The following is a 110502-nucleotide window of genomic DNA, read 5'->3' as shown; positions in this document are numbered from 1 at the left end:
CTGTCAGGCCGCCGTGAAGGACATGTTCAACGATTTCGACTTCCGCGACGGGGTCAAGCTGGCGGGGGTGAACTCGATCAACTTTGCCCGCGTGCTGGCGCAGGTGGTTTATTATTTCTCGGCCGCGACCAGCCTGGGCGCGCCGCATCGCAAGGTCAGCTTCACGGTGCCCACCGGCAATTTCGGCGACATCTTCGCCGGCTATATCGCCAAGCGGATGGGTCTGCCCATCGACCGTCTGGTGGTGGCGACCAACCAGAACGACATCCTGCATCGCTGCCTGTCCGGGCAGGGCTATTTCAAGGGCGACACCATCCCCTCGATCAGCCCGTCGATGGATATTCAGGTCAGCTCGAACTTCGAGCGCGCGCTGTACTATGCCTATGGCGAGGACGGGCGGGCCGTGGCGCAGTTGATGGACGAGCTGAAACAGGGCGGCTTCCACGTCAGCCAGGGCGCGATGGAGGCCCTGCGCGAAAGCTTCGACTCGGGCCGTGTGTCCGAAGAGGAAACGCTGGCCACGATCAAATCCACGCTGGAACACAGCGCCGAGCTGGTCTGCCCGCATACCGCCGTGGGCATCAAGGTGGCCGAAGACACCCGCGCCGCCGATGTGCCCATGGTTACTCTGGCCACCGCGCACCCGGCGAAATTCCCCGCCGCGGTCGAGCAGGCCAGCGGTGTGCATCCGCCTCTTCCCTCGCGCATGTCCGATCTGTATGAACGTCCGGAACGGGTGACCCGCATCGCCAACGATCTGGGCGCCATCGAGGATCATATCAAAAGGCATATTGCTGAGTGACTGTCAGACTGGACCAACTAACAAACGGCTTTCGGATCGTCAGCGAACAGATGCCGGGGCTGCAATCGGCCGCCATCGGCATCTGGGTGACCGCCGGCGGGCGGCACGAGCGGATCGAACAGAACGGCATCGCGCATTTCCTCGAGCATATGGCCTTCAAGGGCACCGAGCGGCGCTCTGCTTTGCAGATCGCCGAGGCGATCGAGGATGTGGGCGGCTATATCAACGCCTATACCTCGCGCGAGGTGACGGCCTATTACGCCCGGGTGCTGAAGGATGACGTGGCGCTGGCGATGGACGTGATCGGCGACATCGTCCTGAACCCCGTCTTCGACCCGCGCGAGATCGAGGTTGAGCGCGGCGTGATCCTGCAGGAAATCGGACAGGCGCATGACACGCCCGACGATGTGATCTTTGACTGGCTGCAGGAACAGAGCTATCGCGACCAACCGCTGGGCCGCCCCATCCTTGGCCCATCCGAACGGGTCAGCGCCTTTTCGCGCGACGACCTGTCGGCCTTCGTGGCCGAGCACTATGCGCCCGACCAGATGATCCTGTCGGCGGCGGGCGCGGTCGATCATGACCAGCTGATGAAACTGGCCGAAGAGATGTTCGGCCATCTGCAACCCCGCAAGGGGTTACCGGCGGAAGCTGCGCGGTTCACCGGTGGCGAGGCGCGGCGGGACAAGGCGCTGGAGCAAGCGCATTTCGCGCTGGCGCTGGAAAGCCCGGGCTATCGCGATGACGAGATCTATACCGCGCAGATCTACTCGACCGCGCTGGGCGGCGGCATGTCCTCGCGCCTGTTCCAGGAAGTGCGTGAGACCCGCGGGCTGTGCTATACAATCTTTGCCCAGACCGGCGCCTATGCCGATACGGGAACGACCACGATCTATGCCGGCACTTCGGCCAATCAGGTGGGCGAGCTGGCCACCATCACCATCGACGAGATGAAGCGCGCGGCCGAGGACATGAGCCCCGAGGAGGTTGCCCGCGCCCGCGCGCAGATGAAGGCCGGGATGCTGATGGGGCTGGAAAGCCCCTCGAACCGGGCAGAGCGTCTGGCCCGGCTGGTGCAGATCTGGGGCCGTGTTCCGCCGCTCGAGGAAACCGTGGCCAAAATCGACGCGGTCAGCACCGCCGACGTCCGCGCCTTCGCCGAAAAGATGGCGGTTCAGGCCCCGGCAGCACTGGCGCTTTATGGGCCTGTGGGTGGTGCGCCGACACTGGAGAGGCTGCAGGAGAGGCGCGCGGCGTGATGCTGTTGGGCAGACGCAGGCTGAAACTCGAGACCGAGCGGTTGAGCTTGCGCCCGCCCGTGCATTCCGACTTCAACGACTGGGCCGCGCTGCGGCTGGCCTCGCGCGAGTATCTGACCCCGTGGGAGCCGATCTGGGCCAAGGATCATCTGACCCGCAAATCATTCACCAACCGTGTCTACTGGGCGCAACGCTCGGTGGCCAACGGCACGGCGGTTCCGCTGTTCCTCTTCCGCAGAACGGATGACATGCTGGTGGGCGCCATCACGCTGGACAACATCCGCCGGGGGCCGGCGCAGGCCGGAACGCTGGGCTATTGGACCGGGCAGGCCTTTGCCCGGCAGGGTTACATGCGCGAGGCCATCGGCGCCGTGGTGCATTACGCCTTTACCCGACTGGACCTTAGCCGGATCGAGGCCGCCTGTCTGCCGGAAAACGCCGCCTCTCGCGGGCTATTGGAAAGTTCGGGGTTCAAATACGAGGGCGTGGCGCAATCCTATCTGCAGATCAACGGGCGTTGGCGGACCCATGTGCTCTATGCATCTCTGCGCTCGGACCGGCGCGGGCGGACGGACGCGGGCTAGGCGGCCCGTTCGGACCTGATGTGGGCGGGACTGTTTCCGAAATCTGGGGCCCGCCACGTGACTCGAGGCGCGGATGCGCTAGACTTCCGACCATGCGGAGTATTTTAGCGGGTCTGATCTTGCTGGCAGGGACGGCGGCGGCGCAGGAGCGTCGGCCGAGCCATTGCATCGCCATCGCCCAGAACACCCCCGGCATACAGTATCTGCACCAGGCGGCATGGCAGGATCCGGTGCCCGAATTCTCGGTTCGGATCAGCTATGTCGCGCATGCGTCCTTTCTGATCCAAACACCCGGCGGGCTGAATGCGGTGACTGATTTCACCGGCTTCATCGGCGGCGCGGATCTGATCCCCGACATCGTGACGATGAACCACGCCCATGACACGCATTGGACCGCCTATCCCGATCCGGCCATCCCGCATGTGCTGCAGGGGTGGGGCGAGTTCGGGCAGGGCATCGAACATTACCTCGACCTAGGCGAATTGCTGGTGCGCAACGTATCGACCGATATCCGGTCCGCGTATGGCGGAGTGGAAGAGCGCGGAAACTCGATCTTCGTGTTCGAGGTCGAAGGCCTGTGCATCGGCCATCTCGGGCATCTGCACCATGTCCCGTCCGACGAACAGTTCGCCACCCTTGGGCGGCTGGACGTGGTCATGGCGGCGGTGGACGGGGGCACGACCATGCCCTTGCCCGAGATGATCGCGGTGCTGCAGCGGCTGAAAAGCTCGGTCATCATTCCGATGCACTGGTTCTCGGGATATTCGCTGGACCGGTTCCTCGCCGATATCCGATCCGATTTCCCGGTGCGCCGGGACGGTGTCTCGGAAATCGAAGTATCGCTGCGGACCCTGCCGGACCGCCCGACGGTGGTTGTGCTCGAGCCGCGATACCTGATGGAATTGGAATAAGCCTTGCCGTGCGCCGCGGGCTTGGGCATGCAGAGGGCATGCATTTGAACCCTGCCGACGAAACCTTTGCCGAAACCATCCGCGCCCGCCTGGGTGACGATATTCTCCGTCCGGTCGAGCCGCGCTATCTGGAAGAGCCGCGCCGCCGCTTCGCCGGGCAGGCGGGTCTGCTGGCCTTGCCCCGTACGGTTGTGCAGGTCGCAGCCTTGGTGCGTTTGGCGTCCGAGGTCCGCGTGCCGGTGGTGCCATACGGGGGTGGCACCGGTCTTGTGGGCGGGCAAGTCATGGCAGATGGCCCCGAGCCCCTGATCCTGTCGCTCGAGCGGATGCGCGCGATCCGGGCCGTCTATCCGACCGAAAACATCCTGATCGCCGAGGCCGGTGCTGTGCTGGCCGACATTCAGGCCGCGGCCGAGACGGCCAACCGGCTGTTTCCGCTGTCGCTGGCGGCGCAGGGATCTTGCCGGATCGGGGGGAACCTCGCCACCAATGCCGGGGGCGTGAACGTCCTGCGCTATGGCAATGCGCGGGATCTGTGCCTAGGGCTCGAAGCGGTTCTGCCCAACGGCGACATCTGGCACGGGCTGGGGCGTTTGCGCAAGGACAACACCGGCTATGATCTGCGCAACCTGCTGATCGGGTCTGAGGGTACGCTGGGGGTCATCACCGCCGCCTCGCTCAAGCTTTTCCCGCGCCCTGCCGGGCTGGGCACGGCGGTCTTTCAGGTGGCCAGCCCCGAAGCGGCGATGGACCTGTTGGCCCTGGCCCGCGATCATCTGGGCGAAACCGTAAGCGCGTTCGAACTGATCCACAGACAGGGGCTGGATTTTCTGGCAGAGGTCTTGCCGGACGTGCGGCAACCCTTTGACACGCCGCCGGAATGGTCGGTCCTGATTGAACTGGGATTGCCGACCGGGCACGAGCCCGAGGCGGCGCTGGAGTCCTTGTTCGTCGCTGCCGAGGCCCGTAGTCTGGTGTCGGACGGTGTCATCGCCCAAAGCGCCGCGCAGCGCGACGCGCTGTGGTCAGTGCGCGAACGCATCCCCGAGGCGAACCGGCTGATCGGTTCGGTGTCCAGCCACGATATCTCGGTTCCGATTTCGCGCATCCCCGATTTCATCCGGCAAGGCGGCAACGCGATTTCGGCCCTCGGACCTTTCCGGGTGAACTGTTTTGGTCATTTGGGGGACGGCAACCTGCACTACAACGTCTTCCCCCCCAAAGGCCACAACCGGGGCGCGTTCGATGACCGGCGCGCCGCGATCAAGCGCGCGGTTCATGACCTGGTGCATGAATTTGAAGGATCGGTCAGTGCCGAGCATGGGGTGGGCCGTCTGAAGACCGGTGATCTGGAACGTTATGGTGATCCGGCCAAACTGTCGGCCATGCGCGCCATCAAGGCCGCCTTGGACCCGCTCGGGATCATGAACCCCGGCGCCGTCCTGTCAACTGTGTAAGTGCGGCCCGGACGCTCCGGGCCGCAGCTGCGCGTCGTTTACGACGCCGGCAGGATAACCTTGTCGATTACGTGGATCACGCCATTGCTGGTTTCGATATCTGCCTGAACGACATTTGCGTCATTGACCATGACACCGTTGTCGAGATCGATCGTGATCTCTCCACCCTGCACGGTGGCGGCGGTCATGTCGTCGGACAGATCACCCGACATCACCTTGCCCGGAACCACGTGATAGGTGAGGATCGCCACAAGCTGATCCTTGTTCTCGGGCTTCAGCAGCGTTTCCACGGTGCCTTCGGGCAGCGCGGCAAAGGCTTCATCCGTGGGCGCGAAAACGGTGAATGGGCCTTCGCCCTTCAGCGTGTCAACCAACTCGGCGGCCTGCACGGCTGCGACCAGAGTGTTGAAGCTGCCAGCCCCGACAGCGGTGTCCACAATGTCCTTGCCGTGGCCGTCGGCCATGGCAGCGGTCGAAAACAGGATACTGGCGACACCGGCAACAGCGAATTTGCGAAACATGATCTACTTCCCTTGTTGAGGATGTCATCGGCGACATCACGGTTTATACGGCGACATGCCGAAAGGAGATCAGGCGTCGGGGGCAAAAAACCGACTGGAAAACGAACGACGCCGCGCTAAGCGCGCGGCGTTTCCAGCGGCAAGTCACGAAATCGTGACCGCTGTCTGTTCACAGCCCTTCGAATTCGCACAGGACATGGACGTCCATGCCCATCTCCTCCAGCACCTTCCGGCCACCCAGCTCGGGCAGGTCGATGATGAAGGCGCAGCTGACAATCTCGCCGCCCAGCCGTTCGATCAGCTTGATGCCTGCCGCGGCAGTGCCGCCGGTGGCCAGCAGGTCATCGACGACCAGAACCTTTTCACCGGGCTGGATCGCGTCATCGTGGATCTCGACGATGGCCTCGCCGTATTCCAGCTTGTACTCCTCGCTGATCGTGGTGCCCGGCAGCTTGCCCTTCTTGCGGATCGGAACGAAGCCCACGCTCAGCTGGTGAGCGATCGCGCCGCCCAAGATGAAACCGCGCGCCTCAAGCCCCACGACCTTGTCGATGCGCTCGCCGGCATAGGGGTGCAGCATCTGGTCGATGGCCATGCGAAACCCGCGGGGATCCGCAAACAGGGTCGTCACGTCGCGGAACATGATCCCTTCGTGGGGAAAATCGACGATGGTCCGAATGTAATCCTTGACCGTTTTGCTTCTGGACATGGGGCAACCCTTCTTGCGTCAAAACACGGCGGTGTTTGGCGTATCACGGCCAGTCATGCAAGCCACGGCTGCCGTCCTGCGCGTATTTGCTGCGGAACAGATGCGCCCGGACAACCCGCCCTTGGGGGGGTGCGGGTATCGACAAGCGATGCGCTTTGTCTATACAAGGTGCCACGCGCTGATGCAGGCCCAGAATAAGGATGACAGCCGTGGCCAAGGCCGACCTCAAGGGATCCACCAAAAAGAACAGCCAGCTGGTTCTGCGCCTGGACAAGGACGAACGCGACGCGTTCGTTGCGCTGTGCCGCGATCTCGACACCTCGGCCGCGCGCGAGATCCGCAAGTTCATTCGCGCATTCATGGCTGAGAACGCCGGGACCTGACTGCCTTCAGGCCGGGCGACGCAGTACCGCCGTGGCCACGCCCATTCCGATCAGGGTCAACCCTCCGAAACGGGTCATGCCGGTGATGATGCCGGGGCGGCCGATTACGCGGCGCAGCCGGTCGGCCAGCAGCGCATAGGCCAGCGCGTTCAGCCCGGCCAATCCCACGAAAGTCGCAATCAGGATCGCGAACTGCGGGCCCAGCGGCTCGGCCGGGCGCAGGAATTGCGGCACGAAGGCAATGAAGAAGGCGATGGATTTCGGGTTCAGGGCAGTAACGGCGGCCGCATGGCCGAACACGCCGCGCGCGGTGACGTCGCGCCCGGTGGCCACCGCCTGCATCCCGCCGGACGGCGCACTGCGCAGCAGCTTGATGCCCAGCCAGACCAGATAGGCGGCGCCCACCCATTTCAGCACCGAAAACAGCGTGGCCGACGCCAGCACCAGCGCCCCAAGCCCCAGCAACGAGGCGGTCATGGCAATCAGGTCCCCCAGCGCAACCCCCGTGGCCGAGGCCACGGCCACGCTGCGCCCTTTGGACAGCGCATAGCTGAGCACCAGCAGAACCGTCGGGCCCGGGATCAGCAGAAGAGCGGTCGAAGCTGCGACAAAGGCCAGCCAAAGTTCAAAATCCATTACACACCTCCGTCAGATCCGCCGCAGCAATCCTGAAAAAAACTTGTGGCCATCAAGACCGCCTACAATACCCGGCCCGCCACCGCATCCAGCTTGGCCAGCACTTGCGGGTCGCGCTTTTCCGGGGCCGTCAAAATCGCGTGGTCCAATGCCCGGTCGCAGCCATGCGGGCAGGGCGCGCGGTCCGCTCCCAGCAGGGCAGGCAGGCCTTTGACCAAGGCGCGCGCCTTCTCGGCATTGCCGGTCAGCGTCGCGATGATCGCGGTCACGTCCACTTCGCCGTGATCGGGGTGCCAGCTGTCATAGTCGGTGACCATCGCCACCGAGGCATAGCAAAGCTCGGCCTCGCGGGCCAGTTTGGCCTCAGGCATGTTGGTCATGCCGATCACGTCGCAACCCCACTGCTCGCGGTACATCTTCGATTCCGCCAGCGTCGAGAATTGCGGCCCTTCCATCGCCAGGTAGTTGCCGCCGCGATGCACGGTGATTCCGGCCGCCCGGGCGGCCGTTTCACAGGCGTCAGACAGGCGCGGGCAGGTCGGATGGGCCACGCTGACATGGGCGACGCAGCCGGTGCCGAAAAAGCTTTTCTCGCGGGCGAAGGTGCGGTCGATGAACTGATCGACGACCACGAAATCGCCGGGCGCCATGTGTTCGCGGAAGGAGCCGCAGGCCGAAACCGAGACCACATCGGTCACTCCCAGCCGCTTCAGCGCGTCGATATTGGCGCGATAGGGCACCTCGGTCGGCGAATGCACATGCCCGCGCCCGTGGCGGGGCAGAAAGGCCATCTCGATGCCGTTTAGTGTCCCGGTCAGGATCTGGTCGGACGGCGCGCCCCAAGGCGTTTCCACGGTAACCCATTGCGGCGTTTCCAGCCCGTCGATGTCATAAATTCCCGATCCGCCGATGACGGCAATTTTTGTCTGGGCCACGTTCGTTCTCCGCTGCGATACCTGCCTGAGGGAATTTCTGCGGGCTTGTCGGGCATTTGGCAAGGCTTGCCGGTGTTATTGCGCCGCACAGGCGCCACAAGGGGCGTCGCCTTGCAGTTTTTGCATGACAGCCTGCCATCGATGGGCTAGCAGACAGCGCCGAAGGCGGGTATACGACCGCCTTCGCGCGAACATTCTGACCCACAGGACCAATTCATGCCCCGAGCCTTGCTGGCAAGCTTTGCCAATCGCCTCGCCATTCCCGATCTGAGCTGGATGCCGGACGAAAAGCTGACCCCCGCCCGCCTGCGGATCGAGCTTTTGTCGGGCCTGACCGTCGCCCTGGCCCTGGTGCCCGAAGCGGTGGCCTTTGCTTTCGTCGCCGGGGTTCACCCGCTGGTAGGCCTGTATGCGGCGTTCCTCGTGGGGCTGATCACCGCGCTGATCGGGGGTCGTCCGGGTATGATCTCGGGCGCAACCGGTGCGCTGGCGGTCGTCATGGTGGCGCTGGTGGCGCAGCACGGGGTCGAATACCTGTTCGCCACAGTGGTTTTGATGGGCATCCTGCAGATTATCGCGGGGGCCATGCATTGGGGCCGGTTCATCCGCCTGGTGCCGCATCCGGTGATGCTGGGCTTTGTCAACGGCCTGGCGATCGTGATCTTTCTGGCGCAACTGGGCCAGTTCAAGGTGCCGGGCACCATGGAAAACACCGGCCACGGCATGAGCGGTGGTGAATGGCTGTCCGGGATGCAACTCTATACGATGCTGGGGCTGGTCGCGCTGACCATGGCGGTGATCTGGGTGATGCCGCGCATCACGCGCATTGTGCCAGCGCCGCTGGCGGGCATCGTCGTGGTGGCTGCGCTGGTGATCGGCATGGGGCTGGATGTCCCGCGCGTCGGAGACCTGGCCTCGATCGAGGGCGGCCTGCCGAAATTCCACATCCCCATGGTTCCGCTGACCTGGGAGACGTTTGAGATCATTCTGCCCTACGCCGTCATCCTGGCCGCCATCGGCCTGATCGAATCTCTGCTTACGCTGAACCTGGTGGGCGAGATCACCGGCAAGCGCGGTGGTGCGTCGCAGGAATGCATCGCGCAGGGCACCGCCAACGTCGTGACCGGGTTCTTTGGCGGCATGGGCGGCTGTGCGATGATCGGGCAGTCGATGATCAACGTGAAATCCGGCGGCCGTACGCGCATCGCGGGGATCGCTGCCGCGCTGTTCCTGCTGGTGTTCATCCTAGTCGGCTCACCCCTGATCGAACAAATCCCGCTGGCCGCGCTGGTTGGCGTGATGTTCATGGTGGTGATCGGCACGTTCGCCTGGAATTCGTTCAACATCCTGCGCAAGGTGCCGCTGACGGATGCCTTCGTCATCGTTCTGGTCACCGTCGTCACCGTGATGGAAGACCTCGCTGTGGCCGTCGTGGTCGGCGTGATCGTTTCGGCGCTGGCCTATGCCTGGAACAACGCCAAGCGCATCCACGCGGTCACCCGCGACTCGGAAACCGAGAAAGGCGCCAAGGTCTACGAGATCAAGGGGCCGCTGTTCTTCGGCTCGTCTGAGGGGTTTGTCGAACTGTTCGATGTCCAGAACGACCCGGAAACGGTGATCGTGGACTTCGCCGACAGCCGTGTGGTCGACCAATCGGCCCTGCAGGCCATCGAAAACATCGCCGCGAAATACGAGGCGGCAGGAAAGCGCGTCATGCTGCGCCATCTCAGCCGGGATTGCCACAAGCTGCTCAAGAAAGCAGGTCACCTGATGGTCGACAGCGACGATGACCCGGATTACGGCCTTGCGGTCGACTATTCCGTTCGAACCGGCATTCTGGGCGGCCACTGAGGTAATGCGAGGCTCTGCCTCGCGCTCCGGGATATTTTAAACCAGATGAAGACCGCGCGAGCCCTTCATTTGGCCCAAAAATACCCCGGGGGAGTCGCGCATAGCGCGGCGGGGGCAGAGCCCCCAAACCCGGCTCAATCGTCTGGACGATTGAGGGAAAACAACTCCGTCACCACCGAGTAGTCGCGATACCCAAGCCGCGACAATGGTTGAAAGGTGGTGACGTCGAACTTGCCGTCCTTCAGGCAGTCATCGCGCAGGTGCACGCCGACGACCTCTCCGAACACCACGCGGTTGGCTTCGCCGGGCAGCGTGACGATCTGGGTCAGTTTGCATTCCAGCGCGGCAGGGGCGCCTTCGATGCGGGCGCATGGGATGGTTTCGCATTCCACCGGAGTCAGGCCGGCGTGGGCGAACTCGTCCACCTCTTTCGGAAGGCTGGCCGAGCTTGCGTTCATCGCATCCCGATGGGCGTGGGCCACCACGTTGACGCAAAAGACACCGGTCGCCTCGATATTGGCGATACTGTCCTTCCCTCCGTCCTGGTCGTGTTTCGTGCCGGTGGAGGCAAACATCACCTGCGGCGGCGTATAGGCAACCCCGTTGAAGAATGAATAGGGCGCCAGATTGTTGATCCCATCGGCGCTGCGGGTCGAGATCCATCCGATCGGGCGCGGCGTGATGATGGCGTTGAACGGGTTGTGCGGCAATCCGTGACCGTCTTCGGGGCGATAGAACATCTGATCTCCAAGCGTTTGCTCAAGGCCTAGCGAAGTGCTAGGGCGAATGCCAGAGTCGAAAAGAGGGCCGCGGTGCAGCAGTTCGGGATCAGGCCGGAAGAGCCGGAGGATTGGTGGGAAGTCGAAGCCCTCTACGACCTGTGTTTTGCACCGGGGCGCGAGGCGCTGTCGTCCTACCGCTTGCGCGACGATGTTCCGCCAGTGTCTGGGCTGTCGATGGTGGCCCGTGACGGGCAGGGCATTTTGGCTGGGGCCATCCGATTCTGGCCGGTTCATGTTGGCGCACACGACGCGCTTTTGTTGGGGCCCGTTGCCGTCCACCCGACCCACCAGGGGGAAGGTTTGGGTGGTTTTCTGATCCACGAAGGTATCGAAGCCGGGCGGGCCAAAGGGTGGAACCGGGTCATGCTGGTCGGTGACGCGCCCTATTATTCACGCTTTGGGTTTGCCCGGCTCGAGGGTGTTAAGATGCCCCCGCCAACCAACCCGGATCGGGTTCTCGGGCTGGATTTGACCACCGGCGCATGGCACGGAGTGAGTGGTTCGGTGACCCGCTGGACGCGCTGATCTATTGAAACGGCGTTGTGAAATGCCAATGTTTCAGGGTCAGGAGGACACCGAATGAATGACGTCGTTCTCGTCGGAGAAATCGACCCCGACGCTGAGTTGGACCGGTTGGCAAGCCACTACCGCAGCGCGGGCGGCAGCGGCATCCGGTTGCTCAATCGTCTGGGTGGATCGGCTGAGTCGCTGCTGGAACAGCTGCCTGGTTCGGTGCGCGATGGGCTTACCGGTGCAACCGAGCAGGCCTTGTGGCTTGCAGTTCGTGCCGCTGACGGATCGCGCCGCGCGGTTCCCGACCAGAAGCCGTGGGTCAACACCGCCATATCGACCACGATGGGCGCCGCAGGTGGGGCTGGCGGCCTGACGACGGCGTTGATCGAGCTTCCGGCGACCACGGCCATGTTGTTGCGCTCAATACAGGGTGCCGCATCGCGTGAAGGTTTTGACCCCTCGGCAAGGAACGTGCAGTTCGATTGCATCCGCGTTTTGTCGGCGGCAGGTCCCTTGGCGCATGACGACGGCGCAGACATGGGGTTCTTTTCGGTCCGACTGACCGTGACGGGCCCCGCTCTGCAAAAGATCATTGCTGCCGTCGCTCCGAGGTTGTCGGTCGTTTTGGGGCAGAAACTGGCGGCACAGACCGTTCCGGTATTGGGGGCCTTGGCCGGAGGCGGCGCGAACTACCTCTACGCCCGGTACTATCAGCAGATTGCCCGTGTGCATTTCGGCCTGCGGCGTCTGGCGATCGATGCCGATATTCCGCATGACGAGCTTGTGCAGCGTCTGCAACGTCGCATGTTGGCCTGATCCTCAGTTTCAAAATTGGACAGAACCGCAGGATGTGGTATCCTGCACCCAATCGGCCCGCAAGATAAGTGGCCGAAAACAGGCAAGAAGCACAAAACAAGAGGCGGGGCAGCGTGAAAAGCGCAGGGCTGTCACCAGACATTCTGTCCGAAACCGGGGCATTTCCGGTTCTGCCGCAGTCTGCGGCTCTATGCTACCGGCTTCGGCGTGGGGTGCCTGAGATATTGTTGATCACGACCCGGGGGTCGGGACGGTGGATCATCCCCAAAGGCCGCATGATCGACGGCCTTAGCGGGTCTGAGACCGCAGCGCAGGAAGCTTGGGAAGAAGCCGGTGTGACAGGCCGTTGTGAGACGCGCAGTATCGGGCAGTTCTCTTTCGACAAACACCACCGGGATCTGGGGCGGGTGACATGCGTCGTTGATGTCTACCCGTTGCTTGTTACCAAGACGGCGGATCGGTTCCCCGAAGTCGCAGAACGGCGGCGTAGATGGATGCTGCCGGAAAAAGCAGCACAAGCGGTTTCGATCGGCGGGCTTTCCGGGCTGTTGCGGTCAAATGCGCTCAATCCTCATTGAACCGCCTCTGTAAAGACTTGATATTGCCATGTCTGTCAGTATCTATTGGCCCACCGACATTTTGGGCGACAGATGATTCAATATTCACTGAAATGCTGCAATGGTCACGCGTTTGACAGTTGGTTCCAGTCTGCGGACGCTTACGACAAGCTGTCCAAGGCTGGAATGGTCTCTTGCGCGACTTGCGGCAGCACCCAGGTCGAAAAGGCGATCATGACGCCGCGGGTCCAGTCTGCGCGCTCATCTGCTGAAATGCCGCGCGCGGAGAACAGTGATCGACCCGAAGCCCAGCACCAACCGACCAAGGCCGAGATAGAGCGCGTTCTCAACGCCCTGCGCGCCAAGGTCGAGGCGAATTCCGATTATGTCGGTCGCGAATTTGCGCGCGAGGCCCGCAAGATACATCTGGGCGAGGCCCCGGAGCGCGCCATCTATGGCGAGGCCAAGCCGGAAGAGGCCAAGGCCCTGATCGAAGATGGGGTTCCGGTGGCCCCTCTGCCGTTCATTCCAAGCCGAAAGACGAACTGAACCGTGCATCTTGTTATCACCGGCGCCAATCGCGGCATTGGGCGCGCCCTTGCTGAATTCTATCGTGGCCGCGGCGATACTGTCACCGGCACCACACGGGACGATTCCGCCGATATTCGTTTGGACGTTACCGACCCGGCGCAACAGGCGCAGATGGCGCGCAAGTTGGATGGCCAGCCTGTAGATCTGTTGATCTGCAACGCAGGTGTCTATCTGGACAAAGGCCAGACAATCGACGGCTACCCGGCCGAGATGTGGGACCAGACCTTTGCGGCCAACGTCACCGGGGTGTTTCTGACCATTCAGGCCTTGTTGCCCAATTTGCGTGCGGCGCGCGGCAAGATCGCGATCATCTCGTCGCAGATGGCCTCGCACACGCGGGCGCCCGGGGGCAGCTATATCTATCGGGCCTCCAAGGCGGCTGTGCTGAACCTTGGGCGCAACCTGGCGGTGGATATCAAGGACGATGGCATCGCCGTCGGCATTTATCACCCGGGATGGGTGCAGACGGACATGGGCGGTCAGGCCGCCGACATCACCGTGTCACAGGCCGTTGCCGGGTTGACCGAGCGTTTCGATGCGCTGAGTTTGGACTCCACCGGCTGCTTTGAAACCTGGGACGGGCAGGCACATCCTTACTGAGCGGCCAGCGCTGCCTTGGGGATCTCGTAGACTTCACCGGGATCGATGAAGATCACCAGAATTTCGCCCCGCGTTTCCGAAGTGATCTTCGACGTCGAGCTGCTGGAATCCGGCTTTCCATCGGTGAAATAGATGCGGCGTACTTCCCCAGTATCCAACTGAACCGCCAGGGTTGCAGTGCCATCATCCTTGCGCCGCAACTCGGCAGGGCAATTTTTCAATGGCTGACCCGCCAACGCGGCGCAGGGGACCGTTCCCAACGCGTTCTGGCCGTCCGTTCCGGACAGTGAAGCCACCTGGGCCAGAGCCGGGCTGGACATCAGAGCACAGGCGAAAACAAAACGCAGCATGGTATTCCTCACGGTTTAAATCCTTGACGATACGCTGACATTGCTGCCGGTCCTTGTAAAGCGTTGCGCTGCAGTGTCCTGCCGTTCTATGTGCCCTTGCTCTTGTGTGTTGCCTCGCATAAGACGCTCGGGACCGGAAATCCAAGGCGCGGAGACATTTGCCCCCATGCCCGTACTCGTGATGAAATTCGGCGGCACATCCGTCGCCAACCTCGACCGCATCCGCCGCGCTGCCAAGCGCATCGGCGTCGAAGTGGCCAAGGGCTATGACGTCATCGTCATCGTGTCGGCCATGTCGGGCAAGACCAACGAATTGGTGGGCTGGGTCGACGAGATCTCGCCGCTGTATGACGCGCGCGAATATGATGCCGTGGTATCCTCGGGCGAGAATGTCACCGCCGGTCTGATGGCGCTGACGCTGCAGGAAATGGAGATCCCCGCCCGCAGCTGGCAGGGCTGGCAGGTGCCGCTGCTGACCGATGGCGCCCATTCGGCGGCGCGGATCCTTGATATTCCGACCGACAACATCAACCAGAAGTTCGGCGAGGGCATGAAGGTCGCGGTGGTGGCAGGCTTTCAGGGTCTCAGCCCCGAGGGGCGGATCACCACGTTGGGCCGGGGCGGTTCGGACACCACTGCCGTGGCTTTTGCCGCCGCCTTCGACGCCGAACGCTGCGACATCTACACGGATGTGGACGGCGTCTATACCACCGATCCGCGCATCTGCGAGAAGGCGCGCAAGCTGGACAAGATCTCGTTCGAGGAAATGCTCGAACTGGCCTCGTTGGGGGCCAAGGTGCTGCAGACCCGCTCGGTCGAGCTGGCGATGCGGTACAAGGTGAAACTGCGTGTTCTCTCAAGCTTCGAGGAACAGTCCGACGAGGCCGGAACCCTGGTCGTCGACGAGGAGGAAATCATGGAATCCAATGTAGTCTCGGGTGTGGCCTATTCGCGGGACGAGGCCAAGATGACCGTCGTGTCGGTCGCCGACCGCCCCGGCATCGCCGCGATCATCTTCAACGCGCTCAGCGATGAGGGGATCAACGTCGACATGATCGTGCAGAACATCTCGGACGAGGGGCGCACGGACATGACCTTTTCCTGCCCCACCAACCAGGTGGCGCGCGCCGAAAAGGCGCTGTTGGCAGTCAAGGAGCGTGGCGAGTTGAACTATGCCGAGCTGGTCGCCGACACCGATGTGGCCAAGGTTTCGGTGGTGGGCATCGGCATGCGCTCGCAGTCGGGCGTGGCGGCCAAGATGTTCAAGGTACTCTCGGATGAGGGGATCAACATCAAGGTCATTACAACCTCCGAGATCAAAATTTCCGTCCTCGTCGACCGGAAATACATGGAACTTGCCGTTCAGGCGCTGCATGATGCCTTTGAACTGGAAAAGGCGGCCTGAGCATCTCGGCCAAGGTCCCGCCTGACACCGCAGAGTAGATCGGGCGATGGCAGACGGAATGGAAACAGAATCCCGCAAGCTGCTGGGGCGGCTGCGCGAGGAGATGGCAAGCGAGGCTGCCGGTCAGGAGCGTCTTGACCGGATCACTCACCTGATCGCCGACAGCATGCGGTGCGAGGTGTGCTCGATCTATCTGTTCCGCGACGACGAAACCCTGGAGCTGTGTGCCACCGAAGGTCTTGCCCCCGAGGCCGTACACCAGACCCGCATGCGTCTGGGGGAAGGTCTCGTTGGCCGGGTGGCCAAGTTCGGCAAGGTCGTCAACGCCGCCGATGCGCCCTCCGAGAAAGGTTTCCGGTACATGCCGGAAACAGGCGAGGAGCGTTTTTCGTCGTTCCTGGGCGTGCCCATTCAGCGGCTGGGGCAGAAGCTTGGGGTTCTTGTGGTCCAGTCCCGCGCTCAACGCGAGTTTTCCGCGGATGAGGTCTATGCGCTTGAAGTCGTGGCAATGGTCCTTGCGGAAATGGCCGAATTGGGTGCGTTTGTGGGCGAAGGTGCCGCCCTTTCACCACTGCATCAGCAATCCATATTGCTGCGCGGTGGCCCGGCACAGGAGGGCTCGGCCGAGGGGCATGTCTGGCTGCATGAGCCGCGTGTCGTCGTCACCAACCCGATCGCCGACGATCCACATCGCGAGCTGGAGCGGCTGAACGAAGCAGTCGAAGAGCTGCGCGTGGGCGTCGACAAGATGCTTGAAATCTCGCGGGGCGGCGACACGGAACAGCTGCAGGTTCTGGAAGCCTACCGGATGTTCGCCAATTCCAAGGGCTGGATGCGCCGGATGGAAGAGGACATCGCCCGCGGTCTCAGCGCCGAGGCGGCGGTGGAAAAGGAGCAGTCGCAGGCCCGCGCCCGGATGAGCCAGGTCACCGACCCTTATCTGCGCGAGCGTCTGGCGGATCTGGACGATTTGTCCAACCGTCTGCTGCGCATCCTGACCGGGCAGGGCGGGTCGAACGGTAAAGAGCTGCCGCCCGATCCGATCCTGGTGGCGCGCAATATCGGACCGGGCGATCTGTTGGAATACGGCCGTTCGCTGAAAGGTGTCGTGCTCGAGGAGGGCTCGGTCGGCAGTCATGCCACCATCGTCGCCCGCGCTCTGGCCATCCCGCTGGTGGTGCATGTCGGACGGATTACGACCGAGGCGCTGAACGGCGACCATATTCTGGTCGACGGGGATGAGGGCGTCGTGCATCTGCGCCCCGAGGATACCGTCGTCAGCGCCTTCCGCGACAAGATGGCCATGCAGGCCGAGGCGCAGAAACGCTATGCCTCGATCCGCGAAACCCCGACCGTGACCAAGGATGGCGAGCGGATCAATCTGGTGATGAATGCCGGCCTGATGGCCGACTTGCCGTCGCTCAAGACGTCCGGGGCCGAGGGCGTAGGCCTGTTCCGCACCGAATTGCAGTTTCTGATCCGCAACCAGATGCCCAAACGGTCGGAACTGGTGGCGCAGTACAAGCGCGTTCTGGATTCGGCCGATGGCAAGCGCGTGGTTTTCCGTACGCTGGATATCGGGTCGGACAAGGTGCTGCCCTACATGAAGCATGTCGCCGAGCCCAACCCGGCGCTGGGTTGGCGCGCCATTCGTGTGGGCCTGGACAAGCGCGGCGTGATGCGGATGCAGCTTCAGGCCCTGTTGCGCGCGGCGGATGGCCGTCCTCTGACGGTCATGTTCCCGTTTGTCGCCCAGGCCGACGAATACCGCGAGGCCCGTTGGGAAGTGAACAAGACACTGGAGCGCGAAAAGCGCTTGGGTCATGTCCTGCCGGAAACGCTGGAAGTTGGGGCGATGCTGGAAACACCATCATTGGCCTTCGCCCCCCAGAAGTTCTTTGACGAGGTCGATTTCATCTCGATCGGCGGCAACGACCTGAAACAGTTCTTCTTCGCCGCCGACCGAGAGAACGAGCTGGTGCGCCGCCGCTATGACACCTTGAATGTCAGCTTCCTCAGCCTGATCGAGCGCATTGTCGAACGGTGCGGAATTTCCGACACGCCGCTGAGTTTCTGCGGCGAGGATGCCGGCCGCCCGATCGAGGCGCTGTGCCTAGCGGCGATGGGCATCCGCACCTTGTCGATGCGCCCGGCCTCAATCGGCCCGGTCAAAAGCCTGCTGTTGCGGTCAAACCTGCAGGATGTCCGCAAGATCATCGCCGACGCCCGCCATCGGGGCGAACAAACGGTGCGTCCGGCGATCATGGAGTATCTGCGCGACAACGGCTGACGCCCGGGTGACCGCGAAAAAAGGCCCGATTCCGAAATCCGGGCTTGCTTTTTGGGCTTGGTCTTTCTATCCAAGCCACGAATGTTAGCGGTAACAGGGTGTCTGGCTGCAGACCGCGCCGGATTGTCCGAAGAAGGGAGCCAGCCATGGTTTCACGCGTAATCCCGGTAGATCCGTTCGACCTGGTCCTGTTCGGCGCGACCGGAGATCTGGCCCAGCGCAAGATCCTGCCGGGCCTCTACCATCGCTTCGAAGTGGGGCAGATGCCCGAAGATGCGCGCATCATCGGGACCGCGCGATCGGATATGGACGATGACGGGTTCCGCGCGCAGGTGCGCAAGTCGATGAAGGAATTCGCTCCGTCCTTCAAAAAGGACGTGCTGGACCGGTTTCTGGCCCGGGTCGAATACGTGCCCGTGGATGCGCTGGGCGAAAACGGCTGGGACAAGCTGGCCAAATCGCTGCGCCCCGACGTGGTGCGCGCCTTTTATCTGTCGGTCGGTCCGAAACTGTTTCCCGGCATCGCACAGCGCCTGCATGATCACGGGCTTGCCACGCCCGACAGCCGCATCGTGGTCGAGAAACCCTTTGGCCATGATCTGGCCTCGGCCAAGGCGCTGAACGAAGGTCTGCGCGCCTGTTTCGAAGAGCATCAGATCTATCGGATCGACCATTACCTGGGTAAGGAAACGGTGCAGAACCTGATGGCGCTGCGCTTTGCCAACTCGCTGTTCGAACCGCTGTGGAACGCGACCCATGTTGATCATGTCCAGATCACCGTGGCCGAAACCGTCGGGGTCGAAGGGCGTGGTGCCTATTACGACCAGTCCGGCGCGATGCGGGACATGGTGCAGAACCACCTGGTGCAACTTTTGTGCCTGACTGCGATGGAGCCGCCCTCGACCTTCTCGCCCAACGCGGTGCGCAGTGAAAAGGTCAAGGTGATCGAGGCACTGGAACCTGTCGCCCCGACCGACATCGCCCGCGGCCAGTACCGGGCGGACAAGGGCGGCGACGGCTATGTCGATCATGTGGGCAACCCCGACAGCCTGACCGAAAGCTACATCGCGCTGAAGGTGCGTGTGGGCAACTGGCGCTGGTCGGGGGTTCCGTTCTATCTGCGCACGGGCAAGCGTCTGCGCGCGCGGGAATCCGAAATCGCGGTGTTTTTCCGCGACCCGCCGCACACGATCTTTCCCAATGTCGGCCCGCTGCACGGCAACGTTCTGGTGATCCGCCTGCAGCCTGACGAGGGCATCACCCTGCGCACCACGATCAAGGATCCCGGCCCGGGCGGCTTCCGCCTGACGGACGTGGCGCTGGACATGAGCTTTGCCGAGGCGCTGGGTGCCGATGTGCGCGCGCAGGACGCCTATGAGCGGCTGGTGATGGACGTGATCCGCGGCGACCAGACCCTGTTCATGCGCGGCGACGAGGTCGAGGCCGCCTGGGCCTGGGTCGATCCCATCATCAAGGGCTGGGAAGAGCGCGGCGACCGTCCCTCGCGCTATGATCAGGGCAGTTCCGGCCCGGAAGACGCATTGATGCTGATGCATCGCGACGGGCGCCGCTGGCGCCAGATCGGAGGTTGAGATGGTTCACAACGTCATCATCGACGTCACCCAAAGAATAATCGAGCGCAGCGCCGATCCCCGCCGTACCTATCTGCAGCGGATGGAGCAGGCCCGGTCCGAAGGGCCGGCGCGCGCGCACTTGTCGTGCAGCGGACAGGCCCATGCCTATGCCGGGGCAGGGGCCGATCAGCAGACGATGGCCACGACCAGCGTGGGCAATCTCGGCATCGTCACCGCCTATAACGACATGCTGTCGGCGCATCAGCCGTTCGAGCGCTATCCCGAACTGATCCGCCGCGCGGCCCGTGCCGCGGGCGGCACCGCGCAGGTCGCGGGCGGGGTTCCGGCCATGTGCGACGGGGTCACGCAAGGCGAGGCCGGGATGGAGCTGTCGCTGTTCTCGCGCGACGTGATCGCGCTGGCGGCGGCGGTGGCGCTCAGCCACAATACCTTTGACGCGGCGGTGTTTCTGGGGGTCTGCGACAAGATCGTGCCGGGGCTGGTGATCGCGGCGCAGAGCTTTGGCCACCTGCCGGCGGTGTTCCTGCCCGCCGGCCCGATGACCAGCGGCCTGCCCAACGACGAAAAGGCCAAGGTGCGCCAGAAATTCGCCGCCGGCGAAGCCACGCGCGAAGAGCTGATGGCCGCCGAGATGGCCGCCTATCATGGGCCGGGCACCTGCACATTCTACGGCACCGCCAACACCAACCAGATGTTGATGGAGTTCATGGGCCTGCACCTGCCGGGCTCCAGCTTCGTCAACCCCAACACGCCGCTGCGCGATGCGTTGACCGAGGAAGGCGCCCGCCGCGCCCTGTCGCTCAGTGCGTTGGGCAACAATTACGCGCCGGTGTGCCAGATCCTCGACGAACGGGCTTTCGTGAACGGTATCGTGGGGCTGATGGCCACGGGCGGGTCGACCAACCTGCTGATCCACCTGATCGCCATGGCCCGTGCCGGGGGCATCGTGCTGGACTGGCAGGATTTCTCGGACATCTCGGGCGTCGTGCCCCTGGTCGCGCGGGTCTACCCCAACGGTTTGGCCGACGTGAACCATTTCCACGCTGCAGGAGGACTGGGGTATACCATCGGCACGCTGCTGGATGAAGGCCTGCTGCATCCCGACACGCTGACCGTGGCGGGGCAGGGGCTGCATCATTACACCCAGGAACCTAAGCTGATCGATGGCGCGCTGGTCTGGGAGGACGGCGCAGGCCACAGCCTGAACGAAAAGATTCTGCGACCGGCCAATGACCCGTTCCAGCCCACCGGCGGCCTGTCGCGCCTGAGCGGAAATCTTGGTACCGGCGTGATGAAGGTCTCGGCCGTGGCGCCCGAACACCAGGTGGTCGAGGCCCCGGTTCGCGTCTTCCACGACCAGGACGAGGTCAAGGCCGCGTTCAAGGCGGGCGAGTTCACCGATGATGTCATCGTCGTGGTCCGCTTTCAGGGGCCCAAGGCCAACGGTATGCCCGAACTGCACTCGCTGACCCCGATCCTGTCGATCCTGCAGGGGCGCGGCCAAAAGGTGGCGCTGGTGACCGATGGCCGCATGTCGGGGGCCTCGGGCAAAGTGCCCGCGGCGATCCATGTCTGCCCCGAGGCGCTGGATGGTGGCCCGATCGCCAAGCTGCGCGATGGCGACCTGCTGCGGGTCGATGCGGTGCGGGGCCAGCTTGAAATTCTGACCCCCGGCGTGCTGGAGCGCCCCGTCGCCACCGCCGATCTTTCGGCGCATCAATACGGGGTCGGCCGCGACCTGTTCACCACGTTCCGCAACGCCGTCGGCTCGGCCGATGCCGGTGCCAGCATTTTCGGAGCCTGAACCAATGTCCGCAAAAACCCAACGCACCCGCGAAATCTGCGCATTGGCGCCCATCGTCCCGGTTCTGGTCGTCGATGACGCCACCCATGCCCGCCCGCTGGCCGAGGCACTGGTGGCCGGTGGCCTGCCCGCGCTCGAAGTGACCTTGCGCACGCCCGCGGCGCTGGACGCGATCCGCGCCATGGCGCAGGTGCCCGGCGGGGTCGTGGGGGCCGGCACGCTGGTCACGCCCGACGATGTCCGCGCCGCAAGAGAGGCGGGCGCGCAGTTCGGCGTATCGCCCGGGGCCACCGATGCCCTGATCGCCGCCTGCGAGGCCGAGGGCCTGCCGCTGCTGCCCGGCGCGGCCACCGCGACCGAGGCGATGCGCTTGCTCGAGCAGGGCTATGACATGCTGAAATTCTTCCCGGCCGAAGCCTCGGGCGGGGCGCCTGCGCTCAAGGCGATCGGCGCGCCGTTGCCGCAGATCACCTTCTGCCCGACGGGCGGCGTGTCGCCCGCCAACGCCCACGATTACCTGTCCCTGCCCAACGTGATCTGCGCGGGCGGCAGCTGGGTTGCGCCGAAACAGATGGTGGCGCAGGGCGACTGGGCGGGGATCGAAGCCTTCGCGCGTGAGGCCGCCGCGCTGATGGATTGACCTTGCCGGGCCGGGCGCTAGGGTGGGCGCCATTACAGGCAGGTTGATCCACATGACAGACAAAGTTTCCTTCGCCCAAGGGCGAAATTATCTGGCCATTCCGGGCCCTTCCGTGATTCCGGACGCGGTGCTGCAGGCGATGCACCGCCCGTCGCCCAATATCTATGCCGGTGAACTGGTCGAGATGATGCCCGACCTGACGGCCGACCTGCGCCGCGTGGCCCGTACCCGGCACGAGGTGGCGATCTACATCGCCAACGGCCACGGCGCGTGGGAGGCGGCGCTGTCCAACGTTCTGGCGCCGGGGGAAACCGTGCTGGCTCCGGCTTCGGGGCGGTTCACCCATGGCTGGGCGGAAATGGCCGAGCGTCTGGGCGTCAAGGTCGAGTTGATCGATTTCGGTCCGTCCGACCCGTGGTACATGGACCGGATTGCACAGACCCTGCGGGCTGATGCCGACCACCGGATCAAGGCGGTTCTTGCGGTGCATGTGGACACGTCAAGCTCGATCCGCAACGACATTCCGGCGCTGCGGGCGCTGTTGGACGATCTGAACCACCCGGCATTGCTGATGGCGGACTGCATCGCCTCGCTGGGCTGCGACCGGTTCGAGATGGATGACTGGGGCGTCGATGTCATGGTCACCGCCTGCCAGAAGGGGCTGATGACCCCGGCGGGCATGTCCTTCGTGTTCTTCAACGACCGGGCCAAGGCCAAACGGGCCGCGATGCCGCGGGTTTCGGGCTATTGGGACTGGCAGCCGCGATCAGAGCCCGACTGGTTCTATCAGTATTTCGGCGGCACCGCGCCGACGCACCACCTGTATGGTCTGCGCGCCGCCCTGGATCTGATCCATGCCGAGGGGCTTGAGCATGTCTGGGCCCGCCATGCGCGGCTGGCACAAGCCGTCTGGGCTGCCTGCGAGGTCTGGGCCGAAGGCGGGGCGCTGCACCTGAACGTCTGCGATCGTGCGCATCGCAGCCATGCCGTCACCGCCTTGCGCTTGACCGAGGGTCGCGGCACGCCCCTGCGCAGCTATACCGAGCGGCATCTGGGCCTTACCCTTGGCATAGGGCTGGGCATGGCGGACGAGGACTCGTGTTTCCGGCTGGGCCACATGGGCCATCTGAACGGGCACATGGTCATGGGCCTGCTGGGCGGCATCGAAACCGCCATGGCCGCGTTGGAGATCCCGCGCGGGTCCGGCGCGCTCGAGGCTGCGGCGGCGGTTCTGGCGGGCTAGGCGTTGCGCGCTGCCGCCAGCGCCTGCGGCAGGGCGGCGGCAAAGGCGTTCAGCTCGGCTTCGGTGCCGCAACTGACGCGGATGCAGCGGTTCTGCGGGGCTGCAAATGGCATCCGCACGAAGATCCCTTGCGCCACCAGCACCTCCAGCACCGCCTTGGCAAATGCTCCGTCGCGCCCACAGTCGATCGCCACGAAATTGGTGGCCGAGGGCAGCGGGGTCAACCCGTTGTCACGCGCAATCGCACCGATCCGGTCGCGGGCCGAGGCGATCCGTGCCTGTACCTGCGCCAGCCAGTCCTGATCGTGCAGGGCGGCCAGCGCACCGGCCTGCGCCATGCGGTTCATGCCGAAATGGTTGCGCACCTTGTTGAAGGCCGAGATCAACTCGGGCGCTCCGATCGCATAGCCGACCCGCGCGCCGGCCATGCCGTAGACCTTGGAAAAGGTGCGCATCCGGATCACGCGCGGATCATCCGCCGTGACCGGCGCGGCGGTGCCATCGGGCGCGCATTCCACGTAAGCCTCGTCCAAAACCAGCAGACAGCCGTCCGGCAGGGCGTCCATCGCCGCGACGATGTCAGCGCCGCGATGCCAGCTGCCCATCGGGTTGTCAGGATTGGCCAGATAGACCAGCTTGGCCTCGACCTCGGCCGCCTTGGCGAACAGGGCGGCCAGGTCTTCGTGATCATTGGCATAAGGCACCTTGTGGATCGCCCCGCCATAGCCCGCGACGTGGTAGTTGAAGGTGGGATAGGCCCCGTCCGAGGTCACGACCGCATCGCCCGGACCGACCATCAGACGCACCAAATAGCCCAAAAGCCCGTCGATGCCTTCTCCGACCACGATGTTGTCGGGGCTGATCCCGTGATGATCGGCCAGTGCATGGCGCAGATCGTGGTTCTCGGGGTCGCCATACATCCAGATGCCGTCAGCGGCCTGCCGCATCGCCTCGATCGCGCGGGGCGAGGGGCCGAATACGTTCTCGTTCGCGCCCAGCCGGGCCACGAAGGGGGTGCTGCGCTGGCGCTCCTGCGTCTCGGGGCCGACGAAGGGCACGGTTGCGGGCAGGGATTGGGCAAGCGGGGTGTATCTGGGTCCGGTCATGGGCGCAGATAATCCCAAGGGCATGGCCGGGGCAAGCCTTGCATGGGGCCGGGGCGTCCGCACCGATCTGCCCTCACGTCGGGCTGGCGTCGGCTGCGGGTTTCGGGGCATTGTTTGCCCGGAACATCAAACCCGGAGGCCCAGATGGCGCGCGTATCACTCGAATACAGGAACCAAATCGCCCATGTCACCCTGACCCGCGGCGACAAGATGAACGCGCTGGATGATGCGATGATCAAGGCAATCTTGGCAGCGGGGCAAGAGGTCGCCGCCTCGGACGCCCGTGCCGTGGTTCTGTCGGGCGAGGGCAAAAGCTTCTGCGCGGGGCTCGACATGGCCAGTTTTGCGGCCATGGCGCACAAGGACCCGACCGAGTGGCTGATGACCCGCGGCCATGACGACGCCAACGAGATGCAGGAACTGGCGCTGATCTGGCGCCGCGTGCCGGTGCCGGTGATCTGCGCCATTCAGGGCGTGGCCTATGGCGGTGGACTGCAGATCGCGCTGGGTGCCGATATCCGCATTGCCCATCCCGATGCCAAGCTGGCCGTGATGGAGATGAAATGGGGCATCATCCCCGACATGGGCGGCATGGTCCTGTTGCCGAAACTGGTACGGTCCGACGTGCTGCGCATGCTGACCTATACCGCGCGGCCCATCGGTGCCGCTCAGGCCGCCGATTGGGGGCTGGTCACCAGCCTGTCGGATGATCCGCTGACCGAAGCCATCGCGCTGGCCGAGGATATCGCGGGCAAGAGCCCCTCGGCCATCCGCGCCGCGAAACGCCTGATCGAGGTGGCCGAAACCAAGTCGCGCGCCGAGGTTCTGCTGGCCGAATCTGCCGAACAGGTCGAGCTGATCGGCAAACCCGACCAGATGGAAGTGGTGATGGCCCAGATGCAGGGCCGCAAGCCCGAGTTCAAGTAAACTCGCGGGCCGCGGCCAGGTGGGTCTCAGCCCCGCAGGCGCGTCGTCACCCCATAGGCGACGCCGCCTGCCAGCAGACCCCAGACCGCCGCGCCCAGGCCAAACACGGTGATGCCCGAGGCGGTGATGGCAAAGGTCAGGATCGCGGCTTCGCGCTCGGCCGGAACCTCGAGCGCGGCGAAGGTGGCATTGGCCATGACCCCGATCAGTGCGACGCCGGTCAACGTGCCCATCAGCATCGGATCGGCATGGGCGGCAAATCCGGTGATGGCCACGGCGAATACCCCGAACAGGCAATAGAACACTCCGGCCATGACTGCGGACCAATAGCGCTGATCCCGGTCGGGGTGGCTGTCCTCGTTCGAGCACATGGCGGCGGTGATGGCCGCAAGGCAGGTCGCCGGCGCGCCGAAGGGGGCCGACAGGATGCTGGCCCCGCCCACGGCCGAGAAAAGCCGCCCTGCGACCGGGGCATAGCCAAAGCTGCGCATCACCGCGATGCCGGGTATGTTCTGCGTGGCCATCGTGACCACGAACAGCGGCACCCCGATGCCGATCATCGACGCCACCGAGAATGTGGGCGTGGTCCAGACCGGCGCGGCCAGCAGCTGGTCGGGGCGCACAGACGGTCCGTCAGAGAACAGAACGACGACCAGCGCGGCGGCCAGCACGGCGGCGGGGACCGCCAGCAGTCTGTGCACACGTCCGGCGATGAACCAGGTCAGGATCACCGGCAGCGCCTGCCAGGGGATCTCGACCGCGGCCTGAAACGGGACGATGCACAGCGGCAGCAGCACCCCGCCCAGCATCGCCTGCGCCAAGGAGGTGGGAATCGCCGCCGCCAACCGTCCCAGCGGGCGCCACATTCCGGCCAGAACGGTCAGCGCACCCGCAAACAGGAACGCGCCGATGGCACCCGAGAAACCCGCAGCCGGCGCGGCCGAAACCGCCAATAGCGCCGCACCGGGCGTGGACCAGGCCACGCTGATCGGTTGGCGGTACCACAGGCTGAGCACGATCGCAGCCAGCCCCATGGCAAGGGCGGCCATCATCAGCCCCGATGCCGCCTGCGGCCCCGAAGCGCCCATGGCGTCCAGCCCCTGCAGGACAATCGGAAAGGAACTGAAAAAGCCGACTACGGCCACGACCAGCCCGGTTGAAACGGTCTGCATCGGCGGAAAGGGTCTGGACATGGGGGCCTCGGTGGATTGGTCCCGAGATTGCTAGCAACCGTTTGGCCCGGTGAACAGGGCCGGGTGGAAAAAACCCCGCCGGGCGTGCGCGGCGGGGTTTCGTCAAGCTGCGGAGGGCTGACGGATCAGGCGATCTCGGCCAGTCGGGCTAGCGCCTCGTTGATGCGGGCCTCTTCCTCTTCGCGGGCGGCCAGGTTGGCCTTGGCCTCTTCCACCACCTCTTCCGGGGCCGAGGCCACGAATTTGGGGTTGTTGAGACGCCCGCGCAGACCGCCCAGTTCCTTGGCCAGTTTGCCCTTGGCTTTTTCCAGCCGTTCCTTTTCGGCGCCGATGTCGATGATGTCGGCCAGCGGCAGGCCGAAGGACGCGCCGGGCGCGGCGATCGAGATCGTGCCCTTGGGCAGCGTCTCGGCTTTGGTCAGGCTGTCGATCCGGGCCAGCCGCTTGATCAGCGCCTCGTTTCGGTCCCAGGCGGCCTGGCCGTGGGCGTCGATCTCGGTCACCAGCATCGGCACGTACAGGCCCGCCGGAACGCGCATCTGGGCGCGGGCCGAGCGGGTGTTCTCGATCACCGAGATCACCCAGTTCATCTCGCGATCCGCGTCGGAATCGACCAGATCGGCGGCAGCATAGGTTGGCCAGTCGGCATGCACCAGCATCTTGGGTCGCGCGCCGGTCAGGCCCCACAGCTCTTCGGTGATGAAGGGCATGATCGGGTGCAGCAGGACCAGGCACTGATCCAGAACCCAGCGCATGGTGGCGCGGGTCTCGGCCTGGGCCTCGGCATCGTCGCCCTGCAGCAGCGGTTTGGACAGTTCCACGTACCAGTCACAGACCTTGCCCCAGACAAAGGCATAAAGCGCATTGGCCGCGTCATTGAAGCGATAGCTCTCCAGCGCCGAGTCGACCTCTTCGCGCACGCGGGCGGTTTCGCCGATGATCCAGCGGTTTACGGCGGCCTTGGGCTGCAACTCGGCCACGTCCAGTTGCGGGACGGCGTCGGTAAAGACCTCGTTCATCTCGGCAAAGCGGACGGCGTTCCACAGCTTGGTGCCAAAGTTGCGATAGCCGGTGATGCGCTCGCGCGACAGTTTCAGCACGCCGCCGATGGCCGCCATCGACGCGTTGGTAAAGCGCAGCGCGTCGGCGCCGAACTCGTCCACGATTTCCAGCGGGTCGATGACGTTGCCGGTGGTCTTGGACATCTTCTTGCCCTTCTCGTCGCGGACGAGCTGGTGCAGATAGACGGTGTGGAACGGAATTTCGTTCACCACGGCCAGCTGCATCATCATCATCCGGGCGACCCAGAAGAACAGGATGTCGAACCCGGTGATCAGGACATCGGTGGGGAAGTAGCGCTGCAACTCCTCGGTCTGTTCGGGCCAGCCCAGCGTGCCGATGGGCCACAGGCCGGACGAGAACCAGGTGTCCAGCACATCCGGGTCACGCCAGACCGGATAGACCAGCTTGGTCGGGTCGCGGTCGATCGCGTATTGCGCCAGGCTTTCGGCGAACCGGTGGATCGCCTCGTGCTTGTCGGCTACCTCGATCACCGTGGCGTGGCTGAGCGGGCTGGGAATGTCGGCATTGTCATCCAGGAATTTTCCGGTGACGTCTTCGAAGCTGGCGGCGCACTCCATGACCGCGCCCCGGTGCAGCATGCCGCCTTCGTTCAGCAGCCGGCCCAGTTCGACCAGGTCCAACTCGCCGTCGTTTTCATCATCCTTGAAATCCTCGGCCGACAGGTCCAGCCCGTACCAGACCGGAATCTGATGCCCCCACCACAACTGGCGGCTGATGCACCAGGGTTCGATGTTTTCCAGCCAGTGGTAATAGGTCTTTTCGCCCGATTCCGGGATGATCTTGACCCGGCCGTCGCGCACCGCGTCCAGCGCGGGGCCCACGATCTTTGACGTCTCAACGAACCACTGATCGGTCAGCATCGGCTCGATCACCACCTTCGAGCGGTCGCCGAAGGGCTGCATGATCGGTTTGCTCTCGACCAGCGGCACCAGCGCGTCTTTACCCTCGGCATCGGGTTTCAGCGCGCTCGATCCCAGGCGCGGATCGTCCGCGCGGGTCATCACGGCCAGGCCTTCGGCGGTGATTTCTTCGACCACCTTGGCGCGCGCCTCGAACCGGTCCAGGCCGCGCAGATGGTCGGGCACCAGGTTGATCGCGTCGATCTCGTTCTCAGTGAATTCGCGCCCGCGGGCATATTCCTGGGCCTTGGCGGCTTCGTCCGCATAGGGCGCGCCGTCGGCCCGCATGTGGCCGCGCGTGTCCATCAGGCGGTACATCGGGATCTTGCCGCGCTTGGCCACCTGATAGTCGTTGAAGTCATGCGCGCCGGTGATCTTCACCGCGCCCGAGCCGAAATTCGGGTCGGGGTATTCGTCGGTGATGATCGGGATCTGGCGGCGGTGCTCTTTCGGGCCCACCGGGATTTCGCACAGCTTGCCGACGATGGGCGCATAGCGTTCGTCCGACGGGTGCACCGCAACCGCGCCGTCGCCCAGCATGGTCTCGGGGCGGGTCGTGGCGATCGAGATATAGTCGCGCTCTTCCTCGAGGATGACGTTTCCGTCCTCGTCCCTTTCGACGTAGGTATAGGTCTCGCCCCCGGCCAGCGGGTACTTGAAGTGCCACATATGGCCGGCGACCTCGATATTCTCGACCTCGAGGTCCGAGATCGCGGTCTCGAAATGCGGGTCCCAGTTGACCAGCCGCTTGCCGCGGTAGATCAGGCCCTTGTCGTACATGTCGACAAAGACCTTGATGACCGCGTCATGGAAGTTGGGGCTGTTTTCGTGGCCCGTGCGCGGGTCGCCGGCCGCACCGGCCATGGTGAAGGCGTTGCGCGACCAGTCGCACGAAGAGCCGAGGCGTTTCAGCTGCTCGATGATGGTGCCGCCGTATTCGCCCTTCCACTCCCAAACTTTCTCAAGGAACTTCTCACGGCCCAGTTCGTTCCGGCTGGGTTGTTGCGTGGCGGCGAGCATCTTCTCGACCTGCATCTGCGTGGCGATGCCGGCATGGTCCTGCCCGGGCTGCCACAACGTGTCGAACCCGCGCATCCGGTGCCAGCGGGTCAGAATGTCCTGCAGGGTGTTGTTGAACGCATGGCCCACATGCAGCGCGCCGGTCACGTTCGGCGGCGGGATCATGATGCAAAAGCTTTCGTCGCGCGACTTGTTCGCGCCTGCCTTGAAGGCTCCGGCCTCTTCCCAGGCCTTGTAGATCCGGGCCTCGGCCTCGGCCGCGTTGAATGTCTTGTCCATCGCCATCGGGTGCGTCCTGCGTCATCGATCTTGGGTCAGCGCCTGCAATAGCGAATGGCGGCGGGAAGGGAAAGGGCCAAGCACCTCGCGCACTGGACATCCGCCGCATCAAGGCTAGGGTCGCGGTCTGAGGCAGCGAAAGGGGCGCGTCATGGAAAAGTTCGGCAAGAGCCAACCGGTCACCCGGACCGAGGATCAGCGGTTCCTGACCGGTCAGGGGCGCTACATGGACGATACGGTGCCGCCCGGTGCGCTGTACGCGGTGTTCTTTCGCAGCCCGGTGGCGCATGGCGACATCACCGCGCTGGACCTCGACGCCGCCCGCGCCGCGCCCGGTGTGCGGCTGGTGCTGACCATCGATGACCTGATCGCCGCCGGAATCGACCCGGTGCTGAGCGCCACGATCCTTGTCAACCGCGACGGCAGCCGCGCCGCCAGTCCCCCGCGCCACATGCTGGCCCGCGACCGGGTGCGCTTCGTCGGCGAGCCGGTGGCGATGGTCGTGGCTGATACGCCCGCACAGGCCCGCGACGCCGCCGAGCTGATCTGGATGGATACCGCCGACCGCCCCGCCAAGCTGGACCTTGCGCCGGGCGGTGAGCCGCTGCACCCCGAGGCCCCCGACAACCGCGCCTTTGACTGGGCGGTGGGCGACGAGGCCGCGACCCAGGCCGCCTTTGACGCCGCCGCCCATGTCGTGTCGCTGCAGGTGGCCGACAACCGGGTGATCGTGAACTCGATCGAGCCGCGCGGCTGCAATGCGGTCTGGTCCGACGGGCGGCTGCATTTCAGCTATGGCGGGCAGGGTGTCTGGGGGATGAAGGCGCAGCTGGCCGACAAGCTGCGGCTGGACCCTCAGGCGGTCCATGTCACCACGCCAGACGTCGGCGGCGGGTTCGGCATGAAGGCGATGCCGTATCCCGAGTATTTCTCGGTCGCGGTGGCGGCGATGCAACTGGGCCAGCCCGTGCACTGGATGTCGGACCGGACCGAGGCGATGTTGTCCGACCACCACGGGCGCGACCTGACCTCGCTGGCCGAGCTGGCCTTTGACGAGGATCTTCGCATCACCGCCTACCGGGTCCACAGCCGCTGCAACCTGGGCGCCTACAACAGCCATTTCGGTCAGGCGATCCAGACCAACCTGTTCAAATGCGTGCTGCCCGGCGTCTATGACGTGCAGAAAACCTATCTGCGGGTCGAGGGGTTTTATACCAACACCACTCAGGTCGATGCCTATCGCGGTGCCGGCCGACCCGAGGCGATCTATGTGCTGGAACGCGCGATGGACCGCGCCGCGCGGGAACTGGGCGTCGACCCGTGGGAACTGCGCCGCCGTAACTTCATCCGGCCCGAGGCTTTTCCCTATGTCTCGGCCACCGGTGAAACCTATGATGTGGGCGATTTCGGATTGGTTCTGTCCCGCGCCGCCGAACAGACCGCCGGTTTCGCCGCGCGCAAGGCCGCCGACGCCGAACGTGGTCTGATCCGGGGGCAGGGGCTTTGTTACTATATCGAAAGCATTCTGGGTGACCCTTCCGAAGGCGCAAAAGTCGAATTTTGTCAGGACGGAACAGTGAACCTTTATGTCGGGACGCAATCGAACGGGCAGGGCCATGAGACGGTCTATGCCCAGTTCCTGTCGGATCAGACCGGGATTCCGGCCGACCGGATCCGGGTCGTGCAAGGTGACAGCGACCGCATGGCGCAGGGCGGCGGCACCGGCGGGTCGCGCTCGGTCACGGTGCAAAGCGCGGCGACGCTGGTCACGATTGACCAGATGATCGCCGCATTCACGCCCTATCTGGCGGATAAAATGGGGGTCGAGGAAAGTGATGTGACCTTCGACCATGAAACCTTTCGCGCGCCGGGGTCGAACCTGACGCCGACGCTGATCGAAGCGGCCGAAATGGCCCGCGCGGATGGCCGCACCGACCTGCTGCAGCACGAGGCCCGCACGCGGCTCGAGGCGCGCAGCTATCCTAACGGCGCCCATGTTGCCGAGATCGTGATCGACCCGGAAACCGGCACGACGACGGTCGACCGCTATACGGTCGTCGATGATTTCGGCAATCTCATCAACCCCATGCTGGCCGAAGGGCAGGTGCATGGCGGGGTGGCCCAGGGCATCGGTCAGGCGCTGCGCGAGCACGTGGTGCATGATGGTGAGGGGCAGTTGCTCACGGCAACGTTCATGGATTACGCCTTGCCGCGCGCCGCTGACATACCCATGATTAGGTTTACCTCGGCGCCGGTTCCGTCGACCGCCAACCCCATGGGAATGAAAGGATGCGGCGAGGCAGGCACCGTTGGCGCATTGGCCGCGGTTGCAAATGCGGTGCAGGATGCGCTCTGGGATCATGGGGTGCGGCAGGCGGACATGCCGTTCACTCCGGTCAAGGTTTGGGAATTGTTGTCGAATGGTACTGTCGCGGTTCGGTAAGAAGATACTTGGATGGCTCGGCCGCCCCCTGCGGTCCGAGCATTCCGCCGAAACGCGCCACCGCGAACCCATCAGTCATGTCATCATCCTGGACGGAACGATGTCGACCTTGGAGCCCGGGTTCGAGACCCATGCCGGCCAGACCTTTCGGCTGTGCTGTGAAATGGGCAATCAGGTCTCGGTCTTCTATGAAGCGGGCGTGCAATGGGAGAGCTGGAAGTCCACGCTGGACGTGATGATGGGGCGGGGGATCAATCGCCAGATCCGCAGGGCCTACGGCTATCTTGCCTCGCGGTACAAGCCCGGCGATCGGATCTACTTCATCGGCTATTCCCGCGGCGCCTATGGTGTGCGCAGCCTTGCCGGCGTCATCGATATGATCGGGCTGCTGCAGGCCGAGCATGCGACCGAGCGCAACATCAAGCAGGCCTACCGGCATTATGAGTGCAACCCGGGCGGGCAGGCCGCGCAGGACTTTCGCCGGAATTTCTGCCACGACGGCGTCGAAATTGAGATGATCGGCGTCTGGGACACGGTCAAGGCATTGGGACTGCGTCTGCCGCTGCTGTGGCGCATGGCCGAAGAGCGGCATTCATTTCACAATCACCACCTCGGGCCGTCCACCCGGCACGGGTATCATGCGCTGGCGCTGGATGAAACGCGAGAGGTCTTCACGCCGGTCCTTTGGTCGACCGCACCGGATTTCCGCGGCCATTGCGAACAGGTCTGGTTCCGCGGCACGCATGGTGACGTCGGGGGGCAACTCAGCGGGTTCGAGCCCGCGCGACCGCTGGCCAACATTTCGCTGGTGTGGATGCTCGACAAGGCCGAGTTGCATGGTCTGCCGCTGCCAGAAGATTGGCGCACCCGCTTTCCCACCGATCCGCATGCACCGTCGGTCGGGACGTGGCGGGGGTGGGGCAAGATCTTCCTGCTGCGCAAGCATCGCACCGTAGGTCAGGACCCGTCCGAACGCCTGCATGTCTCGGTTTCGCCCGACGAACTGCCCAAATGGGTGCACCTGCCGGCAGGGCCACATTCGCACCCGGCGCAGTAGCGGTCAGTCAAACATCGCCGGGCTGGGTGACTTGCCGTTCGCTTGAAACGCATCGTGGATGTCTTTTTCCAGATTGCGTGTCAGGGACAGGTCCGGCAACGCATCCGGGGCGAAGAACGCCGCTTCGCTGGTTTCGGGGCCCGGGGTCGGGGTGGCGGCATCCAAAGGGCTGCATAGGAAGAACAGTTTGTAGAAGTCCCGTGGATCTGCCGGGTGGGGATGCCGTGCCTTGTGGCGTACGGCATAGAGTGTCTGCGCCGCGACACGCAGACCGGCTTCCTCCAAGACTTCGCGTTCGATGTTCTCCGATGGAGAGCTGCCGATATCGGCAAAACCGCCAGGCATCGCCCACAACCCGTCTCTGCGTTCCCGTACCAGCAGGATACCGCCGTTGCGAATTACGGCGGCGCGGATGTCGATGCTCGGTGTTGCGTATCCGCCCGAGTGGGCAGGCATCGCCATTTCGATCTTTGACAAAGGCACCCGACCCAGGTCGGCCAGCATCGCGCGGGCCATTCCGGCGATTTCGTCATAACGTTCGCGGTCGAACGGATCGGCGGTGAAATGCTGGCCGGTTTCGGCCAGCGCCAAAAGCCGTTTGGCCCGGGCCAGCCAGGTATCCTCCATCGCTGTCGGATCCTGGCGCACGGGCCTCAGCGACGCCGGTCGCGGCGCGAGCTCATGGGTTGGAAGGCGACGCCCACATGCGCCTCACAATAGGGTTTGCCCGGCTCGGCCGGCAGACCGCAAAACCAGAAATCATCCGTGGCCGGATCGCCCACGGGCCATTTGCAGGTCTTTTCGGTCAGTTCCATCAGGGTCAGCTTCTTGGCCTTCTTCTCGACCTCGTTGACCTTGGCCAGTGCCTCGGGGCTGATTTCATTGGCCGAAGGCTGCGGCGGCAGCGGCTGGCCGGCCGGAATGATCTGGCGGCGCGGCGGCGTGGCCGGCTTTGCCTCGGCGGCCGGCGCGGCTGCTGCAGGGCGGGCCGGTTCGGTCTTGGGGGCGGGTTTGGGCTTGGCCTCGGCCTTGGGTGCGGGGGCCGGTTTTTCCTTGGGCTCGGCCTTGGCCGGTGCGGCGCCGGTGGTCCGGTTCGACAGGCCCAGGCGATGGACCTTGCCGATCACCGCGTTGCGGGTGACCCCGCCCAGTTCCTTGGCGATCTGGCTGGCCGACTGGCCTTCGCCCCACATTTTCTTGAGCAGTTCAACGCGCTCGTCTGTCCAGGACATGGGTAGCCTTTCAAAAGCGGGAAAGCGGCCTCGGTCACGGGCCGCCTTCGGAATTCGTCTCAGCGCCCTATTCTAATCACTGCGGGCCGAGTTACAAGCGGTCATCGAATCAGATTGGGGGCAGGAATGCAGAATCTCGCGGATCAGGACATGCGCCGTTTCGGAGCGGTCAACTGGATGGGGTTGTGGACACTGGCCCAGCGCGAAACCCTGCGCTTCCTGGCGGTCTGGACGCAGACCCTGCTGGCGCCTCTGGTCACAGCGGGGCTGTTCCTGCTGATCTTCAACATTGCCGTCGGCCCGGGGCGGCCGGATGTCATGGGCGTGCCCTTCCTGACATTCCTGGCGCCCGGGATCATGATGATGACGGTGATTCAGAACGCCTTTGCCAACACTTCGTCCTCGATGGTGATCTCGAAAGTGCAGGGCAACATCGTCGATACCCTGATGCCGCCGCTGTCCCCGCTCGAGATATTGCTGGGCTATCTGGCGGGCGGCATCGCACGGGGTGTGCTGATCGCGTTGATGCTGGCCGCTGCGCTGGCGCTTGGCTTGGGGTTGATGCCGCAGCATCCCGCGCTGGCCTTGGTTTTCGTCATTCTTGGGGGTGCGTTCATGGGCGCGCTGGGCCTGCTGGCAGGGGTTTTCGCCAACAAGTTCGATCAGATGGCCGCCATTACCAACTTCATCGTCACCCCTTTGGCGTTTCTGTCCGGCACCTTCTACTCGGTCGACGCGTTGCCGCCGTTGCTGAACAGGATCAGCCACGTGAACCCCGTTTTCTACCTGATCGACGGATTGCGATACGGCATGATCGGCGTGTCGGACAGCAACCCGATGTTGGGGATGGCCGTCTGTTTGCTGTCCACCCTGCTGATCTGCGCCGTCATCTGGCAAATGCTGCGGACCGGTTACCGTTTGAAGGCCTAGGCAGCTTCGGACAACGAACCGGGCTGTAGAGGCACGCGTGGGCGTCCCAGCCGCGGATGCAGTCGCGCGGCCACGGACCAGGCGCCCAGCAGTGCAAACCCACCTGCTGCAAAAACACCAGCCACCGGTGTCGCCAGCAACACCAAGGCGGCAACGCCCGGTGTCAGAATTCCCGAAACGTCGCGATAGCTGGAATAGATTGCGGACATCTCTGTCCGCTCGGACGGCTTCACCGCCATCAGGAATGGCAGACCGGCACAAATGTCCAGCACGATCAACCAGATTGACCCCATGACGAGTGCGACGACCGATGCCACCGGCCAGCCCGAGAGAAATGCAGCCAACAGAAAACATGTGGCGCAGGCGGCAAAGCCCGTTCGTACGGCGCTGCGCAGAGACCGGTTCTGGACCCAGCGCAGAATCAGGGGGGCAGCAAACAGCATGGCGTTCGTGGCTGACAAAAGCGTGCCGCCCAATTGCTCACCCAACCCGTTTTCGATGGCGAAAATCGGAAGGTAGACCACATAGATCCACCAGCCACAGGACCGGACCATGGCAAACAGATACCCGGCCACCAACCGTGGTTGGGCAAAGAACCGAGGCAGAAATGACAGCGGATTTTTCGTTGCCCTCCTGGCCTTGGTAATCAGTTTGCCGTTGCCCAAACGCATGGCCCAGAACATGATCAGCATCCCGGTGGCGGCGGCCGCGCTGATGACGAAAGGGGCCGGCGCCCATAATTCCATCAACATCACGCCTGCCATCGGCCCCGCTGTCCAACCCAGCGCGCTGTAGAACATCCGGCTTGTTTCGCAGCGGCCGAGCTCGATCTTGCTGATGTAGTCCAAAACGTAGGCGTTGAAGCAGATAAAGGTCACCACCGCGGCCACGGTGTTCAGCGCAAGCGCCCCGATCACGGCCTCGGGGCTACCCTCGATGGCCAGCAGAGCGCCGGTGATGAACATAACGCAGCCGGCTGTGTAGGCCCATCGCCGTGGGACATAGCGGATCAGGAACGGCACCATCAGTCCGGCCAATAGCGAAACGAGGCCGACCAGAAAGTAAACGAGCGAGACGGACCCGGCGTCGCCCATGGCCCGGAACATCACCAAGGGGAATACGGAAATCAGGATGCCGCGAACCACGGCCTCGAACCCGGCAAGTATGCCGAACTTGCGAACGGAGGGCGCGGGCGCATGACGGACCCATTCCGGGATTCGGCGTTCGTGCATCGGGCAATCTCTCTAACCAACCGCATTCAGGGTGCGTCATGCGGTGTCGGTTTCATGAGAGTTTGCGACATCGGGGTCGCCTGCGGACAAGGCCGTAGAAAAAAATCCTAGCGGCGTCTGGCTCGGGCCTCGCGCCAGACAAGGATCAGCGCTCCGGTCAGAATGACCCCTGAGCCCAGCAAACTGACCCAATCCGGAACGACCCGGAACACCGCAAAGTCATAAAGCGCGGCGAATATCAGCGTTGCATAGCTGATCGGCGCTACGAACGAGGCATCTGCCCGGGCCATTCCATTGACGAAGCAGGCCTGCGCGCAAGCCATCAGAAAACCAATGCCGGCCAAAGCCGCCCACTGAGCGGGCGATGGTGGCTGCCAGACGGTTGCGACCGCGATGCTGGCAATCGTCAAGCCCATGGCATTGTTGATGAGCAGGATCTGGATGGGGCTCTCGCGGCCAGACAGCTTTTTGATGAAGATCAGTTCCATCCCGATCACTGCCGCCGCCGCCAAGGCCAGCAGAGCCGCGGGTTGAAAGCTGTCGGGGGTCGGGCGCAGCAGGATGATGGCCCCCGTCAAAGCCACCGCCGCCGCCAACCAGCGCCAAGGCCCCACGGTCTCTTTCAGCAGAGGAATGGCCAGAACCATCGCGAAAACAGGGTTCAGAAACGATATCGCCGTGGCATCGGCTATGGGGATATAGGCGACCGACGCGAACATCAGAGTAATGCCAGTCCACCCGAAGCTGGTGCGTCCGACATGCAGGCCCCAGTGGGGACGCCGTAGTTGGGGACGCAGAACGCCAACCGCTGCCACGATGACCACAAATGCGAACAGGAACCGGCCATGGCTGATCTGCATCGGGTGCAGGGGCGGGCCCAGTGTCTCGGTGCCCAGAGCTTTGGCCAGCAATGTCGTGCCCGCGATGAAAGCGCTGGCGCAGAAGATAAGTACGGCTGCCAGGGCAGGGTTGTGGGCTTGTGGTGAGAACATGGGCCATCGGTGCGCCAGCGTAAGAGAAATGACAAGCCCGAATTGCAAGGCGCCCGACCCGCGCCTGCAAAAAATCCATGGGCGGATACATTTTGCCTTTCCACACTGGGTTGGCCCCGCTATACGGGCACCCATGATCAAACTCGCGCATATCCTGCCGCTCCGACGCCGACGCATCACCGCGTAACCGGCCCGTTTGATCCTGCGCGCGCGACCCAAATCCGCGCATCTCTCACCAAATCTGTTGACGAACCCGGTCTCAGTGTTTCAGTCACTGGGTTCAAGTTTTCCAAAAAGGATGATCCGATGATCCCGTCCGTTCTGCCGACCTACAATCGTGCTCCGCTGACCTTCGTTAAGGGCGAAGGCGCCTGGCTGACCGAGGCGGACGGCCGACGTTTCCTTGATCTAGGCGCGGGGATTGCGGTGAATGCGCTGGGCCATGCCCACCCGGCACTGGTAGGGGCCTTGACTGAACAGGCGCACGCGCTGTGGCACGTGTCGAACCTGTACCATATTCCGCAGCAGCAGGCGCTGGCCGACAAGCTGGTGGATCTGACCTTTGCCGACACGGTGTTCTTCACTAATTCGGGCACCGAGTCCTGCGAATTGGCGGTCAAGATGGCCCGCAAATACTTCTACGATCAGGGGCAACCCGAGCGGGTGGAGATCATCACGTTTGATGGGTCTTTCCATGGGCGTTCTTCAGCGGGCATCGCCGCTGCCGGGTCCGAGAAAATGACCAAGGGGTTCGGCCCGCTGCTGCCGGGGTTCGTGCATGTCGCCTTCGGCGATCTGGACGGTGTGACCAACGCGATCAGCGACAAGACCGCCGCGATCATGATCGAGCCGATCCAGGGCGAGGGCGGCATCCGCCCCGTCCCCGATGTCGAGCTCAAGGCCCTGCGCCAGATCTGCGACGACAACGGCTTGCTGCTGATCCTCGACGAGGTGCAGTGCGGCGTCGGCCGGACCGGGAAACTCTTTGCCCATGAATGGGCGGGCATCACGCCCGACATCATGATGGCGGCCAAGGGTATCGGTGGCGGCTTCCCGTTAGGTGCGGTGCTGGCTACCGAAGCGGCCGCCAGCGGCATGACCGCGGGCACCCATGGGTCGACCTATGGCGGCAACCCGCTGGGCTGCGCGGTGGGCTGCGCGGTTCTGGACCACGTGGCAACCCCGGCCTTCCTGGACGGCGTCAACCGCAAGGCGGGGCTGCTGCGCCAAAAGCTCGAGGGTCTTGTCGCCGATCACCCCGACGTGTTCGAAGAGGTCCGCGGATCCGGCCTGATGCTGGGCCTGAAATGCAAGGCGTCCAACGCCGATGTTGTCGCGGCCGGTTATGAAAACGAAGTCATCACCGTGCCCGCAGCCGACAACGTGATCCGCCTGCTGCCGCCGCTGACCCTGACCGAGGATGACATTGCCCAGGCCCAGATCCGCCTCGAGAAAACCGCCCGGCAGGTCCAGGGCCAACTCGCCTCGGCCTGACGCCCCCTATTCCCGAATGCGCCGGGGGCGGTGCCCCCGGCAACCGACAGTAAAAAAGCGAACCGACATGAACCATTTCCTTGATATCCACAAAACCGACGCCGCCGCGCTGCGGTCGATGATCGATCAGGCCGGCGCGATGAAGCAGGCCCGGTTGGGCCGCCCTAAGGCCGCACCCGACGATGAACAGCCGCTGGCCGGCCGCATGGTCGCGCTGATCTTCGAAAAACCATCAACCCGGACCCGCGTTTCGTTCGATGTAGGCGTGCGCCAGATGGGCGGTCAGACCATGGTGCTGTCGGGCAAGGACATGCAGCTGGGCCATGGCGAGACCATCGCCGACACCGCCCGCGTGCTGTCGCGCTATGTCGACATGATCATGATCCGCACCTTTGACGAAACCATCCTGACCGAGATGGCCGAATACTCGGACGTGCCGGTGATCAACGGCCTGACCGACCGCACCCATCCCTGCCAGATCATGGCCGACGTGCTGACCTATGAAGAACACCGCGGCCCCATCGACGGGAAAAAGGTGGTCTGGACGGGTGACGGCAACAATGTCTGCGCCTCGTTCCTGCACGCGGCGGGCCAGTTCGGCTTTGACCTGACCTTCACCGGCCCCGCCCAGTTCGATCCCGAGGAAGAGTTCATGGGTTTCGCCCGCCAGAAGGGCTCGAAGATCGTGGTCGAACGCGACCCGTACAAGGCCGTCGATGGCGCTGATCTGGTTGTGGCCGACACCTGGGTTTCGATGCACGATTCCCAATCCGCGAAGGAACGCCGGCACAACCTGCTGCGGCCCTATCAGGTCAACGCGGAGCTCATGTCCCATGCCAAACCCGACGCCCTGTTCATGCACTGCCTGCCCGCCCACCGCGAGGAGGAAGCGACCTCCGAGGTGATGGATGGGCCGAACTCGGTGATCTTTGACGAGGCCGAAAACCGCCTGCATGCGCAGAAGGCGGTAATGCGCTGGTGTTTGGGGGTCTGAAGCCCCCTCAGACATTCAATGGGAGCCACTGGTTCTCTTTCGTTCTTGGAGGCTCCCATGCCGCACGTCGTCTTGGAATTTTCAGCCGGACTTGAGCAATCGCATGATTTTCAAGCCATATGCGAAGAACTCTATAGGGTCCTCGCCGCGCATGAGGAGTTTGACGCACCAACGCTCAAAATCCGCGCGATGCCGATCCCATATTCCTTCATCGGGACCGAGCCGCAGACCTTCATCCATGCCTCTCTGTTGCTGATGCAGGGACGGGATGAACGGACGCGAGCCGAGCTGAACGCGATCATTCTGGATGTTCTGGCCGCCGCGGCGCCGAAGGTCGGCAACATTACCGTACGGGATGTAGAGATGAACCGCGCCACCTATGCCAAGCGCCTGGCGACCTGACGTGCGCCCGTCGCTTAACCCCGCGGTTTCACGACCCAGACCTGCAATCTGATCAACGCCCCGACGCAGGCGAATAATACAAGCCCGCACAATGTGGCCTTGGTGACGGTTTCCATTGCGCCCTCGATCAGCAGGGCATGAACGACCGTGCCCAGGATGGTCACCAGCGCAAGACTGGCATGGGCCAACCGCCAGGGGCGGAACCGCCATCCCAGCCGGCTGCGCAGCGCGGCCAGCGCCGCGGCGGCGAACGCTGCCCACATGGCCGCCACGCCCCAGGCCGAGAACGAGGTAGGCGACCGGAACAGCATGGCATCCACCACGTCCGGGGGGCTGGTGATCCACAACCCGCCCACATGCAGGGCAATCATGGCGATCAGGGCGATGCCGACCCAGCGGTGCACCATTCGGCTGTTCATCGCGGTCAGCCCCGGCAACATGCGCGCAGCCAGCAGCGGCTGTACCAGCAGCAATCCCAACCCGATGACTCCGGCAAAGCCCGCAGCGATGTAGATCGGGCTGCGCCAGGCCAGATACGGGCTGAACCCCGCCACCACCACAGGCACCGCGATGGCCGCGATCAGCGCCAGCCAGACAGCAAGGACGCCCGTGCGCGGCACGTGGTTCAGACCGGTTGCAGAACGAAATGCGCGGCGAGAGTCTTGTCGCGCGCACTGGACATGATCGGGCGCAGGAAGACGGTCTCGAATTCGCCGCTGTCATAGGCCAGATGTCCGTGCGGCTGACCAAAGGCCGGCACGATCTGCGGCATCTCCAGCCGGAATTCTCCGTTCGCATCGGTCAGGGTGGCGCCGTGGCTTTGCGGGTCGCGCTCGTGGCCTTCTGTGGTATGCGCCCAGACCTGGATGCGCTGACCGGGCAGGGGCGCGCCGTCGCCGGCCCGCCGTACTGTGCCGGTCATCCAGAAACCGCCGCCGCCGATCCGGTCGACGATTGGCGCGCCCGGGCGGTAGTTGTTCGATCCGCCCCGCATCGACGGGGTCGGTGCCAACCCACTGGCTCGGGCAGGCATGATGAGGCCGCTGCCGGCCGTGGCGACCAGAGCGGTGCCGGCCACCAGCATGGTTCTTCGGTTCAGTGAATCTCCGGGCATCGAAACCTCTCCTGTGCTGACCCGGCAGCTGTTCCAACCGCCACAGTGGAAGCATAGCACGATCACGGCTCATTCCGAGCGTTCCGGGCAAAATCCGGCCAACCAGCGAACGAAAGCGCGTGGAATGGACCGAGGCGGCAAAAGTCTTTGACGCCTGCGCCTTTCAGGTGCGATCCTTCTGGTTGCGTCACCAAGGGGGAAGCCGATGACAGATGCCAACCTGCTGACCAAGGATGAAATCACCGCCTTCCGCCGCGATGGCGCGGTGGTGCTGCGCCAGAAATTCAGCGCGGACTGGCTCGAGTTGCTGCGCGCGGGCATCGACGCCGATCTGCAGACCCCGACCGAGAACTTCACCCGCCACACCAAGGACCCGGACGCGCCCGCCTATCTCGAGGATTTCTGGGCCTGGAGCAAGATCCCCCAGTTCGAGGAATTCGTCCGCAGCTCGCCCTGTGCGCCGATCGCGTCCGAATTGCTGGGCGCCGCGCCGATCAATCTGGTGATGGACAACTGGTTCCTGCGCGAGGCCGGATCGACCTCGCGCCCGCCATTCCATCAGGACCTGTCCTATTTCGATTTCGAAGGCTCGATGTGCGTGCTGTGGCTGCCGCTTGAGCCGGTCAGCAAGGACAACGGGATCGCTTTCGTGCGCGGCTCGCACCTGTGGGACAAGCTGTTCATGCGGGTGCGGTTCGCCGACGGGCACCCCAGTTATGAACCCACTCAGGTTGCAGGCCGCACCTATCACCCGCCACCGGACGTGAATGCCGACCCCAGCGCCTACGACCTGCTACGATGGGATATGGATCTGGGCGACTGCATCTATTTCGACATGCGCACGCTGCACGGGGGGCTGTCCTCGGTCACGCCCACGGAAACCGTGCGCCGCTTCACCCTGCGCATGACCGGGCCGGACGGGGTGATCCGGTATCGCGGCGATTGGGCCAAGGAGGAGCGGGCGCAGTTTGAAGCCGCCGGCTATGCCGAGGGCGACCGGATCGCCGGCCCGTTTTTCCCGCAGCTCTGGCCCCGCGCACAGGACTGATCCGGGGCGCAGCCTGTCTGTGCGCAGATGCACTTTGTCCGCTGGTATTTTGCGCTAGATTGGCAAGGGTGAACATCCCGCCGCACCGGATTGGAGGCCGACATGAGCTGGAACCCCACCCACAGCCCCGAATGCGTCAGCGAAGGTTCGGCGCTGGAGACCCTGATCATCCCGCGCGCCCGCGATCTGGGCGGGTTCGAGGTGCGCCGCGCGCTGCCCTCGGTCAAGCGTCAGTTGGTGGGGCCCTTTATCTTCTTCGATCAGATGGGTCCGGCCGAGTTCATCACAGATGGCGGCATCGACGTTCGCCCGCATCCGCATATCGGGCTGGGCACGGTCACCTACCTGTACCAGGGCGAGTTTGAACATCGCGACAGCCTTGGCACCCATCAGATGATCTATCCCGGCGAGGTCAACTGGATGGTCGCGGGCCGCGGCGTTACCCACTCCGAACGCACCAGCGCCGAAACCCGCGCCAAGCGGCACAGCCTGTTCGGCATCCAGACCTGGATCGCGCTGCCCGAAGCGCACGAAGACATGGCCCCCGATTTCGAACATCACAAGCAGGGCGCGTTGCCGCATATCCAGGATGCCGGTGTCAGCGCCCGGCTGATCCTCGGCTCGGCCTATGGGGAAACCAGCCCGGTCACGATGCTGTCTGAAATCTTCTATCTGGACGTGCAACTGGATCCCGGCGCCGCGTTTCCGCTGCCCGACGATCATGAGGATCGGGGCGTCTACGTCACCCAGGGCTCGGTCGAGATCGCGGGTGACCGGTTCGACGAAGGCCGCATGATGGTCTTCCGCCCGGGTGACCGCCTGTCGGTGACCGCCGGGCCGGCGGGGGCACGGCTGATGCTGCTGGGCGGGGCCACGATGAATGAGGATCGGTATATCTGGTGGAACTTCGTCTCGTCTTCGAAGGACAAGATCGAAACGGCGATCCGCGAATGGAAATCCGCCGATTGGGCCAACGGCGCCTTCCACCTGCCGCCGGGGGACGAAAACGAGTTCATTCCGATCACCCCGGAGCTGGAACGCACCAAACCCCGGCGCGCGCGCTGAACGTCACGTCAGCGCCCGTCTGGCTTGCCCGCCCGCGCGATCCCGGCGATCCTTGGCGGCAAACGGGAAAGGGACGGCATGAAACTGGTGATCGCGGGCGCGGGCAGCATCGGATGTTATTGCGGGGGCCTGCTGGCCGATGCCGGGCATGATGTTACGCTGCTGGGCCGGGCGCGGGTGCTGGATCCGATCCGGCAGAATGGGCTGACCGCGACCGACTATTCGGGCCTGCGCAAAACGATCCCCGCCGACCGTCTGACCCTGTCCGATGACCCCGCCTGCCTGTCCGACGCCAATCTGGTTATGGTCACGGTAAAAACCGGCGCCACCGCCGAGATGGCCCGTTTGATCGCCGCGCATGCCCCTTCCGCGGCCCCGGTCATTTCGTGGCAGAACGGGATGGAAAACGCCCGCACCCTGCGCACCGCGCTGCCCGGGCGGGACGTGCGCGCCGGGATGGTGCCGTTCAACGTGGTGCCTTCCGGTCCGGCCATCTGGCATCGCGCGACATCCGGCGACATCGTGATCCAGTCCGGCCCTGGCGGGCTGGCGCGCCGCCTGTCCTCGTCCGATCTACCCGTCACCGAAACCGATGGGATCGAGGCGGTGCAATGGGGCAAGCTGGTCATCAACCTCAACAACGCGCTGAACGCGCTGTCGGGCCTGACCCTGCGCGAACAGCTCTTGAACCGCGACTGGCGCCGTCTGATGGCCGACCAGATGGCCGAGGCGCTGGCGGTTCTGGCCACCTCCGGGCGCCCCGTGGCCTCGACAACGCCGCTGCCGGCTTGGATGACGCCGCATATCCTGCGCCTGCCCACACCGCTGTTTTCGCGCATCGCGGCACGGATGCTGACGATCGACCCCGCCGCGCGCACCTCGATGGCCTATGATCTGGATGCCGGTCGCCCAACCGAAATCGACAGCCTGCAGGGCGAGATCACCCGGCTGGGCCGCGAAACCGGCACACCGACCCCGATCTGCGATCGGGTGGCAGAGCTGATCACGCGGGGTGAAACGGGTCCGCTGACCCCAGATCAGTTCCGGCAGGGCTGAGCGGTGCCGGCGGTTAGATCCGCAACAGCAGCTTTTTCAGCTCTGGTTCATGGACGCGTTCGGACGCCTCTTGCGGCGAGACCCACTCGCGGGTGCGTTCGTGCATTTCGGGAAATTCATCGGCCAGTTCGGTGACCCGCAGCCGATAGACCGTGGTGCAGACCGGATCGATCACGCCACTTTTGCGGACCTTGCCGTAGCAGTAGCTGCCGACCGGCTCTGGATCGACCTCGGCGGTGCGCACGCCGGCCTCTTCCCAGGCCTCCTGCGCTGCGGCTTGGGCCCCGTTCAGCCCGTCAATCGGCCAGCCCTTGGGGATGATCCACCGCCCGGTGTCGCGGCTGGTAACCAGCAGCACCTGCGTATCGGGGTCATCGCCACGGGTACACAGCGCCGCGAACTGCACGAGGCGCGGACGCTGAAACAGGGGTTTCAGAACCCCCTCCCAGAATTTGTGCAGCAATGTCATTGCGGGTGCCTGCCGTTTTTTTGTTGTTCTGCCTTCCAGACGGCGAGAGATATCAATCTGACAGACGGTATTCAAGCACCCCTGCGTTTGGCCCGCAGGGTCGGGTCGGCCTGGGTCGGGTCCTCGGGCCAGGGGTGCTTGGGATATTGCGCGCGCATGTCCTTGCGCACATCGGCATAGGACCCGGCCCAGAACCCCGGCAAGTCGCGGGTGATCTGGATCGGGCGTTGCGCGGGGGACAGAAGGGTGATCTTCAGCGGCTCGCCGCCCACCATCGGGTGCCGCGTGACCCCGAACATCTCCTGAAGGCGAACGGCGATTTCGGGCACCGCCTTGCCATAGTCGATCGGGACCTTGCGCCCCAGCGGCGTGACGAAGGCCGGGGGCGCGCGGCGGTCCAGTTCCTGCATCTGGTCCCAACTCAGCCGCGCCTGAAGGGCGGGCAGCAGGTCGAACCGCTTCCAATCCTCGGCACTGCGCACGCCCGTCAGCATCGGCAGCAGCCAATCCTCAAGCGTGTCCATCAGCCCGCTGTCCGAGAAATCAGGCAGGTCGACGCCCGCCGCCCGCACCAGCTCGACCCGCGCTGCCAGTCGCGCGGCCTTGCCCTCAAGACGCAGCCCCAGATCGCGCACGCCGTCCAGCATCGCGCGGGCCACGGACTCGTCGGGCACGTCCTTCCAGATGCGGGCATCCAGCACCAGCGCACCGAACCGTTCCTGCCGCCGGGCCACCACCCGGCGGTCCCGTTTCGACCAGGCGCAGGTCTCAACCCATTCGATCTGGTCGGCGAACAGCGCGCGGATCTCGGCCTCGGTGATCTGCGCGGCCATGCGCAGCCGGGCCTCGCGCGGGTTGCCGTCAGTATCGATGGCCACCAGATACGGCGCCGCGGCCAGCGGATCGCCGGGGTCCATCACCACACCCTTGCCGCCCGACAGCACATAGCGCGGCGCGTCGCCCTTGCGCCGCTGGCCGACCCGGTCGGGATAGGCCAGCGCGGCCATCGCCGCCGGGCTCAGCGGGTCGCCTTCGGTCTTGATCTGGCCGCGCAGCCGTTTCGCCTCGGACCGGATTCGGTCCAGAACGCCGGGATTGGCGGGCCAGATCCGGTTGCGCTGATAGGCGCGCGGATCGCGTAGCGCCTCGAGCCGCAGCGACAGGTCCACCGGCGCGCCCTTCAGCGGATCGCGCTCGGCCATCAGGGCGGCAAGCGGGGCGGCCTGCGCGCCGGCCGTGACCAGCATGTGCCCCAGCCGCGGATGCAGCGGCAGACCAGCCAGTGCGCGGCCATGTTCGGTGATCCGGCCCTTGCCGTCCAGCGCGCCCAGCATCCGCAGCAGCGCGCGCGCCTCGGCCAGCGCCCCCTCGGGCGGTGGTGTCAGAAAGGCCAGATCCTGCGGCTCGGCTCCCCACAGGGCCAGTTCCAGCGCAAGTCCGGTCAGGTCGGCGGCCTCGATCTCGGCGGGTGGAAAGGCGGGCAGGGCGCCTTCCTCACCCTTCGACCACAGCCGATAGCACAGGCCTTCGGCCACGCGGCCTGCACGGCCCGCGCGCTGGGTCGCCTCGGCGCGGGTGACGCGCTCGGTCACCAGCCGCGACATGCCCGAGCCCGGATCGAACCGCGCGCGGCGGGCCTGACCCATGTCCACCACCACCCGGATGTCCGGAATGGTCAGCGAGGTCTCGGCGATCGCGGTGGCCAGCACCACCTTGCGCCCGGATTCGGCCGGCGCAAGGGCGGCGCGCTGGGCGGCAAAGGGCAGGGCGCCGAACAACGACCGGATCGCGCAATCGCCGGGCAGCCGCCCGGCCAGCGCGGCCTCGGCCCGGCGGATCTCGCCCTCGCCGGGCAGAAACACCAGAATGCCGCCGCCGGTGGTGCGGGTGTCGCGCTCGGCCTGAACCACCAGATCGACCAGCGCGTCCAGCCGCCGCGCCTGTGGGCCCAGCGGGCGGTCCAGCCAGCGGGTCCGGACCGGGAAACTGCGCCCTTCGGATGTCACCAGCGGCGCGTCCATCAACCGCGCCACCGGATCGGCATCCAGCGTGGCCGACATTGCCAGCAGGATCAGGTCGTCGCGCAGCGCGCCGGCGACCTCGAGGCACAGGGCCAGCCCCAGATCGGCGTTCAAAGAGCGTTCGTGGAATTCGTCGAAGATCACTGCACCCACACCGGGCAGATCGGGCTCGGATTGCAGCATCCGGGTCAGGATGCCTTCGGTCACCACCTCGATCCGGGTGGCTTTCGACACTTTCGCCTCGCCCCGCACGCGATAGCCGACGGTCTCGCCCGCACGTTCGCCCAGTGTCTCGGCCATGCGTTCGGCAGCGGCGCGGGCGGCCAGCCGCCGCGGTTCCAGCATCACGATCCGCCCGTCGCACAGGCCGGCGTCGCGCATAGCCAGCGGCACGCGCGTGGTCTTGCCGGCCCCGGGCGGAGCCTGCAGCACGGCGCGGCCGCGCGCGCGCAGCGCGTCGATCAGGTCGGGCAGGGCATCGTCGATCGGTAGACGGGTCATGCCGCCTTATCGCCAAAGCCCCGGCCAAGGTCCAGAACGCCTGCGTCAAATCCCGCGCGCGGCGGTACTGGACAAACCCCGCCCATCCCCGTCATCTAGGGCAGATTTCGACGAAGGACCCCGCCCATGACCACAGCCGAGCTTGCCGACAGGATCCTCAAGGGTGACCGCCGGGCGTTGGCACGTGCGATCACCCTTGTCGAAAGCACCCGCGCCGATCACCGCGCCCAGACGGCACAGCTGCTCGACGCGCTGTCAGGCGCCGGGCGGCAGGCGCTGCGCATCGGCCTGTCGGGAACGCCGGGTGTGGGCAAGTCCACCTTCATCGAGAGTTTCGGCATGATGCTGATCGGGCAGGGGCTGCGGGTGGCGGTTCTGGCGGTCGATCCCAGCTCGGCCCGGTCGGGCGGCTCGATCCTGGGCGACAAGACCCGGATGGAACGCCTCAGCCGCGAGCCGTACGCCTTCATCCGCCCCTCGCCCAGCCAGAGCCATCTGGGCGGCGTCGCCCGCCGTACGCGCGAGGCCATCGCCCTGTGCGAGGCGGCCGAGTTCGACGTGGTTCTGATCGAAACGGTGGGCGTGGGCCAGTCGGAAACCGTAGTCTCGGAAATGTCCGACCTGTTCCTGCTGCTGCTGGCGCCGGCCGGCGGCGACGAGCTGCAGGGCGTCAAGCGCGGCATCATGGAAATGGCCGACCTCATCCTGATCAATAAGGCCGACGGCGACCTGAAAGCCACCGCCACCCGCACCTGCGCCGACTACGCCGGGGCGCTGCGCCTGCTGCGCAAACGCCCGCAGGACCCCGAGGGCTTTCCCAAGGCAATGACAGTCTCGGCGGTCGAGGAGCACGGACTGGACCAGGCCTGGGGCGAGATGCAGGCCCTTGCCGACTGGCGCAAAAAGAACGGCCATTGGGAGGCCAACCGCGCCGAACAGGCCCGCTACTGGTTCGACCAGGAGGTACGCCACGCGCTCCTCGCCAAGTTGGAGACCCCGCAGGCCCGGTCCGAGATGGACCGGCTGGGCGCCGAGGTCGGGTCGGGGCGGCTTAGCCCCTCGGTGGCGGCCGAGCGGATGCTGAGGACTCTTGCATCCGGGTAACACCATTGCCCGCGCGGACAGGAAAACTTGGCGCAACGCCCAAGAGTTCTGTAGCCTGAGTGCAGGTGAAATCCTTGGTTGTGGCGCCCAGCACATAGAAAAACTGGGGCGCAGCTGGCTGGCCGTGACCAAGCGGAGAAACAGGACCCGCCTCTTATGCCCGATATCTTTGGGACAAACGGCGACGACGATATCGATGTCACCAATGACAACGGTACGCTGAACGGCACCCCTCAGGGTACGCCGATCGATGATATCCGCGCGCGCGGCGGGAACGACATTATCACTGTTACCAACAGTACCATCTCTGACAGTGTCCGTGGAAATGCTGGGATCGATACGATCACGGTGATCGGCAGCACGATCGGCGGTCAGGTAAGGGCCGGATCAGACGACGACACGGTCACGCTGCAAGGCTCGGTCATTGGCAATATCCGCCTGGGCGGCGGAAATGATGTTCTGAACTTCCGCAGCACCAGCGTGTCCGGCGATGTGCGCGGTGGCAGTGGTACCGACACGCTGAACCTGCCTGCTGGAACCGTGGTTAATGACAGCTCGTTCGGGACATTTACCGTGTCTGCCGGCACCAGCTATTCGTTGACCAGCGGCAGTTTCACCCTGCCGTCGGGTATTACAGTCACCTATTCCGCATTTGAAAACGGATCCGGCGTTCCCTGCTTTACCGCTGGCACGAGCATTCTGACTGACCGCGGCCCGGTACAGGTGCAAGACCTGCGCACCGGTGACCTGATCTGTACGGCCGAGAGCGGCAACCAATCCATCCGCTGGATCGGTCGGCGCAGGTTTGATGCGGTTGATCTGAGGGCCAATCCGAAACTGCGCCCAGTTCGTATTTGCGCCGGGGCTTTGGGTGCAGGGCTGCCCACGCGGGACCTGTTGGTTTCCCGCCAGCACCGCATGATGGTCGGTTCTCGCATCGCGCAACGCATGTTCGGCCAGTCTCAAGTTCTGATTCCCGCGATCAAGCTGACGGCGCTGCCGGGGATATTCGTAGATTGCACGGTCGACAGCATCGAGTATTTCCATCTGCTGCTCGATCGGCACGAGATTCTGTTTGCCGAATCCGCGCCGACCGAAAGCCTGTATACTGGCCCTGAGGCGCTGAAATCTCTGGGACCCGTGGCAAGGACTGAAATCCTTGCGATTTTTCCGGAACTGGCTGATGAGAACCACGAATCCGAACCCGCTAGGTTGATCCCGATAAGCCAACAACAGGCCCGTCTGATTGCTCGTCACCTCAAAAATCACAGGCCTTTGCTTGTTGATGCCTGAGCCGTTTCAGGGCCATTTATTGGCAAGGAAAGATTTCGCAGCTGCTGTCTTGACCCTTCCGGCGATTCCCACTAAACGCATCCAACCAGTTTTCGGGCGCGACTTCGGGTTGTGCCCCTTGTGATTTGGCTGCGGATTGATGCCCGGCCTCCAGAAACAAAGGAAGAAACCATGTCGCGCCGTTGCGAACTGACCGGAAAAGGCCCGATGACTGGCAACAATGTCAGCCACGCCAAAAACAGAACTCGTCGTCGTTTTCTGCCCAACCTGAACGACGTGACCCTGCAGTCGGAAACCCTGGGTCGTGGCGTCAAGCTGCGCATCTCGGCCGCCGCGCTGCGCTCGGTCGATCACCGTGGTGGTCTGGACGCGTTCCTGGCAAAAGCCAAGGACGAAGAGCTGTCCGCCAACGCGCTGAAAGTGAAAAAGGAAATCGCCAAGGCGCAAGCCTCGGCCTGATTTTCCCAAAGACTGTTTCGTGGCCCCTGTACCCGTTGGTGCAGGGGCTTTTCGTTTGTCTTTGGATCCTCAACCAGTCTCAAGCCTGTATTTCAGGAACTGCGCGCCGGAATAGGTTTCCGGACCGACATAATGCGCGCCGATACGCCGTAGCGCAGAGAGATTGCGGCGGGACGGTGGAAGCAGAAAAGTGACATAGGGAATGCGTTCATCGGCTCGGGCGAATGCGATGGCCTTGCGGGTGATGCGCGTGCCCAGACCGAAGGCATCCGCCGTCAGGACCAGGCCGAAATCCCATTCCCGGCCTTCACGCTGGAAGCCGCCCCAGCCGACATAGCAACCGCCGGACGTGATCGCCCAGTGCCCAAGCCCGTCGCATTCCCAGCAGGCCTCTTTTGCGTCTATGAAGGCCCGCGCCATCGCGATGTCCCAGGGCCCCGTCAGCAAAGGCAGATGCCAAGCGACGCGGGGATCAGACATGTGCCGTGCGATTTCAGCCGGCTCAATCTGCGGCAGCCTGAGGAACTGGATTTCTGTGTGCGCTTTGAGTGGCATGACCACGATCTACGCCTGAATTTCTGCCTAAACCAGAGCGTCCGGATCACTTTGCCGTTGGGCTGGTGCCGTGCGCGGTGTCGGTGCGGAACGCAGAAGGACGCGACTGCGTGACTTTGTTCACATACAGGGTTTTGAATCTGTTTTATGTATGCGGTTATTCTACGGCGGAGTGTGGTAATGTCTGCGAATACTTCAATTATTATTTCCTTCCTTTCGACTCTTCTGGTTGGCTCATTTTCCAGCTGTGCGCGGATGCAGCGGCGGGTGAACCGGCTGCATACCGGTCTCAACACCGGTCCGGATGATCGCGGAATTCTTTGAAGGTCTCGATCAAGACAAATTCAGGGGCCGGCCAGTCAGGCCGGCCCTTTTTCTTGGTTCGCGCCAAACTGTCTCAGCGTTCACGAAGGCACTTGAAGTCCGTTTCCGATCGGGCCTAAACGTCTGCCAAGATGACCCGATCCTATCGCCTCGTGTTGCCGTTGCTACTGTCGCTGATGCTGGTTCTGACAGGCCAGAGTTTTGCGGCGTCACGGGGATTGAATGCGGCGGTCGGTCAAATGGTGCTTTGCACCGGGAACGGTCCTGTGGTTGTCTATATGGACGAGCACGGCCAGCCCACCAAACCACCTCATTTCTGTCCCGACTATGCGCTCAACTTGCTGGGTGCGGTTCTGGATGCCCCGTCGCCTGCACCGAAAGGGCCCGAGCGGGCACAGTCTGACATTCCGCTGCATTCCGACAACCTTGTTGCGGCTCCGATCCCGCAGCGACCGGCGCGCGCGCCGCCGGCCCCTGTCTGAGACCCTTCGCAACACAATCAGACAGTTAAAAAGGAGAGGCGAGATGCCCTTCAAATCATTCCTGCCCGCTATTTTCGTCGCTGCAATCATGTCCACCGCCGCCCATGCGGAAAGTGTGATCTCGGTTGAGGATGCCTACGCCCGATCCTCGGGGGCTAATGCCAAGGCTGGTGCGGCCTTCATGATGATCCGCAATTCAGGCGACACCGATGATCAACTCGTCGCTGTGAAATCCGATATCGCTGCACGGGTCGAACTGCATACGCACAAGATCGACGACAACGGCGTGGCCAAGATGATGGAAGTCGAGGAGGGTTTTGCGATCCCCGCCGGCGAGGCGCATATGCTGCAGCGGGGCGGAGACCATGTGATGTTCATGGGGCTCAAGCAGCCGTTTGAGCAGGGCGCAACCATACCCGTCACTTTGGTTTTTGAGCAGGCCGGTGAGGTCGTTGTCGAGATTCCCGTGGACCTGGAACGGAAAGACGGCCACGGGCATATGAAGCACTCGAACTGACAGCACGCCTGTCTTCGGGCCGCGATGCGGCCGTCATCCATGCGTCAGGCCGGGGCAAGCCCCGGCCTGTTCGCGTTTCAACTGCCGATCAGCGTTGTTCTTCACTTGTTGACAACGCGCATCGAAACCCGTTCTCCGGCCCGTTTGAAACGTGCGGCCATGAACAGCATAACGCCGGCAAAGGCCAAGGCGGAGAACGCGATTGCCCAGCCCAGTGCGACGACGCCGCTTCCGGGCCAGAAGATCAGCACCAGCCCGATGATAAGGGCCACGATGCCCGAGTTCCGAACGGTCGCGCGTTCGGGGTCCAGCTGATGCATCTGGCCCAGCGAAATCAGCGAGCCGATCCCGATGATCAGCGCCCAGGCGCCCAGCAGAAAGAACGTCAGACGTGCTGTGCCTTCCGGCCAGATCAAAAGGACCAGCCCAATCAAGACCGCCCCGATACCCGCGCCTCCGATCAGTCCGCGCCGCCCGAAGCCGAGCAGGGTCAAGCCGCCATCGAGGATCAGCAGCACCCCTACCAGCCGTAGCAGCAGTGCGATGCTGCCGGTTGGCCAGAACAGCGCGGCGATGCCAACGGCCCCCGCAAGCAATCCGCGCAGCAGGAACGTCCACCACAGATCCGCAAGGGTGTCGCCCAGCGCTTCGCGGCTGTCGATGCCTTCGTCGTCAACGATTTCACCACGGGGGGCTTCAGGCTCGGTCATCTGTTTCTCCTGGTTCAGGTTCTTTCAGCTTAGCCCAGCAGAATGATCCGTGTCACCTGCGGCCCAGCAAGTCATCGACCCAGCGTGGCACGATCTGGGTGGCGGGGCCAAGCAGCGTCTGATCGAAGCTGGATGCACCAACCGAAGGCTCGAGGTTCAATTCGACCGTCTGTGCGCCCGCAGCTATGGCTTCGTGCACGAAGGCCGCAGCCGGGTAGACCTGGCCAGAGGTTCCGATGGCGGCGAATATCCCGGCCTGTGCCAGATGGTCGTAAATCTGATCCATGTGGTAAGGCATTTCGCCGAACCACACGATGTCGGGTCGGGCGGTTTCCGCGCGGCAGGCGGGGCACGGTTCGCCCACGGACATTTCCGCTGGCGCCGTCCAGCGATGCTCGCAGGAGGCGCACAGCGCGCCGGACAGGATGCCGTGCATGTGGATAACCCCGGTCGCACCTCCGGCTTCGTGCAGGCTGTCCACATTCTGCGTTACGATCACCACTTCTCCCGGCCAGTCGCGCTGAAGCCGGGCCAGTGCTGTGTGGGCTGCATTTGGGTCGGCGCCACCCGCCTGCACCCGGCGCGCGTTGTAGAAGCCATGAACAAGGGCAGGGTTTCGGGCAAAACCTTCGGGTGTCGCCACGTCTTCGATCCGGTGCTGGGCCCACAATCCGCCTTCATCGCGAAAGGTGCCCAATCCGCTTTCCGCCGAAATCCCGGCTCCAGTCAAAATCACGATCTTTTCCATTCGCCCTCCACACGCTAAACCCGAGCCATGTCACAGCGTATCCTGTTTGTCTGTCTCGGCAACATCTGCCGTTCCCCTGCTGCCGAAGGCGTTTTTCGTATCAGGGCGCCTCATCATGCCTGCGACAGTGCCGGAACGTCCGACTGGCATGTCGGGGATCCACCCTATGCGCCGATGCAACACGCGGCTCGCAACCGAGGGCTGGAGCTGAGCGATCTGCGCGCGCGCCAGTTTGCGGTGTCTGATTTCGACAGGTTTGACCTAATTATTGGTATGGACAGCGAAAATATCGCCAAGATCGAGGCTTTGCGCCCGGCCGACAATCCTACACCCGTACGCTTGCTGACCGAATTTGAGCCCCACACCGGCGCTGATCATGTGCCCGACCCCTACTATACCCGCGATTTCGACGGGGCGCTGGACCTCATCGAAGCCGCCGTGGATGGGTTGGTGGCATATCTGGACGGCTAGCCGCCGATCACCTTCAACTGTCCGGACAACCAGGGCAAGCGGGAAAGGGCTGGTTCGATCATCTGGCTTTGCATCAAACGGCGCGTCATGCCCGCGACTTCGCGCGGAACCTGATCTGACCAGTCAGACCTAGTGAAGAGGGAAATAGTGCGCGAGAACTCTCCGAACGGAGCCGGGTAGACATCCATGCCTTCGTGGAAGCGGGCTGCCCGCATGTATCCCAACGGCGTGGTGATCGCCCAGCCAAGGCCACGCGCCACCATCGCCATCAGTGCCAAGTGCGACCCGATCTCGAACCGCTCTTCGAACTGCAGCTGTTGCCGCGCCAGGTGGCTTTCGATTTGCCGGCTGATCAACTGTTCCCGCGCATAGCGCAGAAAGGGCAGGGTCTGCAAAGCGGCCTCTACGCCCCCATTGGCCACACCGCCCTTCGGCGCGACCAGAATGAAAGGATCCTGTACCAAAGGGTACTCCACCACGCCTTCCAGCACCTCGCCGCTATGGGCCGAAACCGCCAGATGCAGACGTTGCGAAGCCAGTGCCTCAAAGATTTCGAGGCTGGGGAGGGTTATGAGTTTGAACTTGGAACGGGTCAGACTGTCGGCCAGCAACGTGGCAAGGCGCGGGGTCAGGTCATTGTCGAAATCGTCGATCAGGCCGATCGAAAGCGTGCTCAGATGACCCAGGTCCATGACAGACAGCTCGCTTTGGGCCATCTGCAACTCGGCCAGTACGGATTCGGCCCGCGCCAGAAAGCTGCGCCCGGCTTGGGTCAGGCGCATGGGTCTGCGCCCGTGATCCACCAGGTCCGTGCCCAGAGCATTCTCGAGATTGCGCAACTGCTGGCTGACCGATGGCTGGCTGAGTCCGGTAATCTCGGCAGCCTGCGCCACCGAACCGGTCCGCGCCAAGGCCTCGAACACCTCGAGACCGCGCAGGGTCAACCCTTTCGTCACCATAAGATTTCCCTTTCACTGCGCCATTACTGAGGCGCAGGGCGGGTCAGGTCAAGGATCGCGGTCAGCGTCAGCTGCAGATCGCCTGCGCCATGCGGCCAAAGTTCTGATACCGCTCCCACAGCGCGTCATCGCGGGCGGATTTCGACATCTTCAGCTCTTGGGCCTGATGCGGGTCCGTGAACCATTTGGCCACGGTTTTCTGGTCTTTGTTGGTCAAAGCCTGATCGGCCACCCGCTGGATGCACTTGCATCTGTCACGTGTCGCAGCCGAACGGTCGGACGCCAAACATGCACGTTTGATCTGCGCCGCTTCGGTCATGGCCGGGGCCAAAGTGGTCAGCGACGTGGCGCATAGCGCGATTATGAGGAACTGTTTCATGCTCATGCCTCGTTTTGCCTGCCCGGAGGAGTCTTGTGTCCCTCTCGGCTTGCGGCGCAGTATCGTCCAAGTTTTCCTACCGTTCAACAATTTGCTTTCAGAAACTCCCTACCTGAGTCGAAAGTGCCGCGGTTGGCACTATGGTCGGCCGTGGCATGCCCTTCGCACCCCGTTTTGGGCGGTGTAACGCGGCCGAGTTCGTTCTGTGCACGGCCGCCTCGACACAGCTGAGGCCTTGGAACGAAGCCAACCGCAGCGTCGTGGCTTCATCGCGCTGAAATATGGGGTGTTCGCCGTGCTGTCTCACCTTGACCAGCGCCCGATTTCGAACCATATCCCGACGCTATGACAGACCTCGCTCATATCCGCAATTTCTCCATCGTCGCGCATATCGACCATGGCAAATCCACCCTTGCCGACCGGCTCATCCAAGAGACCGGAACGGTGCAGGATCGCGACATGAAGGAACAGCTGCTCGACAGCATGGATATCGAGCGCGAACGCGGCATCACCATCAAGGCCAACACGGTCCGCATCGACTATACCGCCGACAATGGCGAAAAGTACGTGCTGAACCTGATCGACACTCCCGGCCACGTGGACTTCGCCTATGAAGTCTCACGGTCCATGCGCGCGGTCGAAGGCTCGCTGCTGGTGGTGGACTCGACGCAAGGGGTCGAGGCGCAGACGCTGGCCAACGTGTATCAGGCCATCGACGCCGACCACGAGATCGTGCCGGTTCTGAACAAGATCGACCTTCCGGCCTCGGACTGCGACCGCGTTGCCGAGCAGATCGAGGACGTGATCGGCATCGACGCCACCGACGCCATCCGCGTCTCGGCCAAGACGGGCGAGGGGATCCATGAGACGCTCGAGGCGATCGTGAACCATCTGCCCGCGCCCAAGGGCGAGCGCGACGCGCCGCTCAAGGCGATGCTGGTGGACAGCTGGTACGACGCCTATCTGGGCGTGATCGTTCTGGTCCGCATCATGGACGGCGTTCTGAAAAAGGGTATGCGGGTCAAGTTCATGTCGAACGGCACCCTGCACCATGTCGACCGCGTCGGCGTGTTCCGCCCCGAGATGCAGATGGTCGACCAACTCGGCCCGGGTGAGATCGGCTTCCTCACCGCCTCGATCAAGCAGGTCCGCGACACCCGTGTGGGCGACACCATCACCAACGACCGCAACGGTGCCGAAACCGCTCTGCCGGGCTTCAAGCCCGCGCAGCCGGTGGTGTTCTGTGGCCTCTTCCCCGTGGACAGCGCCGAATTCGAAGACCTGCGCGACGCGATTGAAAAGCTGGCCCTGAACGACGCCTCGTTCTCGTACGAAATGGAAACCTCGGCGGCGCTGGGCTTTGGCTTCCGCTGCGGCTTCCTCGGTCTTCTGCACCTTGAGGTCATCCGCGACCGCATCGAACGCGAATACGATATCGAGCTCATCACCACCGCGCCGTCGGTGATCTATCACGTCTACATGAAAGACGGCGAGATGATCGAGCTGCACAACCCCGCCGACATGCCCGACATGTCCAAGGTCGACCACTTGGAAGAACCGCGCATCAAGGCCACCATCCTTGTGCCCGACGAATACCTGGGCGACGTGCTGAAACTCTGCCAGGACCGCCGCGGCATTCAGATGGACCTGACCTATGCGGGCAGCCGCGCGATGGTCGTCTATGACCTGCCGCTGAACGAGGTCGTCTTCGACTTCTACGACCGCCTGAAATCGGTGACGAAAGGCTATGCCAGCTTCGACTACCAGATGACCGGCTACCGCGAGGACAGCCTGGTCAAGATGTCGATCCTGGTGAATGACGAGCCGGTGGACGCGCTGTCGGTCATGGTCCACCGCGACCGCGCCGAGACCCGCGGCCGCGCCATGTGCGAAAAGCTGAAAGAGCTGATCCCGCGCCACATGTTCAAGATCCCGATCCAGGCGGCCATCGGCGGCAAGGTCATCGCGCGCGAGACCCTCTCGGCGCTGCGCAAGGACGTGACCGCGAAATGCTATGGTGGCGATGCGACGCGGAAGCGGAAGCTGCTGGAAAAGCAGAAAGCCGGCAAAAAGAAGATGCGCCAGTTCGGCAAGGTGGATATCCCGCAGGAGGCGTTTATTTCGGCGTTGAAGATGGATGGGTGAGGCTTCGCAGGAATTTCGTTGCCTAAGAGATATCAGTTGCCCGAAGGTCGGCGCGGTTCAGATGATTTCATACCTTGGCGCGAATGATATGGAAATCACACTCTACTAACCCGTTGGATTGATAGTCCAATGGTTTTGAGAAATTGATTCTTCTAAGTTGCCGGTCGGCCACCCGAACATTTCGCATCTGGAAATCGTCGTGAACGACAAACCCATCGGTTGGCATCAGTCCGCCAATCGCAATGGCTTCCCGAAGGTGTGTGTCCTTTGAGCCGTCAAGATGAAGAAAATCAACAGTCGCATCCGGGTTCTCAAGCTGGAACCGGGGTGTTTCGATCAAAGAGTTCCCCTTAATTAGTTCGACCCGATCGCTAAATTTGTACCTGAGCCAGTTGAAAGCCGCCGGTACGTAAATATCCACGCGCGCCCAACGCTGGTTCAGACGTTCGCAAACGTCCAAACCTACGCATTTCAGCTCGGGGTTAGCCATAAGCGCCAGCAACATGCTGTGGCCAGCATTCACTCCAATTTCGAACAGGCAAGTCGATCGCCGGGCCAGTTCGAAGAAGTTTCTGCGTTTGGATTCGAATTCTGTATTCAACGGCAGGTTATGAAAGTCCCTTTCCAAGTGTTTATAAAACAAATTCCCGTTAATAACTGCAGGTTCCCCGGCTCGAGCCAGATTATCCACGATATAGTCGTTGAGATCCTGAAGAGTGTCTTTCCAGCTGGATGAGGTGATGAGGTCGTTGTAGTCAGCGGCCCGGTTGCTGGAGTCCATGGTCTGTACCCTCGTGTGTGTGGCTCCGTCGACAAATAACCAATCCAGCCAGCTGGTGAAACTTCAAAAAATTCAAGTCACCCTCGGGGGCAAGGCCGGGCCGAAAAAACCTGTGATATAGCTTCGGGCCAGTCGCCTCGTGCCTCCCCGCTGAACGGCCGCCGCAGCAGCGGTTGCGCACTGGAGCTCCGTCTGTTCAGCCCAAAAACGCTCCACAGGACCGTTTCCGACACGGGCGTCGCCTCGTAAAGTAACCCACTTCACAGCCCCACCGACCCGCACCTGCTAAGGTTGAGCCAACGGAAACCAGCGGCGGAGGCCCCATGTCCATGATACCCATCATCGCGCTTGGATCGGCGGGTCTCTATTCCGTGGCCATGATCTCGATGAAGTTCTGGTGGAAACTTCCCGGCCTCGGGTTGGGTCTGCTGATCGTCGCCACTTTGCTGGCCGCCGCGACGCTGGAACTCGCCGCGCTGCGCGACGAACGGCTGGGCATCATCTATACCGGCATTCTGGGGGCCGAGGTGGTGCTGATCGCCATCGCCTCGTTCTTTCTGTTCGGCGAGTCCTTTTCCTACCGCGAGGGGCTGGGCATCGCCCTTGTCATCGCGGGCACCGCGCTGGCCTGGGCCTGAGCCCGTCGGTGAGCGCCGCATGAACCCTTCATGAAGTTTCCCTTAGGTAAGTTGTAACGGCCGCGCGCCCTTCCAATCTGTTCAGCAGGCCAGCAAGGCCGGCCGATCAAAGGGAGAGAGCCCATGACCAGATACATGACCGCCGGCGCCGCCGCCGTGGCCGCGACATTGACTATGGGCTCTGCCGCCCTGGCCGATGCAATGCCCGACCTGCGCGGCACGTGGACGGCCAGCCAGACTACGGTGTCGCCCTCGAACGCCAACACCGCCACCGCGCCGCGGTTCAACACCTCGGAATGGGTGCTCGAGATCCAGGCGCAGCACGAAAACGTGTTCTGGGGGCCCAGCATGTGGCGACGCAACGCCATGGATGACTGGACGATGTATGAGGCCACCGGCTCGATCAGCCAGGATGGCTCGGGCAAGATCGGCATTGTCGAAACCGCTGCTGATCCGACCTCGGGCGTCAACGCGCTGATCGATGCGCGGTACGAGGACGGCAAGATCTATGCGGATTTCCGTAGCCTGCGGACTGGAACCACCTACAGCACGGTTCTGGAACGACAGGTGAACTGAAGCGTTTCCGGCCCAGGCGGTTGTAGGGGGTAGTTGCCGTTGCCCGATTCTGCGGGAGACGGAGAGTAGTAGGTTGCCTCGTCCGGGTCGGAACGCTTCTCAATTTGTGGGCTGCACGTTCGTTCACCGTTGCGTGTGGCGACTCATCGATGGCGATTCGAGCGATATGCCCGTACCTGTCAGGTCAGGACCGCCATGAGGGCCGGGATTCTCCCTTCGCACCCGCAGAAATCGCCCAATTGACCGGAGAGAAATCGGCTTTCGGCTTTTCCCAGCGCAACCCAGCCCGGTTTCATCATTTCCCGACTTATCCACATCGTCTTCCAGCCGGATATCAACATTTTATCCCCGGCTATTTTTCATGCTGCAGTGCTATTCTCTTGCCGGATGTGAGGGCGAGTGCCAAGGTTCAGTCATCGCCAAGGTTCATCACGATCCAAGGCGGGACGCAAAGGTCAGGGGGTCCTGGCACCGTAGGCAGATCTTAGGATTTTCGTAGGGTTGCAAGGGCTTACCGGTAGGTGACCAGTCAAGAGGGGCGCAAGCCCGGCTTGAGCGGTCAGCTTCTCAGACGGCCAGAGCGGGCGGCAGAGCGCCATCAGGTGCTTTGCGGCAGCGAGGTCCCCTCGGGGGCTGAAGCAACTGGATCGGGGCGTCCCTCGGGCGTGTCGACCCGGCAAGGCGTCAGGGGTGTCCGCAAGGGCACATGCAAAGACCGCGTCTGCGCACCTGGCGCCTTTTCCTTTTGCCGATTTCGGTTTCGTACAGGCTTCCACTCACCGCCCGTCAGAACGGGAACGGGGTTCTTGCGCAATTGCACAAGAACCCCGCAGTCGTGTCAGTAATGCATTACCGCGTCTATGCACCTGTGGCAGGGACCATAGTCCGGTCGCCCGGAACTTTCAACCATATGTTGGCGGTGCTGCGCCGCTGTCCACTAGATGCTGACGGGTGTCAGAGGCTTTCCTGAACGTCCGTCGCCGCGCCCTGGATGGCGTCGCCGGCTTTTTCGATGTCTTTGCCCGCGCCTTTTGCGGTTTCACAGGCCGTCAGGGCCAAAAGGCTCAACCCGATCAGAATAGTGCGGATCATCGATATCTCCTTGGTTGGTCGACTACCAATCGGTAGCACCATTCAGGCAACGCAGACAAACCTTTTTGGGTGATCAGCCTTTGCGGAAGATGGGGCCAAGGATGGCCGTCGCGACAAAGATCAAAGCGGCCGCGCAAACGATGCTTGGTCCGGCGGGTGTATCCGCCCAATATGCACCGCCCAGTCCACCCAACGCCGCCGTCGAGCCTATAATCGCAGCAGTGAAAGCCATGCTTTCTGGGGTGCGGGCCAAAGGGCGGGCTCCGGCCGCTGGAATGACCAGCAGGGCCGCGATCAGAAGAATGCCGACAACTTTAATGGCGACCGCAACAGCCAGTGCCATCGCCAGAGTCAGCCACATTTCTTCTCGTTTCGGATCGATCCCGGATGCCTGAGCCAAGTCCGGGTTGAGCGTCGAAACCAGAAGGGCCGACCAGCGCCAGACCATCAACGCCAGAATCGTGGCGCCACCGATCCAGATCGTGGCCAGATCGGACTTTGTGACGGCAAGGATGTCGCCGAACAAAAAGGCATTCAGGTCCAGTCGAACATCGGACAGCAACGCCACGGTTACCAAGCCAGCGGCCAGTGCAGTGTGCGCAATCACACCCAGAAGCGTGTCCATGGCGTAACCGCGACCGCGCAGCAGGCTGACGGACAAGCCCATGGCAAGTGCAGCGGAAATGATCGCGGGCAGCAGCGGCAGTGAAAAGCTGAGCGCCAGCGCTACACCCAATACGGCCGCATGAGCAGTGGCTTCTCCGAGATAGGCCATGCGCCGCCAGACGACAAAACACCCCAGCGGTGCCGCGGCGATCGAAACACCGAGCCCTGCAAGGGCAGCGCGAACCATGAAGTCGTCCAGCATCAGTGTGACGTATCCTGCGCGTGATTGTGATCGTGGGTATGACTGTGCTTGTGTTGGTACAAGGCCATCGTGCCCCGCGTTCCGCTGCCGAACAACGCCCGATATTCCGGCGCGTCTGCGACCATGTGGGGTGCCCCTTCACAGCAGACATGCCCGTTCAGGCACAGAACCCGGTCGGACGCGGCCATGACGACGTGCAAGTCATGGCTGACCATGACTATGGCGCAGCCGAGGTCCGTTCGAACTTGCTCAATGCGTTCATAGAAGGCAGCCGCGCCGGGCTGATCAAGCCCCTGGGTTGCTTCGTCCAGCAGCAGCACCTGAGGCTCTTCCAGCAGCGCGCGGGCCAGGAGGACCCGCTGAAACTGACCGCCGGACAGTCGGGTCATCTGTCTGTCACGCAAGTCCGGCACGCCCGCCAGTTCAAGCGCGGTTTTGGCCTTGCTGGCCGAAACCCGTTTCGGCAGGCCAAGGAATCGTTGCACCGTCATCGGCAGGGCGGCGTCCAGCGCAAGTTTCTGGGGGACGTAGCCGATCCGCAAACCCGGGGCGCGCCGAACAGTGCCCTGAGCCGCGGGAACAGCGCCGATCATGGCGCGCAGCAGAGTCGATTTTCCCGAACCGTTCGGACCGACAATGGTGACGATTTCACCAGCGGCGATCTGTGCTGATACGTTGTCCAGAATGAGCCGGCCATCCAGGCGCACCGACAGGTTCTGTAGAGAAATGAGGGGGGTCGTCATGGCTGCGTTCCAATGCAGTCCGGGCAAAGACCTTCGGCCTCGACCACGATCCTTTCAATGGTGAAGCCTGATGTGTCGGCGGCAGCACCAAGTCGGCCCTGAGTCAGCTCGGTTTCGGTTTCGGCCACGGCCTTGCACGCCCGGCAAATCAGAAACGCAGGTACGTGGTCGTGCGTAGGGTGGGCGCAGGCCGCATAGGCGTTCATTTGCTCGATACGGTGCACGAACCCATGCTGCACCAGGAAGTCCAGTGCACGATAAGCCACCGGAGGCTGCGACCCCATGCCTTCGGCGGACAGAACAGCCAGAATGTCATAAGCTCCCATTGCCTTGTGCTGTTCCAACAAGATTTCCAGCACGCGGCGGCGCACCGGCGTGAACTGAAGCTTCTGGTTGGCGCATTTTTCCTCGGCCTTGCTCAGCGCGGTTTTCATGCAGTGGTTATGATTGTGGTGCCTGAAGCCTACTGTGCTCATGTGCGCTCCGAAATTTTTGACTTGATATGTTATAACGTGGGCAATATCAAGCCGATCAGCAATGTAATAACATATCATTTCAGGAGGTGACATGTCCCGAAAATTCTTGTTGCTGGCCGGCGTCGTGCTGGCCGGAAAGGCGGCGGCCGATGCGCCCAACGTTGCCGTCGATATCGCACCGGTTCACGCGTTGGTTGCCCAAGTCATGGACGGTGTTGCCGAGCCTTCCCTGATCATCCCGCCCGGAGCCTCACCTCATGACCACGCCATGCGCCCGTCCGAGGCGAGAGCGTTGCAATCTGCGGACGTGGTTTTTTGGGTAGGCCCGGAACTGACCCCGTGGATGACGGGACCACTTGGTGCCCTGTCCGAGGGAGCGACGCAGGTTGAGTTGCTGGAGGTGGCGGGGACCGTGCGGCACGATTTCCGCGATTTGGCCGATCATCATGAGGGCGAAGAGGAGCATGCAAACCACGACGATCACGACGATCATTCGGACCATGATGACCATGCGAAACACGATGATCACGAGGATCATGCAGAACACGATGACCATGCAGGTCACGACGACCATGCGGACCACGATGAACATGAGAAACATGAAGAGCACGCCGATCACGACGCACATGACCATGACCACGGGCATGACCACGACGGTGTAGACCCGCATGCCTGGCTGGACCCGGAAAACGCGCGCGTCTGGGTGCAGGCAATTGCCGAAACTCTGTCAGAGAAGGACCCGGATAACGCTGCGCGGTACCAAGCCAACGCGGACAAGGCGGTTGAAGGCCTGAGCGCTTTGGAAGCCGAGATCCGGGCGGATCTGGCGCAGTCAGAGCTGCGGTTTGTCACCTTTCACGACGCCTACCAGTATTTCGAACGCCGGTTCGATCTGGCATCTTCGGGCACAGTGAGCCTTGGCGATGCGTCTGCCCCCGGACCGGCCCGTCTGGCCGAGCTGAAAGCCCGGATTGCCGAGGAAGGCATTGATTGTGCATTTTCCGAGCCGCAATACGATACCCGTCTGATCTCCGCCGCGACGGAGGGGATGGATGTGCAAATCCTCTTGCTGGACCCGATCGGGGTTGCGCTCGAGCCGGGTCCAACCCTGTATCCGGACCTGTTGCGCGCAATGGCCGCAAGTTTCCAGGCCTGCAGCGGCAACTCCTGAACAAAGAAGGGCGCAACGATCCGTTGCGCCCTTCGCCATTCAATGGGTTTTCTGTCTTATTCCTCGTCGCAGAACAACTCGTACACCGTTTCCAGCATTTTGCGAGGTCTGTCGTCTGCAAGGCGATAGTAGATTGCCTTGCCTTCGCGCCGGGGCGTGACCAGCCCCTCAAGGCGCAGCCGCGACAGTTGCTGTGAAACGGCGGCCTGTCGGGCGGACAGCAGTGACTCGAGTTCGGTCACCGATTTTTCGCCGGATACCAGATGACAGAGGATCATCAACCGGCCCTCGTGGCTGATCGCTTTCAGAAAATTCGAAGCGCGGGTTGCGTTAGCGGCCATCCGGTCCATGTCGTCGCGCGAGATGTCTTCGGAAAGTTGGGGAAGTGCCATCTTCTTGTCCTTGTTGGCCCCTTGGTGAGTGTGGGGCAGGTGTTCCCTTTGTTAGTTTCGCCTGAGCGAATTGGGTCTCTATACAGAATGATCAGATATTTCCATATGCATGGATCAAAATGGCGTGATGAAAGCGCTGTGAATGGCGGCGAGGCCCAAAAACGGCCGGGTAATTGCGTTCTGCGCGGTCGTTCGCTCTGTTTTGCGGCATCCCGACGATGCGGACTGATCCGTATTTCCCAATAGGCGTCGCGTGTCCGCTGCCCCTTGCAGGCCCCCGAAGGCAACACTAAGACTCATGTAACTTCTCATCGGGTATGGTCCCGGTTCACACCAAAGCAGGCAGGTTCCGAATGTTCGATCCAGTTGACACCTACATGAATACGCTCGTCCCGATGGTCGTTGAGCAGACCAGCCGCGGCGAAAGGGCCTATGACATCTTCTCGCGCCTGCTGAAGGAGCGGATCATCTTCATCAATGGCCCGATCCATGACGGGATGAGCCACCTGATCGTAGCCCAGCTTCTGCATCTGGAAGCCGAGAATCCGAACAAGGAAATCTCGATCTACATCAACTCGCCCGGCGGTGTCGTGACCAGCGGTCTGTCGATCTACGACACAATGCAGTACATCAAGCCAAAATGTTCGACATTGGTGATCGGTCAGGCGGCCTCGATGGGGTCGGTCCTTCTGGCGGGTGGAGAGAAGGGGATGCGCTTCTCGTTGCCGAACAGCCGTATCATGGTGCACCAGCCCAGCGGCGGTTACCAAGGTCAAGCCAGCGACATCATGATTCACGCGGCCGAAACGCAGAAGCTGAAGGATCGTTTGTACGATATCTATGCCAAGCATACCGGACAGTCGAAAAAGGCCATTGAAAAGGCTTTGGACCGTGACAATTTCATGAGCCCGGAGGAAGCAAAAGAGTGGGGCCATATCGACGAGATCGTCGAAAGCCGCTCCAAATCCGAACCGACCGAAGCGTGATGCGGAAACCCCGCACCCACGGGTGCGGGGTGCGATTTTGACATTGTAGCTGCCCCGGTGCTGGCCTAAGCTGCACGGACAGGCGGCAAGCGCGGTCCGGATCCGGGCCGCAGGGATGGAGCCCGAAAGGTAGAACATGGCGACGAATTCAGGCGGCGACAGCAAGAACACGCTCTACTGCAGCTTCTGTGGAAAAAGCCAGCATGAGGTGCGCAAGCTTATTGCTGGACCGACCGTGTTCATCTGTGATGAATGCGTCGAACTGTGCATGGACATCATCCGCGAGGAAACCAAAGCCAGCGGGCTGAAGTCCTCCGACGGTGTGCCCACCCCCAAAGATATCTGCGAGGTGCTGGACGACTATGTCATCGGCCAGGCTCGGGCCAAGCGTGTCCTGTCGGTTGCCGTGCACAACCACTACAAACGCCTGAACCACGCGCAGAAGGCCGGTGGTGACATCGAGTTGGCCAAGTCGAACATTCTGTTGATTGGTCCCACCGGGTGCGGCAAGACCTTGCTGGCGCAGACGCTGGCGCGGATTCTGGACGTGCCGTTCACGATGGCTGACGCGACCACGCTGACCGAGGCCGGTTACGTGGGCGAGGATGTCGAGAACATCATCCTCAAGCTTCTGCAGGCCAGCGAATACAATGTCGAGCGCGCGCAGCGCGGCATCGTCTATATCGACGAGGTCGACAAGATCACTCGTAAGTCTGAAAACCCCTCGATCACCCGCGACGTGTCGGGCGAGGGTGTGCAGCAGGCCCTGCTGAAGCTGATGGAAGGCACCGTGGCCAGCGTTCCGCCGCAGGGCGGGCGCAAGCACCCACAGCAGGAATTCCTGCAGGTGGACACCACCAACATCCTGTTCATCTGCGGCGGCGCTTTTGCAGGTCTGGACAAGATCATCGCGCAGCGCGGCAAGGGCTCGGCTATGGGATTTGGCGCCGATGTGCGCGACAATGACGAACGCGGTGTGGGCGAGATCTTTCAGGATCTCGAGCCCGAGGATCTGCTGAAATTCGGGTTGATCCCGGAATTCGTTGGACGTCTGCCGGTGCTGGCAACGCTTGAGGACCTGGATGAGGACGCGCTTGTCACCATCCTGACCAAGCCCAAGAACGCGCTGGTCAAGCAATACCAGCGTTTGTTCGAGTTGGAGAACGTCGAACTGGACTTTACCGACGACGCGCTTGCCGCGATTGCCAAAAAGGCGATCGAACGCAAGACCGGTGCCCGCGGCCTGCGTTCCATCTTGGAAGACATTCTTTTGGACACGATGTTCGAACTGCCGGGCATGAAGAACGTGACCAAGGTGGTCGTGAACGAAGAGGCCGTGACGTCGGAGGCGCAGCCGCTGATCATCTATGCGGATGCTGCGCCGGAATCGGCATCTGCCGGCTGAACTGTTTGAAATTTAATGCAGATACGGCGCGGCATAGTCCGCGCCGTTTTCATATGAGGGTGCCATGACGATCCAACGTATTTCCTCGGGCGGTGAGTTCGAAGCCAAGGTCGGCTACTGCCGAGCCGTTGTTGCGGGTGGCTGGGTCCATGTTGCCGGAACGGTCGGGCAGGGCGAAGGCGTCGTCGACCAATGCCGCTCGGCGCTGACGATCATAGGCAACGCTTTGGCAGAGGCGGGCGCCTCTTTTGCCGACGTGGTGCGCGTGACTTACATGCTGCCCGATCGCCGCGAATTTGAAGCGTGCTGGCCGGTCCTGGCTGAGACGTTCGGTGCCAACCCGCCTGTTGCGACGATGATCGAATGCGGGTTGATTGATCCAAAATACCGAATCGAAATCGAGGTCACCGCATTCTTGCCCAAGTAATGGGTGCGCTCTTTGTGGCTCTGGACCTCTGCCCGGCTTTGGTCCATATCTGCAGGGACAGAAATGCCGGAGGCAGCCGATGGGAATCCTGAACACTCTTTTGCGGGCCGTGACCTGGTGGAACGGGGCCACTCTGAACACGCAGATCTATACTGCGCGCAAAGGTATCAAGGTGGGTGAGGACGATCAGGGCAACGTGTTTTATCGCAACGCCGATGACAGCAGACGGTGGGTGATCTTCAATGGAGAGGCCGAGGCCAGCCGGATCGACCCGGAATGGCACGGCTGGTTGCACCGCACCTGGGATGAGCCTCCGACCGACAAGCCACTGCCACACAAGGCGTGGGAAAAGCCGCATCAGGAAAATCTGACGGGCACCGCGATGGCCTATGTGCCGGCGGGGTCCCTGCGCCGTCCCGATCCGATCGAGCGCAAGGACTACGAAGCCTGGAGCCCGGAATAAGCGAGATCCACATGTCGACCCACAACATGACCGAAGTTCTTGTCGGCGGTGTCGTGCTGGCCAGTGCATTGGCCTTTGGTGTCTATGCCAGCCAGTCCACGGGTTGGTCGCGTGAAAACGGCGGCTATCACCTTGAGGCGTCCTTTCGGTCGCTTGAAGGTGTGGCGGTGGGCACGGATGTGCGCCTCGCGGGTGTAAAGATCGGCACCGTGACCGATGTCGAGTTGAACCCTGAAACCTACCGGGCCGATACGACGATTTCGGTTGCCGATAACATCCAGATTCCGGATGACAGCGCGATCGTGATCTCGTCCGAAGGCCTCCTGGGGGGCAACTTCGTCGAGGTCATGCCCGGCGGCTCTCCGTTCTATTTTGAGCCGGGCGATCAGATTGAAGACACGCAAGGTGCCGTCAGCCTGATCTCGTTGCTGGTCAAGTTCGTGGCCGGGGATGGCAGCGAATGATGCGTGCCGCCCGGATGGCGCTGCTGCTGGCCGCGACGACGGCAGGCGCGCAGCAGAAGGTTTCCTCGGGACCGGGGGCCATGCTGCGCGGCCTCGACAAGGTCAGCGGTCAGACGGTGGACGTGCAGGTGCCGACCGGTGAAACGGTCGAAATTTTCGGCTTGGATGTCGCCTTGGGTGATTGCCGGTATCCGTCTGAAAACCCGACCGGTGACGCGTTTGCCTATCTTACGATCTGGGAAAAGGGAAAGGCCGACCAGCTGTTCGACGGCTGGATGATCGCCACGTCCCCGGCGCTCAACGCCCTGGATCACTCGCGCTACGACGTCTGGGTGATCCGCTGTATCACCCCCTGAGGGGTCTGACACACCTCGGCGGTGAAATCTGCGCTGGCAGCAGTGGCCTGATCCAGAAGTTGGCGGTATTGCTGTCTGGGGATTTCGATCGCCCCCAGCGAAGCCAGGTGCGCCGTCAGAAATTGTGTGTCGAACAGTTGAAAACCTGTCTGGCGTAATCGGTCGACCAGATAGGCGAGCGCAATTTTTGACGCATCGGTACGGCGCGAAAACATGCTTTCCCCGAAAAATGCCGCACCCAAAGCAACGCCATAAACGCCGCCGACAATCTGCTCGCCCTCCCAAACCTCAAGTGAATGGGCGCGGCCCGAGTGGTGCAGTTGCGCATAGAGCCTGCGCAGTTCTTCATTGATCCAGGTGTCCGCCCGGTCCGCGCATCCGTCTACGACGGCTGCAAAATCCCGGTTTATGGTCACGGAGAATCCGCAGTTCCGGATGCGTCGCGCAAGGCTGCGGGAGATGTGAAACCCGTCCAACGGGAATACACCCCGCAGCTTTGGATCGACCCAGAAAAGATCCGGGTCGTTCCTGTGTTCGGCCATCGGGAAGATGCCGATGGAATAGCCGTGCAACAGCAGGTCAGGCGTCAGGCCCATGGCTCACACCGCGGCGACAAGCCCGAGAGCGCGTGCTCTCGCGGCTTGGTCGATACTAGGCCATGTTCTCCGCAAGCCAGTGCTCCAGCCAGTGGATGTTGTAATCGCCGCTGTGGATGTCGGGTTCCTGCAGAAGTGCATGAAACAGGGGAACCGTCGTGTCTACACCGTCCACGATCAACTCACCCAAGGCCCGGTTCAACCGTGCCAGCGCTTCCGGGCGGTCGCGCCCGTGCACGATCAGCTTGCCGATCAACGAATCGTAGTAGGGCGGGATCGAATACCCGTTGTACAGCGCCGAATCCATCCGGACACCCAGGCCGCCCGGCGCGTGATACGCCGTGATCTTGCCGGGGCAAGGCGCGAAGTTTGGCAGCTTTTCGGCGTTGATACGCACTTCGATCGCGTGGCCGTTGATCTCCAGATCGTCCTGGCCGAACGACATCGGTTCTCCGGCCGCAACAAGGATCTGCTCGCGAACAAGGTCGACGCCGAAAATGCCTTCGGTCACAGGGTGTTCGACCTGCAGGCGGGTGTTCATCTCAATGAAATAGAACTCGCCATTTTCATACAGGAACTCGATCGTACCCGCGCCGATATAGTTGATCTTGGCGACCGCATCCGCGCAGACCTTGCCGATTTGGGCGCGCTCCTCAGGAGTGATGCAGGGGCCCGGGGCCTCTTCGAATACTTTCTGGTGACGGCGCTGCAGCGAACAGTCGCGCTCGCCCAGATGGACCGCATTGCCCTTGCCGTCGCCGAAGACCTGAATCTCGATGTGGCGGGGCGTGGTCAGGTATTTCTCGATATAGACTTCGTCATTGCCGAACGCGGCTTTGCCCTCGGCCCGCGCGGTCATGAAGGCGCTTTCCATTTCGGCGGCGGTCTGCGCGACTTTCATGCCGCGTCCACCGCCACCGGCGGTGGCCTTGATGATAACCGGGTAGCCGATCTCTTCACCGATGCGCTTGGCCGACTCAAGATCCGGAACGCCGCCGTCCGAGCCTGGTACGCAGGGAACGCCCAGCTCTTTCATGGTGTCTTTGGCGGTGATCTTGTCGCCCATGATGCGGATGTGTTCGGCGGTGGGGCCGATGAACGTGATGCCGTGGTCTTCGACGATCTGAACGAACTCGGCATTTTCGGACAGAAAGCCATAGCCAGGGTGGATCGCCTGGGCGCCGGTGATTTCACAGGCCGAGATGATCGCGGGCATCGAGAGATAGCTCTGGGGGCCGGGTGCCGGTCCGATACACACGGACTCGTCAGCCATGCGCACGTGCATGGCGTCACTGTCAGCGGTCGAGTGCACGGCAACCGTCGCAATCCCCATCTCGCGCGCGGCGCGGATCACACGCAGGGCGATCTCGCCTCGGTTGGCAATCAGGATCTTGTCGAACATGGGCCCGCCTTACTCGATGATGACCAGAGGAGTGCCGAATTCGACAGCGTCGCCATCCCCGACCAGGATCCGCTTGACGGTCCCGGATTTGGGGGCGTGAATGTGGTTCATGGTCTTCATCGCTTCGACGATCAGCAGCGTATCGCCTTCGGAAACAGATGCGCCGACGGCAATGAACGGGGACGCGCCGGGTTCTGGCTGCATATAGACGGTACCAACCATGGGCGAGGTCACCGCGCCAGGGTGGCTCGCCGGGTCCTCGACGGCGGCGGGTGCTTCGGCGGGGGCAGCAGCGGGGGCTGCGACAGGTGCCGGCGCGGCAGCGGGTGCCGGGACGGCAACTTGCACAGGCGCGGCGGTCGGGCTTACTCGGCTGACCCGGACGTTCAGGCTGTCTTCTTCGCCATATTCCCGTTTCACCTGCAACTCAGTCAGGTCGTTTTCGCGCAAGAGTTCGGCCAGTGCCTTGATGAACGTCACATCCGCTTCGTGTCTGTTGTCTGTCATGAGTGTCCTCGAAGGTTCCCCTTTGGCCCGTCTGTCTGCGCGGGCTCTGGTCAATTACGCTGCGTTATAAGGCAACCGCGCGGCCATGAAAAGCGCCGACTGGGGCCGTCCTGCCCCGGTTTCTGCGTTATCGGCAGGGTCTACGACGGTCAGAGCGGCGTGCCGGACAGTTTGGCGACCAGTTCCGGCAGCTTGCGCGCGCCGAATTTCTCGAGCAGCCGGGCGCGGTAGGCTTCGATGGTCCGGTAGCTGAGCCCCAGTTCGACGCCTATTTCCTTGGCCGACAGGCCGCGACAGGACAAGATCGCGACTTCACGTTCGCGTTTGGTCAATTCGACCAGTGGGCGTTCCTCGGAAATGTCGGAGAAGCTCCATATTCCATGGCGGAATGGGTCATCGGGTGTGAGCGACCGGCCGCGGGCGCGACACCAGAACAAGTCGCCGTTGCGGCGGCGCATGACCCGCTCGTCCGTGTAGTAGCCGGTGTCCCGCATGACCTGAAGACTTCGTGCGCCAATTCTCTCCCAATCGGCAACGGATGGGTACAGGTGCAGCAAAGGCAGGTTGCGGTAGTCGGATTCGTTGCCCCCGAATGTCCGGGCAAACTGCAAATTGCACCGCCGGATGATGCGGTTTTCAAGCTCGACAAGCCCGATAGGTGCGTATTCGAAGGCCGGATCACTCATTTGCCTATCGTGCCGCCAATTCGGCCGGAATTGAAGAGGGCATTGCGGCACAGGATTGCTTTGGCGTCCGAAAGCGATCAGAGACCGGTGAAAGCTATGACATTGTCAATGTTGTAAAACTGCTTTGAAAAGGGCGGCGTAAATCATATAAATACATGAAGTATTCAGAAAATACGGGGTTGTTTCGAGGGCAACTCGAACACGTTTCGGCGGGGGCATCATGCGTGATTCATTGACGGGCAGCCGTATCCGCGAAAGGCGGCAAATCTCGGGCTTGCGTCAGGCCCAGCTGGCGCGTCAGGTCGGCATTTCAGCGTCATATCTGAATTTGATCGAGCACAACCGGCGGCGCATCGGGGGCAAACTGCTGGTCGATATCGCTTCGGCTTTGTCCGTTGAGCCTTCGGTTTTGACGCAGGGGGTCGAGGCGACGCTGATCGCGGCCCTTCGTGAGGCGGCGGCGGATGCGGTCGGCCAAAAGGCCGAGGTTGAGGCGCTGGATGAATTCGCCGGCCGCTTTCCCGGCTGGGCCGCGGTATTGGCACAGATGCATCGTCGGGTGGTTTCGCTGGAGCGCACCGTGGAAACCCTGTCAGACCGGCTGACCCATGACCCGCACCTTGCGGCATCCATGCACGAAGTCCTGTCCGCCGCAGCAGCGATTCGGTCGACAGCCGCCATCCTGGCCGAACCGGGCGAGATCGAGGCCGAGTGGCGCGACAGATTTCACCGAAACCTGCACCAGGATGCCGAACGTCTTGCCGAAAGCTCAAAAGCTCTGGTCGCCTTTCTGGACGAAAGTGAGGACACCGGCGAACGGCGTGGATTGCCGATGGAGGAGGTCGAGGCATTTCTGGAGAAGCGCGGGTTTCATTTGCCGGAACTTGAGTCAGGACAGGACCCGGTATCCCTCGCGCAGGCCGAGATGGCCTCTTCCGCCTCAAGATCTGTCGCGCGTCAGGTGCTCGACGCCTATGCGGCGGATGCCCGGGCCATGCCGCTGGAAGCGGTTTCGCAGTCACTGGAGGTCGAAGGTGTTGATCCTCTGCGTCTTGCCGCGCGGTTTTCGGTTGAAGTGCAGACAGTCCTGCGACGGCTTGCGTTTCTGCCCGAGGATGTCATGCCGCGTCCGGCCGGTTTGGTCATATGCGATTCATCAGGAAGCATATTGCTGTTCAAGCCGGTCCCTGGTTTCGCAATGCCACGCCACGGCGAAGCCTGTCCTTTGTGGCCGGTGTTCAGCGCGCTGAACCGGCCCCTTGTGCCGATCCGAAAACGCGTGACCCTGTTGGGCCGGACGCCGGCGGATTTCGACTGCTTTGCAATCGCCTGGCCTCAGCCCGTCAGCGCCTTCGGTCAGGAACCTGTGTACAGATCGGCGATGCTGGTGCTGCCGGTCGAAGAGCCAGGCGTGGCCACCGACTTGCCGGTACAGGTCGGCACAAGCTGCAGGATCTGCCCCCGAAAGCCGTGCGACTCGCGGCGGGAGCCGTCGATTTTGAGTGAAGGTTTTTGACAGTTTCCTGACACAGCGATTAATCTGCACTTGGCAGGTGGCTGGAGGTGCGACCGGTCTTGGGGAGGAAGTGAACATATGAGCCGCAAGGTTCTGTTGATCGAGGATGAACCGAACATCACGGAAGCAATCAGGTTTCTGCTGACCCGCGAAGGGTGGCAGGTCGAAACCCATGCCGAAGGTGAAAACGCGGTTCAAACGATACTGTCTGCGCAGCCTGATCTGGTTATTCTGGATGTGATGCTGCCCGGCAAAAGCGGTATGGATGTTCTGCGCGAATTGCGCGAACACGAGGAGATGCGCGCCTTGCCTGTTCTGATGCTGACCGCTCGGGGTCAGTCGCGGGACCGCGAGATGGCGGAAAAGGCAGGCGTCAGCCGGTTCATGACGAAGCCGTTCTCGAATACCGAAGTGCTGACGGCTGTGCGTGATTTGCACGCGCAGGCGTCACAGTCATGACCACACCGGAAAACGAGCCAGCCCGCACGACAGGCCCGCGTCCGTCGGTGTTTTTGGAACGGCAGAGTTACCGCCGCCGCAGGCTGGCCGATGCGGCCCGAATGCTGCCCTTTGTCGGCGCGGGTCTGATCTGTATCCCGCTGCTTTGGCCGGATCCGGGGCCGGAAAACTCTGGTGTCCCGTTGTCGTCGGCCATTCTTTATATCTTTTCATGCTGGGCCGCCCTGATCGTGGTCAGCCTTCTGTTCGGCTTTGCCGCCCGGCGGATGTCGTCCTCGGAAGGGTCCGCGGCAGAGAGTGAGCAATGGCCACGCTGAACGTCTTGATCCTTGTTTGCCTGGGCTACGTCGTGCTTTTGTTCGGCGTTGCGTTTGCAGCCGATCGAATGGCCGCAGCGGGGAGAGGCAAATGGCTGCGGTCACCGTTGATCTACACGCTGTCTTTGTCGATCTACTGCACGGCCTGGACCTTCTATGGCGCGGTCGGCAATGCGGCCCGGTCCGGTCTGGAATTCGTGACGATCTACCTCGGGCCGACCTTGGTGATGATCAGCTGGTGGTGGGGGCTGCGCAAGCTAGTGCGTGTGGGCCGTAGCCAGAGAGTGACTTCGGTCGCCGACTTGATCTCATCGCGCTATGGCAAGTCGAACACCTTGGCCATCTGTGTTACGATCCTCGCCGTGCTGGGGGGCACACCCTATATCGCGCTGCAACTCCAGTCGATAACGCTGTCGTTCTCGATTTTCGCCGAAGCCGACCCTTCGGGCCTTTACCGCGAGGGCGCCAGCGTATTCTGGGTGGCCGCGGGTCTGGCCGTGTTTGCCATTCTGTTCGGCACCCGGAACCTGGATGCCAATGAACGGCACCATGGCGTGGTGACCGCCATCGCGTTGGAATCCGTCGTCAAACTGTTCGCTTTGTTGGCGGTGGGCATCTTTGTCGTCTGGGGGGTGGCCGGAGGCGTCACGCCCATGATGGAGCGGATCGACGCGTCGGAAATCGGGCGTTGGAACGTCGATACCGGACGCTGGATGGCCATTACCTTCCTGTCGGCGGCTGCTTTTGTCTGCTTGCCGCGGATGTTTCAGGTCATGGTCGTCGAGAATGACGACGAAAGCCACCTGAGAACGGCGGCCTGGGCTTTCCCGCTCTACCTTCTTTTGATGAGCCTTTTCGTGGTTCCCATTGCGGTCGTCGGGCTGGATCTGCTGCCGGCCGGGTCAAATCCGGACCTTTTCGTGCTGACGGTTCCTCTGTCACAGGGGAATGACTGGCTGGCGATGCTGTCCTTTATCGGCGGTTTTTCGTCGGCCACGTCGATGGTCATTGTGACGGCGATGGCCCTGTCGACCATGGTCTCGAACCACGTCGTGATGCCGATCTGGCTGAATACGCGCGAGAACGCCAGTTCCATGTCAGGCGATGTGCGAAACGTGGTGCTGATGGCGCGCCGGGTGTCGATTGCCGTCATCATGGCCTTGGGGTTCTTCTACTATCGTATGTCCGGTGGCGGCGCCGCGCTGGCCTCGATCGGCCTGGTGGCATTTGCAGGCGTGTCGCAGATCCTGCCGGCTCTGGTTGGCGGCCTGTTCTGGCGCGGGGCAACACGGACAGGTGCCCTTGTCGGGCTGAGCGTGGGGTTCTTCCTTTGGATCTACACACTGCTGCTGCCGGGAATGGGCGGCAGTGTCATGTCCGCCTCGGTCATTGAAAACGGTCCTTTCGGTCTGGGGTGGCTGCGTCCGCAGGCGTTGTTCGGCCTTGATGGTTTGGACCCGATGACCCACACGGTGCTTTGGTCGCTGTCACTGAACACGTTGGCCTTTTGCCTCGCGTCTCTCCTGAGCTTTCCCAGCCCGCTTGAACGGTTGCAGGGGGCGCAGTTCGTCAACGTCTTTGATCATTCTGTCGCGCCCGGGGGGTGGACGGGATCCGTTGCCCAGAGCGAAGACCTGATGATCATGACCCAACGGATCCTCGGGGCCGGTCCCGCTCAGGATTTCTTTCAGGCCGAGGCGGAAAAGCAGGGCGTGCGCGGGCGCTGGCCAGAACCTACGCCGGGTTTTCTGGAACGGCTGGAACGCGAATTGAGCGGCTCGGTCGGCGCGGCCACGGCTCATGCCATGATCGGGCAGATCGTCGGAGGTTCGTCCGTTTCGGTCGAGGATCTGTTGGCGGTGGCCGACGAATCCGCGCAATTGCTGGAATACTCCAGCCAGCTTGAGGCGAAGTCGGCCGAACTGAGCCGTACGGCCCGCAAACTGCGCGAGGCCAACGAAAAACTGACCCAGATCTCGCGTCAGAAAGATGCCTTCCTGGGGCAGGTCAGCCACGAGTTGCGCACTCCGATGACGTCCATTCGTGCCTTTTCGGAGATCATGCGGGACACTGACGGGCTGAGCGCTGAGGATTCTCGGCGTTATGCGACAATCATCCATGACGAAGCGCTGCGCCTGACGCGGCTGCTGGATGACCTGTTGGACCTGAGCGTTCTGGAAAACGGTCAGGTCAGCTTGAATATGGGTGATGCCAGCTTGCGGACGGTTCTGGATCGGGCCGTTTCAACGACTATGGCCGGGGCAGACAGCCCTTTGACCATTCTCCGCAATCTGTCTGCCGAGCGCATCGCGTTGCATTCCGATCTGGATCGCCTGGGGCAGGTCTTCATCAATCTGATTTCGAACGCACAGAAGTACTGTGACGCGCCCGAGCCGGTCCTGACGATTTCAGCCCATGATGTCGGTGGCCAGGCGGTGATCGACTTTGTCGACAACGGCAGCGGCATCCCGCCGGACGCCCAGTCGATGATCTTTGAGAAATTCGCGCGGGTCGGATTCGACAAGGCGGGCGGTGCAGGCCTTGGACTGGCTATTTGCCGTGAGATCATGCACCGGCTTGGGGGAGAAATCACCTATCTGCCCGGGCAGGGCGGCGCAGCGTTCCGCGTGAGCCTGCCATTGCCTCACCGCCAGGCCGCTCAGTAACGGCCAAGTAAAGGTATTCGTAACGAACAATGGGCTAGACCAGTAACAAGCAGAATCGAAACTGGCGGACCGTTGCGATGTCAAAGACTGTCAGCGCGGCCTTGGCGCGCAAATTGTCGGCAGGACAAGAGGGGGCGGGTAGCAAATCGCGGGCGCTGCTGCGGGCATTGCGCCTTGCGATTGCCCGCGCCGCAGTCGAACGTTTCAAGCTATCAGCATCCGTCATTGGCGCGAAACAGGCCAGAAGATGCCAGGAAGTCGTCACGAGCGGGCTGGAAGACGGTCAGTTGTTTCTGCTGTTCGCGACCAAAGAGGGCAGGGTAGCCAGTGTCGTCTTGGACGTCGGTTTGGTCTCGGCGGTCATCCAGAAGCAGACAATGGGCGAAGTATTCCCGGACCTGCCCCAGCCTCGCGCCCTCACCGACACCGATGCGGCAATGGTGGTCCCGTTGGTCGAGGACATGCTGGAACGGGCCCGGAAACTGGTCGATGATCAAAGCGATGCGGCCCGCCTGAACGGATATGAGTTCGCCTCACGGGCGGTCGATCGGCGCACGCTGTCTTTGGCACTGGTCGAGGACGGGTATGATGCGTTCGAGTTCAAGGTTGAACTCGAGGGCGGTGTACGGCAGGGAACGGTCCTCATCCTGCTGCCGGAAATTTCGGTGGCCGAGGGGCAGGACGGGCACGCAGATTTGGAACCGCTGAAGACGCTGTCGCAAGCCGCAGGCGTGGTTCGGGCCGAACTCAACGCGGTGATTTGTCGGATGCATCTCCCGCTGACAACGCTGTCGGAGCTGGGCATCGGGGATCTGCTGCCACTTGCGGGAGCGCGACTTGATCGGATCGACATTGCCGCGATTGATCGGACCCAGGCCACTACGGGACGTCTGGGCCAATGTGGCGGTCAACGGGCAGTGCGGATCAACGAGTTTCTGCAACCGCCCGCCCCAACACGACCCGAAGCGCAGAGCTTTGTCGAGCACAAGCGAAGGGACGCGCCGGCTGAAACAGCAGATTTTGATTCGTCGCGTCAGGACGCCGTTGCCCAAGACCGATCGCATGCGCAATCCGCAGTGGATGAAGACTTCGCGCAAGCAAGCACCGACCGCCTCGCGTCCGAAATATCCGAATTGGCGGGTCTACCTGCTCCTGCGGAACGACCCGACGACTGACGTATGAAATCAGGTGTTCGCCGCCCGCATCTGCAGCAATGCCGGGCGCAAACCGTCCAGCGCGTAGCCCGCCTTTGCCGTGGCTTCGAGAATTTCATCGGGGCTCATCTTGTCGCACTGCCCAAGGGCCCAAACGACAGAACAGCGGGTGCCCGAGGCACAGTAGGCAAGAACCGGGCCTTCGCAAGACTCGGCAAGGTCGCGCTGCCGTGCCACGTTCTCGGGCGTCATGGTTTGGTGCGTCAGTTCAAGCACCTCAAACTCGAGACCCGCATCCCGCACGGCCTGGCCGATTACCTCGGATTGCATGGTGGCAGGCACTTCAACATTCGGACGGTTGCAGATTACCTTGACGAAGCCGGCGGCAACGATGGCGGGCACATCCTCGACCGTGATCTGCGGCGAGACGAAATAGCGGGGCGTGATCTGTCGAATCTCCATGCCGATTTCTTAGGTCGCAGAGTCAGCCCTGTCCAGTTCCACGGCGTGACCGTTCTTGCGCTGCGGCTTTTGCGGATTGATGCCTGTCAAGGCAGTTCGGTCGAAATCAGGTTAATATTCGATCGACTCGCGGCCCAGCGCCGGCCGCCGGATAGCGCGCGGGCGATTTTTTGCTGGGTTTGGGCGGGTCCTGTGTTGGTCTCAATCCTGTTACCTATATCAGGCAGGATGGCAGCATTTGGGAGGATGGCCATGACCACGAACGAGCTTTATTTCGAGGCCGAGCGGTTGGAGCGGAAACTGCACGGGGCAAATCTCGAGACCCGGCTGGCACTGCAGCCCAGCGTCACGAAGGTAATTGAACGCATGCGCGCTCAAGGCATGAGCGTACCATCGCGCTTCCGACGGCTGGACGCTGCGTTGATCGAAGATGCGGTTGAAGCCCAGTTCGACAATATGCCGATCTGACACCGGCGGTCAGCCGAACGTTATGCCAAGGATAACCAGCATCAGTCCTATGACGGACAGAAACAGCGCGCCCATGTTCCAAGGCAGCACCCGCTGAACGGCAGCCCGCAATTCGTCGTCAGTCAAGCCTGACCGACGAGCCTTCATCACGCGCAGAATGCACCAGACCAATCCTGCCAGCCCGGCCAATGACAGGCTGGCGCCTCCCCAGATGAACACGTCGAACATTGCGCCCCGCATCGTTCTGTTTCGCTACCGATGCGCTTAGCGGATCGTTGCCGGCGGCACAAGGCAAGCAGCCCCATTGTTCGCTTGCGGCTGACCCGCCGGCACGGTATCCGACATGTTGCCCGTGACCCCGGCTAAAGAAATTTCCACTTGGGAGAGACGCATATGGAAGACATGACCGAAGACCAGGCCGCTGCGAACTACCGCGTGACCGCAGGCGAGCTGCGCCAGTTCATCGAACGGTTCGAACGTCTGGAGGCCGAAAAGAAAGACATCGCTGACCAGCAGAAGGAAGTGATGGCTGAGGCCAAGGCACGTGGCTACGACACCAAGGTGATGCGCAAGGTTATCGCGCTGCGCAAGCGTGACAAAGACGATATCGCCGAAGAAGAAGCGGTGTTGGAAATGTACAAGGAAGCCCTAGGCATGTAAGCCTCGGGCCCTCGGAGGCTTCGGTCAGCGACCCAGAAACCGCACTCCCGGCAACTTCTTGAGTCGTTCCAGATCCTGTGTGTAAAGCTCGGAAAACGCCGCGTGGATTTCGGCGCTCCACCCGGGGAAGTCCAGTTCCTCCTCGATTCTGTCCGGCAAGGCGTGCTGCGAAAAAACGGCAGCGAGGCGGTCGTGCAGGAGGGCCGGGTCCGTGTGCCCGACTTGCTGTTGGATCTCTTCAATCTCCCGCTTGCCGTCTGCGTCAACCAGCGAGGATAGCAGCGAGAACTCCTCGGTCAGCGGTATGTCGGCGCTCAGACCGCACAGGCTGCGGATGATGTCCCCCCAGATCAGCGGGCACTCCTCATTGGCCCAGACCGTAATGGAAACGGCGGGGGCAAGATCGTGAATATCCTCGATAAGGGTCAGCCAACTCAGGCAACTCAGGTCCGTTGACGCCAGAATGCTCTCGCGGGTTTCGTCCGGCAATGCCATCAATACCTTGGGTATGAAGCTGCCCGGATTTTGCAGCCCGATAAACAATTCGACCTCGTGTCCTTCGAAAGCCTGATCCAGCAAGGCCAGCCGACGACCTGCATGGGGGAAGAATTGGCCGTCCTTTATGGCGCTGTTCAGTTCTCCGATGAAGTCCACAGTGCTCATGACCACTCGGCCGGTTTCCGGATCATCAGGAATTTGGGCTCTCAAACGCTCGAAGGCATCTGGGGTCAGCTTGCCTTCGTCCAGCGCATTCAGCGGCGTCTTGAATGCCTTCCGGAACCGACGCGGACCAAACAGCACAATGCCGTTTTCCTGCAATACACTGGCATTCGCCTGAAGCGATTTGAGCAGGAGCCCCCCGTCTGAAAAAACCACACCGGAGTGAATGGCCACATGCATGCCGACCGCTGTCCTTGCCCTTCGATTGAATACGTTTCGGGGTTACAGGTTGAACGATAGACAGTCAAACCTGCCATTCTTTCGCAATGGTAAAGATTGCCTGAGAACGTCGAAACTTGATTGTTGTCAACAGGACAGCGCCAGAAACAACTGGGTCGAATTGCTTCGCAACCGTCGTTGCCGCTTAACCATCTGCGGCGTCTGTGTTGCAGATAATCGAGGCGATTTGATGTGGCGCCGATATTCCGCATGTTGTTGCACAATTCCGTCGCAAACCCGCTTGCCTTTATTGAGGCTTTCACCTAATCACAGCGCCATCGGCTCTATGGGATTACTTGGCTTTCGTTAGCCATGTAATCACAGTGGGTTGAAAAGGTAGGAGTGGTTGCCCGTTCTTGCTTTTGCCTGCAAAGGTATTTGAAAGCGTAATGCTTGCCCCTATAGCTCAGCTGGTAGAGCAACTGATTTGTAATCAGTAGGTCCGCGGTTCGAGTCCGTGTGGGGGCACCATCTTCTCCGAAAACGCAAAAAAGCTTGTCGTTGTCTGAACGGCTTTCCGCCGGTGCGGTATGTTGTTTTTTATCTATCGTACTTAGGAAACGTATTCCGCAAGCCTGCTACATTACCCCCGGTTGGGTGCGCTTGGCAGGGTCGTTCGATGGGGTCTCGATTGCGAGGCCAATTCAGGATATGGCTGCGACATTCTTCTGCCACTTCTGGGAACTGTGTTCGCTCGCGGGTGTACAGATAGACATCACGAACGTCCGACAAATCCTCGATCGGACGGAAGGCAGTGTTTTCAGGCAGAAACCGTGCGACCGTTTCAGGCAGTATGGTCACCCACCGCCCGGTTGCGACCATGGCGATCAACGAGTGAGTGTTGTGCACCGTGATCGCAGACCCTGCGATTACGTCTTCGAAACCCGGATTTTCAATGAGTTGGCACAGCGAGTTGTGCACGAATCCCTTGGCCGCGACCTGGTTCAGCGTTGGTGGCTCGTGCGCAGTGATCAGGGCGTGATCGGCGGCGGCCACAAGCCCAAACCTGTCCTGAAACAGCGGCTCGGCCCGTATTCCGTTCAACGGGTGATGGCCCGACGCAATCCCCACATCCGCCCGCCCCTCGGTGAGGCTGTCCAAAACCTGCCGGGTGTCGGTGTCCCTCAGCTCGATCTTCAGGCCGGGAAAGGTGCTGGACAGGTGGTCAAGCAGCGATGGAAACAGCAGTGCTGCCACCGAAGGGACGGAAACGATCCGGATCAGCCCTTGGGACGCTTTGGCCAGGGCTTCAATGCTTTGGACCGTGTCGTCAAATTGGCGCACCTGATTTTGGGCGAGGGCAAAGACTTCCGCCCCCAGAGGCGACAGCTGGTTCTTTCGCTCACCCAGAAACAAGCGTTTGCCGAGATGTTCTTCAAACTGTTTCAGGGTCATCGAGACCGCAGACTGAGTGCGACCCAGACGGCTTGCGGCTTCGGCAAGATTTCCGGACTGAGCGACTGTGCAAAAGCAGCGGAGCATTTCCAGTTTCAAAGACAAATTTCAGATTTCCTGAAGTTCATTAAATTTGTTTGAGTTTGCCTGATGTCCGGGCAGAGGTCTATTCTGTTCGTGAAACGTAGCGGACCCGAGGCCCCTTGTGACACAATTGAACCTGATTGCCGGCGAATGGATGGCCGGCGACACCGCGATCGAGAACCGCAACCCCTCTGATCTGACGGATGTGATTGGCCTGTTCGCCCAGGCAAGCGCCGATCAGCTGTCCGCGACCCTTGATCGTGCACGTAACGCGCAGCTGGAATGGGCGGCCTATGGGTTGGAACGGAAGCAGGCGGTTCTGATGAGTATCGGGACCGAGTTGATGTCCCGCGCTGAAGAGTTGGGGCGGTTGTTGTCGCGAGAAGAGGGGAAGCCGTTTGCCGAGGGCAAGGGCGAAGTTTACCGCGCGGGGCAGTTCTTTACGTATTACGCGGCGGAATGCCTGCGCCAGATTGGTGAAAACGCGGACAGCGTACGTGAAGGCGTCGAAATCGACGTGCGCCGCGAACCGGTCGGGGTTGTCGCGGTAATCTCTCCTTGGAATTTCCCGACAGCTACGGCCGCGTGGAAGATCGCACCGGCCTTGTGTTATGGGAACGCCGTAGTGTGGAAGCCGGCCAACCTGACCCCCGCCTCAGCTGTGGCGTTGACCGAGATCATCGCGCGTCAGGACATTCCCAAGGGTCTTTTCAGTTTGGTCATGGGGTCAGGCGGCGCAATCGGACAAAGACTGGTTGAAAGCCCTCAGGTGGATGCGATTTCGTTCACCGGGTCGGTGCCCGTCGGCAAAGGCATTGCCGCAGCAGCCATCCAGAACCTGACCAAGGTGCAGATGGAGATGGGCTCAAAAAACGCGTTGGCCGTGATGGATGACGCGGATCTGGATCTGGCGGTGTCACTTGCGTTGGGCGGAGCTTTTGGCGGCACCGGGCAGAAATGCACCGCCGCTTCGCGGTTGGTGGTCCACGCCGCGATCCACGACGCCTTTGTCGAGAAGCTTGTCGCCGGCGCCAAGGCACTGAAGGTTGGGCATGCCTTGGAGGAAGGCACGCAGATGGGCCCCGTTGTCAGCGAACAGCAACTGCAAGAGAACCTGGCCTATGTCGAACTTGGCCAATCCGAAGGCGCCGAGCTGGCGTGCGGCGGGCAACGGCTGGAGCTGCAGCATGACGGGTATTACATGTCGCCCGGCGTGTTCGTGAACACGAACAACACTATGCGGATCAATAGGGAAGAGATGTTTGCCCCGCTGACCAGCGTGCTCAAGGTCGACAGCTATGATGAGGCTTTGGCGATCGTGAATGACACGAATTTCGGCCTGACATCGGGCATCGTGACCCAGAATCTTGCGCGCGCGACGCATTTCCGGCGTCATGCAAGAACCGGTGTCGTGACCGTCAATTTGCCCACGGCAGGCACTGATTATCACGTTCCTTTCGGCGGCCGGGGCGACAGCTCGTATGGACCGCGCGAACAGGGCAAAGCGGCCGCCGAGTTCTACACCACTGTCAAAACCGCCTATATCAGCGCCGGGACCCCGATCTGATGCGGATTGACGGCCTGCAATATGCCAACTGGTCGGAAAAGATCTTCCGGCAATTGCGGGAAGGGGGCGTGGATGCCATCCACGTCACCGTCGCCTACCACGAGAATTTTCGTGAGACGGTTCAGAATCTCGAGAAATGGAACCGATGGTTCGAGTTGTTCCCGGACTTGATCATGAAGGGACGATCGGCCAGCGACATCGATACCGCGCGTGACACCGGGCGTACGGCCGTTTTCTTCGGTTTCCAGAACCCGTCACCCATGGAGGATGACATTGGGCTGATCGAAATACTGTACGACCTTGGTGCCCGGTTCATGCAGTTGACCTACAACAACCAATCCCTGCTAGCGACCGGCTGCTACGAGGCTGAAGACACCGGTATCACCCGGATGGGGCGGCAGGTGATCAAGGAGATGAACCGCGTGGGATTGGTCATCGACATGAGCCATTCTGCCGACCGCTCGACGATCGAGGCAGCCGACCTTTCCGCGCGTCCGATCGCCATCACCCACGCCAATCCGTATGATTGGGCGCCCGCCCTGCGCAACAAGCGTGACCCCGTCATCCGCGCCGTGACGGAAAGAGGTGGGATGCTCGGGTTTTCGGTCTACCCTCATCACCTGGAGGACAAGTCCGACTGCTCGCTGGAAAGCTTTTGCACCATGATTGCCCGAACGGCCGAAAAATACGGAACACAGCATCTCGGGATCGGAACCGACCTGTGCCAGGACCAACCCGACAGCGTTGTCGAGTGGATGCGTGTGGGTCGCTGGACCAAGGAAATCGATTACGGCGAAGGATCGTCTGCGAACCCGGGTTTTCCGCCGATGCCAAAATGGTTCCGGGACAATCGTGACTTTGACAAGATCGAGGCCGGCCTTCTCGCGGTTGGGATGACCTCGACCGAAGTCGCCGGGATCATGGGGCAGAACTGGTACCGCTTCTTTGCGGATAACTTCGGACCGGTCCAGAATTGACCGGACCGGGGCCGCATATCGCGCGCCGGGATCCGGCAACCGTTATGCGGCTCAGCAGGCTCGGGTCTTTGCACCAGTGCAGGCTCAGCTTCATGCGCGTTCTGACCCGCCGCCTGGCACGCGACAACTGGCGGTTTTCCACGCCGGTGTTCGAGATTGACGAGGCAGGTGTCGGACGGGCCGTCTATGTCGCACAGGGACCCGAACGCGCGTATTCTCTGGTGGCCTTCGCCCATGATCTTCCACCAGAAAAACGGTCGGACCGGGTGATCGCGGATGCTTGGGACGCGACCTTCACCCTATTTGACGGAATCCCTTCCGAAGCCGACCTTGACCGGCTTTCCTGCAATGTTCCGCTGCAGGAGGCCGGCCGGATCAGCGAAACCGAACTGTCGCTATCCCGGGCCAATCGTTCGGTCCGATTGTGGACGCATGTAGTCGAAGCCCTGGCCGATGGTCGACAGCCGGATCTGGAGCAGATCCAAAAGGTTGGCTACCTGATGCGAACCACGGCCGTGTACGGATCGGGAAAATTCGGGGCCGCGGACCGGGAAAACATTGCAAACCGTCCGGAAACCGAGGGGCCGTTTCAGGCCGAGATGCTGTCGGTATTCCTTACCCGCGCCTTCGTGCGGGACCTGGTCGAACACATGGCGCGCGCCAATGGGGGAAGCAAGGCCGTCAGGATGGTCCCTGATATCGCGCGCCGCCTTGGCATCGGGAATTCCACGGGACTGGGCATGGCGCCCTTCCTGATCAATCATCCGGTCCTGCTGAACAACTGGATCATGGCGCGCGAAGAGGCAATCGCCCGGGTTCGATCCATGGAAACCGCGACCCAAGAAGAAATCAGTGTATTCCGGTCGGTGTTTGATCGCAGCCAAGTGTCGATTGGCCAATGGCATTCGGAACATCCGATACAAGAGCGGAAACTGTCTGCTCTGAAAGCGGACCTCGGGGTGATCGCGGACTTTCTCCGCCATGACGATCTTACGGGCCGAAGACCTTGGAACCGTCTGGTGGAGTGGTCGGAGACTGTGCTGAGCGAGGAGGGGCAGGAGTTGCTTCTTTCCCTGATCCTCGAACCCTATTCAGACTTGGTGGACGGTTTGTCAGGATGCATGGCGGATTCAAGCCCGCATCTGTACGAGATTGACGGTGCCATGCCGCTGGCCGATGTGCGGCAAGCGATCCGCGACAGTTTCGGTTGGGCGTTGGATCTGGACTGGGGCGCCCGGGAAGCCTGCGCAAGGGTCTGGTATGTATCGGAAGAAAAGCTGGAACCCAGACTGGGTGAGCGCTTTGATGAGCCGGTAGCCGAGTACGAACAACCGCTTGCCCCGGCACGGGATGCGGCAGCGGCATATTCGGCAATGGCCGATTGGGATACCGCCGCGACCACCGCGGAATTTCTTCTGCGCCATCCTGAACATCGCCACACGACCCGCCGGGCGCAGATCAGCCGTAAGGCCCCCTACAGCGAGATACGAGACAACACGATTGGTGCATCAGTTCTGCCGATCGACATGCTCCGCGCCAAACTGTCCTTTTTCGGCGCGACGCATTTCGATCCCCGCTCGGACCGTTGGGTCCGTATCTGCATGTATTCAGGCGCGCCGTACCCCGAGGATCTTTCGCCCGAAAATGCCGATTTCTGGGTTTATCCGGAGGTGCCGGAATGAACCTGTCGCTGAACGAGGTCGAAGGACTGGCAAAACGCGCGGCACGTGGGGCGGGTCATCACTGGGGGCCGGCCGAGGACGCCGCCAAGGCGACCCGCTGGCTGTGTCTGCAAGGTTTTGACGGTGCAGCCGCCTTGTCAGCGGTCCTGCGCCAGGAATTTGCCCTTCGGTTTGATGCGCACACGCCGCGGGACCTCGGGGCGCCTTGGCGGGCGCATGGGCAGATGTGCCCGTTGGGGGCGGGGATGCTGCTGTCAGATTGTTCGGATCATCTGGGCCGCGGGCCGATCGTTCTGTATGACGTGGCGGTTCCACTGTTGCTCTTGCCGTTCGCTGGCAACGCTGCACGCCGATTGCAAACCAATGTGACCGTCGTCTGTGATGAACTCAGCGCCACGACGGATGGGGAGGTCGTGGACGCTCCGGATCTTTGGCCGGAAAGCGCCACAAAGGTCATCGTAAGGATCGGCGGTACACCTGGAAAACTGCGCGCCAAGCAGACGCGCGCCCTGCCGGCGCCCGCGGCTCTGGCTTTTTTGAACACTCTGGCTCAACGCACCTATGCCCCCGCAACCGAGGAATCTCGCCGCTTGGGCGCCGGCGCTGGTTTGTCCGATAATGACTGAGGAGGCCGAGATGCCAGAAACCCGAACGTTGTCCCTTGCCGAAATCGAGGATCTGTCGCTGCGCGCTCTGATGGCGGCCGGCACGTCCGAGGACAATGCCCGGCCATTGGCGGTTGCGACCGCCGCGACCGAGGCGGATGGGGTGGCCAGTCACGGGCTGGCCTACATCCCGATCTATTGCGAGCACGTACAGTGTGGCAAGGTAGACGGGCGAGCACAGCCGGTGATATCCGCCCCAAAACCGGGCGTGGTGGTCGTTGATGCGGCCACCGGTTTCGCGCACCCGGCGATCGACTTGGGGTTCGACGCGTTGATCCCGGCCGCACGCGAGCAGGGAATAGCTGCGCTGGCCATCCGCAACAGTTACAACTGTGGTGTGCTGGGGTATCACACCTATCGCTTGGCTCAGGCGGGCCTTGTTGGTCTGGGGTTCACCAATGCACCTGCATCTATTGCGCCGTCGGGTGGTTCACGGCCCGTCGTGGGCACAAACCCGTTTTCGCTGGCCGTTCCGGGTGCTGATGGGCAACCTGCCGTCTTGATCGACCAAAGCGCCAGCACGATCGCAAAAAGCGAGGTCATGAAGCACGCCCGCGAGGGAAAGCCGATTCCAGTCGGTTGGGCGCTGGACCCTGATGGCAACCCGACAACTGACCCCGCCGTGGGCCTCAAGGGCTCGATGGCGCCTTCGGGCGGCTACAAGGGCGTGGGTGTCGCACTTCTGACAGAAGTGATGGCCGCCGCATTGACCGGGGCCACTTTGGGCATCCATGCTTCACCCTTTTCCGGAACTGTGGGCGGTCCGCCAAAGACCGGTCAGTTCTTCATTGCCATCGACCCCGGCGCTACGGCCGGGTCGGAGTTTGCTGCCAGTATCGCGGAACTTGTCGAGGCGATCCGGTATCAGGAAGGAGCGCGTCTGCCCGGCGATGGTCGGCGCGCCAAGCGCCTGCAGGCCAACCAAGACGGGGTTGGTGTCAGCGTCGCGACGCTGGACAAAATCCACGCCATCCTGGCCTGACACCCGTTTCAGGCGGAAACAGGGGCAAGGCTGATGCCTCGCCCCCTTTGCATCACGCATTGATGATGTTGTGTTCCGGTCCGTACGGAAAGCCGGTGATATTCTCGGCCCCATCCTCGCCTACGACCAGAATGTCGTGCTCGCGATAGCCGCCCGCGCCGGGCTGACCTTCGGGAATCCACAGCATCGGCTCGATGGACACGACCATGCCCGGTTCGAGCACCGTGTCGATGTCCTCACGCAGTTCCAGCCCCGCTTCACGACCGTAGTAGTGGCTGAGAATGCCGAAGGAATGCCCATATCCGAACGAGCGGTATTGCAGCAGGCCCTGATCGGCGAAGAACCGGTTGATCTCGGCTGTGATGCCGGAACAGGTCGCGCCGGGTTTGATCAGGCTCAACCCCAGCTCGTGCGCGGCTACATTGGCCTGCCACAGGCGCAGGCTGTCGGCGTCGGGCTCGCCCAAGAACAGGGTGCGTTCCAGCGCGGTGTAATAGCCCGAGATCATCGGGAATGTGTTGAGTGACAGGATATCGCCATTCTGCAAGGCCCGCTTGGTGACCGGGTTGTGTGCGCCGTCGGTGTTCAGGCCCGACTGGAACCAGACCCAGGTGTCGCGGTACTCGGCGTCGGGATAGGCGCGGGCGATCTCGATCTCCATCGCATCGCGACCGGCCATGGCGATCTCGATCTCTGTGGCACCTTCACGGATGGCGGCATGGATGGCCGCGCCGCCCACATCCGCCGTGCGTGCGCCGCCCTTGATCAACTCGATCTCTTCGGCCGATTTCACCATCCGCGCGGCCATCGTGTCGGGGGCGATGTCCACAAGCTCAGGCTGGTTCAGCATGGACAGGGCCGTGTCGCGCGCAGCCAGCGTCATGTGGTCGCTTTCGATGCCGATCCGGCGGGCAGTCCCGATCAGGCTGGCTACGGCGCGCCAGTAGTTGTCGCGCTTCCAGTCGGTGTAGATTACGTTGTCTTCGACCGACCGACGCCAGGGCTGGCCCGCGTCGATATTCGCTGACACGGTGGTGCAGCTGTCCTGCGTCACCACGCAGCCATAGGGCCGGCCGAAGGCGCAGTATAGGAAGCCCGAGTAGTAAGCGATGTTCTGCATCGAGGTCAGCAGAACGACCGGGATGTCCCGCTGCGCCATGATGGCGCGCAGCTTGGCTAGCCGGCGGTCGTACTCGGCCCGGCTGAAGGGCAGGGGCGCCTTGTCACCGTTGTGGCAGGTGAAGAATTCGGGGCGATTTGAAAGGTCTGTCATGTGCTCTCTCGTTTCTTTGCCGGACGTGCAAAGCCCGGCCACATGTCCCGGCGTACAGGACAGGCGGTCTCGGGGTCCGAGAGCCGATCACCCCCTTGGGCGCTGCGACGCCATCGCAGCAGGGGGCGAACAGGGAAATCGTTAGATCAGGCCACGCTGTGGGTCAAGCCGGTGTCAGCCCGCGCAGACGTTCCGACCGTCGCCGCAGCAGCTCGACCGTGGTCAGCAGGGCGATCGAGATGACGACGAGAATCGTGGCCACGGCCAGGATGGTCGGGCTGATCTGCTCGCGCAGGCCGGTGAACATCTGCCACGGCAGCGTCTTTTGGCTGGCCGATCCGACGAACAGCACCACGACCACCTCATCGAACGAGGTGATGAAGGCGAACAGCCCGCCCGAGATCACGCCCGGCAGGATCAGGGGCATCTGAATCTTGAAGAAGGTCCGCACCGGACCCGCACCCATATTCGCAGCAGCCCGCGTCAGCGAACGGTCAAACCCGACCAGCGTGGCGGTCACGGTGATGATGACGAAGGGAATGCCCAGAACGGCGTGGGCCAGGATCACCTTAAGGTAGCCCACAAAGGTCTTGTTCATGCCCAAAGTGCCTTCAAGGAAGCGGCCGATGTCGCTGTAGAAGAAGAACATGCCCGTCGCCGAGATGATCAGCGGCACGATCATCGGAGAAATCAGGATCCCCATGATGGCGCGCCGCCCCGGCACATGCGATTGGCTGAGACCGATGGCCGCCAGCGTTCCCAGCGTTACCGATATGATAGTCGCGATGGGCGCGATGATCAGCGAGTTCTTGAAGCTGCGCTGCCATTCGTTGTTGGTGAAGAAATCCTGGTAATGCTTCAGCGAATACCCTTCGGGGTCCAGCCGCAGCATCTCGGGCGTAAAGGTAAAGAAGTCCTGCGCGTTGAAAGACAGCGGAAGAACCACCAGAATTGGCGTGATCAGGAAAACGAAGATCGCGCCGCAGATCACCCGGAACAGGTAGTGATAGAACACCTGCTGCGCCGTCAGATAAGGCAGCAGCTTGCGGCGGTATCGGCCCTCGTACAGCCAGAATGTGAACCATGCGAAAAACCAGCCGCCCAAGAAGCCGAGCACACCGCCCATCGGCCCGGAAACCGCGAAGCCGACGGACGCGAAACCGATGATGTTGATCCAGTAGGCAAGCCGCTCGTTCTTGAGGACCGAGATGTAGATCCAAGCCAAAAGGGCCGTCAGCGCCGCGCCGCCGATCATTCCCAGGGGGACCGAGCCGTTTCCTGCGCCGACAAACATGCCGGCAAACGCGCCGGCCAGTGCGACGCTGGGCAGGACCATGGACAGGGGCTTGCGCGAAATTGGTGTCAGTGCGGCCATGTCGGTTACCCCAGCTTCACGTTATCGATGCCCACGATCTTGTCGTAGACCCAGTAGAGGATCAGAACCACCGCCAGCAGGATCGTCCCCAATGCTGCAGCCAGGCCCCAGTTCAACGAAGACGAAATGTGATAGGCAATCCGGTTCGAGATGAAGACACCCTTGGTGCCGCCCACGATTTCGGGCGTGATGTAGTAGCCGATGGCCAGAATGAACACGAGGATCGACCCCGCTCCGATGCCCGGGATGGATTGTGGGAAGTAGATCCGCCAAAACGTGGTCCAGTTCGTGGCGCCCATGGATTTGGCCGCGCGAGTGTAGGATGGCGGAATCGTCTGCATCACCGAATACATCGGCAGGATCATGAACGGCAGTAGGATATGCGTCATGGCAATAATCGTGCCGATCTGGTTGTTGATGATGATCAGCCGCGCGTCATCTGCGACCAGCCCGAGCCAGACGAGGGTATCGTTTATTACGCCCTGCTGTTGCAGCATGACCTTCCACGCGGATGTCCGCACCAGAAGCGATGTCCAGAATGGCAGCAGAACCAAAATCATCAGCAGGTTCGACACGCGCATTGGTAGGGTCGCCAGCAGGTAGCTGACCGGATAGGCGAGCAGGATGCAGGCCCCGGTGATTACCAGCGACATGAACAGCGTTCGCCCGAACAGTTTGATAAGAATTTGCTTGTCTTCCGGCTGTGCCTGGGCACCTTCTGGGGTGCGCCGCATGTCGATTGCGTTCAGGAAGTAGCCGTTGGTGATCGGAACCGCATGGGTCTTGATCACGCGCCAGGTCTGCGGTTCCCCCCAGCCGTCATGGATCTCGATCAACTTTTCCTTGAACGGACCGTCGGTTTCAGGATCCAACCGTTTGATCTTGCGGCCTGACTGGCGGAACAGCGAAGACATGCCGGTTTCTTCGTAGTTCAGACGCGTGCCAAGCCGGGTGTGTTCCTTATTTTCGATCGCGACCACCATGTCACGAACGAAGGCATCATAAACGTCCTCGCCCGGTAATTCGCCGCTGGTTTCATCCCAGTTGTCCAGCGCTTCGACCGTCAAGGGCAGGGTTTCCGAGACAATTCCGTTTTCCACCGACCGAAACAGCATCGATGCGATCGGTACCAGGAAGGAAAACAGCACGAACAGAAGCAAAGGCGCGATCAGCATAAGCGCGCGCAGTTTCTGACGTCGCAATGAACGCGCCAGCGATTGCTTGAGCGGCGTTCCGTCCGCTGCCAGCATGGGTCCTGCGGTTTGGCTTGCGTCAGTCATCAGTGCCTCTTGGTTGTGCCCGGGTCAGATGGCGGCGCACCGCCACCTGACGTTTCTTCAGAGTTTCAAGCGCTTATTGCGCCAACCACGCCTGGAATTTGGCGTCGATGTCGTCGCGGTAGTCAGCCCAGAACTCGTAGTTGTAGAGGAACGTGTTCTTGGCGTTTTCCGGATCGGTCGGCATGTGCGGAGCCATGTCGATTCCCAGTTCGGCATGCTTGCCGACCAGCGGAGCAGACGAAGCGCGAGCCGGGCCGTACGAGATGTACTTGGCCTGATCCGCCAGGCGCTGGGTGTCGGTCGCGAACATGATGTAGTCCAGCGCGCGCTGCTTGCGCTCTTCGCTCAGACCGGCGGGAATGATCCAGCCGTCCAGATCGAAGACCTGCGCGTCCCACAGCATGGCGACGGGCTGCTTCTGCTCTTCGATGACGCTGAACAGGCGGCCATTGTAGGTCGAGCCCATGACGACTTCGCCGTCAGCCAGCAGCTGAGGCGTATCGGCACCGGCGGACCACCAGACGACGCTGTCCTTGATGGTGTCCAGCTTTTTCAGAGCACGATCCTGGCCTTCGTCGGTTGCCAGAACGTCATACACTTCGTCCTTCGGGACGCCGTCGCACAGCAGGGCCCATTCCATGTTGTTGATCGGACGCTTTTCCAGCGACCGCTTGCCGGGATAGGTCTCCAGGTCGAAGACCGCGCAGATGTCGGTCGGCGGGTTGTCTCCGACCATGTCGGTCCGATACCCAAAGGTGGTCGAATACACGATCTGAGGGATGAAGCATTCGCTGACCAGCAGATCGCCGAAGTCTTCCGAAGCCGGAGTTCCGTCCGGCGCAGGCGCCAGCTGGGTATCCGGGTCGATTTCCATCGCCAGACCTTCGTCACACAGACGGATCGCGTCCGCGGCAACCACGTCGACCACATCCCATGTGATGTTGCCCGCCTCGTTCATGGCGCGCAGTTTGGCCACGGCCTCGGCCGAGCTGTCATCGTTCAGGATGGTGACGCCGGTCTTTTCCGAATAGGGCTCGTGATAGGCCTTGAGCTGCGACTTGGAATAGGCGCCGCCCCAGGACACGATCGTCATTTCTTCGGCGGAAACTCCGCCTGCTGCAGTTGCCAGAGCAACAGCTGTCAGCATTGTGGTGGTACGTTTCATATGTAGCTCCCAGTTTTTCCCGTTTTATGCTTGGTCGACCAACGCACGGGTTTTCGTCGGTCGGTTCTTTCGGCTTGGGGGCGGATTGCGAAGCCGGGCGCGCCTAGGCGTCCAGAGCGCGGCAATCCTGCGCCAGCCATCCGATCTCGATCTCCTGACCCGGTGTCAGCCTGACGGCGTCAGGGGCATTCCGGGTCTTGACGATGAATTCATCATTGCCGGCCACCGACATGCGGAACCTGAATACATCGCCCATGTAGATGAATTCCTTGACTACAGCCTTGAGCGTATGCGCTTCGGGGCTGAGGCGATCCTTGTTGAATTCCACGCGCTCGGGCCGGATCGAGACCTTGGTCCGTTCCCCCGGTTGGCTCACGTTGATCGGAACCGCGTCGATCTCGGACCCATCGTCCAGCGTTACAACGCATTTCCCGCCATCGACGGATTTCAGAACGCCTTCCAGCGTGTTGTTCTCACCGATGAACTGCGCAACGAAACTGTTCTCCGGTTCTTCATAAAGCTGGTCCGGCGGTGCAAGCTGCTGGATTCGGCCATCGTCAAAGACCGCTACGCGATCCGACATGGTCAGCGCTTCGGTCTGGTCGTGGGTCACATAGACGGTCGTGATCCCCAATTCATGGGCCAGACGCGTGATTTCAAACTGCATGTGCTCGCGCAGCTGTTTGTCCAATGCGCCCAGCGGTTCGTCCATCAGAACCAATTCGGGTTCGAAGACCAGCGCGCGGGCCAAGGCGATCCGCTGTTGTTGTCCGCCTGACAGCTGCGCGGGTCGGCGGCTGCCGAAGGCACCCATCTGCACCATGTCGAGGGCGCGCTGGACCTTTTCTTCGCGCTCGGATTTGCCGATTTTGCGGACTTCCAGCGGAAAGGCGAGGTTCTCGGCCACCGTCATGTGCGGGAACAGGGCATAGTTCTGAAACACCATCCCGATGCCACGCTTGTGCGGCGGAATGTTGTTGATCGGTCGCCCATCCAACAGAATTTCGCCATGCGTCGCAGTTTCGAACCCGGCCAGCATCATCAGGCAAGTGGTCTTGCCAGATCCCGATGGGCCCAACATTGTCAGAAACTCGCCCTTTGGCATCGCGAGGTTAAGGTCTTTGACGACAAGATTTTCGCCGTCATACGATTTTTGAACGCGTTGAAATTCGACAAACGCGGCGTCGCTAGAAGTGCCGGTCACAAGACCCCCTGTTGCGTCAATTCTTGATCCGGTTGGTCCGGATTTCATTGATCCCTGAGCACATTAAAGACGCAGCAATGTCCGGCTGGCAAGACTCAATGACAAAAACCAATCCTCATTGGGTGGGATTCAAGGATTTTGCGCAGTGTTGAGGCGCCGCATGTGCCACGCAAGGGTCTGATTGCTGGACAAGACCGGTTTGCCGATCTGTTCACGGATCTGCGGGATAGCATCCAACGTACGAAGGTTGGTGCAGCTGAGAAAAACAGCTTCGACCGCTCTGTCCGAACCCAACCTCACCGCGGCGTCAACGATGGATTGCGTTGAAATTCGGACGACCTTTGATTCTTCGGAAATCCCAAAGGTGCCGAACACATCCATCAGGACCCCTTGATCGGCGAAGGCCGCGCGAAGCGCCGTGTTGACCTGCTCCACATAAGGGGACAGCAGTGCAAAGCGTGACACACCCAATTCGCGCGCCTGCGCAACCGCGGCGCGCAGCGGGTTGGTCACCGTTTGCACATCACAAGTCTGCTTTACCAGTTCTTCGACCTTTTCCGACCCGATGACCGAGCTTGCCGAGGTGCAGGCGTAACCCACAACCCGGAAGGGGCGCGCCTTGGGCAGTAAATCTGCCGCCGCTGGAAGCGCATGCTTCATGCGGGTCAACGTCTTGGTCGTGACCTGCGGGTCGCTGGTTATGCGCGAGACATAAATGGGTGACGGGTCGCCCGCAAAAAGCCTGCGGAAATCGCCTTCGATTGTCTCGTCTGTCTGCAGAACGATCAGGCCAAGCGGAGATATGTCCGGGTCATCCGTGTTCAGAGAAAATGGCAGTGTTGTCATAGCTCGGGAATCTCCCGTCGTGCCTTGGGGCTCAGGAACCGCGGCGCGCTTTCGGTGATCAGCACGTTTTCCTCGTGCACAAGTATTTTGCCACCGACCTCAATACCTGGCTCCAGCGTCAACACCATTCCGGGTTTCAGGACCGTGTGATCCGTTGGGATGAGCGAAGGCCACTCGGTCAATGACATGCCCAATCCGTGACCCAGGCGCCCGGCTTCGGTCCCGCCGCCGCCACGGGACAGGACCGAGTTCATCGTGTGATACAGGTCCGAGGCCGTCGCGCCCGGTCTGGCCTGCTCGATCGCGGCCTCGGTGGCATCGATCAGCGCGTGGTGCGCCGCTCGTACGGCCGGACTGGCCGGGCCGACGGACCAGTTGCGGTCGAAATCGCAAAAATACCCATCCCAAACCAGCCCGGTATCCAACATAAGCACGTCGCCCGGCTTCAACGGTTGTTGGGTTGCCGGTGAGATTACGTCGCCATATCCGCCCTGGTCGGCCGCGCCAGCAAGATAAGGCACCCAATCGGCGCCTGCGTCGAGACACAACATCTGGAACCGTCGAAAGACCTGATCCAGAGGAACACCGGCCGATGCAATCTCAGGAACCCGCTCAAAAGCCTGTCCCGCGATCAGGCAGGCGGTTTCAATCTTTTTGATTTCGGCTTGAGATTTGACCATGCGCAGGTCGCGCAGAATGCCAAGGTCGCTGGTGATCCTGCGGCGGTCGATTTCGGATTTCAGACGCCCGAAATCTGCAAGCGGCATCCGCAAGTGCGTTTCATGACCATCGGGGCATCCGATCAAGCCGCCGTCCGGAACAAGGTCGCGCAGGGTTTCGGCCAGCAACAATACTCCGTCGTCTGCCAGATCCGGGGCGGACCAGGTGCGGATGTCTTCGATCCAGGTCTGCGCCATCAAGGCCGCACCAATCGACGGGATCACCGCGACAGGTTTGCCGGTGGCAGGAACGACAAGGAACCAGGGGCGCGTCGGGCTTTCCCAGAACCGGGTCAGAAAGCCGCTGAAATACCGGACGTCGGGCTCGGTCGTCAGCAGCAGGGCGTCCAGGCCATGCTCTTGCATGAGATCCTGTGCACGCGCAGTTCTGTCCGCGAACTCGGCTTGTTCGAACCCTCTCACGAGGCTTGCTCGGTCACGATGCACAAAACGCGGTCCTGTGGTCCGATATTGAGCAAGTTGCGGCTATCGGCATCCAGAACGGCGGCCAGTCCGGCGCCGCCTGACGCAGTCGTTTCGAACCCGGCCTCTGCCATGACCGGAAGCTGAGCGGCCACGGTGTCATCCTCCAGCGTCAGAAACTGATCGGCATCCCGCGCCAGTCCATTCAGTGCAATCAGCGATGGCTCCTTGCAATCCAGCCGTCCCATGATGCTGTCCGGACCGTCTGCAAAAACCGGCGCGCCGGCTTGGATGCTGGCCATCAGCGCCGGGGCTGCGGCCGGTTCGACCACGATGATCTTGGGGTCGTCTCCCCAAGCCTTTCGGAAACATGCGGCAACGGCGCCCGCCATGCCTCCCACTCCGGCCTGCAGCAGGATCAATGTCGGAGGTTCGGGACACTGATCAACCGCCTCGACAGCCATTTGAACGTACCCCTCCATCAAGAGATGGGGCAGGTCATAATACCCTTCCCAAGAGCTGTCTGACAGAAGCGTCCAGTCGTTGTCGTTCGCCGCGCGGCTTGCGGCGCTCATGCTTGCGGCGTAATCGACGCCTTCGCGCACCACTCGCGCACCTTGCGCCGAAAGGCGCTGAGCAAAGCTCTCGGGCACGGTTTCAGAAATGAACACTAAGGCATTCGCACCAAAAACGCGCGCACCCGCAGCCATGCTTAGGCCGTGGTTCCCGGCGCTGGCCGTTACATAAGTACGGCCAGCAAGGGATGTGTTGTCGGGTGTCTCGGTGGCTTCGCTCGCTTGGTAGGCGATGACATAGGCCGCGCCCAATGCCTTGAACGACCCGAGATTCATCCGCGTCCGTTCATCTTTGATCCAAAGGCGGGAAACGGGCGCCAAACCCTGCGCTTCGGCCAGTGGTGTCACGCCGGAGGCAGGGCACAGCGACAAAAGCTGCGCCAACCGGCTGGAATTGGTTGAAGGGAAGGGGGCCTGTGAAAACAGTTTGCCTTCGCCTCGATACGGGTTGGTGACGGACTTCATCGCGGCCTCCCTCAACGATCCGGCAGACGTCATAGAAATGCAGTCAATCTGTCAAGGCATAGGGGTGAAATGCGAGAAATGCACACTTCCTGTTCCCTGGGAAAAGTGGCTACCTGCCCTGAACCAAACGGCGTTGATCTGGCTGGCGAATTGACCGCTTGCGGTCTTTGCAATCGGTATGGGTGCGTGTAAGTGTTCGGCACGTGATCCGGCGCCGGTGCATCAGACCGGCCGGATGCGGGCGTGATGGAATGGTAGACATATCGGACTTAAAATCCGAAGGCCCTAGCGCCGTGTGGGTTCGAGTCCCACCGCCCGCACCAAACACACTGGTCGACTTGGCCGAGGGCGATCGTCAGACCGGATAACCCAGCTTGGAGATCAGCCGCCAGATGTCCTGGTTCGCCGCCGACAGCTGCGCGACGACATCCTCGATTTCCTGCATCGCCTGTTCGTCGACCGTATCTTCGCGTCCCAGCTTGATGTCGGTTTTTCGATCGGCAATGCGCATCAGGATCGTTTTGGGGTTCCCGGTTTCCTGGTCGAAGGAATAGATGCAGTGGTTGAACTTGTTGCGGATGCCAGACAGACGGCTGAGCCGCTGCGTGTGCTCTAGGATCGGATCACGAACCGAGGCCGGCCTTCCGTCCATCTTTGCCAGACGCTCGACCAGATCAATTCGGGCGCGGGTCGTGTTCAGGGTCAGGAAAATGATGACGGCTACGTCTTTGCTGGTCCCCGAGAGGCCGGCAATCAGATGAATCAGCAGGCTTTCGGTGTTCGTCCAGACATAGTTCAGGCGGCCGACCAAAAGGATCAACCGATCGAACCTGGCTTCGAAGTCGTCAGTCAACCGAGGTTCGGTGCGCGTCCTGCGCCGCCGCCTCAAAGAAGAAATGCGCCGCTGCCGTTCTGTTGCTGACACCGATCTTGCCCGACACGTTGTGCATGTGCAGCTTGACCGTGTGTTCGGTGATACCCAACTGGGCAGCGATCGCCTTGTTGCTTTTGCCTTCGGAGACAAGTTGCAGAACCTGCTTCTCGCGCCGGGTCAGTTTTGACAACAGAGGGCCAGCCGCAGGGGATTTCGGAGTTTCTCGGGCCGTAGTCGCACCTGTCGCGCACGGCTTCGATGCAACGCAATTGGCCACAAATCCCGGTAGGTACAACTCTTCATGCATCAGCAGCCGCAGGATCGCGCGCCATGCGTCCGGGGCGACGTTCATCGGAAGAAACCCGATTGGTCCAAACCGGGATCGGTCCCATCGCTCGAAAACGAACCGGGCTGCGTCCTCCTTCCGGTATGCGAAGGCAAGGCATCCCGGCATGGACGATCGGACATAATCGGAGGGGCGGGCCAGCAGGTCCTCCATCATGATCTGATCCACGACAACAATCTTGCCGGAACCCTCGGCATTGCTTGCCTCGGACAAGAATGCCGCGAGGGATTCAAACCTGTGGGCTGCAACGCCGAATTCGTGCTGCACGCTTCGCAGGGTTTGGTTGGAGTAGAAGAGCTCTTTCCCAATAAAAACAATCATGAAATCTTCGTTTTCGTCGATCGTGCACGAACTGTTACTTAATTCGGAAATGCTCATTCTTGTGCCCCCCTAAATACCCCGGATTACGTCCTGAATTGGCCGTTATTGGCCGAGGTGAAACTGAATAAAAACAATCTAAAATCTGTGTTGAGCATACCAGAAAGTTCAGTTTTCTACAACTGCACGGCTTTGGGAATCGCCTGGTTTTAGAACTTTCGATTAAGGTCGTTTGACGGTCGGACCGCTTAAATATCGAGATTCAAATAACTAAGTTTTGCCGGCTTTTGTCGCAGGCCAATTTGGCTTCGAACACGACCCTGAAACGCGTGTTCAAGTAATACATTAAGCAAATCAGCGTTTTAGTGATGTTAATACTTTCTGCCAGCTAGGCAGACGGAACTGCATCTGTACCCTGTGTCGTGCTTCAATTTGCGAAGTGTACTTGTACCTGGCGTGTCTGCGGCCCGCGTATTTTCGCGTGATTTTGAGCAGTCACGGAATCGGCTTGGCCGAGAAAGGGGGGTGACAACACATCATTCGAAAGACAAGGCCGCAGACATGCGCAGTTTCGCGAATGGATGCTCAATAGTTTTTTCAACCGCGCCGAATATCGCTTTGTAGATGAATGGCGGTCTGGCGCTTCAAAAATGGAAGATTGTTATGCGACGCAATGTGAACAATACCAATGTCACGACCGTTGACGAAGTTAATGTTGAAAATCTCGAAGCTCCGATCTCGGTGGAAATTCCCGTCGAAGAAGCAAATATCGAGGCCGAACTGACCGCGCAGCAACAGCAGCAGGGTCAGGAAGTTCAAAACGCCGTTAACAACGAAGACGAACAGAACCAGGCTCAGGCTCAGGCGACCGAGGTCGCAAACGAACAGGCCCAGGGTCAGGATCAGGGCCAGGCACAGCAGCAGGGCCAACAGCAAGGTCAGCAGCAATCGAACGTGAATGGCGGCGATGACAGCAACAGTATCGCAAACTCGATCAACATCGATTTCGGTGAAGGTGAGTGGATCCCGCGCGACGATGACCAGGTCGATCTGGATATCGGTGACTCGGCATCTATCGGTGATGTCATCACGGCCGGAAACGACGTAAATTATGATCCCGGCGATGATCTGAACCTGTCCATCTCGATGAATGGCGACGGCAATGACATGTCGTCGATCAACAACCAGTTGGCCAGCCTGAGTGACGATGACACGCTGGATTCGCCCAGCCTGTCGAATGACGGCTCGTTCTATCAGAACGGCAGCGCGACGGGCGGTTCGGCCTATGCCGAAGAAGGTATCGGTTCATCCTCCGGCGGCGGTAACTCGGGTTCCGGCGGAACCAGCTACGGCGGTGCCGCAAGCGGCGAGACCAATGGCAGCCACGCATTCGCGCTGGGCGGTCACACCGGCAATGCCGGCGCGGCTTCGCAAGGCGGTAACGGCGCGGCCTCGGGCGGCGCCAACAACACGAGCTTGGGTCTTGGTCTGTCGGGCGCCGAAGCCAGTGGCGAAAGCACGGCTGGCAATGGCGGCAACGCCAACAGTACCTCCAGCGCCAACAACACCGGCAGTTCGAATGCCAACGGCCAGGGAACTGGCGGTGAAGGCGGTAATGCCGGCTCGATCGGTCTTGGCCTTGGTCTGGGACTGTCCGGCGCCAACTCGGAAGGCAATGCCAACGGTGGTGAAAACGCGACCGGTTCGATCGGCGCGGGCCTTGGCCTGGCCGGAAACGAGTCGGGTGCGAACGGCGCCAATGGCGGCAACGGCGAGTCATCGAACTCGGGTTCTGCATCGAACAATAGCACCGGTACGACCGAAGCGAATGAAGCGACGGCCGGAAGCAACACGGGTGCGGGCATGGCTGGCAGCGGCGCGCAAAGTGGCGCCAATGGCACCGGCGGGTCTGGTTCCGGTGGCACGGGTTCCGGCGGCTCGGGCTCGGGTGGTGAAGGTGCTGGTGGCGAAGGCTCTGGTGGCGAGGGATCCGGCGGATTCTCGGCCATGGTCGAAGCAGCCATTGCAGCGCTGAACCAGGAAATCGCGGATGGTGGTCCGGCCTTGAATGCGGCTGATACCGACGCTGCGACCGGTGGCGGCGGAACCACGGGCAACAACCCGGGTGCCGGCGGAGCGGGCACCGGTGGTGCTGGAACCGGCGGCGCAGGAACCGGCGGTGCCGGAACCGGTGGCCCAGGGTCCGGCGGAGCCGGCACGGGCGGCAGCTCGGCAGCCAACTCTGGCGCACAGGGCGTCGGCGATCTGGCCGCAAGCGGTCCGAATATCAGCCAGTCGCCTGGTGACGTGAACGGTGCAGCCAGCAACCCGCAGACGTCGACCGGAACCGGCGGAGCCGGCGGTTCGAACGCGGCCAATGGCGCGGCAAACGGAACCGGTTCGGGTTCGTCCAGTGCAGAAGGCGCTGGCGGAGCCGGTGGGACCACGACGCCAACGTCCACCTCGTCCGGTAACGGTGCGGGTTCTGCGGATGCGGTCAACACGGCCGGTACCGGTGGTGCGGCAGAAGTCTTTGCTGACGCTGACACAAACGGTTCCGCCGACAGTCTGGCCGAAGCCATCGCGGGATACGGCGGCGCGTCGTACACCGACAACGATGCCACCTCGACCGGATCCGGTAGCGCGACTGGCGCGGCCAGCTCGGGAGCCGGTGGTGCAGGCGGTGCGTCTGCGGCCAATGGTGGTACCAGCGGCTACGCCATGGGTAGCGCCATGTCCGGCGATACCACGGGTGGCGCAGTCACCGGTGGCAGCGCGGCCGGCGCCTATTCAGGTGACGGCGGAGCCGGCGGCAATGGCGGCACCTGGGGTTCCAACAATGGTGGCGACGGTATCGTCACCGGTGAATCCTACGCGTCGGCAGCAGCAGTGGTCGATACCTCGGCCTTCAACCAGACGATCGTCATGGGCGCCAACGTGCTTGGCAACTCGGTCGATACCACGATGGTTGGCGGTTCGATGAGCTCGACCTACGCGAGCGACGACACCGAGGCATAATGCCTGACCCCGGAGGCCGCGATTTCGGCCTCCGGTCTTTGATGAAAACACCGGGGCCGTGTTTCATGGCCTCGGTCCAACTTAACCCAGACCCGGAAATTTTCTGCCGGAAAGGGTGACAGGGATAGTCCAGATGTCACTTGACAGCATTACGGAAACGATCGCGCATTTTATTGGTACTTTTCAGCTCACGATGGAACAGGCCATCCTGCGGCAGCAATACGAGGAGTTTACGGCGCTCCGACGGCTGGCCGAAGTTGAAGGCCTGGAGGATCCGATCAGGATTGTCGTTAAGGCCGATCTGGATCTGAAGCCCAAGGACTACGACCCGCTTCCCTACCGTTTCCCCGAACCGCCCGCGGACCCGCAGTTGCCGCTGCCACCCGCCGGTCCGATGCTCGAGTCGAGCATCCAGATCGGTGACCCGTTGGCGCCGGGCGGATTCGTTCCGCAGTCCGAATTGCCTATCTCGGTCGGGCCGCAATTCTTGATGTTGCAGCCGCAGGTCGTCAGCGACCTGATAGGGTCTGCCGTCACTTACACATTCCAGACATTGGTCCTGCGCGACAATGATACCGTCGGCGCGGGCGACTTCCGCGATGCGGCGATGCTGACAGCGCAGGCCGAGGCCGCGCTGGACGTGGCGCAGTCGCTTCATGCGATGGCGGTGCCTTCACTGGCGATACCGGACTACATGACGCCAGAATACCTGGATACGCTGGTCGAACAGATAACGACACCGATGAACGGATCGGTCCAAGGTGTCACGGTTCACCAATTCCAAGGTGAAGACGCTGAAGGCATCATCGTAAACGGTCAACACGTGTCGGAGGCTCCGGTCTGGAGCGATCTTCTGCCGGCCTACCACCAGCCCGAGGAGGCTGAGGAAAATCTGGTGTCACAGTCCTATCCGGCCGAGTGGAGCCAGTCCGAGGGGCCGGAGTCACACGAGGGTCATACCGTTGTCACCGGCGGCAATCTTGCGATCAACGAAGTCGCACTGAACGTCGGTTGGGTGGATGCCCCCTTCATCGCCGTGGGTGGACAAGCGATCAGCCTGACGATGATCAGCCAGGTCGCGCTGGTATCAGATGTTGATGTCGGAAACACCGGCAGCGGCGCGGGCACCAACGTAGTCCAATCCGCCCAGATTGAAACCGAGGCGAATCCTGCGCCGTGGCTTGCCGGAACCTCGGCTGTCGCTGGTGCGGCCGGGCAGCCGTCCTTTTTGACCGTCGATTGGATCCATGGCGATCTGGTGGTTGCCAACTTCCTCAAGCAGGTCATCAACGCCACCGATATCGACCATATCCAGACCGAGATTTCCGCATCTTCGACCATGTATGCGATGGGTGGCAACCAGATGGTCAACGTGGCCGATATTGTTCAACTCGGCAGCTATTATGACCTGATCATGATCGGCGGCGACATGATCTCGGTCGACATGTTGTTCCAGACGCTTGTCCTGATGGATGACGACGTGGTGTCAGGCGGCCTAGCCGGACCTGCCGGAGGTGCGAACGAAAACCTGCTGATGAACCAGGCCTCGGTGATGACCAACGGCCTGGACCTGCAGGAGGCGCTTGAGGAGAACATGGCCGAGGCCATGGCTCTGAATGAGATGAACATGGCCGCGCTCGAGGACGCATTGCTGAACGATCCGATGTTCGCGGGTATGGAGCAGATGCGTGTTCTGAAGATCGACGGAAACCTGCTGCAGGTGAATATTCTTGAGCAGGTCACGATGCTTGCCGATCAGGATGACATTTTCCTGTCCGGTCCGCACGGTGCCAGTACCGAAGTCGTGGCCGGCAGCAACGCGATGCTGAATGCGGCCAACATCAACAAGCTGGGCGTGGACTCCGTGGTCATGGCCGGGCAGGGCGCGTATTCCGAGCTTTTGCTGCACCAGGCCAGTCTCATCGACTTGCCCGAGAATGAGATCAGCCCGGAATTTGCCAATGAAGCCATCGCAATCCTGATGGAGGAGGCAATGACCGCCGGGCAAGCAGTCAGCGGCCCGACCGCTCCTGTCCTGACGCCCGAAGACTTGGACGCCAATGTAGGAATGCAATCCATCCTGACCTGATTTTCCCTTTTTTACGAGTGACCAGAAGGTTTGTTTATGTCGATCGTTTTTTCGTCGCGCCGCACCCGATATGCCAGCCCGCTGGACCGGTCGGGAAGCGGACAGCCTCTGACTTTGCGACCCAGCGACATGGTGTCTGGCTCGTCACTTGCAACGGAACGGCTGACCGCACGGCTAAGGCTGACCAAGGAGATGCGCGTGCCCGTGACCGAGCAGAGCCAGAACAAGGCAGCGCAGGAGGACCCGGCGACAGCGCAGAAGGAGCATGAGGTTGCTCGGAATGCTGCGGCTCCGGCACCGGAAGCCCGGGACGAAACCGATCAGAAAACAACAGACGACAACACACTGGAAACAACATTCAGCGCCGCTTCTCCCCGACGGCGCGAAACGCCGGAGACCGTCGCCGTGGAAGGGCGTGCGGGTGACGGCGAAGGGGTGGCCAATGCCGAGGACTCGGAACCGCAAACCGTCGAAAGCCCGACCGCGCGCATGACCCCCTCGTCCCGGTCGGGTGGGACGGATCGCATGGGCACCACTATCGAGGCCGAAGCGAACAAGCCGCTGCTGCGCACTGGTTCAGGCGATGGCGGCGGCAAAGGGCCACCCCAAACTTTTCACAAGCGCACGCCGCCCGAAGACTTTCAACGCACCCTTCGGACCTCGATGCGAGCGATATGGCGGAACCTTGCCTTTGTTCTGGTTCTGACTTGCGCGACCAATCTGCTGATCCTGGCGATCCCGATCTATCTGTTCCAGATCAGTGACCGGGTGCTGACCAGCCGCTCGCTGGACACGCTGATCATGCTGACGGCGATCGTGGCCGGGGCAATCATCTTTCAATCGGCTTTCGATGCGGTGCGGCGCTTCATGTTGATGCGCACCGGAGTCGAAGTGGCGGCGCGACTGGGCGCTCCGACCCTCAGTGCCGCGGCGCATGCCTCGTTGCACGGGACGGGACGCGAGTATCAGACGCTGGGTGATCTGCAGCAGATCCGCGGCTTTCTCGTTTCAAGCACCCTTCTGTCCTTTTTGGATGTTCCGTTTGCGCCGTTGTTCATCCTTATGATTTTCTTGGTCCACCCCGAGTTGGGCATGATCGTGGTGGTGACGGCCGTGATCCTGATGGTTATCGCGCTGATCAACCAGCGGATGACGGCCAAACCGTTTGCCGAGGCCAACATGGCCCAGTCTCTGGCCAACCAGCATCTGGATTCGATGTCGCGGAACAGCCAGATCATCAACGCACTTGCAATGATCCCCGAGGCGGTTCGGATCTGGGGACGCGACACCGCCAACTCCCTGACCTGGCAGGTCCGGGCGCAGGACAGAAACGTGGTGTTCGCGGCGATCTCGCGCACCGTGCGCCTGCTGACGCAGGTCGGCATTCTGGGATGGGGGGCCTATCTGGCCCTGCAAGGCGAAATCACGGGCGGTATGGTGATCGCGGCCTCGATCATCGCCGGGCGGGCTTTTGCGCCAATCGAAGGGTCAATCGAGGGCTGGAATACGTTCCTGCTGACCCGCGGTGCCTACAGCCGCATCAAGGCATTGCTGTCCAACTCGGCGCTTCAGTATGAGAAGCTGCGCTTGCCCCGCCCCGAGGGACGAGTGGATGTTGAGCGCCTTTTGTTTGTACCCGGGGGTACCAAACGCGTGGTTCTCAACGGCATCAGTTTTTCGCTCAACCCGGGCGAGACGCTGGCGATCATCGGAAACTCGGGCGCGGGCAAGACCACGCTGGGCAAAACGCTTGTAGGATCGATTCTGCCGACCTCGGGCAGCGTGCGGCTCGATCTGATGGATATCCGAAACTGGGATCCGCGCCAGTTCGGCGAAAGCATCGGGTACCTGCCGCAGGACGTTCAGCTGTTTCCAGGCACGATCAAGGACAATATCGGCCGCATGCGTGCGGATGCCACCGATGAGCAAATTCATGATGCTGCAGTTCTGGCCGACGTGCACAACATGATCGCCACCTTGCCGCAGGGTTATGAGACCGTGGTCGCTGCCGATGGCTCGCCCCTGTCCGGCGGTCAGAAGCAGCGGATCGCGCTGGCCCGCGCGTTCTTTGGCAATCCGCGGATGGTGGTCCTGGACGAGCCGAACTCGAACCTGGATGTCGCGGGCGACAAGGCGCTGGCCCGGGCAATCGAGCAGGCGAGAGAAAACACGATTACCGTGGTCGTGATCACACAGAAACCGACGCTTTTGAACGTGGTGGACAAGATCATGCTGCTGACGGACGGGCGGGTCGCCCTGTTCGGTCAGCGTGAGCAGGTGCTGCAGCAACTGAACGGGCCGCGCCAGCAGCCCGAGTTGAAAGGGTAGACGGGGGTAAAGATGAACGAGTTGGTACAAGTAGACGATCCCGCCCTTTGGTACGCCGAGGTTCCGAGATCGATAACCAAGTTCATAGTCGTGGGCACCGTGCTGCTGGTCGCCTGTTTCGGCGGGTTCGGCCTGTGGTCGTTTCAGGCGCCGCTGGCGGCCGCAGTGATTGCGCAGGGCAGCTTTGTGGCTACCGGGCGCAACAAGATCGTTCAGCATCTTGAAGGAGGGATCATCGAACAGATCCTGGTCACCGAAGGCCAGACCGTGCAGGAGGGGCAGGTCTTGATGACACTCGACCAGACCTCGGCCGAGGCAAATGAGCGCGAATTGTTCATCCGCAAGATCCGCCTTCAGGCGATGGTCGAACGCTTGCTGGCCGAATACGCCGAAAAGGACACTTTGGAGTTTTCACCTGCCCTGATCGAGGCGTCCGACGACGTTGAGGTGATGACCATTCTCGACAACCAGCGGCTCAGTTTCGAAGTTTCGCGCAAGACGTTGCTGAATGACATTGCCCTTCTCGAACGCAATATCGAGGCGCTGAAGATCAGGGCCAGCGGCTTCGAGGCGCAATTGGAAAGCATGGAGCGCCGCAAGGCGATCCTTCAGGAAGAATACGAAACCAAGAACGCGTTGTTCGAAAAAGGGCTTGTCCGAAAGGGTGAGTTGAACACCATCCGACGAGTCCAGGCCGAAGCGGACGGGCAATTGGCCCGACTGGCGGCCGAGGCTTCGGAAACCAGCCAGATGCTGCTGAAATACGAAGAGCAGATCGCCCGGACCCGGTCGGCCTATCGCGAAGCAGCGCTGGACGAACTGGGTGTAATCGAGGCGGATCTGGAAAGCGTGCGGGAAAAATCGCGCCAGGCCAGCAGTGTTCTGGCCCGCGCGGTGGTTCGCGCCCCGGTCGATGGCACGGTTGTGCGACTGCACTATTACACGCCGGGCGGCGTCATCGAGACCGGCAAGCCGATTGCCGAAATCCTGCCAGCTGATGCCCCGCTGATCATCGAGGCCCAGATCCCGCGCACCGATATCGACAGCGTTGTGACCGGCCAGACCGCGACCGTGCGGTTGGTAGCTTTGAATCAGCGCACGACACCGGTTCTGACGGGCGAAGTCTTTTACGTCTCGGCGGACGCGGTTCTGGAAGAAGCCAGCGGAATACCTCAAGAGGTCTATCTGGCCCGGGTGTCGTTGGAGCCTGACGAGATGGACCGGGTACGGGGTTTCATTCCGACCCCCGGCATGCCGGCCGAGATCATGATCCAGACCGAGGAACGCACCTTTGCCGCCTATATCGCCAAGCCGATCGTCGACAGCATGTCTCGGGCCTTTCGCGAGCAATAGGCGACCACCATAGCGCTTACAAATACAAAAGGCCCCGTGCTAGCATTCGTGAAAATCCGGGAGGGACCGCACGAATGCCATTGACCGTTCAAGAGATGCTTGAGGCCGCGAATTCCGTTGTTCAACGTATCAGCGCCGCGCAAGCCAGGGAGCTATTGCAGCAGGGTGCGCTGCTGCTGGACATTCGCGATGCGCCTGAACTGGAAAAGACCGGTCGCGCCGTCGGATCTCACCATATCTCACGCGGTATGCTCGAGTTTCGTGCCGATCCTGCGCTGCAGTCGCATGACCCCGAGCTGCGGAAGGATCGCCCGATCATTCTGCATTGCGCATCGGGCGGACGGGCGGCTCTTGCGGGCAAGTTGCTCAAGGACATGGGGTATCAGCATGTCTACAACCTGGGTGGGTTCTCGGACTGGGTAAACGGCGGGGGCGACTATGTCGGCCCGGTTGATTCCGGGATGTAGGGACCCAGCCTGATCTGCATCAAAGCCGATTGTATTCCGCTTCGGCAATCTGCGCGTCAGACGCCATCAACAAGGACGACTGGCAATGATGAGACTTGCAGCGCTACTGTATTCCCTGATCGCGACCGCCCTCGCGGGGTCGGCCGTTATCGCCGTGCTGACCGCCGGGATGGTTTCGACCCTGGCCATCGTGGGTGCCGCAGCCGCCGGAGCGGTCACGGCTTTGCCCGCATCCTGGCTGGTCGCCAAGCGCCTGTACCAATAGAGAGCTTAGGCGGCGTTCAGAAATGTCCGGACAGCAGCTTCGAACTCACGCGGTTTTTCGGCGTGCAGCCAATGGCCTGCGCCCGGAATCTTGGCGAAACGGGCGTTCGGGAACAAAGATTTGATGACTTCGCGGTGACTTGCCTGAACATAGTCCGACTCCGCACCGGCGAGAAACAGTGCCGGGCCGTCCCAGTGTGAGGTAAAGTCCGGAAAACCCATGATATTCGGCATCTCTTTGGCCAATACGTCCAGGTTCAGCCGCCAGCGTTTGCCGGGAACGTCGAGCGACTGAGTGAAGAAGCTCTGCAACGCCTTCTCGACTCCAAGATCGGCCAGTTGCTGTTCCACATCCGAGCGGCGCGCGACCTGTGTCATGTCCACGGCGCGCATGGCCTCGATATATGGCATTTGCGTGTGGCTGTACCGAACCGGAGCGATGTCCGCCACGACCAGCCTGTTGACCATTTCGCCATGCTCGAGCGCCAATGTCATTGCCGACTTGCCGCCCATCGAATGCCCGATCACGTCTGCCACGCCGCCCATGCTTTCGATGACCTCAGCCAAATCATCCGCCAATGCCGGATAATCGTGCCGGTCGTCCCAGAAGCTGTGGGCGTGATTGCGCATGTCGACCGCCACCACCTGACGTTCGTCTGACAGCCGACGCGCGATCACCCCCCAGTTTCGGGCCGATCCGTATAGCCCATGGGCAATCAGCAGCGGTGTGCGGGACGTCGGTTCGCCATGTGTGATCGTGTTCAGCATGTCTTTCTGATAGCCTCCGGCGCCCCGGACAACCAGCCCCATTGTGACCGCCTGCGCAGACCGTTAGATTGCCCCATCAGGAGGGGCGCATGGCTCAGGAAACAGAAATTCAGACCCAGATCGCGCAGACGATAATCCTGTTGCGCAAAAAACTGGGCGCAAAGGGCAAGACCCTGGCCGAGTCGGTGCGCCGTGCCAAGCGTCGCTTGCCGCGCAAGGTCTACAAACAGGCTATGGAACTCGCCCGTGCCGAGCCGTTGGTCGAGCACCCCAAGCTCCGGCTGACCCTGGACTCGCCGACCCTGGAAAAGGCGGCGAAGGATGTTCAGTCGCATCTGCGCGCCATTAATCTGGCGGATCGCCGCTGGGGTTGGTTCCTGGGCATGCTCGGGGGGCTGGCCTTCAACATTCTGGCCTTGGCCGCACTGTTCCTTGTCGTGCTTTGGTGGCGCGGTCTGATCTGATCAGGGCATCTGCCGGCAAGGAAAAATGGCGCCCGAAAAAGGCGCCATTCTGTTGTTTCTGACCTTGTGTCGTCAGAGGTTCGGGTAGATCGGGAACTTGGCGCACAGATCCGCGACCTGCGCTTTGACCCGCGCTTCGACCTCACCGTTGTTGTCTTCACCATTGGCGGCCAGCCCATCGACCACCTCGATGATCCAATCCGCAATCTGGCGGAACTCGGGCTCTCCAAAGCCTCGGGTCGTGCCGGCGGGCGAGCCCAGACGGATGCCGCTGGTCACGGTCGGCTTTTCGGGATCGAACGGCACGCCGTTTTTGTTGCAGGTGATGTGCGCACGGCCCAGCGCCTTTTCGGTCGCGTTGCCCATGACGCCTTTTGGGCGCAGGTCGACCAGAACAACATGGGTGTCGGTGCCGTGGGTTACGGTGTCCAGGCCGCCCTTGATCAGCTGATCCGACAACGCCTGAGCGTTGACGACGACCTGTTTGATGTAATCTTTGAACGAAGGCTGCAGCGCCTCGCCAAATGCCACGGCCTTTGCCGCGATCACATGCATCAGTGGGCCGCCCTGGATGCCCGGGAAGATGGCCGAATTCACTTTTTTGGCGATCGTCTCGTCATTGGTCAGGATCATGCCGCCACGCGGGCCGCGCAAGGTTTTATGCGTGGTGGTCGTGGCCACATGCGCGTGCGGGAAGGGGCTGGGATGTTCGCCCGCGGCGACCAGACCGGCAAAATGCGCCATGTCCACGTGCAGATAGGCGCCTACCATGTCGGCGATCTCGCGCATACGGGCAAAGTCGATCTGGCGCGGAATGGCAGAGCCGCCGGCGATGATCAGCTTGGGCTGGTGTTCTTTGGCCAGCGCCTCGACCTGATCGTAGTCCAGCATGTTGTCCTGCTTGCGCACGCCGTACTGAACCGCATTGA

The 110502-nt window shown here is 62.1% G+C and carries 111 protein-coding genes and 2 tRNA genes (2 of these 113 running past the window's edge); 65 read left to right on the top strand and 48 right to left on the bottom strand.

Annotated elements, in window-relative coordinates; genetic code table 11:
• From thrC to ACR0JC_RS06395, 5 genes are all read left to right on the top strand, one after another.
• Positions 1-802, top strand: the 3' portion of a protein-coding gene (gene thrC / locus ACR0JC_RS06415; protein WP_170390640.1) for a threonine synthase. The gene continues 587 nt to the left of window position 1, outside the view; the window shows 802 of its 1389 coding nt (coding positions 588-1389); its start codon lies beyond the left edge, outside the window; it ends in the stop codon at positions 800-802.
• On the top strand, positions 799-2061 hold the full coding sequence (locus tag ACR0JC_RS06410) for a M16 family metallopeptidase (protein WP_480763522.1): 1263 nt from the start codon (positions 799-801) through the stop codon (positions 2059-2061). Before thrC ends, ACR0JC_RS06410 begins: the two co-directional genes overlap by 4 nt.
• Positions 2061-2645 (top strand): GNAT family N-acetyltransferase, encoded by a 585-nt coding sequence (locus ACR0JC_RS06405; protein WP_093962743.1) that lies wholly within the window; start codon positions 2061-2063, stop codon positions 2643-2645. Before ACR0JC_RS06410 ends, ACR0JC_RS06405 begins: the two co-directional genes overlap by 1 nt.
• A 92-nt stretch (positions 2646-2737) precedes the next feature.
• Positions 2738-3556, top strand: a complete 819-nt coding sequence (locus ACR0JC_RS06400) for an MBL fold metallo-hydrolase (protein WP_170337935.1) — start codon at positions 2738-2740, stop codon at positions 3554-3556.
• A 38-nt stretch (positions 3557-3594) separates the two neighbouring features.
• The gene (locus ACR0JC_RS06395) at positions 3595-5013 is read left to right on the top strand and encodes an FAD-binding oxidoreductase (RefSeq protein WP_170337937.1); all 1419 of its coding nucleotides are present in this window, start codon (positions 3595-3597) and stop codon (positions 5011-5013) included.
• A 38-nt stretch (positions 5014-5051) separates the two neighbouring features.
• Here the strand turns inward: ACR0JC_RS06395 and ACR0JC_RS06390 are convergent, their stop codons facing one another.
• Positions 5052-5534 (bottom strand): fasciclin domain-containing protein, encoded by a 483-nt coding sequence (locus ACR0JC_RS06390; protein WP_170337939.1) that lies wholly within the window; start codon positions 5532-5534, stop codon positions 5052-5054.
• A gap of 169 nt (positions 5535-5703) precedes the next feature.
• Positions 5704-6243: an adenine phosphoribosyltransferase gene (locus ACR0JC_RS06385; protein ID WP_170337941.1), complete on the bottom strand. Its 540-nt coding sequence runs from the start codon at positions 6241-6243 to the stop codon at positions 5704-5706.
• A 209-nt stretch (positions 6244-6452) separates the two neighbouring features.
• Here ACR0JC_RS06385 and ACR0JC_RS06380 point away from each other — a divergent pair, with 209 nt between their 5' ends.
• Positions 6453-6626, top strand: coding sequence for a hypothetical protein (locus ACR0JC_RS06380; protein ID WP_222457049.1), 174 nt, complete (start codon positions 6453-6455; stop codon positions 6624-6626).
• Between the two features lie 6 nt (positions 6627-6632).
• Here the strand turns inward: ACR0JC_RS06380 and ACR0JC_RS06375 are convergent, their stop codons facing one another.
• Together ACR0JC_RS06375 and ACR0JC_RS06370 are read right to left on the bottom strand one after the other, a co-directional pair.
• Positions 6633-7262 (bottom strand): LysE family translocator, encoded by a 630-nt coding sequence (locus tag ACR0JC_RS06375; protein ID WP_040634229.1) that lies wholly within the window; start codon positions 7260-7262, stop codon positions 6633-6635.
• 62 nt (positions 7263-7324) lie between these two features.
• Positions 7325-8197: an S-methyl-5'-thioadenosine phosphorylase gene (locus ACR0JC_RS06370; RefSeq protein WP_170337943.1), complete on the bottom strand. Its 873-nt coding sequence runs from the start codon at positions 8195-8197 to the stop codon at positions 7325-7327.
• 216 nt (positions 8198-8413) lie between these two features.
• Between ACR0JC_RS06370 and ACR0JC_RS06365 the strand changes: the two genes are divergently transcribed.
• Positions 8414-10048 (top strand): SulP family inorganic anion transporter, encoded by a 1635-nt coding sequence (locus tag ACR0JC_RS06365; protein ID WP_170337945.1) that lies wholly within the window; start codon positions 8414-8416, stop codon positions 10046-10048.
• Between the two features lie 134 nt (positions 10049-10182).
• Here ACR0JC_RS06365 and ACR0JC_RS06360 read toward each other — a convergent pair whose 3' ends face one another.
• Positions 10183-10788 (bottom strand): flavin reductase family protein, encoded by a 606-nt coding sequence (locus ACR0JC_RS06360; protein WP_170337948.1) that lies wholly within the window; start codon positions 10786-10788, stop codon positions 10183-10185.
• A gap of 72 nt (positions 10789-10860) precedes the next feature.
• Here ACR0JC_RS06360 and ACR0JC_RS06355 point away from each other — a divergent pair, with 72 nt between their 5' ends.
• From ACR0JC_RS06355 to ACR0JC_RS06335, 5 genes are all read left to right on the top strand, one after another.
• On the top strand, positions 10861-11355 hold the full coding sequence (locus ACR0JC_RS06355) for a GNAT family N-acetyltransferase (protein WP_170337950.1): 495 nt from the start codon (positions 10861-10863) through the stop codon (positions 11353-11355).
• A gap of 54 nt (positions 11356-11409) precedes the next feature.
• Positions 11410-12159: an EcsC family protein gene (locus tag ACR0JC_RS06350; protein WP_170337952.1), complete on the top strand. Its 750-nt coding sequence runs from the start codon at positions 11410-11412 to the stop codon at positions 12157-12159.
• 113 nt (positions 12160-12272) lie between these two features.
• A complete protein-coding gene (locus ACR0JC_RS06345; RefSeq protein WP_170337953.1) occupies positions 12273-12737 on the top strand; it encodes an NUDIX hydrolase in 465 nt (154 codons plus the stop codon).
• 72 nt (positions 12738-12809) lie between these two features.
• Entirely contained in the window at positions 12810-13265 is a 456-nt protein-coding gene (locus tag ACR0JC_RS06340; protein ID WP_170337955.1) for a DUF1178 family protein, read from the top strand.
• Between the two features lie 3 nt (positions 13266-13268).
• Positions 13269-13907, top strand: a complete 639-nt coding sequence (locus tag ACR0JC_RS06335; protein WP_170337958.1) for an SDR family NAD(P)-dependent oxidoreductase — start codon at positions 13269-13271, stop codon at positions 13905-13907.
• On the opposite strand, the gene ACR0JC_RS06330 is transcribed toward ACR0JC_RS06335, so the two are convergent.
• Positions 13901-14257, bottom strand: coding sequence for a hypothetical protein (locus ACR0JC_RS06330; RefSeq protein WP_170337960.1), 357 nt, complete (start codon positions 14255-14257; stop codon positions 13901-13903). The two genes, ACR0JC_RS06335 and ACR0JC_RS06330, sit on opposite strands and share 7 nt — an antisense overlap.
• A gap of 166 nt (positions 14258-14423) precedes the next feature.
• Between ACR0JC_RS06330 and ACR0JC_RS06325 the strand changes: the two genes are divergently transcribed.
• The 6 genes from ACR0JC_RS06325 to ACR0JC_RS06300 all read left to right on the top strand — a co-directional run bounded on the left by ACR0JC_RS06325 (position 14424) and on the right by ACR0JC_RS06300 (position 23234).
• The gene (locus ACR0JC_RS06325; RefSeq protein ID WP_170337962.1) at positions 14424-15662 is read left to right on the top strand and encodes an aspartate kinase; all 1239 of its coding nucleotides are present in this window, start codon (positions 14424-14426) and stop codon (positions 15660-15662) included.
• Between the two features lie 46 nt (positions 15663-15708).
• Positions 15709-17952, top strand: coding sequence for a phosphoenolpyruvate--protein phosphotransferase (ptsP, locus tag ACR0JC_RS06320; protein ID WP_170337964.1), 2244 nt, complete (start codon positions 15709-15711; stop codon positions 17950-17952).
• Between the two features lie 146 nt (positions 17953-18098).
• Entirely contained in the window at positions 18099-19544 is a 1446-nt protein-coding gene (gene zwf / locus ACR0JC_RS06315; RefSeq protein WP_170337966.1) for a glucose-6-phosphate dehydrogenase, read from the top strand.
• 1 nt (position 19545) lies between these two features.
• Positions 19546-21351, top strand: a complete 1806-nt coding sequence (gene edd / locus ACR0JC_RS06310; RefSeq protein ID WP_170337968.1) for a phosphogluconate dehydratase — start codon at positions 19546-19548, stop codon at positions 21349-21351.
• A 4-nt stretch (positions 21352-21355) separates the two neighbouring features.
• The gene (locus ACR0JC_RS06305) at positions 21356-21991 is read left to right on the top strand and encodes a bifunctional 4-hydroxy-2-oxoglutarate aldolase/2-dehydro-3-deoxy-phosphogluconate aldolase (protein WP_170337970.1); all 636 of its coding nucleotides are present in this window, start codon (positions 21356-21358) and stop codon (positions 21989-21991) included.
• Between the two features lie 52 nt (positions 21992-22043).
• On the top strand, positions 22044-23234 hold the full coding sequence (locus tag ACR0JC_RS06300) for a pyridoxal-phosphate-dependent aminotransferase family protein (protein ID WP_170337972.1): 1191 nt from the start codon (positions 22044-22046) through the stop codon (positions 23232-23234).
• Here ACR0JC_RS06300 and ACR0JC_RS06295 read toward each other — a convergent pair.
• The gene (locus ACR0JC_RS06295) at positions 23231-24340 is read right to left on the bottom strand and encodes a pyridoxal phosphate-dependent aminotransferase (protein WP_170337975.1); all 1110 of its coding nucleotides are present in this window, start codon (positions 24338-24340) and stop codon (positions 23231-23233) included. The two genes, ACR0JC_RS06300 and ACR0JC_RS06295, sit on opposite strands and share 4 nt — an antisense overlap.
• A 144-nt stretch (positions 24341-24484) precedes the next feature.
• Between ACR0JC_RS06295 and ACR0JC_RS06290 the strand changes: the two genes are divergently transcribed.
• Entirely contained in the window at positions 24485-25267 is a 783-nt protein-coding gene (locus tag ACR0JC_RS06290; protein ID WP_170337977.1) for a crotonase/enoyl-CoA hydratase family protein, read from the top strand.
• A 26-nt stretch (positions 25268-25293) separates the two neighbouring features.
• Here ACR0JC_RS06290 and ACR0JC_RS06285 read toward each other — a convergent pair whose 3' ends face one another.
• Together ACR0JC_RS06285 and ACR0JC_RS06280 are read right to left on the bottom strand one after the other, a co-directional pair.
• Positions 25294-26460 carry a benzoate/H(+) symporter BenE family transporter gene (locus ACR0JC_RS06285; protein ID WP_254438855.1) on the bottom strand — a complete coding sequence of 389 codons (1167 nt, stop codon included), beginning with the start codon at positions 26458-26460 and terminating at the stop codon, positions 25294-25296.
• 125 nt (positions 26461-26585) lie between these two features.
• Positions 26586-29747, bottom strand: a complete 3162-nt coding sequence (locus tag ACR0JC_RS06280; RefSeq protein WP_170337979.1) for a valine--tRNA ligase — start codon at positions 29745-29747, stop codon at positions 26586-26588.
• Between the two features lie 145 nt (positions 29748-29892).
• Here ACR0JC_RS06280 and ACR0JC_RS06275 point away from each other — a divergent pair, with 145 nt between their 5' ends.
• On the top strand, positions 29893-32184 hold the full coding sequence (locus ACR0JC_RS06275; protein ID WP_170337981.1) for a xanthine dehydrogenase family protein molybdopterin-binding subunit: 2292 nt from the start codon (positions 29893-29895) through the stop codon (positions 32182-32184).
• Entirely contained in the window at positions 32162-33241 is a 1080-nt protein-coding gene (locus ACR0JC_RS06270; RefSeq protein WP_170337983.1) for a DUF2235 domain-containing protein, read from the top strand. Before ACR0JC_RS06275 ends, ACR0JC_RS06270 begins: the two co-directional genes overlap by 23 nt.
• A gap of 3 nt (positions 33242-33244) precedes the next feature.
• On the opposite strand, the gene ACR0JC_RS06265 is transcribed toward ACR0JC_RS06270, so the two are convergent.
• Positions 33245-33868, bottom strand: coding sequence for an NUDIX hydrolase (locus ACR0JC_RS06265; protein ID WP_170337985.1), 624 nt, complete (start codon positions 33866-33868; stop codon positions 33245-33247).
• Positions 33869-33894: 26 nt separating this feature from the next.
• Positions 33895-34473 carry a GcrA family cell cycle regulator gene (locus ACR0JC_RS06260; RefSeq protein ID WP_093962717.1) on the bottom strand — a complete coding sequence of 193 codons (579 nt, stop codon included), beginning with the start codon at positions 34471-34473 and terminating at the stop codon, positions 33895-33897.
• 126 nt (positions 34474-34599) lie between these two features.
• On the opposite strand from ACR0JC_RS06260, the gene ACR0JC_RS06255 reads away from it, so the two are divergent.
• Positions 34600-35403, top strand: a complete 804-nt coding sequence (locus tag ACR0JC_RS06255; protein ID WP_093962716.1) for an ABC transporter permease — start codon at positions 34600-34602, stop codon at positions 35401-35403.
• On the opposite strand, the gene ACR0JC_RS06250 is transcribed toward ACR0JC_RS06255, so the two are convergent.
• Both ACR0JC_RS06250 and ACR0JC_RS06245 read right to left on the bottom strand, forming a co-directional pair.
• Complete coding sequence (locus ACR0JC_RS06250; protein WP_170337987.1) at positions 35400-36635, bottom strand: MFS transporter; 1236 nt, start codon at positions 36633-36635, stop codon at positions 35400-35402. The genes ACR0JC_RS06255 and ACR0JC_RS06250 overlap by 4 nt on opposite strands.
• A gap of 107 nt (positions 36636-36742) precedes the next feature.
• Positions 36743-37627, bottom strand: coding sequence for a DMT family transporter (locus ACR0JC_RS06245; protein ID WP_170337989.1), 885 nt, complete (start codon positions 37625-37627; stop codon positions 36743-36745).
• Between the two features lie 306 nt (positions 37628-37933).
• Here ACR0JC_RS06245 and ACR0JC_RS06240 point away from each other — a divergent pair, with 306 nt between their 5' ends.
• From ACR0JC_RS06240 to ACR0JC_RS06230, 3 genes are all read left to right on the top strand, one after another.
• The gene (locus ACR0JC_RS06240) at positions 37934-39121 is read left to right on the top strand and encodes an aspartate aminotransferase family protein (protein ID WP_170337991.1); all 1188 of its coding nucleotides are present in this window, start codon (positions 37934-37936) and stop codon (positions 39119-39121) included.
• A 67-nt stretch (positions 39122-39188) separates the two neighbouring features.
• On the top strand, positions 39189-40115 hold the full coding sequence (argF, locus tag ACR0JC_RS06235; RefSeq protein WP_170337993.1) for an ornithine carbamoyltransferase: 927 nt from the start codon (positions 39189-39191) through the stop codon (positions 40113-40115).
• A gap of 57 nt (positions 40116-40172) precedes the next feature.
• Positions 40173-40517 carry a 5-carboxymethyl-2-hydroxymuconate Delta-isomerase gene (locus ACR0JC_RS06230; protein ID WP_170337995.1) on the top strand — a complete coding sequence of 115 codons (345 nt, stop codon included), beginning with the start codon at positions 40173-40175 and terminating at the stop codon, positions 40515-40517.
• A gap of 14 nt (positions 40518-40531) precedes the next feature.
• On the opposite strand, the gene ACR0JC_RS06225 is transcribed toward ACR0JC_RS06230, so the two are convergent.
• Positions 40532-41137 (bottom strand): ferric reductase-like transmembrane domain-containing protein, encoded by a 606-nt coding sequence (locus tag ACR0JC_RS06225; protein ID WP_170337997.1) that lies wholly within the window; start codon positions 41135-41137, stop codon positions 40532-40534.
• Between the two features lie 5 nt (positions 41138-41142).
• Positions 41143-41631: a peptidase associated/transthyretin-like domain-containing protein gene (locus ACR0JC_RS06220; protein WP_170337999.1), complete on the bottom strand. Its 489-nt coding sequence runs from the start codon at positions 41629-41631 to the stop codon at positions 41143-41145.
• Between the two features lie 205 nt (positions 41632-41836).
• On the opposite strand from ACR0JC_RS06220, the gene ACR0JC_RS06215 reads away from it, so the two are divergent.
• The 3 genes from ACR0JC_RS06215 (at position 41837) to ACR0JC_RS06205 (ending at position 44800) form a co-directional block, all read left to right on the top strand.
• Positions 41837-42679, top strand: coding sequence for a phytanoyl-CoA dioxygenase family protein (locus tag ACR0JC_RS06215; RefSeq protein WP_170338001.1), 843 nt, complete (start codon positions 41837-41839; stop codon positions 42677-42679).
• 102 nt (positions 42680-42781) lie between these two features.
• Positions 42782-43744 carry a pirin family protein gene (locus ACR0JC_RS06210; RefSeq protein ID WP_170338003.1) on the top strand — a complete coding sequence of 321 codons (963 nt, stop codon included), beginning with the start codon at positions 42782-42784 and terminating at the stop codon, positions 43742-43744.
• 78 nt (positions 43745-43822) lie between these two features.
• Complete coding sequence (locus ACR0JC_RS06205) at positions 43823-44800, top strand: 2-dehydropantoate 2-reductase (RefSeq protein WP_170338005.1); 978 nt, start codon at positions 43823-43825, stop codon at positions 44798-44800.
• 13 nt (positions 44801-44813) lie between these two features.
• On the opposite strand, the gene ACR0JC_RS06200 is transcribed toward ACR0JC_RS06205, so the two are convergent.
• Positions 44814-45269 (bottom strand): NUDIX hydrolase, encoded by a 456-nt coding sequence (locus ACR0JC_RS06200; RefSeq protein ID WP_170338007.1) that lies wholly within the window; start codon positions 45267-45269, stop codon positions 44814-44816.
• Between the two features lie 71 nt (positions 45270-45340).
• Entirely contained in the window at positions 45341-47791 is a 2451-nt protein-coding gene (gene hrpB / locus ACR0JC_RS06195) for an ATP-dependent helicase HrpB (protein ID WP_170338010.1), read from the bottom strand.
• Positions 47792-47917: 126 nt separating this feature from the next.
• Here hrpB and meaB point away from each other — a divergent pair, with 126 nt between their 5' ends.
• From meaB to rpmB, 3 genes are all read left to right on the top strand, one after another.
• Positions 47918-48895: a methylmalonyl Co-A mutase-associated GTPase MeaB gene (gene meaB / locus ACR0JC_RS06190; protein ID WP_170338012.1), complete on the top strand. Its 978-nt coding sequence runs from the start codon at positions 47918-47920 to the stop codon at positions 48893-48895.
• 156 nt (positions 48896-49051) lie between these two features.
• Positions 49052-50188: a Hint domain-containing protein gene (locus ACR0JC_RS06185; RefSeq protein ID WP_170338014.1), complete on the top strand. Its 1137-nt coding sequence runs from the start codon at positions 49052-49054 to the stop codon at positions 50186-50188.
• A gap of 171 nt (positions 50189-50359) precedes the next feature.
• On the top strand, positions 50360-50647 hold the full coding sequence (rpmB, locus tag ACR0JC_RS06180; protein ID WP_039532366.1) for a 50S ribosomal protein L28: 288 nt from the start codon (positions 50360-50362) through the stop codon (positions 50645-50647).
• A 69-nt stretch (positions 50648-50716) separates the two neighbouring features.
• On the opposite strand, the gene ACR0JC_RS06175 is transcribed toward rpmB, so the two are convergent.
• Entirely contained in the window at positions 50717-51127 is a 411-nt protein-coding gene (locus ACR0JC_RS06175) for a hypothetical protein (protein WP_254430691.1), read from the bottom strand.
• Positions 51128-51657: 530 nt separating this feature from the next.
• Here ACR0JC_RS06175 and ACR0JC_RS06170 point away from each other — a divergent pair.
• Together ACR0JC_RS06170 and ACR0JC_RS06165 are read left to right on the top strand one after the other, a co-directional pair.
• A complete protein-coding gene (locus ACR0JC_RS06170) occupies positions 51658-52008 on the top strand; it encodes a hypothetical protein (protein WP_170338018.1) in 351 nt (116 codons plus the stop codon).
• 43 nt (positions 52009-52051) lie between these two features.
• Positions 52052-52525, top strand: coding sequence for a copper chaperone PCu(A)C (locus ACR0JC_RS06165; protein WP_170338019.1), 474 nt, complete (start codon positions 52052-52054; stop codon positions 52523-52525).
• A 101-nt stretch (positions 52526-52626) separates the two neighbouring features.
• On the opposite strand, the gene ACR0JC_RS06160 is transcribed toward ACR0JC_RS06165, so the two are convergent.
• Positions 52627-53235, bottom strand: a complete 609-nt coding sequence (locus tag ACR0JC_RS06160) for an HdeD family acid-resistance protein (protein ID WP_170337580.1) — start codon at positions 53233-53235, stop codon at positions 52627-52629.
• 52 nt (positions 53236-53287) lie between these two features.
• Positions 53288-53983, bottom strand: coding sequence for an NAD-dependent deacylase (locus ACR0JC_RS06155; RefSeq protein WP_170338021.1), 696 nt, complete (start codon positions 53981-53983; stop codon positions 53288-53290).
• Positions 53984-54010: 27 nt separating this feature from the next.
• On the opposite strand from ACR0JC_RS06155, the gene ACR0JC_RS06150 reads away from it, so the two are divergent.
• Complete coding sequence (locus ACR0JC_RS06150; protein WP_170338023.1) at positions 54011-54454, top strand: low molecular weight protein-tyrosine-phosphatase; 444 nt, start codon at positions 54011-54013, stop codon at positions 54452-54454.
• On the opposite strand, the gene ACR0JC_RS06145 is transcribed toward ACR0JC_RS06150, so the two are convergent.
• Together ACR0JC_RS06145 and ACR0JC_RS06140 are read right to left on the bottom strand one after the other, a co-directional pair.
• A complete protein-coding gene (locus ACR0JC_RS06145) occupies positions 54451-55413 on the bottom strand; it encodes a LysR family transcriptional regulator (protein WP_170338025.1) in 963 nt (320 codons plus the stop codon). The genes ACR0JC_RS06150 and ACR0JC_RS06145 overlap by 4 nt on opposite strands.
• A gap of 67 nt (positions 55414-55480) precedes the next feature.
• Positions 55481-55792, bottom strand: a complete 312-nt coding sequence (locus tag ACR0JC_RS06140; protein WP_093962696.1) for a hypothetical protein — start codon at positions 55790-55792, stop codon at positions 55481-55483.
• 345 nt (positions 55793-56137) lie between these two features.
• Between ACR0JC_RS06140 and lepA the strand changes: the two genes are divergently transcribed.
• On the top strand, positions 56138-57937 hold the full coding sequence (lepA, locus tag ACR0JC_RS06135; RefSeq protein WP_170338028.1) for a translation elongation factor 4: 1800 nt from the start codon (positions 56138-56140) through the stop codon (positions 57935-57937).
• A gap of 67 nt (positions 57938-58004) precedes the next feature.
• Here the strand turns inward: lepA and ACR0JC_RS06130 are convergent, their stop codons facing one another.
• On the bottom strand, positions 58005-58718 hold the full coding sequence (locus tag ACR0JC_RS06130; RefSeq protein WP_170338030.1) for a class I SAM-dependent methyltransferase: 714 nt from the start codon (positions 58716-58718) through the stop codon (positions 58005-58007).
• A gap of 323 nt (positions 58719-59041) precedes the next feature.
• Here ACR0JC_RS06130 and ACR0JC_RS06125 point away from each other — a divergent pair, with 323 nt between their 5' ends.
• Together ACR0JC_RS06125 and ACR0JC_RS06120 are read left to right on the top strand one after the other, a co-directional pair.
• A complete protein-coding gene (locus ACR0JC_RS06125) occupies positions 59042-59356 on the top strand; it encodes a hypothetical protein (protein ID WP_110644555.1) in 315 nt (104 codons plus the stop codon).
• Between the two features lie 123 nt (positions 59357-59479).
• The gene (locus tag ACR0JC_RS06120) at positions 59480-59932 is read left to right on the top strand and encodes a hypothetical protein (protein WP_093962693.1); all 453 of its coding nucleotides are present in this window, start codon (positions 59480-59482) and stop codon (positions 59930-59932) included.
• A gap of 954 nt (positions 59933-60886) precedes the next feature.
• On the opposite strand, the gene ACR0JC_RS06115 is transcribed toward ACR0JC_RS06120, so the two are convergent.
• The 4 genes from ACR0JC_RS06115 to ACR0JC_RS06100 form a co-directional block, all read right to left on the bottom strand.
• Positions 60887-61024: an entericidin A/B family lipoprotein gene (locus ACR0JC_RS06115; RefSeq protein WP_093962692.1), complete on the bottom strand. Its 138-nt coding sequence runs from the start codon at positions 61022-61024 to the stop codon at positions 60887-60889.
• Positions 61025-61097: 73 nt separating this feature from the next.
• Positions 61098-61892, bottom strand: a complete 795-nt coding sequence (locus tag ACR0JC_RS06110; protein ID WP_170338032.1) for an iron chelate uptake ABC transporter family permease subunit — start codon at positions 61890-61892, stop codon at positions 61098-61100.
• Entirely contained in the window at positions 61892-62635 is a 744-nt protein-coding gene (locus tag ACR0JC_RS06105) for a metal ABC transporter ATP-binding protein (protein WP_170337588.1), read from the bottom strand. Before ACR0JC_RS06105 ends, ACR0JC_RS06110 begins: the two co-directional genes overlap by 1 nt.
• Entirely contained in the window at positions 62632-63111 is a 480-nt protein-coding gene (locus ACR0JC_RS06100) for a Fur family transcriptional regulator (RefSeq protein ID WP_170337589.1), read from the bottom strand. The genes ACR0JC_RS06105 and ACR0JC_RS06100 overlap by 4 nt, the downstream gene beginning before the upstream one ends.
• A gap of 91 nt (positions 63112-63202) precedes the next feature.
• Here ACR0JC_RS06100 and ACR0JC_RS06095 point away from each other — a divergent pair, with 91 nt between their 5' ends.
• Positions 63203-64282 (top strand): zinc ABC transporter substrate-binding protein, encoded by a 1080-nt coding sequence (locus tag ACR0JC_RS06095; RefSeq protein ID WP_170338035.1) that lies wholly within the window; start codon positions 63203-63205, stop codon positions 64280-64282.
• Between the two features lie 56 nt (positions 64283-64338).
• Here ACR0JC_RS06095 and ACR0JC_RS06090 read toward each other — a convergent pair whose 3' ends face one another.
• The gene (locus tag ACR0JC_RS06090; RefSeq protein ID WP_093962687.1) at positions 64339-64674 is read right to left on the bottom strand and encodes an ArsR/SmtB family transcription factor; all 336 of its coding nucleotides are present in this window, start codon (positions 64672-64674) and stop codon (positions 64339-64341) included.
• A gap of 353 nt (positions 64675-65027) precedes the next feature.
• On the opposite strand from ACR0JC_RS06090, the gene ACR0JC_RS06085 reads away from it, so the two are divergent.
• From ACR0JC_RS06085 to ACR0JC_RS06060, 6 genes are all read left to right on the top strand, one after another.
• Positions 65028-65660, top strand: a complete 633-nt coding sequence (locus tag ACR0JC_RS06085) for an ATP-dependent Clp protease proteolytic subunit (RefSeq protein ID WP_093962686.1) — start codon at positions 65028-65030, stop codon at positions 65658-65660.
• A 136-nt stretch (positions 65661-65796) separates the two neighbouring features.
• Complete coding sequence (gene clpX / locus ACR0JC_RS06080) at positions 65797-67065, top strand: ATP-dependent Clp protease ATP-binding subunit ClpX (protein WP_093962685.1); 1269 nt, start codon at positions 65797-65799, stop codon at positions 67063-67065.
• A gap of 64 nt (positions 67066-67129) precedes the next feature.
• Positions 67130-67492: a RidA family protein gene (locus ACR0JC_RS06075; RefSeq protein WP_170338037.1), complete on the top strand. Its 363-nt coding sequence runs from the start codon at positions 67130-67132 to the stop codon at positions 67490-67492.
• Positions 67493-67571: 79 nt separating this feature from the next.
• Positions 67572-67955 carry an NADH:ubiquinone oxidoreductase subunit NDUFA12 gene (locus ACR0JC_RS06070; protein ID WP_170338039.1) on the top strand — a complete coding sequence of 128 codons (384 nt, stop codon included), beginning with the start codon at positions 67572-67574 and terminating at the stop codon, positions 67953-67955.
• A gap of 11 nt (positions 67956-67966) precedes the next feature.
• Positions 67967-68419, top strand: a complete 453-nt coding sequence (mlaD, locus tag ACR0JC_RS06065) for an outer membrane lipid asymmetry maintenance protein MlaD (protein ID WP_170338041.1) — start codon at positions 67967-67969, stop codon at positions 68417-68419.
• Positions 68416-68775 (top strand): DUF2155 domain-containing protein, encoded by a 360-nt coding sequence (locus tag ACR0JC_RS06060; protein WP_170338043.1) that lies wholly within the window; start codon positions 68416-68418, stop codon positions 68773-68775. The genes mlaD and ACR0JC_RS06060 overlap by 4 nt, the downstream gene beginning before the upstream one ends.
• Here ACR0JC_RS06060 and aat read toward each other — a convergent pair.
• The 4 genes from aat to ACR0JC_RS06040 all read right to left on the bottom strand — a co-directional run bounded on the left by aat (position 68739) and on the right by ACR0JC_RS06040 (position 71966).
• On the bottom strand, positions 68739-69371 hold the full coding sequence (aat, locus tag ACR0JC_RS06055; protein ID WP_093962680.1) for a leucyl/phenylalanyl-tRNA--protein transferase: 633 nt from the start codon (positions 69369-69371) through the stop codon (positions 68739-68741). The genes ACR0JC_RS06060 and aat overlap by 37 nt on opposite strands.
• A gap of 55 nt (positions 69372-69426) precedes the next feature.
• Complete coding sequence (gene accC, locus ACR0JC_RS06050) at positions 69427-70773, bottom strand: acetyl-CoA carboxylase biotin carboxylase subunit (RefSeq protein ID WP_170338045.1); 1347 nt, start codon at positions 70771-70773, stop codon at positions 69427-69429.
• 9 nt (positions 70774-70782) lie between these two features.
• Positions 70783-71280, bottom strand: a complete 498-nt coding sequence (gene accB / locus ACR0JC_RS06045) for an acetyl-CoA carboxylase biotin carboxyl carrier protein (RefSeq protein WP_170337596.1) — start codon at positions 71278-71280, stop codon at positions 70783-70785.
• A 149-nt stretch (positions 71281-71429) separates the two neighbouring features.
• Positions 71430-71966 carry a LuxR C-terminal-related transcriptional regulator gene (locus ACR0JC_RS06040; RefSeq protein ID WP_093962677.1) on the bottom strand — a complete coding sequence of 179 codons (537 nt, stop codon included), beginning with the start codon at positions 71964-71966 and terminating at the stop codon, positions 71430-71432.
• Between the two features lie 220 nt (positions 71967-72186).
• Between ACR0JC_RS06040 and ACR0JC_RS06035 the strand changes: the two genes are divergently transcribed.
• From ACR0JC_RS06035 to ACR0JC_RS06015, 5 genes are all read left to right on the top strand, one after another.
• Positions 72187-73482 (top strand): helix-turn-helix domain-containing protein, encoded by a 1296-nt coding sequence (locus ACR0JC_RS06035; RefSeq protein ID WP_170338048.1) that lies wholly within the window; start codon positions 72187-72189, stop codon positions 73480-73482.
• A gap of 78 nt (positions 73483-73560) precedes the next feature.
• Positions 73561-73941, top strand: coding sequence for a response regulator transcription factor (locus ACR0JC_RS06030; protein WP_093962675.1), 381 nt, complete (start codon positions 73561-73563; stop codon positions 73939-73941).
• Positions 73938-74258 (top strand): hypothetical protein, encoded by a 321-nt coding sequence (locus ACR0JC_RS06025; protein WP_170338050.1) that lies wholly within the window; start codon positions 73938-73940, stop codon positions 74256-74258. Before ACR0JC_RS06030 ends, ACR0JC_RS06025 begins: the two co-directional genes overlap by 4 nt.
• Positions 74246-76924 (top strand): sensor histidine kinase, encoded by a 2679-nt coding sequence (locus ACR0JC_RS06020; protein WP_170338052.1) that lies wholly within the window; start codon positions 74246-74248, stop codon positions 76922-76924. Before ACR0JC_RS06025 ends, ACR0JC_RS06020 begins: the two co-directional genes overlap by 13 nt.
• A gap of 77 nt (positions 76925-77001) precedes the next feature.
• A complete protein-coding gene (locus ACR0JC_RS06015; RefSeq protein WP_170338054.1) occupies positions 77002-78099 on the top strand; it encodes a FliM/FliN family flagellar motor C-terminal domain-containing protein in 1098 nt (365 codons plus the stop codon).
• A 9-nt stretch (positions 78100-78108) separates the two neighbouring features.
• Here ACR0JC_RS06015 and ACR0JC_RS06010 read toward each other — a convergent pair whose 3' ends face one another.
• Positions 78109-78540: a protein tyrosine phosphatase family protein gene (locus ACR0JC_RS06010; RefSeq protein WP_170338056.1), complete on the bottom strand. Its 432-nt coding sequence runs from the start codon at positions 78538-78540 to the stop codon at positions 78109-78111.
• Positions 78541-78792: 252 nt separating this feature from the next.
• Here ACR0JC_RS06010 and ACR0JC_RS06005 point away from each other — a divergent pair, with 252 nt between their 5' ends.
• Positions 78793-79008, top strand: coding sequence for a hypothetical protein (locus ACR0JC_RS06005; protein ID WP_170337604.1), 216 nt, complete (start codon positions 78793-78795; stop codon positions 79006-79008).
• A 9-nt stretch (positions 79009-79017) separates the two neighbouring features.
• Here the strand turns inward: ACR0JC_RS06005 and ACR0JC_RS06000 are convergent, their stop codons facing one another.
• Positions 79018-79236 (bottom strand): hypothetical protein, encoded by a 219-nt coding sequence (locus tag ACR0JC_RS06000; RefSeq protein WP_480763626.1) that lies wholly within the window; start codon positions 79234-79236, stop codon positions 79018-79020.
• A 165-nt stretch (positions 79237-79401) separates the two neighbouring features.
• On the opposite strand from ACR0JC_RS06000, the gene ACR0JC_RS05995 reads away from it, so the two are divergent.
• Complete coding sequence (locus ACR0JC_RS05995) at positions 79402-79668, top strand: DUF2312 domain-containing protein (RefSeq protein ID WP_093962669.1); 267 nt, start codon at positions 79402-79404, stop codon at positions 79666-79668.
• Between the two features lie 24 nt (positions 79669-79692).
• Here ACR0JC_RS05995 and ACR0JC_RS05990 read toward each other — a convergent pair whose 3' ends face one another.
• On the bottom strand, positions 79693-80568 hold the full coding sequence (locus ACR0JC_RS05990) for a hypothetical protein (protein WP_170338058.1): 876 nt from the start codon (positions 80566-80568) through the stop codon (positions 79693-79695).
• 434 nt (positions 80569-81002) lie between these two features.
• On the opposite strand from ACR0JC_RS05990, the gene ACR0JC_RS05985 reads away from it, so the two are divergent.
• Positions 81003-81078: transfer RNA gene (locus tag ACR0JC_RS05985), tRNA-Thr, on the top strand.
• A gap of 69 nt (positions 81079-81147) precedes the next feature.
• Here the strand turns inward: ACR0JC_RS05985 and ACR0JC_RS05980 are convergent.
• Positions 81148-82089, bottom strand: a complete 942-nt coding sequence (locus ACR0JC_RS05980) for a LysR family transcriptional regulator (RefSeq protein WP_254430692.1) — start codon at positions 82087-82089, stop codon at positions 81148-81150.
• A gap of 151 nt (positions 82090-82240) precedes the next feature.
• On the opposite strand from ACR0JC_RS05980, the gene ACR0JC_RS05975 reads away from it, so the two are divergent.
• Genes ACR0JC_RS05975 through ACR0JC_RS05955 form a run of 5 tightly spaced genes read left to right on the top strand, consistent with a single transcriptional unit; the run spans position 82241 to position 87959 of the window.
• Complete coding sequence (locus ACR0JC_RS05975) at positions 82241-83653, top strand: aldehyde dehydrogenase family protein (RefSeq protein ID WP_170339993.1); 1413 nt, start codon at positions 82241-82243, stop codon at positions 83651-83653.
• Positions 83653-84630: a membrane dipeptidase gene (locus ACR0JC_RS05970; protein WP_170338062.1), complete on the top strand. Its 978-nt coding sequence runs from the start codon at positions 83653-83655 to the stop codon at positions 84628-84630. Before ACR0JC_RS05975 ends, ACR0JC_RS05970 begins: the two co-directional genes overlap by 1 nt.
• 44 nt (positions 84631-84674) lie before the next feature.
• A complete protein-coding gene (locus tag ACR0JC_RS05965) occupies positions 84675-86312 on the top strand; it encodes a hypothetical protein (protein WP_170339996.1) in 1638 nt (545 codons plus the stop codon).
• The gene (locus ACR0JC_RS05960; protein ID WP_170338064.1) at positions 86309-86938 is read left to right on the top strand and encodes a DUF3726 domain-containing protein; all 630 of its coding nucleotides are present in this window, start codon (positions 86309-86311) and stop codon (positions 86936-86938) included. Before ACR0JC_RS05965 ends, ACR0JC_RS05960 begins: the two co-directional genes overlap by 4 nt.
• Positions 86939-86948: 10 nt before the next feature.
• Positions 86949-87959: an Ldh family oxidoreductase gene (locus ACR0JC_RS05955; RefSeq protein ID WP_170338066.1), complete on the top strand. Its 1011-nt coding sequence runs from the start codon at positions 86949-86951 to the stop codon at positions 87957-87959.
• 52 nt (positions 87960-88011) lie between these two features.
• Here ACR0JC_RS05955 and ACR0JC_RS05950 read toward each other — a convergent pair whose 3' ends face one another.
• The 8 genes from ACR0JC_RS05950 to ACR0JC_RS05915 all read right to left on the bottom strand — a co-directional run bounded on the left by ACR0JC_RS05950 (position 88012) and on the right by ACR0JC_RS05915 (position 97284).
• Complete coding sequence (locus ACR0JC_RS05950; RefSeq protein ID WP_170338068.1) at positions 88012-89232, bottom strand: aminopeptidase P family protein; 1221 nt, start codon at positions 89230-89232, stop codon at positions 88012-88014.
• Positions 89233-89395: 163 nt separating this feature from the next.
• Positions 89396-90607, bottom strand: a complete 1212-nt coding sequence (locus tag ACR0JC_RS05945; RefSeq protein ID WP_170338070.1) for an ABC transporter permease — start codon at positions 90605-90607, stop codon at positions 89396-89398.
• A 5-nt stretch (positions 90608-90612) separates the two neighbouring features.
• The gene (locus ACR0JC_RS05940) at positions 90613-91887 is read right to left on the bottom strand and encodes an ABC transporter permease (protein ID WP_170338072.1); all 1275 of its coding nucleotides are present in this window, start codon (positions 91885-91887) and stop codon (positions 90613-90615) included.
• A 73-nt stretch (positions 91888-91960) separates the two neighbouring features.
• Positions 91961-93052 carry an extracellular solute-binding protein gene (locus ACR0JC_RS05935; protein WP_093962659.1) on the bottom strand — a complete coding sequence of 364 codons (1092 nt, stop codon included), beginning with the start codon at positions 93050-93052 and terminating at the stop codon, positions 91961-91963.
• Positions 93053-93155: 103 nt separating this feature from the next.
• Complete coding sequence (locus ACR0JC_RS05930) at positions 93156-94304, bottom strand: ABC transporter ATP-binding protein (RefSeq protein WP_174819681.1); 1149 nt, start codon at positions 94302-94304, stop codon at positions 93156-93158.
• 81 nt (positions 94305-94385) lie between these two features.
• A complete protein-coding gene (locus ACR0JC_RS05925) occupies positions 94386-95102 on the bottom strand; it encodes a maleate cis-trans isomerase family protein (RefSeq protein WP_170338076.1) in 717 nt (238 codons plus the stop codon).
• Positions 95099-96244, bottom strand: a complete 1146-nt coding sequence (locus tag ACR0JC_RS05920) for a M24 family metallopeptidase (RefSeq protein WP_170338078.1) — start codon at positions 96242-96244, stop codon at positions 95099-95101. Before ACR0JC_RS05920 ends, ACR0JC_RS05925 begins: the two co-directional genes overlap by 4 nt.
• Positions 96241-97284, bottom strand: coding sequence for a pyridoxal-phosphate dependent enzyme (locus tag ACR0JC_RS05915; RefSeq protein WP_170338080.1), 1044 nt, complete (start codon positions 97282-97284; stop codon positions 96241-96243). Before ACR0JC_RS05915 ends, ACR0JC_RS05920 begins: the two co-directional genes overlap by 4 nt.
• Before the next feature lie 237 nt (positions 97285-97521).
• Here ACR0JC_RS05915 and ACR0JC_RS05910 point away from each other — a divergent pair.
• Positions 97522-97607: transfer RNA gene (locus ACR0JC_RS05910), tRNA-Leu, on the top strand.
• 32 nt (positions 97608-97639) lie between these two features.
• Here ACR0JC_RS05910 and ACR0JC_RS05905 read toward each other — a convergent pair.
• Positions 97640-98137 carry a hypothetical protein gene (locus ACR0JC_RS05905; RefSeq protein WP_093962654.1) on the bottom strand — a complete coding sequence of 166 codons (498 nt, stop codon included), beginning with the start codon at positions 98135-98137 and terminating at the stop codon, positions 97640-97642.
• Positions 98130-98882: a helix-turn-helix transcriptional regulator gene (locus tag ACR0JC_RS05900; protein ID WP_254430693.1), complete on the bottom strand. Its 753-nt coding sequence runs from the start codon at positions 98880-98882 to the stop codon at positions 98130-98132. The genes ACR0JC_RS05905 and ACR0JC_RS05900 overlap by 8 nt, the downstream gene beginning before the upstream one ends.
• A 603-nt stretch (positions 98883-99485) precedes the next feature.
• On the opposite strand from ACR0JC_RS05900, the gene ACR0JC_RS05895 reads away from it, so the two are divergent.
• From ACR0JC_RS05895 to ACR0JC_RS05870, 6 genes are all read left to right on the top strand, one after another.
• Positions 99486-101840 (top strand): hypothetical protein, encoded by a 2355-nt coding sequence (locus ACR0JC_RS05895; RefSeq protein WP_170338082.1) that lies wholly within the window; start codon positions 99486-99488, stop codon positions 101838-101840.
• A 133-nt stretch (positions 101841-101973) separates the two neighbouring features.
• The gene (locus ACR0JC_RS05890; protein ID WP_170338084.1) at positions 101974-103929 is read left to right on the top strand and encodes a type I secretion protein; all 1956 of its coding nucleotides are present in this window, start codon (positions 101974-101976) and stop codon (positions 103927-103929) included.
• Between the two features lie 36 nt (positions 103930-103965).
• The gene (locus ACR0JC_RS05885; RefSeq protein ID WP_170338087.1) at positions 103966-106257 is read left to right on the top strand and encodes a type I secretion system permease/ATPase; all 2292 of its coding nucleotides are present in this window, start codon (positions 103966-103968) and stop codon (positions 106255-106257) included.
• 12 nt (positions 106258-106269) lie between these two features.
• Positions 106270-107610: an HlyD family type I secretion periplasmic adaptor subunit gene (locus ACR0JC_RS05880; RefSeq protein ID WP_170338088.1), complete on the top strand. Its 1341-nt coding sequence runs from the start codon at positions 106270-106272 to the stop codon at positions 107608-107610.
• 74 nt (positions 107611-107684) lie between these two features.
• Entirely contained in the window at positions 107685-108077 is a 393-nt protein-coding gene (locus ACR0JC_RS05875; RefSeq protein WP_093962649.1) for a rhodanese-like domain-containing protein, read from the top strand.
• Positions 108078-108162: 85 nt separating this feature from the next.
• Positions 108163-108342 carry a hypothetical protein gene (locus tag ACR0JC_RS05870; RefSeq protein ID WP_170338090.1) on the top strand — a complete coding sequence of 60 codons (180 nt, stop codon included), beginning with the start codon at positions 108163-108165 and terminating at the stop codon, positions 108340-108342.
• 5 nt (positions 108343-108347) lie between these two features.
• On the opposite strand, the gene ACR0JC_RS05865 is transcribed toward ACR0JC_RS05870, so the two are convergent.
• Positions 108348-109151, bottom strand: a complete 804-nt coding sequence (locus tag ACR0JC_RS05865; RefSeq protein ID WP_254430694.1) for an alpha/beta fold hydrolase — start codon at positions 109149-109151, stop codon at positions 108348-108350.
• A 47-nt stretch (positions 109152-109198) separates the two neighbouring features.
• Here ACR0JC_RS05865 and ACR0JC_RS05860 point away from each other — a divergent pair, with 47 nt between their 5' ends.
• Positions 109199-109573 carry a hypothetical protein gene (locus ACR0JC_RS05860; RefSeq protein WP_170337639.1) on the top strand — a complete coding sequence of 125 codons (375 nt, stop codon included), beginning with the start codon at positions 109199-109201 and terminating at the stop codon, positions 109571-109573.
• Between the two features lie 72 nt (positions 109574-109645).
• Here the strand turns inward: ACR0JC_RS05860 and glyA are convergent, their stop codons facing one another.
• Positions 109646-110502 carry the 3' portion of a serine hydroxymethyltransferase gene (glyA, locus tag ACR0JC_RS05855; RefSeq protein ID WP_170338092.1) on the bottom strand. It continues 439 nt past the right edge of the window, so the window shows 857 of its 1296 coding nt (coding positions 440-1296); its start codon lies beyond the right edge, outside the window — the gene reads right to left on this strand; it ends in the stop codon at positions 109646-109648.

It is taken from the genome of Ruegeria sp. CH5 (assembly GCF_056537025.1).
The sequence above is the reverse complement of the archived record's forward strand: the minus strand, read 5'-3'. Positions and strand labels throughout refer to the sequence as shown.

Coding starts and splice junctions, on each gene's coding strand:
- ACR0JC_RS06405 (WP_093962743.1), top strand. CDS start 2,061: ATGCTGTTGGGCAGACGCAGGCTGAAACTCGAGACCGAGCGGTTGAGC.
- ACR0JC_RS06400 (WP_170337935.1), top strand. CDS start 2,738: ATGCGGAGTATTTTAGCGGGTCTGATCTTGCTGGCAGGGACGGCGGCG.
- ACR0JC_RS06395 (WP_170337937.1), top strand. CDS start 3,595: ATGCATTTGAACCCTGCCGACGAAACCTTTGCCGAAACCATCCGCGCC.
- ACR0JC_RS06390 (WP_170337939.1), bottom strand. CDS start 5,534: ATGTTTCGCAAATTCGCTGTTGCCGGTGTCGCCAGTATCCTGTTTTCG.
- ACR0JC_RS06385 (WP_170337941.1), bottom strand. CDS start 6,243: ATGTCCAGAAGCAAAACGGTCAAGGATTACATTCGGACCATCGTCGAT.
- ACR0JC_RS06375 (WP_040634229.1), bottom strand. CDS start 7,262: ATGGATTTTGAACTTTGGCTGGCCTTTGTCGCAGCTTCGACCGCTCTT.
- ACR0JC_RS06365 (WP_170337945.1), top strand. CDS start 8,414: ATGCCCCGAGCCTTGCTGGCAAGCTTTGCCAATCGCCTCGCCATTCCC.
- ACR0JC_RS06360 (WP_170337948.1), bottom strand. CDS start 10,788: ATGTTCTATCGCCCCGAAGACGGTCACGGATTGCCGCACAACCCGTTC.
- ACR0JC_RS06350 (WP_170337952.1), top strand. CDS start 11,410: ATGAATGACGTCGTTCTCGTCGGAGAAATCGACCCCGACGCTGAGTTG.
- ACR0JC_RS06340 (WP_170337955.1), top strand. CDS start 12,810: ATGATTCAATATTCACTGAAATGCTGCAATGGTCACGCGTTTGACAGT.
- ACR0JC_RS06330 (WP_170337960.1), bottom strand. CDS start 14,257: ATGCTGCGTTTTGTTTTCGCCTGTGCTCTGATGTCCAGCCCGGCTCTG.
- ACR0JC_RS06325 (WP_170337962.1), top strand. CDS start 14,424: ATGCCCGTACTCGTGATGAAATTCGGCGGCACATCCGTCGCCAACCTC.
- ptsP (WP_170337964.1), top strand. CDS start 15,709: ATGGCAGACGGAATGGAAACAGAATCCCGCAAGCTGCTGGGGCGGCTG.
- zwf (WP_170337966.1), top strand. CDS start 18,099: ATGGTTTCACGCGTAATCCCGGTAGATCCGTTCGACCTGGTCCTGTTC.
- edd (WP_170337968.1), top strand. CDS start 19,546: ATGGTTCACAACGTCATCATCGACGTCACCCAAAGAATAATCGAGCGC.
- ACR0JC_RS06305 (WP_170337970.1), top strand. CDS start 21,356: ATGTCCGCAAAAACCCAACGCACCCGCGAAATCTGCGCATTGGCGCCC.
- ACR0JC_RS06300 (WP_170337972.1), top strand. CDS start 22,044: ATGACAGACAAAGTTTCCTTCGCCCAAGGGCGAAATTATCTGGCCATT.
- ACR0JC_RS06295 (WP_170337975.1), bottom strand. CDS start 24,340: ATGACCGGACCCAGATACACCCCGCTTGCCCAATCCCTGCCCGCAACC.
- ACR0JC_RS06290 (WP_170337977.1), top strand. CDS start 24,485: ATGGCGCGCGTATCACTCGAATACAGGAACCAAATCGCCCATGTCACC.
- ACR0JC_RS06285 (WP_254438855.1), bottom strand. CDS start 26,460: ATGTCCAGACCCTTTCCGCCGATGCAGACCGTTTCAACCGGGCTGGTC.
- ACR0JC_RS06280 (WP_170337979.1), bottom strand. CDS start 29,747: ATGGCGATGGACAAGACATTCAACGCGGCCGAGGCCGAGGCCCGGATC.
- ACR0JC_RS06275 (WP_170337981.1), top strand. CDS start 29,893: ATGGAAAAGTTCGGCAAGAGCCAACCGGTCACCCGGACCGAGGATCAG.
- ACR0JC_RS06270 (WP_170337983.1), top strand. CDS start 32,162: ATGGTACTGTCGCGGTTCGGTAAGAAGATACTTGGATGGCTCGGCCGC.
- ACR0JC_RS06265 (WP_170337985.1), bottom strand. CDS start 33,868: ATGGAGGATACCTGGCTGGCCCGGGCCAAACGGCTTTTGGCGCTGGCC.
- ACR0JC_RS06260 (WP_093962717.1), bottom strand. CDS start 34,473: ATGTCCTGGACAGACGAGCGCGTTGAACTGCTCAAGAAAATGTGGGGC.
- ACR0JC_RS06255 (WP_093962716.1), top strand. CDS start 34,600: ATGCAGAATCTCGCGGATCAGGACATGCGCCGTTTCGGAGCGGTCAAC.
- ACR0JC_RS06250 (WP_170337987.1), bottom strand. CDS start 36,635: ATGCACGAACGCCGAATCCCGGAATGGGTCCGTCATGCGCCCGCGCCC.
- ACR0JC_RS06245 (WP_170337989.1), bottom strand. CDS start 37,627: ATGTTCTCACCACAAGCCCACAACCCTGCCCTGGCAGCCGTACTTATC.
- ACR0JC_RS06240 (WP_170337991.1), top strand. CDS start 37,934: ATGATCCCGTCCGTTCTGCCGACCTACAATCGTGCTCCGCTGACCTTC.
- argF (WP_170337993.1), top strand. CDS start 39,189: ATGAACCATTTCCTTGATATCCACAAAACCGACGCCGCCGCGCTGCGG.
- ACR0JC_RS06230 (WP_170337995.1), top strand. CDS start 40,173: ATGCCGCACGTCGTCTTGGAATTTTCAGCCGGACTTGAGCAATCGCAT.
- ACR0JC_RS06220 (WP_170337999.1), bottom strand. CDS start 41,631: ATGCCCGGAGATTCACTGAACCGAAGAACCATGCTGGTGGCCGGCACC.
- ACR0JC_RS06215 (WP_170338001.1), top strand. CDS start 41,837: ATGACAGATGCCAACCTGCTGACCAAGGATGAAATCACCGCCTTCCGC.
- ACR0JC_RS06210 (WP_170338003.1), top strand. CDS start 42,782: ATGAGCTGGAACCCCACCCACAGCCCCGAATGCGTCAGCGAAGGTTCG.
- ACR0JC_RS06205 (WP_170338005.1), top strand. CDS start 43,823: ATGAAACTGGTGATCGCGGGCGCGGGCAGCATCGGATGTTATTGCGGG.
- ACR0JC_RS06200 (WP_170338007.1), bottom strand. CDS start 45,269: ATGACATTGCTGCACAAATTCTGGGAGGGGGTTCTGAAACCCCTGTTT.
- hrpB (WP_170338010.1), bottom strand. CDS start 47,791: ATGACCCGTCTACCGATCGACGATGCCCTGCCCGACCTGATCGACGCG.
- meaB (WP_170338012.1), top strand. CDS start 47,918: ATGACCACAGCCGAGCTTGCCGACAGGATCCTCAAGGGTGACCGCCGG.
- ACR0JC_RS06185 (WP_170338014.1), top strand. CDS start 49,052: ATGCCCGATATCTTTGGGACAAACGGCGACGACGATATCGATGTCACC.
- rpmB (WP_039532366.1), top strand. CDS start 50,360: ATGTCGCGCCGTTGCGAACTGACCGGAAAAGGCCCGATGACTGGCAAC.
- ACR0JC_RS06175 (WP_254430691.1), bottom strand. CDS start 51,127: ATGTCTGATCCCCGCGTCGCTTGGCATCTGCCTTTGCTGACGGGGCCC.
- ACR0JC_RS06170 (WP_170338018.1), top strand. CDS start 51,658: ATGACCCGATCCTATCGCCTCGTGTTGCCGTTGCTACTGTCGCTGATG.
- ACR0JC_RS06165 (WP_170338019.1), top strand. CDS start 52,052: ATGCCCTTCAAATCATTCCTGCCCGCTATTTTCGTCGCTGCAATCATG.
- ACR0JC_RS06160 (WP_170337580.1), bottom strand. CDS start 53,235: ATGACCGAGCCTGAAGCCCCCCGTGGTGAAATCGTTGACGACGAAGGC.
- ACR0JC_RS06155 (WP_170338021.1), bottom strand. CDS start 53,983: ATGGAAAAGATCGTGATTTTGACTGGAGCCGGGATTTCGGCGGAAAGC.
- ACR0JC_RS06150 (WP_170338023.1), top strand. CDS start 54,011: ATGTCACAGCGTATCCTGTTTGTCTGTCTCGGCAACATCTGCCGTTCC.
- ACR0JC_RS06145 (WP_170338025.1), bottom strand. CDS start 55,413: ATGGTGACGAAAGGGTTGACCCTGCGCGGTCTCGAGGTGTTCGAGGCC.
- ACR0JC_RS06140 (WP_093962696.1), bottom strand. CDS start 55,792: ATGAAACAGTTCCTCATAATCGCGCTATGCGCCACGTCGCTGACCACT.
- lepA (WP_170338028.1), top strand. CDS start 56,138: ATGACAGACCTCGCTCATATCCGCAATTTCTCCATCGTCGCGCATATC.
- ACR0JC_RS06130 (WP_170338030.1), bottom strand. CDS start 58,718: ATGGACTCCAGCAACCGGGCCGCTGACTACAACGACCTCATCACCTCA.
- ACR0JC_RS06125 (WP_110644555.1), top strand. CDS start 59,042: ATGTCCATGATACCCATCATCGCGCTTGGATCGGCGGGTCTCTATTCC.
- ACR0JC_RS06120 (WP_093962693.1), top strand. CDS start 59,480: ATGACCAGATACATGACCGCCGGCGCCGCCGCCGTGGCCGCGACATTG.
- ACR0JC_RS06115 (WP_093962692.1), bottom strand. CDS start 61,024: ATGATCCGCACTATTCTGATCGGGTTGAGCCTTTTGGCCCTGACGGCC.
- ACR0JC_RS06110 (WP_170338032.1), bottom strand. CDS start 61,892: ATGCTGGACGACTTCATGGTTCGCGCTGCCCTTGCAGGGCTCGGTGTT.
- ACR0JC_RS06105 (WP_170337588.1), bottom strand. CDS start 62,635: ATGACGACCCCCCTCATTTCTCTACAGAACCTGTCGGTGCGCCTGGAT.
- ACR0JC_RS06100 (WP_170337589.1), bottom strand. CDS start 63,111: ATGAGCACAGTAGGCTTCAGGCACCACAATCATAACCACTGCATGAAA.
- ACR0JC_RS06095 (WP_170338035.1), top strand. CDS start 63,203: ATGTCCCGAAAATTCTTGTTGCTGGCCGGCGTCGTGCTGGCCGGAAAG.
- ACR0JC_RS06090 (WP_093962687.1), bottom strand. CDS start 64,674: ATGGCACTTCCCCAACTTTCCGAAGACATCTCGCGCGACGACATGGAC.
- ACR0JC_RS06085 (WP_093962686.1), top strand. CDS start 65,028: ATGTTCGATCCAGTTGACACCTACATGAATACGCTCGTCCCGATGGTC.
- clpX (WP_093962685.1), top strand. CDS start 65,797: ATGGCGACGAATTCAGGCGGCGACAGCAAGAACACGCTCTACTGCAGC.
- ACR0JC_RS06075 (WP_170338037.1), top strand. CDS start 67,130: ATGACGATCCAACGTATTTCCTCGGGCGGTGAGTTCGAAGCCAAGGTC.
- ACR0JC_RS06070 (WP_170338039.1), top strand. CDS start 67,572: ATGGGAATCCTGAACACTCTTTTGCGGGCCGTGACCTGGTGGAACGGG.
- mlaD (WP_170338041.1), top strand. CDS start 67,967: ATGTCGACCCACAACATGACCGAAGTTCTTGTCGGCGGTGTCGTGCTG.
- ACR0JC_RS06060 (WP_170338043.1), top strand. CDS start 68,416: ATGATGCGTGCCGCCCGGATGGCGCTGCTGCTGGCCGCGACGACGGCA.
- aat (WP_093962680.1), bottom strand. CDS start 69,371: ATGGGCCTGACGCCTGACCTGCTGTTGCACGGCTATTCCATCGGCATC.
- accC (WP_170338045.1), bottom strand. CDS start 70,773: ATGTTCGACAAGATCCTGATTGCCAACCGAGGCGAGATCGCCCTGCGT.
- accB (WP_170337596.1), bottom strand. CDS start 71,280: ATGACAGACAACAGACACGAAGCGGATGTGACGTTCATCAAGGCACTG.
- ACR0JC_RS06040 (WP_093962677.1), bottom strand. CDS start 71,966: ATGAGTGATCCGGCCTTCGAATACGCACCTATCGGGCTTGTCGAGCTT.
- ACR0JC_RS06035 (WP_170338048.1), top strand. CDS start 72,187: ATGCGTGATTCATTGACGGGCAGCCGTATCCGCGAAAGGCGGCAAATC.
- ACR0JC_RS06030 (WP_093962675.1), top strand. CDS start 73,561: ATGAGCCGCAAGGTTCTGTTGATCGAGGATGAACCGAACATCACGGAA.
- ACR0JC_RS06025 (WP_170338050.1), top strand. CDS start 73,938: ATGACCACACCGGAAAACGAGCCAGCCCGCACGACAGGCCCGCGTCCG.
- ACR0JC_RS06020 (WP_170338052.1), top strand. CDS start 74,246: ATGGCCACGCTGAACGTCTTGATCCTTGTTTGCCTGGGCTACGTCGTG.
- ACR0JC_RS06015 (WP_170338054.1), top strand. CDS start 77,002: ATGTCAAAGACTGTCAGCGCGGCCTTGGCGCGCAAATTGTCGGCAGGA.
- ACR0JC_RS06010 (WP_170338056.1), bottom strand. CDS start 78,540: ATGGAGATTCGACAGATCACGCCCCGCTATTTCGTCTCGCCGCAGATC.
- ACR0JC_RS06005 (WP_170337604.1), top strand. CDS start 78,793: ATGACCACGAACGAGCTTTATTTCGAGGCCGAGCGGTTGGAGCGGAAA.
- ACR0JC_RS06000 (WP_480763626.1), bottom strand. CDS start 79,236: ATGTTCGACGTGTTCATCTGGGGAGGCGCCAGCCTGTCATTGGCCGGG.
- ACR0JC_RS05995 (WP_093962669.1), top strand. CDS start 79,402: ATGGAAGACATGACCGAAGACCAGGCCGCTGCGAACTACCGCGTGACC.
- ACR0JC_RS05990 (WP_170338058.1), bottom strand. CDS start 80,568: ATGCATGTGGCCATTCACTCCGGTGTGGTTTTTTCAGACGGGGGGCTC.
- ACR0JC_RS05980 (WP_254430692.1), bottom strand. CDS start 82,089: ATGCTCCGCTGCTTTTGCACAGTCGCTCAGTCCGGAAATCTTGCCGAA.
- ACR0JC_RS05975 (WP_170339993.1), top strand. CDS start 82,241: ATGGCCGGCGACACCGCGATCGAGAACCGCAACCCCTCTGATCTGACG.
- ACR0JC_RS05970 (WP_170338062.1), top strand. CDS start 83,653: ATGCGGATTGACGGCCTGCAATATGCCAACTGGTCGGAAAAGATCTTC.
- ACR0JC_RS05965 (WP_170339996.1), top strand. CDS start 84,675: ATGCGGCTCAGCAGGCTCGGGTCTTTGCACCAGTGCAGGCTCAGCTTC.
- ACR0JC_RS05960 (WP_170338064.1), top strand. CDS start 86,309: ATGAACCTGTCGCTGAACGAGGTCGAAGGACTGGCAAAACGCGCGGCA.
- ACR0JC_RS05955 (WP_170338066.1), top strand. CDS start 86,949: ATGCCAGAAACCCGAACGTTGTCCCTTGCCGAAATCGAGGATCTGTCG.
- ACR0JC_RS05950 (WP_170338068.1), bottom strand. CDS start 89,232: ATGACAGACCTTTCAAATCGCCCCGAATTCTTCACCTGCCACAACGGT.
- ACR0JC_RS05945 (WP_170338070.1), bottom strand. CDS start 90,607: ATGGCCGCACTGACACCAATTTCGCGCAAGCCCCTGTCCATGGTCCTG.
- ACR0JC_RS05940 (WP_170338072.1), bottom strand. CDS start 91,887: ATGACTGACGCAAGCCAAACCGCAGGACCCATGCTGGCAGCGGACGGA.
- ACR0JC_RS05935 (WP_093962659.1), bottom strand. CDS start 93,052: ATGAAACGTACCACCACAATGCTGACAGCTGTTGCTCTGGCAACTGCA.
- ACR0JC_RS05930 (WP_174819681.1), bottom strand. CDS start 94,304: ATGAAATCCGGACCAACCGGATCAAGAATTGACGCAACAGGGGGTCTT.
- ACR0JC_RS05925 (WP_170338076.1), bottom strand. CDS start 95,102: ATGACAACACTGCCATTTTCTCTGAACACGGATGACCCGGACATATCT.
- ACR0JC_RS05915 (WP_170338080.1), bottom strand. CDS start 97,284: ATGAAGTCCGTCACCAACCCGTATCGAGGCGAAGGCAAACTGTTTTCA.
- ACR0JC_RS05900 (WP_254430693.1), bottom strand. CDS start 98,882: ATGAGCATTTCCGAATTAAGTAACAGTTCGTGCACGATCGACGAAAAC.
- ACR0JC_RS05895 (WP_170338082.1), top strand. CDS start 99,486: ATGCGACGCAATGTGAACAATACCAATGTCACGACCGTTGACGAAGTT.
- ACR0JC_RS05890 (WP_170338084.1), top strand. CDS start 101,974: ATGTCACTTGACAGCATTACGGAAACGATCGCGCATTTTATTGGTACT.
- ACR0JC_RS05885 (WP_170338087.1), top strand. CDS start 103,966: ATGTCGATCGTTTTTTCGTCGCGCCGCACCCGATATGCCAGCCCGCTG.
- ACR0JC_RS05880 (WP_170338088.1), top strand. CDS start 106,270: ATGAACGAGTTGGTACAAGTAGACGATCCCGCCCTTTGGTACGCCGAG.
- ACR0JC_RS05875 (WP_093962649.1), top strand. CDS start 107,685: ATGCCATTGACCGTTCAAGAGATGCTTGAGGCCGCGAATTCCGTTGTT.
- ACR0JC_RS05870 (WP_170338090.1), top strand. CDS start 108,163: ATGATGAGACTTGCAGCGCTACTGTATTCCCTGATCGCGACCGCCCTC.
- ACR0JC_RS05865 (WP_254430694.1), bottom strand. CDS start 109,151: ATGGGGCTGGTTGTCCGGGGCGCCGGAGGCTATCAGAAAGACATGCTG.
- ACR0JC_RS05860 (WP_170337639.1), top strand. CDS start 109,199: ATGGCTCAGGAAACAGAAATTCAGACCCAGATCGCGCAGACGATAATC.